Here is a 113,148-nt window from a genome sequence, read left to right as displayed (position 1 = left end):
ATATCGGCGAGCTATCCCACGCGATCCGCGAAATTCAGCAGGTGTGCGGTCAGCTCGGCGGGCGCGGACAGGAATGGGGAGTGCCCGGTGGGCAGGGAGACCGTGTCGGTGATGCCGTCACGCCGGTAGAGGGTCTGCTGAACATTGGCGGGAAGGAGCGCGTCCTCCGAGGTGATCACTCCCAATCGTGGGAGGGCCAGGTATCGGTTGGTGGTGTGGTCGATGCGACTGGTGATGGTCGCGCTCGGCTCGGGGGTGAGCAGCCGGAGCGCGAGGGCGATATCGATTGCGTCGCAGTCGTTGTAGAAGAATCGCGTGGCCGCCTCGGGCTCGATCTCGAAGGTCTCGGCGTCGGAGTCGGCCGAGATGTGGGGACCCAGCGTCACCAGGATGTCCGCCAGGGCCGGATCGGTGGCGAGGGACTGCCCGCCCGCGACCACGTCGGCGGCGATGTAGGCGACCCCCGCGATCCGGTCCGCGTAGTGTTCCGCGGCCGCCTTCACCGTGACGCCGCCCATCGAGTGGCCGACCAGAATCGCCTTGTCCGCGAGCGGATTCAGGACCGATCGCACGCGGTCGAGATAGGCGGCACCGGTCAGGCCCCGGGTGGGCGTGCGGTCCCTGCCGTGGCCCGGCAGGTCGGGTGTCACGACCGTGTGCCCGCGGGATTCGAGCAGCGGCACGATCTTGTACCAGCACCACGCGCCGTGGCTCCCGCCGTGAATCAGCACGAATGTGCTCATACCGACCCCCTCAGTTCTTTCCGCGCAGGTCGATCGGGGTGAGGTTCCATGCGGCGACGCGGTGTTCGATCCGGCGTTTGAGGTCTTCCGGATAGCTGGTCGCGAAGTCGCTTCGCAATGGAATGTCCTGTGGTGCAAGGTCGATCGGCCAGGTGCAGTCGAGCAGGACGTTCGCGCCGCCGGACCCGAGGGCGCGGTGCGGGCCGGGCGGCAGGTAGGGCTGCAAGGGGGCGTTGTAGAAGCCGGGGTAGACGTGAATGTCCCGTTCCGGATGGCATTTGGCCACGATCGCGTGCAGGACGGCGTCGGTGTCCATGGGGTCGACATCGGTGTTCACCACGATGACGTAGGGCGTGAGTTTGCTGCCGGCGGCGTCGGACCAGATGGTGGCGGCGATGCGCTGCGGGAGTCCCGCGATCGGGGTGTCGGTCGAGACGACGACGGCCATCCCATTGCCGGCGCGGGGCACACCGACCTTGTCGATGGGCAGTCTGGCCTGCAGCAGGGCGCGTTTGAAGTTCGCCGCCATCTGGATCTGCGGGAACACCATGTCCATCGGGATGCCCATGCTGCACGTCGGCAGGATCGCCCGGTGCCGATAGGTGATGGCGGTGACGCGCACGACCGGGGCCGGCGCCGGATCGGAGACCAGGTAGCCCGGGTATTCGGCGAACGGCCCCTCGGGCAGGACGTCGCCTGGGGACACCGTGCCCTCGACCACGATCTCGGCGTCGGCGGGGACGGTGAGATCGACGGTTTTGCACCGCACGAGTTCGACCGGGCGGCCGCGCATTCCGCCCGCGATGTCGACCTCCGAGACCCCGGGCGGCGCGCCCGGACCGCCCAGGATCGTGTAGATCGGGTCACCGCCGAAGAACATGGCGTATGGCATGGGCCGGTCGTCGCGGTGATAGGCGGCCATGATCCGGCCGCCGTGGTTGATCTGCGGATGCAGCGTGATGCCGAGCGCTCGGGGGCCGTGGATCATGCCGCGGTAGATGCCCCAGTTGGTCCAGTCGCTGTCGGGGTCCTTGGTGACGCTAACGCCGAAGGTGCCCAGATACCGGCCACCGTCACCGGGGTGGCCGTGGATGGCGGGCAGTCCGGTGAGGTCCGCGTCGTCACCGAGCAGGACATTCTGCTGGCACGCCCCCTCGGCGACGACGACGGGTTCGGTGGTGCGGCCGAATCGTTCGCGATAGCAGTCGATGATGTCGTGCACATCGGTGTCGGCGGGCAGGCCGAGCGCGATCGCGACCCCCGGGAAGGTCGCGAACATGTTGGCCGCCAAGCGCATTCCTGGAATCGAATCCTTGACGCGACTGTAGATCGGTCCGGGCAGCCCGGATTCGAGGAGGTGGCGGTTGATCGCGCCGGCCTCGAGGTACCAGTCGACGGGCTCGTCGATGCCATGCATCAGCCCAGCGACAGTGAGGGTGTCCAGAAATGCTCGGAAATCGGTGCGGGCGTGGTTCATCGGTCCCCTTCGGGAGTGCGCCAGCGGGCGAAAAGGTGGTGGTCGATGCCGAATTGGTCGAGGATCTTGCCGGCGGTCTGCCGGAGCAGGTCGTCGATGGTCCGGGGCCGGTGATAGAAGGCCGGCACCGGTGGCAGCACCGTCGCCCCGGCGAGGGTGACGGTTTCCATGTTCCGGATGTGGATCAGGTTGAGCGGCGTCTCGCGCACCGCCAGCACCAGGGGGCGGCGTTCCTTGAGGGTGACGTCCGCCGCCCGGGCCAGCAGGTTGTCGCCGTGTCCGGTGGCCACGGCCGCGAGCGTGCGCGCCGAACACGGCACCACGGCCATGCCCAGGGTCCGGAACGACCCCGACGAGATGGCGGCGGCCAGGTCGGCGGGGTGGTGGACCACATCGGCCAGCGCTGCCACCTCCTCGACGCTCGAACCGGTTTCGAGCCGGATGCAGCGCCGCGCCCCGTGCGAGATGACCAGATGCGTTTCCACCGCGCGGGATTCGGCCAGCGCGCGCAGCAGGGTGATGCCCAGCTGCGGCGCGCTCGACCCCGAGATGCCGACGACGAGGCGGGGCTTGGGGGCCTTCAATCCGTCCCGCACCAGTCGATCGCGGCTACCGCGTACGTCTTTGCCGCACAGACGAGTTCATCGATCGCGCACCGCTCGTCGACCGCGTGCGCCATGACCAGTCGACCCGGCCCCAGCCCGACGGCGGGGACGCCGGCGGCGGTGAACCAGGTGAGATCGGTGGCCGAAGGGAACGGCCGCACGTCGGGTACACCCGCGAAGGCGGTGTCGAGCGTGGCCCGTTCACGAGCCGCGCAGACCGTCCGGGTGAACGGATGATCCCCGTCGGTGCGCCCGCCCGGATAGTGCATGGGCCAGTCGATGCGCGGCGGGTTGGCGCGCAGCCATGGGTCCTGTTGCGCGATGCCGGCGACCGTCTGCACGATCTCCGACTGGATCTCCGCCACCGGCACCGCCGGCGGATAGAAGATCGCGTAGTCGAGAGTGGTCTCGTCGGGAATGAACGCGACATTGCGGCTACCGCGCGCACCGCCCTCGATCACATCGAGACCGATGGTGAACTGGCCCTTGTCGAACAGCGGATCGACCCGGCTCGCCACCCACTCGTCCTCCAGTCGGCGCAACCCGTCGTGGATGCGCAGGGCCGCGTCGATGGCGCTCGCCGCGACCGGTTCGCCGGGATGCCCGGCCCGCAGGTGGGACCGCATCGACGCGTGCGCCGAACGCCCGGTCACCGAGATGCGCATGACCAGCACGCCGGGCGTGGCGGGCATGACGGTCAGCGGGACGCGGGCGCCGGTCGGTTCGGCGATGATCGCCGCGTCGGCGGTGAAGCCCCGCTCGAGGACCGCGGAGGTCCCCATGTGGTGTTCGAGATTCTCCTCGCCCGCCACGCCCTGCAGGATCAGGTCGCCGCGCAACCGCACCCCGGCCTGCCGTAATGCCATGGCGGCGAACGCCTGCGCGATCAGGCCGCCCTTCATGTCCACCGAGCCCCGGCCCCACACGTGGGTGTCGTCGACGAAGGCGGTGAACGGGTCGTGCGTCCACTGCGCGGCGTCGTCGGCCGGAACGACATCGACATGACCGTTGAAGATCAGTGACCGCCCGCCGCCGCGCCCGGGCAGCACCCCGACGACATTGTCGCGGCCCGGGGCCTTGCCGAACAGTTCGGTCTCCGCCCCGGCCTGCCGGTACAGCCCGGCCAACAGCCCGGAGACCGCCGATTCGCCGCCGGCCAGGTCCTCGTAGTCCTGGTCCGGGTAGGTGGGGTTCACACTGCGGATGGCGATCGCCTCGGCGAGCGCGGCCACCAATTCGTCACGCAGGCCGTCGATCCGAGCGAGCACACGATCCGTCGCCTGGGCGTTCACGCGCGCACCCCCCGCGTCTCGGCGGCAGCCGGCGCGGCGAGATCGCCGCTGTCGTGGACGACCGTGCCGCCCAGATAGGTACGCAGCACCCTGGTGTCCCGCAGGTCGTCGATCGGGCATATCACCGGATCGCGGTCCACGATCACCACATCGGCGTGGTTTCCCGGTGCGAGAGAACCGATTCCGGGCCAGCCGAGCACCTTCGCCGCCCCCGTGGTCCACATGCGCAGCGCGTCGGCGCGGGACACCTTCTGGTCGGGTCCGTCATTGCGGTGGTCGCTGCCGGCGAACCGGTGGGTGTGCGCGAGTTCGATCTGCTCCCACGGGTTCTTCGGTCCCCAATCCGATCCGCCCGCCAGATCCAGGCCGCATTCGGTCAACCGGTGCAGCGGTTCCAGGTCGCGCCAGACGTGCTCGCCCATCCGCTCGCCGTACATCGCACCCTTCCCCCACGCGAAGCCCGCACTGGTGGTGACCTGGAAGCCGAGGTCGGCGTAGCGGCGAGCCTGGCGCCGCGTGATCGTCATGGCGTGCTGCAGAATCCAGCGCCGGTCGCGGAAGTCATGTTCGCGCACAACACGTTCGGCGATGTCGAGGAAGTCGTCGTGCTCACGGTAGGCGCCCAGGCACAGGTTCGCGCGAATGTCGTTGGCGGCGCAGAACCTGACGAACGCCTCCTCCTTCTCCAGCGACACGAAACGCACACCGCGTGTGGGTCGGCCGAACGGATCGGGGTACTTCTCGTAGGTGGCGAAGTAGCCCGAGAAGCAGGGGCCGCCGGGACTCAGGGTGAGACCGTCGACGCGCAGCAGATCGTCGTCGAGATCCGAGGCCAGCTCGGCCAGGTGATGCAGCCGGTCGTCGAACTCGGCGCCGGTCAGCGGATCGAACGGATAGAAGATGACCGACTCGGCATCCAGCGTCGCCTGGACACGCAGGGTCAGCGCATCGGTGGCGCGCAGATGCCGGTACAGCGCAAGGTGTTCCGGTTCCATGGCGTGCCCCTCGTACACGCTGGTCACGCCCTGCGCCGAGTAACGGGCCATTTCCGCCGTCGTCCCGGCGACCGCGTTCGCCACGTCCGGGGGTGGCAGTTTGGTGAGGATCTGACCCCAGAAGGGGTCGTAGGTGTAGTAGTTCGTCACCGGCCCGCGCAGGATCCCGGTCAGGTCGCCGGAGTCGTTCTTGTCGATCTCGACATCGCAGACCCGGTCCGGGATGAACGAGGTGAGCCCGACGGCCCGCAGCCCGGCGGTGTTGAACGCCACCACGTTCGGCATGCGGGGCGCCCAGGCCTGAATGAGGACCGGATGCGCGTCGGTCGCGGTGTCGAGGGTCCACCGATCGGGCAGGCGCCGCTCGAGCAGATCCCGCTCGGAACGGCGGATGAAGTAGTGCGGCTCGCCCACGGGCGTGCACATGATCCACTGCCCCGGCGGCGTGTGCGCAGCCTTGGCCCGGATCCGCGCCACGATGTCCGCGTGATCGACCGCGTCGGTCAGATCCACCAGCCCGCCCGCCAGCATCCCGAAGTGCATGAGGTGCGGGTGGGTGTCGATGAGGCCGGGCAGTACCACGCCGTCGCCGGCCTCGACGTGCCGAGCGTCCGGTCCCGCGGCTGCCCGCATGGTGTCGCGGTCCCCCACTGCCAGAACGCGTCCGCCGGACAGCACGAGTGCCTCGGCGTCCGGGGTGTTCGGATCGAGCGTGTGTACCCGCCCGGTGATGATTGTGTTGGTCATAGCTGTCCTCCGCTGCCAACCGGTTGTGTCTACCGCGCACACCGTACCTCAAGTTTTCTCCATTTGGAGAAGTTTTGTGAATCGAGGTCGACGGTACGATGACCCCCATGACGACGCCCGTGCGCGAGCCGCGGATGGCCCGGGGGGCCGCCCGCCGCGAGGCCCTGCTGGAGGCCGCGATCCGACTACTGGCCCGCGAAGGCGCCCGCGCCGTGACCCACCGCGCCGTCGCCGCGGAGTCGGGAACCACCCACGGCAACGCCCGCTACTACTTCGGCACACTCGACCAACTGCTCGACGAAGCCCTGCGCCAACTGGCCGCCCGGCAGATCGACGAGGTCCGCGCCCTGTTCGACGGCCTGCCCGATGTGGATGTCCCCCAACGGATTTCACGCCTCGTCGACTACGTGACCGGAACCCTCGCCGGGGACCGCGACGCCGCGGTCGCCCGCTACGAGTTCTTCCTGGAAGTCGCGCGCCGCCCCAACCTCCGGGCCAGCCTCGACGAATGGGGAGCCACCCAGCGCGCCGCCTTCGCCGCTGAACTCCGCGGCGCCGGCACCACCGACCCCGAGGCCGCCGCCGCCGACCTCCTCACGCTCGTCAACGGCCTGGTCCTCGAGCAACTCGCCCTGCCCACCGACGATTTCGAATCCGCCCGCCTCCGACCGGCCATCGCCCGCTTCTTCCCCTGAGGCCGCGCGCCCCTCCGCGAGATCGACCGGACCAGCCCGAGTTCTTGCCGCCCCGCGCGACCATGCACGACCTGAGCCGTTCGACCGGAAGGAAGGCGCCATGAAGGCTTTGCAGTACGTCACCGTGGGCATGGAACCGGAGGTCCGGGAGATACCCACGCCCGAACCCGGCCCCGGACAGGTGCTGTTGCAAGTGACCGCGGCGGGCGTGTGCCACTCCGATGATTTCGTGATGTCCCGGCCCGCAGAGGCATTCGGGTTCGAGCTGCCACTGACCCTCGGGCACGAGGGGGCGGGCACGGTGGCCGCGGTCGGGGCCGGGGTGCGTGGGCTGGAGCTGGGCACCAATGTCGTGGTGTACGGCCCGTGGGGGTGCGGCACCTGCTGGTTCTGTGCGCAGGGCCTGGAGAACTATTGTTCGCGCGCCGCCGAATTGGGGATCTTCCCGCCCGGCCTGGGTGCGCCGGGTGCGATCGCCGAGTACATGATCGTCGATTCGCCGCGGCATCTGGTGCCGATCGGGGACCTGGATCCGGTGGCGACGGTGCCGCTCACCGATGCCGGGCTCACCCCGTATCACGCGATCAAGCGGTCGCTGGGTAAGGTGCGCGCCGGTTCGTGGGCCGTGGTGATCGGCAGCGGCGGCCTCGGGCACGTCGCGATCCAGTTGCTGCGGCACCTGACCCCGGCGCGCGTCATCGCCCTCGACGTCTCCGACGACAAGCTCGAGTTCGCGAAATCCGTTGGGGCACACGAGGTGGCGCTGTCGAACGATCGGGCGGCCGAGAATGTCCGCAAGATCACCGGCAGCACCGGGGCGAGCCTGGTGCTGGATTTCGTCGGCTGTCAACCGACCGTCGACATCGCGATGGCGGTGGCGGGGGTGGATTCCGATGTGGCCCTCATCGGCCTCGGCGACGGAAAGTCCGCGGCGCGAGTCGGATTCGGCATCAGCCCGTACGAGGCGGCGGTCACCGCCCCGTACTGGGGCTCACGCAGTGAACTGATCGAGCTGATCGATCTCGCACACGAGAGTGCCCTCGAGATCGCGACCGAGCGCTTCGGTCTCGACGAAGGCCCGGAAGCCTATCGGCGGCTGGCGGCGGGCACGCTGCGCGGCCGCGCCGTCATCGTGCCCTGACACCGCCGCCTGCGCGGACTACCGGTCGGCCGTGAGACGGACGGGCAGCGAGGCGTGCCCGTTGGAGATGAAGCTGGGCAGAGCGGAGAGTTCGTCCACCGGGACGGCCAGGCGCAGATCCGGGAAGCGGTGGAAGAGCTGCGGGAGCGCGATATTCGCCTCCAGGCGGGCCAGGGGCGCGCCGAGGCAGTGGTGGACGCCGTGACCGAAAGCCATGTGGCTCTTGTTCTCCCGGGTGAGGTCGAATTCGGTGGCGGTGTCGCCGTGCACCTTCACGTCACGGCCGGGGGCGGCGTAGCAGACGATGATGGGGTCACCCTTGGCGATGTGGACGTCCTCGTAGTCGATGTCCTCGACGGCGAACCGCAGCGGGGCGTGCACGACCGCGGTCTCGAAACGCAATGACTCCTCGACCAGTTCGGGCCAGGCGACCTCCCCGGCGCGCAGCGCCTTCAGCTGATCGGGGTGGCCGAGGGCGGCGGTGATGGCCTGGTCGAGCAGGTTGATGGTGGTCTCGTGGCCGGCGCTGATGACCAGCAGCAGAGTGTCGACCAGTTCCTGCTCGGCCAGCCGCGAACCGTCCTCGTCGTCGCGGGCGGCGATGAGCGCGCTGGTCAGGTCGTCGCCGGGCTCGGCGCGCTTGCGGGCGACGAGTTCGCCGAGCAGGCGGTAGAGCTCGAAGAAGTGGGCCGCCGCTTCCTCCGCGCCGAGGGTGGTGTCGAACAGCCCGTCCGCGCAGACCCGCAGGCCGGGCAGCATTTCATCCGGGACGCCCATCAATTCGGAGATGACGCGGATGGGCAGCCGGTAGCAGAACGCCTCGCGCAGGTCGACCACCTCACCGGCGGGCAGAGCGGCCAGCGCGTCGAGCAGTTCCGTGGTGATGGCCTCGATCCGCGGCTGCAGGGCGGCGCTGCGGCGCGCGGTGAAGGCGGGCGCGACGAGCTTGCGCAGTCGCCGGTGGTCGGCGCCGTAGGCGGTGAACATATTGTTCACCGCCACCCACGCGAACAGCGGCCAGTCGGACTGCACCTCACCGTTGACGAACGCGGGCCAGTGCTGACGCGCGTCCTTGGAAACGCGGGCATCGGCGAGCAGCAGTTCGAGCAGGCGGGTATCGGTGACCGACCATGCGCGCACCCCGCCGGGCAGCTCCACCAGGGTGGCGGGCCCGCGCTCGCGGAGCCGCTCGATCTCGCCCTGGGTGTCGACGCCGGTGGGGTCGAGGGTGATGGGTTCGGCGGTCATGGTGTTCTCCTCAGTTCACGTGCATGGGCAGGGCCGGCGGGAAAACGACGGGGAGTGCGCTCAGCGCGCGATGGAAAGGCCCCGGCCGCCAGATCAATTCGGCATCGGGCACGGCGAGCCGCAGTTCCGGGAGTGCGTCGAGCAACTGGTCGATGGCGTCCTGGGCGATGAGGTAGGCCGGTGACCGGGCCGGGCAGGCGTGCGGTCCGACGCTCCATGCGAGATGCGCGCGGTTGTCGGTGAATTCGCGCGCGCCGACCGCGGGATCGTTGTTGCAGGCCGCCATGCTCACCACCACCGGCTGATGCGCGGGTAGCCACACGCCGTCGACGAGAATCGGATGTCGCGGATAGCTGACGCAGTAGTTGGCGCCGGGCGGGTCGGTGAACAGCACCTCGTCGAGAGCGCCGCGGGTGGACATGCTGCCGCCCAGCAGGCTTCCCGCGAACCGGGCGTCGGTGAGCATGAGCCGCAGGGTGTTGACGATCAGGTTCTGCTCGGGTTCGATGCCCGCGCCGTAGAGGGTGGCGATCTGGTGGATCATCTCCTCGTCGGTGAGCTCCGCCGAGTGCGCGATCAGCCGCGACACGACATCGTCGCCGGGCTGGGCGCGTTTGAGCACGACCAGCTCCAGCACACCCGAGGTGATCATCTGGTTTCCGGCCTCGGCGTCGACGCCCTCCCAGATCGCCGCCTGACCGGCCGCGATGCGCTGCCCGATGGCCGGCGGGCAGCCCAGCAGCGCGTTGATCACGTGGAACGCGAGCGGAAACGCGTACTGCGACACCAGATCCGCGCTCCCGTCCGCGCAGAACGCGTTGATCAGCGGTACCGCGACCCGTTCCACGGTGGCGTGCAGGGCGTGCGGATCCACCGCGTCGAGTGCGGCCACATTGGCCGCCCGGTACCGCCGGTGATCGGATCCGCTGCTGCGCAACGCATTGGGCCGCCATTCGAGCATCGGCATGACCGGGCTGTCCGGCGGCGCGGTGCGCTGCCACACGCGCGGATCGGCGGGAAAATGCTCCGGGTCGTTGAGGATTCGCAGGGCGGTCCGGTACCCGATCACCAGCGTGGCCGGCACTCCCGGCGCCAGCTCCACCGGCGCCAGCGTGCCGAACCGCGCCCGCAGTTCACGATAGATACGGTGCGGATCCGCCGCGAACTCGGGCGAGTAGAGCGGCACGCGTGATTCCACACCCACGGCCTGTGCCCCATCGGCAACGCCGCCATGCGTCATAGCCAGTCAATTCTCTTGTGCTCCAGCCGATCCCGGGACCAGCCTTCGCCACCGTAACAGAGGAACCGGTCTACCCGACGGCAACGAGCCAGAACGGCGAACTCGCGCGGCGCGGGCTGCGAGGCGGCCGCCGTCGCGCCTCAGCCGATGATCATGTCGGCGGCGGTGCGCAGTCCCGCCACCGCGAATTCGGGAATCCGGGTGTCGTCGAGTGCGGTCCCGATCAGGATCCGGCGCTGCCGGATCATCCGCTCCACTTCGAAACGTGCCGTGACGGAGAGGATGTCGCGGCAGAGCGCGGCGCCGGACTCGTCCAGGCGCGCATTGCCCACCAGCCCGGCCAGGTGGTCGCGGCGTTCGGGGGTGGCATGCCGCAGGGCCAGGGCGAGCAGGACGGTGTGCCTGCCCTCGCGCAGATCCTGCAGGCCGGCGTGACCGACCGGCTCGACATCGTGGAAGACGTTGCGCAGTTCGTCCTGCAACCGCGCGGCCTCCCCCAGCGGGCAGGCGTAGGCGGTCAGCGCCCCCATCACGTCCGCATCCGCGTCGGCCAGCGCCGCGCCGACGTGCAGCGGCCGCTCCACCATGCACGCCACGGTGCGATAGCGCAGGATCTCCAGCGCCTGATCCAGATCCGAGGTCGGGCGGCCGCTGGTGACCAGTTCCAGGTAGCGGCCGTAGTTCACCTCGGTGCGCAGCGTGTCGAGCACCGACGCGGCCGCCGCGCTCTGCGCCGGGGAGAGTCCGGCGCCGTGCAGCAGCTCCTGGGCCCAGCCCAGGCCGCAGTCGCCGAGGACGATGGCACTGCGCGCACCGAACCGCTCGGCCGCGTGCCCGTCCCGGACCCTCCGGCTGCGGTCGGCGGCGATCCGATGCACGGTGGGCCGCCCGTCGCGGGTGTCGCGATCATCGAGGAGGTCGTCGTGGATCAGCGTGGCGGTGTGCAGGAGTTCGACCGCGGCCGCGGTCCGCACCACCGCGTCCGGCAGGTCGATCCCGCCGCCCGCGTACCAGCCGAGGACACAGAACAGGGACCGGATCCGGTTCCCGCGGGCGAACAGGAAGGAGCGGACCGCCCCGACCACGTCCGCGGGCAGCCGGCAGGCCGCCGCCGAGTCGGCCTTCCGGTCGAGGAATTCGTGCAGGGCGGCATCGATCCGCACGCGAATCGCGCCATGGTCGAGGGGTGAATCGGTCACGGCCGACACCGTCATCACAGTCTCCAATCCCGCGCGCCGAAAACATCGAACAACTCCACCGCCCGGCGGGGCCGAACGGGACTGAAACCAAAGAGATTGTAATGGATATCGCGGAGGTGGGTAAACCTTCACCGCGCCACGCCAGGCGACCACCGGTCTCGATGCGTCACGAATCCCTTTGTTGCGCAGACCAATAGACGCAATGATGGTCGCGCGCCCGTCGAAATCCGCGCGTCACTGGACCGAACGTCCGAAACACGAACGGACGGGGTGGGTCGGTGCGCTCGATCACCAATGTGCAGAATCGGACATATGCCTCACTCCAATCCGATCAGCGCCTGGAAATCTCTTCGCGAAGGCAACGAGCGTTTCATGCGGGGCACCCAGGTCCATCCCAGCCAGGGCGCCGGTCACCGCGCCGAGTTGGTCGGCGGCCAGCACCCCACCGCCATTCTGTTCGGCTGCGGCGATTCCCGGGTTGCCGCCGAGATCATCTTCGACCAGGGCCTCGGCGACATGTTCGTGGTCCGCACGGCCGGGCACGTCATCGACAGCTCGGTGCTGGGTTCCATCGAGTACGGCGTGCAGGTGCTCAATGTCCCGCTGATCGTGGTGCTCGGCCACGACAGCTGCGGTGCCGTCAAGGCCACCCTCGACGCGCTCGACGGCGGGGCGGTCCCGGGCGGGTTCATCCGCAGCCTCGTCGAACGCGTCACCCCGTCGATCCTGCTCGGCCGCCGTGAGGGCCTGAGCACCGTCGACGAGCTCGAGGCCCGGCACGTGGCCGAGACCAGCCGCGTGCTGATGGAGCGCTCGCAGATCATCTCGCACGCGGTCGACGCCGGCCGCTGCGCCATCGCGGGCGTCACCTACCGGCTCGAGGACGGCCGCGCCCACCTCAACCAGGTCATCGGCAATATCGGCGAACAGCCCTGAAACCTGCCGCGCGTGGATTCGACGCCGTGGCAGGTTTCCCGAACCGTCAGCGCCGCAACCCGTCCCGACGTCACGGATGCGCGCCGGCCGGCCGCACCCGGTCCTGACGGCGCGCGAGCACCGCGATGAGCACGAGCATGGGGACGGCCGCGGCGAGGGTGACCCAGCCGGTGCCCAGGTTCAGACCATCGCTGCGGTCGGAGGCGAGCCAGTCGGTCACCGAGGCCCCCAGCGGACGGGTGACCACGTAGGCGGCCCAGAAGGCGAGCACCGGATCGATCCCGCCCAAGCGCCAGGCCAGCGCCGGCACCGCGATCGCGACGGCGAACAGCACCGACGACACCAGGTAGCCCAAATGCAGTGCCGCGGCGGTGAAGTCGCCGGCGACGGTGCCGAGCGCGAAGGTCACCACGACCGTGGTCCAGTAGAAGCCTTCGCGCCGGCGGGTATCGATACTGTGCACGTCCAGGGTGCCCTCGACGCGGTACCAGAGCAGCAGCACGCCGGCGAGCAGGGCCAGGAACAGCACGGTCGATACGCCCAGTGGAATTCCGACCACGAAATCCACGATGTCGGCGACCATGGTGCCGAAGATGGCCACCATGACCACGGCGGTCCAATAGGTCCAGACGCGGTAGCGGGGTGCGCGGATCTGGGCGGCCAGGCTCACGGTGAAGAGCACCAGCGCACCACCGACCGCCAGCGGCGGCGGCAGATGCTTGACGAGGAAGTCGGAGAAGGTTTCTCCCATTCCGGTGGAGAGCACCTTGATCACCCAGAACAGCGCGGTGATCTGCGGAACCTTGACGGGCAGCCCGGCCCGGGCCGAATCGGGAAGTGTCACACGGTTTGTCACGCCGACACTGTGCCGACCGGCCGCTGAGAAACCGCTGTGAAGACTCCGTCCCGCCGTGGCCGCGGACGTCGCCCGCGGCCGCGAGGGCCTACGCGTGGTAGGGGTGACCGCCCAGCGAGGCGGTGTGGACCGCGACCCGGGAGCGGGCGATGCGCAGGTTGGCGCGCTCGGATTCGGTGAGGTGGTGGCGCGCACGAACCCGGCGCGCGGAGTCGCCGAGCACCGACAGGACGGTCAACGGGGTACGGGTACGCGGAAATGCGATGACGGCCATGAGAGAACTCCTTCGGAGGATCGGCCTGCCACGGAACTCCGAATGCTTCAGGAAGCGCTCAGCGCGCGGCAAGCCAGGAACGACAATGGTTTTCGAACCGGACTGGGGGGCGGACTATCGCCGGAACTCATTCGTCCCTCACCTCCTTGCCGCCGGGACGCACGCGCGTCGACCACATCTACGGGTGTCGCACCGGGTGAAGGGAAGACCAATGCCACGAACAGTGACATCGCGGGCACCCCTCTCGTCAGAGCTTCGGCACTGCACGACGTATCCCTTCGCGGGAAGCCACTTCGGATCACCCCTTAATCCGGGGAGATCTGTCCTAACCCTGGGCGTCTCTCGACGTCGTCGGATCAGTGGCCTGTGTTCGTACAGGAGCCTCGCCTAGCGAGGTGCTGACCGACCCATACTGAACCCGGGACGCGACCGAGTCAAATCCCCCGGCGCTCGAAGTCGTCGATTTCACCGCCCGCAGCTGGGCTATTCTCCCGCAGCGATCGTGATCTCACCCACATCGTCAGCGGAGACCGGAGCAGGCTCGCTATCCTGTCCGGTGATGCGGCGGTGGGGCTCGCCGCTCCGGACTCACGGAACAACCGCGGCCACCGGCCGCCAACAGTCCCTACCCCACCATGACCCCCCTCGGGGTGCGCTGGAGTAGGAGACGTGTGTGAGCAGTGAGCTGGATTCGACCGACAATGTCGAGACCTTCGAAGTCGAGACCTTCGAGCCGATCGACCCCGATGTCGATCTGCATCAACCCGGGCAACAGCAGGAACTGTCGCGATCGCACGGCGCGATCCTGGCCGTGATCTCGATCGGCGGGGCGCTCGGCGCGCTGGCCCGATACGGGCTCGCACTGGAGTGGCCCACCCCGGTCGCCGGATTCCCGTGGGCCACCTTCCTCACCAATGTGGCCGGCTGCTTCCTCATCGGCGTGCTGATGGTGATCGTCACCGAGACCGTCACCGCCCACCCGCTGGTGCGCCCGTTCCTCGGCGTCGGCATCCTCGGCGGATTCACCACCTTCTCGACCTACGCCAACGAGACGCGCGGACTGCTGCAACCAGGCACGGTCGCAACGGCATTCACCTACATGGCCGCCACCCTGGTGTGCGCGCTGCTGGCGACCCTGGCCGCGGTCCGCCTCACCCGCGCGGCCTGCACCCACCAGACCGCCCGACGCCGGGAGGCCACCGCATGACCGCGCTGCTCGTCATCCTCGGCGCGATGGTCGGCGCCCCGGCACGGTATCTCACCGACCGCGCCATCCAGACCCGCCACGACAGCGTCTTCCCCTGGGGCACACTGACGGTCAACCTCACCGGCTGCCTGATCCTGGGCTCGCTCACCGGCGCCGCGGTGTCGTCGCCCACCTACGCGCTCGTCGGCACCGGATTCTGTGGCGCACTGACCACGTACAGCACGTTCGGCTACGAGACCATTCGTCTCGCCGAGCAGCGCTCGTATCTGTACGCCACGCTCAATGTCGCCGTGAGCGTCATTGCGGGGCTCGGCGCGGCGCTGCTCGGTTACACCACCGCCCACGCACTGGGGTAGGGCGCCAACACATCTCGATTGCACCGCTGCCCGACGCCCGCCGGGTTACGGCGCCCTGCCGATTTCGAGGGAGCCGAGGATGTCGGCCGGGCGGTCGACGAACAGCAGGTGGCCCGCGCCGGGCACGAGGTGCAGCCGCGCGTCCGGGAGCGCCGCGGCGAGCCGCCGGGCATCGGCGGCGGGGACATTGCCGTCGGCCTCGCCGTGCCACACCTGCACCGGCACGGTCACGTCGGACAGCCGGAATCCCCATTCGCGGGTGAAGACCAGGCGAATGTCGGTCGCGAAGCCTCGGCTGCCCTGCTCGAAACTGCGCCGCAGATTGGCCTCCAGCTTGCCGGCCAGTTCGGGATCACCCTCGATCCGCTCGCGATCCACGTCCGCCATCTGCGCGACCAATCCCGCGACCCCCTTCCGCCGGCGGATCACCAGCGACATCTCCATCGCCATCGGATGCACCAGAAAGGGGGCCCGCCGCAGGACGTTCAGCCCGCGCCGACGCCGGCGCGCCGCCGGATCGAGGTCCGCGGCTTCGGCCTGTTCACCGAACGGCGCGGGCGCGGAAATGAGCGCCACGCCCGTCACCCGGCCGGGCAGCCCGGCCGCGACGGCCAGCGCGAACGGCCCGCCGCCGCTCACCCCGACGACCCCGAACCGCCCCAGCCCCAGCCGATCCGCCAGCGCGGCCACCGTGCCGACCCAGTCCGCCACCCGATCCCCCGCGGGCAGCGACGATTCCGCCATTCCGGGCCGGTCGACCGCGACGACGCGAATCCCCGCCGCTATCCCGGCCGCGTCGAAAGCCTCACCCTCCAAATGTGTTCCGGGTACGCCGTGGCAGTACAGGACCGGTATTCCATCTCCCGCGCCGTACTCGGCGTAGCTCACCCGGCAGTGCGGCAAGGCAATCGTTCGCGACGCGGCGGCACTCACCCGGAGCAGCCTAGGCCAAACCTGGCCCCAGCCGGCCGACCAATCATGTTCCACACCTGCCGGGTCGCGCCGGCGTCACCTGGGTTCGAGAAGGACGACCGGTATCACCCGCTGTCCTGCCTGCCGCTGATAGAACGCGAAATCCGGCACCGCCGCAACGAACTCCGGCCACAGCCGGTCCCGTTCGCCCGGATCGGCCACCCGAGCCCGCACCGGCAGCACCTGGCCGCCGATCTGAATCACGGTGTCCGGATTGGCCTTCAGATTGTGGAGCCAGGCCGGATGAACGGGCTGGCCGGCCTTGGACGCCGCGATCGCCACCGCGTCCCCGGCCTTCACGTAGATCACCGGCGACGTACGCCGCACGCCGCTCTTCGCCCCGACATGATCGACCAGCAGGATCCGCGCGCCACGGCGACCGGGCAGGTGCCCGCCCAGCCTCCCCCGCGACCACCGATAGACGCGGACATGGACCTTCGTGGATCGACGCCCGGCATAGACGCCACGGCGGTTCGCGAATTGCGCACCGGCGGAAACCATTCGAGCGAACAGTGGCATGACGCCAGTAAACACACCTGGCGCCGCGCGCGCAGGCGGCGCGCACGGCCGTGTCCCGCGTTCCTCTCGACGCCGCGCTCACCCGCCTCGGGATCACCCCGGCCGATGCCGGTGCCGCCGGCTGGAATACGGCGGTCCTGCTGGCCGAACTGGGATTCGGTCATGCCCTCGTGCCCACGCTTCCCTACGACGCCGCTGCGGACAGACCGGTCCGGTTCCTGCCCTTGCCCTTCCCGTCACCGCTGACGGTCGGGTAGGCGGTGCGCCGCTGGGAGGCGCTCGCTCCCCTGACGCGTACCTTCGCAGGCCCGGTGACTCAGGGGCTTCGCAGCGACCACCCCGGCCCTACTGCCGCGGATCTTCCGCCACGAGCGACCTCCCCGCTACATGATTCAACACGCCTGACCAGCGTCCTTGCCAGATCCGCGGAAGGCCTGGACTATCGAAGGGGACGGGCTCGACGTGGTCGAGAAGTATTGGGGCAGGGTGGCCCACGAGTGCCATGTGATGAAACTCAATGGGTTGCCCCGTGTGTCGCTTTTGCGCCGCAGTGCCGGACCGACTCACGGTGAGATGGTCGCCGCCCAATGAGCGAATATATGGCAAACGCTGTGTGGCGCCGCCGCACCGCCTCGCTCCGCGCCCGACACCGAGCCCGGCAGTGGAATTCGGCAGTGGAATTCGGCACGGAAGGATCGAAGGCGATGACCGACATGATGATCGACCCGGCGGCCGCGCGCACCCAGTTCGCCCACCCCGCGGCGGCGGCACCCGCCCCGATACCGGTGCGCGGCGAAATCTCCGGCCCGGCCGCCGTCTGGCAGCAGGCGAAAACGGTACTGGTGACCCGGACAGCGGGTCCGCGCCAGCTGATCACCGTGCCACGGCTCGTGGTCCCCATCGGCGACAACGGTCTCGCCTTCCGGACCTCGTCGTACTCCACCGAGGCCGAGCAACTCGCCGAGGACGGCCGGGTGCTGGTGCAGCCCGGCGACTGGCGCGGCCATCCCAAACTCGGTTCCCGCCAGCTCCAGGGCACCGCCCGCCTCGTCACCGCGGGTACCTTCGTGCCCCGGGTGCAGACCGAGATCGAGGCCAAGTACGGGTGGCGCACCGCCCTCGCCCGGGCCGCGCACCGCCTCGCCAACGGGAACGCGCCCTACGGCAACCTCACCGTGCTGGTGACCGTGTTCGAGCCCGGCCCGCTCGCCCTGCCCCCGATCGATTAGCCCTCTGCCGCAACGGGTTTCACGGCCGACCACTGGGTCACCGGCAGCTGTGGCCGCCAGGCGGTGAAGCCGCCCAGCGGCTCGGCCCGATAGACCTGGAAGCGGCGCAGGGCACCGCCGTGCCGCTCGGCCAGGTGCAGCAGCAGCGCATCGGATTCGGCGGTCACCGCACTCGCGACCAGCCGGCCGCCCGGGCGCAGCCGCTCCCAGCAGGCGTCGAACATGCCGTCCTGGGTCAGGCCACCGCCGATGAACAGTGCGTCCGGCGCAGGCAGCTGCGCGAACGACTCCGGGGCCGCGCCGCGCACCTCCACACCCGGAACGCCCAGGACCGTGGCATTGGCCGCAATCTGCTTGCGGCGGTTCTCCATTCGCTCGAACGCGACCGCGCGGCACGCCGGGTTCGTACGGCACCACTCGATGGCGATGGTGCCCGAACCGCCCCCGACATCCCACAGCAGCTCGCCCGGTGCGGGCGCCAGCGCCGCGAGCGTCAGCACCCGCACCTCGGCCTTGGTGAGCTGACCGTCGCCGCTGTACACCTCGTCGGGCAGGCCCGGCATCCGCGTCAGGCGCGGCGACACCCGATCGGAGACACCGTCGATGGCCACGATGTTCAGCGCATCCCCGGCCGGGTGGTCCCACTGCGCGGCGGTGCCGTGCACGATCCGCTCGTCCGGCCCGCCGAGCTGTTCCAGCACCGTGAGCGCCGACCTGCCGAAGCCATTGCGCGCCAGCAGCTCCGCGAGCTGTGCCGGAGTGTGCTGGTCGGAGCTCAACACCAAGACCCGGCGCCCGCCGGACAATTCCGGGAGCACCGTCTCCACGCGCCGCCCGACCGCGCTCACCACCGGTGTCTCGTTGAGCGCCCAGCCCAGCCGCGCGCACGCCAGCGACGCCGACGACGGCTGGGGCAGCACCCGCAGGGCCTGCGCCCCAAGCAGTTTCGTCAAGGTCACGCCGATACCGAAGAACATGGGGTCGCCGCTGGCCAGCACACCGAGCCGCCGCCCCGCGTACCGTTCCAGCAGCCGCGGCAGCGCGGGCACCAGCGGCGAGGGCCACGGCACTCGTTCTGCTCTCGCCGCGTCCGCGGGGATCAGCACCAATTGCCGTGCGGAGCCGAGCAATACCTCGCACGCGGCGATCTCGCGCCGCGCCGCGCCGCCCAGACCGTCCCAGCCGTCAGCGCCGATCCCGATCACCGGAATCGGCACCAGAGGGCGCGAGGTTCCGGTCATCGCGGCATCCGGCGCCACACCGAATACGGCACATAGCGCATGGCCACGAACAGCAGCCGAATCCGCCGCGGCACCGCCACCTCCCGCCCCCGCCGATACAGCCCCGCCACCACCGCGTCGGCCACCTGATCGGGTGTGCTCGACAGCGGCGCGGGCTCCATCCCGGCCGTCATGCGCCCGATGACGAATCCGGATCGCACCATGAGCAGGTGAACTCCGCTGCCGTGCAACGCCATCTGCATCCCGGTCGCGAATCCGTCCAGGCCGGTCTTGGCCGAGCCGTAGACGTAGTTCCCGCGCCGCACCCGCACACCTGCGATGGAGCTGAACACCACGATCTGACCGTCGCCCTGCTCGCGCAGCAGATTCGCCAGACTGGTGAGCACGCTGACCTGGGCGACGAAATCGGTCAGCACGATCTCGACCGCGTGCGCCGGATCCTCCTCGGCCCGAGCCTGATCCCCGAGAATCCCGAACGCCACCACCGCCACGCCGATGCGTCCGTGCTCGGCGATGATCTTCTCCAGCAGCGGCTGGTGCGACGCCATGTCGTCGGCGTCGAACTCGACGCAGTGCACCGCCGCCGCCTCGGCGATCAGCAATTCCTTCGTCTGTTCCTGTAGCTGGTCACTGCGGCGCGCCGCAAGAATCACGACCCGGCCGGGCGACAGCCGTCGCGCCACCTCCAGCCCGATCTCACTGCGCCCGCCGAGCACCAGCACGACGCCCTTGTCGACGTCCCGCGATCCGAAACCCATGGCCCACAGTTTGCCACCCGGGCACCACTGTCCGGTGCGTCCGAGTCCGGATTGCTAGCGTCGGATCATGACCACCACCGCCGCACGCCCCGAACTGTCGCCCGCCGCCGCCGACTTCGTCACCGAACGCCACCTCGCCACCCTCTCCACGCTGCGCGCCAACGGCACCCCGCATGTGGTCGCGGTCGGGTTCACCTGGGATCCCGAGTCCGGTATCGCGCGCATCATCACCAATGACGGGTCGGTCAAGGTCAACAATGTGCGGCGCTCGGGCTACGCGGCGGTGAGCCAGGTCGACGGCCCGCGCTGGATCACCCTCGAGGGTCCCGCCACCGTGCTCGACGACCCGGATTCGGTGGCCGACGCGGTCGAGCGTTACGCCGGGCGCTACCGGCAGCCGCGGGAGAACCCGACCCGCGTCGTGATCGCCATCGATGTGCAGCGCGTGATGGCCAGCAGCGTCTTCAAGGGCGACGCCGCCGGGCACTGACGCCGATCCCGGCGATCCGGGTTCGGGTGCGACCGATTGCTTTGCGGCACACGGCCCGTCCAATCTCGCGAGTGCGCACCAGAGATCCGGGGCGGGCCCGGGCCGTCGTACGTGTGGAGGCCGAAGGCGGCCGGTGCTATAGGCGAGTCAGGCCGTGGGGGCGGTGGTTCATCGACTCGCAGCCGTCCTCGGTGACGATCACGATGTCCTCGATGCGCGCGCCCCAGACGCCCGGGAAGTAGATGCCCGGCTCGATGCTGAAGGCCATGCCCGGAGCGAGGACCAGGTCGTTGCCGGCCACGATGTAAGGCTCCTCGTGCACCGACAGTCCGATGCCGTGTCCGGTGCGGTGCACGAAGTAGTCGGCCAGATCGGCCGCGGCCAGCACATCGCGGGCGGCGGCATCGATGGATTCGGCGGTGACACCCGGGCGTACGGCGGCCACCGCGGCGGCCTGAGCGCGTTCCAGTTCGGCGAACTGCGCGGCCACCTCCTCGCTCGGCTCGCCCAGCACGTAGGTGCGGGTGGAATCGGAGAAGTAGCCGGGCTCGACCGGACCGCCGATATCGATCACCACCACGTCGCCGGGCTCGATCACCCGGTCCGACACCAGGTGGTGCGGGTCCGCGCCGTGCGGACCGCTGCCCACGATGACGAAGTCGGCCTCGGTGTGGCCCTCCTCGACAATGGCGGCCGCGATATCCGCGCCCACCTCGGCCTCGGTGCGGCCGGGACGCAGGAACTCCGCCATGCGGGAGTGCACCCGATCGATGGCCGCGCCGGCCCGGCGCAGGGCCTCGATCTCGCTGGTGTCCTTGACCATTCGCAGCTGCCGGAGCAGCGGGGTGGCCGAAACCGGCAGCGAGCCAAACTGATCGGCGATGGGCAGCAGGTGCAGGGCGGGCATGACATCGGTGACCGCCACCCGCGCACCGGCATTGAGCACGTTCCGAACAATGCGGTACGGGTCCACCCCGTCCACCCAGTCCACGATCTGCAACCCCAGCTCACCGGCCGCCGATCCCTTCAGCGAGGCCAGCTCCAGCTTCGGGATCACCACCGAGGGCGTCTCCCCGCTGGCCGGGATCACCAGACAGGTCAGCCGCTCGAAGGACTGCGCCCGCGACCCCATGAGGAACCGCAGGTCAGGACCCGGTGTAATGAGCAACGCGTCGAGATGAGCGTTGCGCGCCAACTCGGCCGCCCGCTCCATCCGTGACCCGTAGATCTCCGCCGCGAACCGTGACTCGTCATGAGCGCTCATGCCCACCGACGCTACTCCCCGACCCCGCCACCCTCCAGCCACCGCCGAACTTCGCACCCCCGGCACTCTGTGCCACCACCGGACGGCACCCCGACCCCGCTGCGGCCCAGTACGTTTCGACCCTCCCGGGAATGGCATGGTCTTTCGGCCGCACCAGCACGCCGCCACGCCGAGTCCGATGAGCAATCGCCCGGCCGTCGGGGCACACGAATTCCCACTGCGCCCGACTCCTTCGCCGCGCTGCGCGGACCTGTCGGCCGGTCCCGGTAGGGTCGAGCGCTATGAGCACCCCTGCCGCCGGTCCGCTGCTGCTGCTCGATGGGGCCAGTCTGTGGTTCCGGGCGTTCTATGCGATCCCGGAGAAGATCACCGCACCCGACGGGCGGCCGGTCAATGCGTTGCGCGGGTTCACCGACATGGTCGCCGCGCTGGTCAAGCAGCATGCGCCGAGCCGGTTGGTGGTCTGCCTGGACCTGGATTGGCGGCCGCAGTTCCGGGTGGACCTGCTGCCGTCGTACAAGGCTCATCGGGTGGCCGAGGATGCCCGCGAGCCGGTCGACGGGGTCGTGGCCGAGGAAGTGCCGGATACCCTCACCCCGCAGGTCGACATGATCATGGAGGTACTCGAGGCCACCGGCATCGCGACCGCCGGGGCCGAGGGCCTGGAGGCCGATGATGTGATCGGCACCCTGGCCACCCGGGAAGGCACCGACGAGGTGATCGTCGTCAGCGGCGACCGGGACCTGCTGCAGCTGGTCCGCGACACCCCGACACCCCCGGTGCGCGTCTTCTACGTCGGCCGCGGACTGGCCAAGGCGGAGCTCTGGGGACCCGCCGAGGTTTCCGCCAAATACGGTGTGCCGGAAGAGAATGCGGGCCCCGCCTACGCCGATATGGCCACCCTGCGCGGTGACGCCTCCGACGGCCTGCCCGGCGTCGCGGGCATCGGCGACAAGTCCGCCGCCCAGCTCATCTCCCGTTTCGGCTCGGTGGAGGCCCTGCGCGCCGCGGCCGCCGACCCGGACTCCGATCTCGCCAAGGGTGTGCGCGCGAAACTCGTTGCCGCCGACGACTATCTGAAGGCCGCGGCCCCCGTCGTCCGGGTCGTCAGGGATGCCGACGTCGCTCACTCGGGCCCGGACCTGTTGCCCGTCACGCCGGCGGACCCGGATCGCCTCGCGGAACTGGCCACCGCCTACAACGCCGAGAACCCGGTCAAGCGGCTCATCACCGCCATGGCCAAGCGCTGATCAATGCGGCAGCGGGCCCACGGGACAGGTCTCGGGCCTGCCGTCGAGATCGGTGATGGCGGCCTCGGTGAAGTAGCCGCCCTGCAGATTGCGCAGGGTGATGTGGGTGGTGCCGGTGGCGGTCTTCCCGGCGGCGCAGCTCGGCTGGCATGCGCGCCGGTACTCGATGCCGTCGCCCTCGGCGGTGTCGGGACCCCAACTGCTCCAGGTGATGTCGCGGACGCTGAGCCCGCCGTCGCCACACGCCAGCACCATGCCGGCAGGCTGCACATCGGCTTTATTGGTAATGCAGTCGTTGACCACCGGACCCGCTGCCTCAGCGCCCGCGAACGGCACGGACGCCAGCCCGGCGCGCGCCACTGCCACCACGGTCGCGGTCCAGCCCGCGATACGAACAGTCGAATTCATCTCGCCCCCGATCACCATCAACCAGAAGATTTCGACCCGCTTACTCGTCATCGAGGATTGGCCAACCCCTGGCAAACGCGAGGGCCCGGCCGCGATCGTCCGATCACGCCCGGGCCCAACACAATTGCCCAGTCCCCCGCCCGAAAGAATCAGCTGGGGCGGCCGACCTCGTAGGTGCCGTCATCCTTGGTGATCTTGATGGTCACCTTCTTGCTCTCGCCACCCACCTTGAGGGTGCAGTCGAAGGTCTTGTCGACCTCGACCTTCTGACCCGACGGGCAGCTCACATCCTGGACGTCGTCGATGCCGTAGGAGTCCTTGAGTACCTTCTGTACCCCGGACTGCACGGCCTTGTTGTCCAGCTGGTCCTTGCTCAGCAGCCAGGCCAGACCGCCGCCGGCCGCGGCCAGCACCACCACGACGGCGACCACGATCCCAATGATCAGACCGGTCTTCTTCTTTCCGGCGGGCGGCTGCTGCGGCTGTGGCCACTGCTGGCCGGCCTGCTGGTTCCAGTCCTGCTGACCGGGCTGACCCTGCTGCGGCCACTGCGGCTGCGACTGCCCCCACTGCTGGTCGCCCTGTGGCTGCTGCCACTGCGGCTGACTCTGCCCCCACGGCTGCTGCACCGGCTGCTGTGGCTGCGACTGCCCCCACGGCTGCTGCACGGGTTGCTGCGGCTGGCTCTGCCCCCACTGCTGGGCCGGCTGCTGCTGTTGCGACGGGTCGCCCCACTGCGCGGTCGGCTGCGCGGGCTGCTGGCCACCCCACTGCTGAGTCGGTCCGGCGCCGGGCGCGGGCTGCTGACCGCCCCACTGCTGCGTCGGATCGTTGCCTCCCCCCTGACCAGGGGCGTCATTCGGTCCGTACGGGCCGCTCATCTGCTTGCCTCCAATAGCAATCCGTTGTACTCACGCTAGCCCCCCGAGCGGGACCACGCTCGTGTTCCCGCTGCGGTCGGTACATCCAAGAATCAAAGCACAGTCGTATCTACTACGCCGCGTCCACGGCTACGACACCCCGGCGGATGGCCCGCACCGCCTTGCTCGCGGTGGCCGCCACCTCGACATCGTCGGCGGTGTTGTGAATCTGGTCCAGCAGATCGATGACCTGGCGGCACCAGCGCACGAAATCGCCCGCGGAGAGCGGGTTTCCGCGATCGCCACTGGCGAGCAGCGCATCGGCGAGGTCGTCGCCGCGGGCCCAGGTGTAGACGCCCGTGACGAAACCGAGGTCGGGTTCCCGGGTGGGCTGCACCCGGTGCCGGGACTCGTCGGCGCGCAGCTGCGACCACACCCCGATGGTGGCGTCCACGGCCCGGCGAATCGGCGCGGTCGGGCCCGAAGCGCCCAGGTAGCCGCCCTCCTGCCGGGATTCGTAAACCAGGATGGACACCACCGCGGCCAGCTCGGCCGGGCCGAGCCCGCGCCACAGTCCCTGCCGAAGGCTTTCCGCCACAACCAGATCCGCCTCGGCGTAGATGCGGGCCAGGCGGCGGCCGTCCTGGGTGACCTCGCCGTGCTCGACGTAGCCGCGCTCCTCGAGCAGCCCGAGGATGCGGTCGAAGGTGCGCGCCAGGGAGTTGGTGGTGGCCGCCACCTGCTGGCGCAGGTGCTCGGTCTCGCGTTCGACCCGGTTGTAGCGTTCGCCGATACGCGCCAGCTGTTCCCGATCCGGCCGCGAGTGCGCCGGATGATTGCGCAACGCCCGCCGCAGGGTCTGCAGCTCACGGTCGTCGGCGGCCTTGGACTTGCCGCCGCCGTGCCGCCCGCGCCGCGGCGCGGTGATGCCGGTGCTGCGCAGCGCGGAGGCCAGGTCACGGCGCACCCGCGCGGTGTGATGGTCGACATGCTTGGGCAGCCGCAGCCGGCCCAGCGATTCGGCCGGGGTCGGGAAGTCCGCGGCCGAGACCCGGCCCGCCCATTTGTCTTCGGTGAGCACCAGCGGACGTGGATCACCCGGTGTCGCATCGGGTTCCAGGATCACGGCCAGACCCTGGCGGCGTCCGGACGGAATCGCCACCACGTCCCCGCGCCGCAGTGCGGTGAGCGCGGCCACCGCGGCCTGCCGCCGGTCGGTGCGGCCCTGTCGTTCCAGGTGCCGTTCCCGGTCCCGGATGCGCTCGCGCAGCTGGATGTATTCGAAGAAGCTCTCGTCGCCGAGCTGCGAGCGCAGCTTGCGTAGCTGGGCCTCGTTGCGTTCGATGCCCCGCACCAGGCCCACGACCGACCGGTCGGCCTGGAACTGGGCGAAGGACCGCTCCAGCAGCGCCCGCGACTCCACCGCGCCCATGCGATCGACCAGATTGATCGACATGTTGTAGCCCGGCCGGAACGACGACCGCAGCGGATAGGTCCGCGTCGATGCCAGACCCGCCACCGCGCTGGTGTCCACCTCCGGTTGCCACAGCACCACCGCGTGGCCCTCGACATCGATGCCGCGCCGCCCGGCCCGACCGGTGAGCTGCGTGTACTCCCCCGGCGTCAGCTCGGCGTGGCTCTCACCGTTGAACTTCACCAGCCGCTCGAGCACCACGGTCCGCGCCGGCATATTGATGCCGAGAGCCAGCGTCTCCGTGGCGAACACGGCACGTACCAGCCCGCGCACGAACAGTTCCTCGACCGTGTGCCGGAAGGCGGGCAGCATGCCCGCGTGGTGCGCGGCGAAACCACGGTGCAGCGCCTCGCGCCACTCCCAGTACCCGAGCACCTCGAGGTCACTGCGCGGCAGATCACCGGTGTGCTTCTCGATGATGGCGTCGATCTCCTCGCGATCGTCCTCAGGCGAGAGATCCAGCCGCGAGCGCACGCACTGTGCCAGTGCCCCATCGCATCCGGCGCGGCTGAAAATGAACGTGATCGCGGGCAGCAGCCCCTCGTCGTCGAGCCGGGCGATCACCTCCGGCCGCGGCATGGGCCGGAACGAGCGCCGCGGCCCGCCACGACCGCGCCCGGGCACCGCCCAATTGTCCATCCGGTCAACGGCTTCGCGGTGCTTGATATAGCGCTGCAGGTCCCCGTCCACGATCACCTTGGCGTCGCTGGACTTGGGGTCGAACAGGTCGAACATGCGCCTGCCGACCATGACGTGCTGCCACAGCGGCACCGGCCGGGTCTCGTCCACGATCACCGCGGTGTCGCCGCGCACGGTCTCCATCCACGCGCCGAACTCCTCGGCATTGGAGACCGTCGCGGACAGGCTGACCAGGCGCACCTCCGGCGGGAGGTGCAGGATGACCTCCTCCCACACCGCGCCGCGGAAGCGGTCGGCCAGGTAGTGCACCTCGTCCATGACGACATACGAAAGCCCGCGCAGCGCATCGGAACTCGCGTACAGCATGTTGCGCAGCACCTCGGTGGTCATCACCACCACCGAGGCGTCGGGGTTGATGGACTGGTCGCCGGTCAGCAAGCCGACCTCGTCACGACCATAACGTTCGGTGAGATCGGCGAACTTCTGGTTCGAGAGCGCCTTGATGGGCGTGGTGTAGAAACACTTCCCGCCCGCGGCCAGCGCCAGGTGCACCGCGAACTCGCCGACCACGGTTTTGCCGGCGCCGGTGGGCGCGCAGACGAGCACACTGTGCCCGCCCTCGAGCGCCTCACACGACTGCCGCTGGAACGGATCGAGCTCGAATTTCAGTTCGGCGGCGAATGCCGCCAGTTCGCCAGTAAGCGACCTTGATGTCACTTTTCAGAGAGTATCGGAGTAATCCGACACGCCTCGCGTTGTTTTCTCGAGCGGTGTCGTGGACACCGGTTCCGCGGTCGGCACCGGAGTCGGGGCGTCGACGCCGCCGGGCGCCGTATCCAGCGGAGACGCCTCGTCGTCGGCCAGCTTGTCCCAGGCCTCCGCATTGCGGGCCCGGCGCTTGTCGTTGAGGCGCGCGAACTGCACCGCGATCTCGAACAGCAGCGTCAGCGCGAGTGCCAGCGACAGCATGGAGATCGGGTCCTGCGGGGTCACGATGGCCGCGAACACGAACAGGCCGAAGATCAGTCCGCGCCGCCACTTGGTGAGCCGCTGATAGGTCAGCACCCCGAGGAAGTTCAAACCCACGATGAGCAAAGGGGTTTCGAAGCTGACACCGAAGATCACCAGCAGCTTGATGATGAAGCTGAAGTACTGCGCACCGCTCAGCGCGGTGATCTGCACATTGCTGCCGATGGTCATCAGGAAGCTGAGCGCGTGGGCGACCACCCAGTACGCCAGCACCGCACCGGTGACGAACAGCGCCGCGCCCGCCGCCACGAACGAGACCGCGTACTTGCGTTCCTTGGCGTACAGCCCGGGCGTGATGAATGCCCACAGCTGATACAGCCAGAACGGGCTGGCCACCACCACACCCGCGGTGGTGCCGACCTTCAGGCGCAGTGTGAACTGCTCGAAGGGCGCGGTCGCCAGCAATCGGCAGGCGCCGTCGGCGCTCAGATTGGCCCGCGAGGAAGCGGGCAGATCACAGTAGGGGCCGCGCAGGATCTCACCGAGACTCTCGATCCCGAAGATCGAATGCGAGTACCAGAAGAACCCGAACAGGGTGCCGATCGCGACCCACGCCAGCGCGATGAGCAAGCGCCTGCGGAGCTCCGAGAGGTGCTCCACCAAGGACATGGTGCCGTCGGGGTTCGTGCGGCGCTTGCTGCGCCGGGGATCGAACGGGATGCGCATGTGTGTGTGACTGCCTCCGCCTTGCGGCCAAAGAAGACGCGGGCGCGACTGCACGCCCCTGAAGATCCGGAGAAACCGGACCCGGACAACACCCCATCCGGGATGAGCGGCGCTCATCCCGGATGGTCGTGGTCTCAGGCCTTCTGCTGGTCGTTCGGCTGCGGCGTGGGCTGCACCGGCTGAGCGGGCGGCAGCTGGGCCGGCGGCTGCACCGGCTGGGCCTGGGCCTCGGGAGCGGCCTCGCCCGTCTTGCCCTCGTTCTGCATCTGGCTGACCTCGGTCTTGAAGATGCGCATCGAGCGACCCAGGCTACGGGCCGCGTCGGGCATGCGCTTCGAACCGAAGAACAGCAAGAAGATCAGCACGACGATCAGCAAGTGCCACGGGCTGATGGCGCCTGTCATTCCATTACCTCCAAAGACTCTGGTGAGTCCGATGCTACCGGACCCGCACATCGCGAAGCTTGTTGTCAACCCTTGTTCGCCGCGCCGTCACGCGCGGCGTCGGTGAGCTGTTCCAGCAATTCCGGGCCCGACCAGGTGCGCCGGTCGCCGTTCTCCGCAGCTGACACGAGTTCGATCAGCTTCTGGTTCACCGGCGTGGGTATTCCTACCATGGTCCCGAGGCTCACGATTTCACCGCACAGCCAAGGGATTTCGGTTCTGCGCCCGGCAGCCAGGTCGTCGGCCATGGACGAGCGGGCCACCGGATCGACTGCCAGTACCTTCCCGGCAACCCGGCGGAAGATGCCATCGGGCACGGTCAGCAGCCGGGCCATGATCTCCGGCGGCAGCGGCGTGAGCCGGGCCGGGCGGATGCGGGCCGCCGCCATGACGTCCAGCGCCTCCCGCTGGGCCAGGGCCAGACAGCGGCGGTAGTCGCGGGTGCCGAGCTCTTCGCGCAGCGGGCGACCCGACAGCGCGTTGATGGGGTTGTTCAGGTTGAGCAGCAGCTTCGCCCACTGGATGGGCAGCAGATCGGTATACCGTTCGAAGCCCAGACCGGACTTGGCGAAGACCGGGCCGAACCGGTCGAGCATCGGGTCGTCGGCGACGTCGACCGTGCCCGCGGTGCCGCGGTGGAAGCGGCCCTGGCCGTGATGGACGACATTGAACATGACCATCCCGGCCAGCACCACGCAGGTGGGCAGGAGCTCGCGGATGACCGCGTCGTTGCCGATGCCGTTCTGCAGGCTGATCACCACCGTGCCGGGCCGCACCAGGTCGGCCAGTTCGGCGGCGGCGGTCGCCGTGGCCGCGGACTTCACGGTGATCAGCACCAGATCGGTGTCACCGGCGGGCTCGGTGACCGCACGGAAGGCGTCCCCTTCGACCCGCGCGTCATTGCCGTCCAGATCGGTGAGCCGCAGCCCGAAGGTGCGCAGTTCCTCCACCACGCGCGGCCGTCCGACGAAGGTGACCTCGGCCCCCGCCGCGGCGAGCCGGCCGCCGACGTAGCAGCCGATGCTGCCCGCCCCCAGCACCGTCACACGGAAACTCAAGCGGGACCGACCCCCTCGAGCCCAGCGTAGGCGGCCAGTGCCGAGCTGGACCGCTCGCGCACCGCGGTCACCAGTTCGGCCGGGCCGAGCACGGTGACGCCGGCGCCGAAGCCGAGCAGCAGGCGCGCCATCCAGTCCAGGGTGGCGAAGCGCATGGTGGCCTCGACGCTGCCGTCCGGGTGGGCGGTGACCCGATGCATCGGGTACTGCTCGAGCACCCAGGCGTAGTCGGGGCGAATCAGCAAGCGCGCCAGCGGGACCGCGGGATCGTCGACGAACAGGTCCAGGGCGGCGGTCTCGTCCGCGGCCGCCTCGGCGGGCGGGCGGGCCGGCTCGTCGAGCTCAGTGGCCTTCTCGATGCGGTCGAGCCGGAACAGGCGCACGCCCTCGGCCTGCCGGCACCACGCCTGCAGGTAGCTGTTGTTGTCCACCAGCACGATTCGGATCGGGTCCACGATGCGCTCGGAGACCACGTCGCGGCTCGCCGAGTAATAGACCAGGCACAGCGCGTGATCCCGCTCCAGCGCGGACCGGACGGTCGCCACAGCGGGGGCCTCGACCGGCACGGGGAGCGGCGGTCCGGCGAATTCACGTCCGGTGATGGCGGATTCGATCTTCGCGATGGCGGCGTGCGCCGCGCTCGGGTCCACCATGCCGGGCAGGTCCGCGATGGAGCGCAGCGCCACCAGCAGCGCGGTCGCCTCCAGGGAGGTGAGCCGCAGCGGGCGGTCGATGCCCGCGGAGAAGGTGACCTCGATGCTCTCCTCGGAGAAGGACAGGTCGATGAGATCGCCCGGACCGTACCCGGGTAGGCCGCACATCCACAGCTGGTTGAGATCGGTCATCAGCTGCTTGGAGGACACGCCGAGCTCGGCCGCCGCCTCCGCCGCGCTGATGCCCGGATTGGCCTGGAAATACGGAATCATGTTGAGCAGCCGGGCCAGCCGGGTCGACAGCCGGCTGGTGCTGGCCGCCGCGCTCCCCCGCCGGTCCTTCGCACCATCGGAAGCCCGTGCGCCGTCACCGGTTCCGCCCCGGCGCGCGCCGGTGGCGTCGATCACATTGTCTCCCCGGCGTTTCCGCGACGCAGCCTCGCTCATGCCGACACCTCCGTCCGCTCCAGCACCGACTTCAGGCGCGCGATCACATTCTCGCGCAGGTCTCCCGGGGCGAGCACCAGGGCATCCGCGCCGAGTCCGGTGATGAGCCGGGCCAGCCAGTCCCGGGATCGGATGGGCACCTCCACGATCGAGCCGGGACGTCCGCCGAGCGCGCGGTCCTCCATGACCGGCCCGAGTCTGCGGATCTCCTGCCCGCGGCCCTCGGCCACCCACACCGTGGCCGAGCCACTGATCGGGGTCTGCGCGGTGACCTCGGCGACCACCGCCCGCAGGTCCAGGTCCTCGGGCTTGTGCACGGCATTGGCCGGACCGTACTCGGTGACGTCCTCGTCGATACGGGAGATACGGAACACGCGCTGTGCGTCGCGGACATTGTCGTGCGCGACCAGATACCAGCGGCCGTGGTGGGTGACCACACCCCAGGGCTGCACGTCCCGTTCCACCGGATCCCCGTGGGACTGCCGGTGTTTGAACGTCACCGCCCGTCCGGCGTCGATGGCCGCGAGCAGTTTGCCGAGCACCGGTTCCGAGCCGCGGGTGCGGGCCGGGACCGCGGGCACCGCCGACACCCCGGCATCGGGCTCCACGTGAATACCGGCCGCGCGCAGCTTGAGCAGACCGCCCTCGGCGGCCGCGGCCAGCTCCGGGGACTCCCACAGCTGCACCGCCACCGCGACCGCGGCGGACTCCTCGCTGGTCAGATCGATATCGGGCAGCTCGTACGCATCCCGGTTGATGCGATAGCCCTCGACACCCGAATACCGGCTCACCGGACCGATTTCCAGGGGTATTCCCAGATCGCGCAGCTCGTTCTTGTCGCGCTCGAACATCCGGCTGAACGCCTCGTCGCTCGCGGACTCCTCATACCCGGCGACCGACTCCCGGATGCGCTCCGCGGTCAGGAACTGCCGGGTGGACAGCAGCGCGATAACCAGATTCATCAACCGCTCGACCTTGGATATCGCCACCCGATAGAGAGTAATGGACTGTGTTCGATTTGCCTCCGCCGCGCTCCGGCGGTGTTCGCGGGCAGGCGCGGGGAGGCGGAGCCGTGAAGGTCTCGTTCTTCCCTCGCTCCACTCCCCCGCTCCACTCGGTCCGGAACGAGACGGGCCGCGAACCCTCGGGCGTCCTCCGAAATCGGAGAATCCGGGTGTTCGCGGCCCGTGATCAGGTAAAACAGCTCACATCGAGGCGATGAGGCGATCCACGCGCTCGTCGACCGAGCGGAACGGGTCCTTGCAGAGCACCGTGCGCTGGGCCTGATCGTTGAGCTTGAGGTGGACCCAGTCGACGGTGAAGTCGCGGCCCGCCTCCTGAGCGGCGGTGATGAAATCGCCGCGCAGTTTGGCGCGGGTGGTCTGCGGCGGCGTGGTCACCGCCGCGTCGACCGCCTCGTCCTCGGTGATCCGCTTGGCCAGACCCTTGCGGGCGAGCAGGTCGAAGACGCCGCGGCCGCGCTTGATGTCGTGGTAGGCCAGATCCAGCTGCGCGATCTTGGGATCGGACAGCTCCATGTTGTAGCGGTCCTGGTAGCGCTGGAACAGTTTGCGCTTGATGATCCAGTCGATCTCGGTGTCCACCTTGGCGAAGTCCTGCGCCTCGACGGCATCCAGGGTGCGGCCCCAGAGATCCACCACGGCGTCGACCTGCGGGTCGCGGTCGCGGTTGCGCAGGTGCTCGACGGCGCGGGCGTAGTACTCACGCTGGATGTCGAGCGCCGAGGCCTGCCGGCCACCGGCCAGCCGCACCGGGCGACGGCCGGTCAGATCGTGCGACACCTCGCGGATGGCGCGAATCGGATTGTCCAGAGCGAAGTCTCGGAACGCGACACCCGCCTCGATCATCTCAAGCACCAGCGAGGCCGTGCCCACCTTGAGCATGGTGGTGGTCTCGGCCATGTTCGAGTCGCCCACGATCACGTGCAGGCGCCGGTACTTCTCGGCATCGGCGTGCGGCTCGTCGCGGGTGTTGATGATCGGCCGGGAACGGGTGGTCGCCGAGGAGACGCCCTCCCAGATGTGCTCGGCCCGCTGCGACAGGCAGAAGGTGGCCGCCTTCGGCGTCTGGAGCACCTTGCCCGCGCCGCAGATCAGCTGGCGGGTGACCAGGAACGGCAGCAGCACATCCGAGATCCGGGAGAACTCGCCGGCGCGGACCACGAGGAAGTTCTCGTGGCAGCCGTAGGAGTTGCCCGCCGAGTCGGTGTTGTTCTTGAACAGGTAGATATCGCCGCCGATACCCTCCTCCGCGAGCCGCTGCTCGGCGTCTATGAGCAGATCCTCCAGAACCCGCTCGCCGGCGCGGTCGTGGGTGACCAACTGCACCAGGCTGTCACATTCGGCCGTGGCGTACTCCGGATGGGAACCGACATCGAGGTAGAGCCGGGCACCATTACGAAGGAACACGTTCGAGCTACGGCCCCAGGAAACTACCCGGCGAAACAGATACCGGGCCACCTCGTCAGGACTCAACCGACGGTGACCGTGGAACGTGCACGTCACCCCGAATTCGGTCTCGATCCCCATGATTCGTCGCTGCACCCTATCGACATTACAGCGGAGTTGTCGCCGGTAACGGGCTTGTCGGACAGCTGATGCAAACGTATTCACAACGATTTAGCACGGGATGCAACGTGGCACGCGCTCTACCCTGCGAAAAAGCAAGGCTCCTTTGCACTCTGCTATTGAGAGTGCAAAGGAGCCTTATCCCGAATAGCGGGATTTGCCTACGCCGGCGCGGGCCCTACGACGGGTCCCCGCTCGACGGCTTCTCGGCCTCGGCCGCCGCTTTCGCGGTCGGCGCCTTGCCGGTCACCAACTCCTGCAGCGCGGCGCCCTGGATGCGGCGAAACGCCCGCCGCGACCGGGACTGCTCCAGGGTTGCCACCTCGAGCGAGGCGGAACCCAGGGTGCGCTGCTTGTCCTTGTCGCCCTCGGGGACGGCCTTCTGCAGCGCGGCCACCGCCGTGGAGATGGCCGAATGCAGATCCATGCCGGGCTGGTACGAAGCCTTGAGGGCGGTGGTGATCGGGTCGGTGTTGCCGCCCATCACCACGAATTCGCGCTCGTCGACGATGGATCCGTCGAAGTTGATGCGGTAGAGCACCGAGTTCGAGGACTGCTCCGGATAACCCACCTCCGCGACGCAGATCTCCACCTCGTAGGGCTTGAGCTGGTCGGTGAAGATGGTGCCGAGGCTCTGCGCGTAGAGGTTGGCCAGGAAGCGGCCGGTGACATCGCGGCGGTCGAACTGGTAGCCGCGCAGATCCGCCTGCAGGATGCCCCCGCGGCGCAGCGCCTCGAACTCGTTGTACTTGCCGACCGCGGCGAACCCGACCCGGTCGTAGAGTTCACTGATCTTGTGGAGCGTGGCCGAGGGGTTCTCGGCCACGAACACCACGCCCTTGTCGTACACCAGCACCACGACACTGCGGCCCCGTGCGATGCCCTTGCGCGCAAGTTCGGTCTTGTCGCGCATGATCTGTTCGGCCGACGCGTAATACGGCAGTGTCATGCTTCGCCGATCCCCTCTGCCGCCAGTGCGGCCCGCTCCTCCACCATCGCCCGCGTGATTTCCTTCAGGCGCTCCTCGGTCACTTCCTCGGAGCCCTCGGCGTCGATGACGATCGCGGTCGGGTAGATGTTCCGCATCGTGTCGGGCCCGCCGGTGGCGGTGTCGTCGTCAGCGGCGTCGAAGAGCGATTCGATCGCGATCCGCAACGCCCGGTCCTGATCGATCCCACGCGCGTAGGTCTTCTTCAGCGACGACTTGGCGAACAGTGAACCCGACCCCACCGCGGTGTACCCGAAGCGCTCTTCGCTGCGGCCGCCGACCACGTCGTAGGACACGATGCGCCCGGACTTGTCCGGGTCCTGCGCGTCCGGGTCGAAGCCGACCAGCAACGGCACCACCGCGAGACCCTGCAGGGCCGCGGGGAGGTTGTCGCGCACCATTTTCGACAGCTTGTTGGACTTGCCGTCGAAGGTGAGGGGCACGCCCTCGATCTTCTCGTAGTACTCGAGTTCCACCGCGAACAGGCGGATCATCTCGATCGCCATACCCGCGGTGCCGGCGATGCCGGCCGCGGAGTAGGTGTCGGTGATGTACACCTTCTCGATGTCACGGCTGGCCAGCAGGTTGCCCTGGGTGGCGCGGCGATCGCCCGCGATCAGCACACCGCCGCGGTAGCTGACCGCGACGATGGTGGTGCCGTGTGGCGCTATGTCCGACGGCACGCCCGGATTGGGGTGCGTACCGTCGAGTCGGATTCCGTTGCCGGGCAACAGTTCCGGAGCGTGCAAACGCAGGTACTCGGAGAAAGAGGATTGGGCGAACCCCAACTGGAGCCGCAGGGGGTCACCTTGGGTCACTGGCCGCCCTTCTGCACGTATGCGCGGACGAAGTCCTCCGCGTTCTCCTCGAGCACGTCGTCGATCTCGTCGAGCAGGTCGTCGGTTTCCTCCGCCAGCTTCTCGCGACGCTCCTGTCCCGCCCCACCGTCGCCGATCGGGCCCTCGTCCTCGTCGCCGCCACCGGCGCGCTTGGTCTGCTCTTGTGCCATAGCAGCCGACCTCCTCTGTGATCATCGGCGAGCACCGGAGAAGATCCGATGCTCGTCCCCCAACACTACCCACCAGCGGGGACAACATGCCGGATTAAGCGTCATTGTGCTGTTGCCGCGATCTCCCCGCCGCCATGTCGCGGACACGAAAAAGGGGCACGGGGTTCAGCTCCCCGTACCCCTTTCGCATGGCCTAGTGGGTCAGCTGCTGGACCAGTTCGGAGGCGGTGTGCACGCCGTCCAGGAGTTTGCCCACGTGGGACTTGGTGCCGCGGCGGGGCTCCAGGGTCGGGATGCGAACCAGGGAGTCGCCGCCCAGGTCGAAGATGACCGAATCCCAGCTCGCGGCCGCGATATCCGCGCCGAAACGGCGCAGGCACTCGCCGCGGAAGTAGGCGCGGGTGTCGGTGGGCGGGTTGGTCATGGCGTCGGTGACCTCCTGCTCGGTCACCAGGCGCTGCATGGAGCCACGGGCCACCAGGCGGTTGAAGAGGCCCTTGTCCAGGCGCACATCCGAGTACTGCAGGTCGACCAGGTGCAGCTTGGGGGCGGCCCAGGACAGGCCCTCACGGTTGCGCATGCCCTCGAGCAGGCGCAGTTTGGCGGTCCAGTCGAGCAGGTCTGCGGTTTCGAGGGGGTCACGCTCGAGCAGGTCCAGCACGTGTGCCCACTTCTCGATGACGTCCTTGGTGCGCTCGTCGTCGTTTCCGGTCCGGTCCATGAACTTCTCGACCCGGTCGAGGTAGATGCGTTGCAGCGCAAGGCCGGTCAGTTCGCGGCCGTCCGAAAGCGCAACGGTGGCACGCAGAGTCGGGTCGTGGCTGATGGTGTGCACGGCGGTGACCGGGCGGGCCAGCTGCAGATCCGAGAGGTCCTCGCCGGCCTCGATCAGGTCCAGCACCAGGGCGGTGGTGCCGACCTTGAGGTAGGTGGACCATTCGGCGAGGTTGGCGTCGCCGATGATGACGTGCAGGCGGCGGTACTTGTCGGCGTCGGCGTGCGGTTCGTCGCGGGTGTTGATGATGCCGCGCTTGAGGGTGGTCTCCAGGCCGACCTCGACCTCGATGTAGTCCGCGCGCTGCGACAGCTGGAAACCGGGCTGGTCACCGGACTGGCCGATACCGACCCGGCCGGAGCCGCAGATCACCTGACGGGACGCGAAGAACGGGGTCAGGCCCAGGATGATCTGGTTGAACGGGGTCTCGCGGCTCATGAGGTAGTTCTCGTGGGTGCCGTAGGAGGCGCCCTTGCCGTCGACATTGTTCTTGTACAGCTGCATGCGCGGGGCGCCGGGGACGCTGGAGGCGTAGCGGGCGGCGGCCTCCATGACGCGCTCACCGGCCTTGTCCCAGATGACCGCGTCCAGCGGGTCGGTGACCTCGGGGGCGGAGTACTCCGGATGGGCGTGGTCGACGTAGAGGCGGGCTCCGTTGGTGAGGATCATATTGGCCGCGCCGACCTCGTCGGCGTCGATCACCGGCGCGGGCCCGTTGAGCCGGCCGAGATCGAAACCGCGCGCGTCGCGCAACGGCGATTCCACCTCATAGTCCCAGCGTGTGCGCTTGGCGCGCGGCACGCCCTCGGCCGCGGCGTAGGCGAGCACCGCCTGGGTGGACGTGAGAATCGGGTTGGCCGACGGCTCGGTAGGCGTCGAAATGCCGTACTCGACCTCGATTCCGATGATGCGCTGCATGCGATCGAGCCTAGGCGAAAGGCATGCCCGGACGCGGGTGGACTGTCCGGGTTGGGGTCATTCGCTGGTCGTAGTCGGGGTCGTTCTCCGGGGCGATCCGCGCCGAACTGCGACGACGGCACAATGACCGGCATGGTCGAATCGGCTTCCGCCCCGCGCCCGGCGCTGGCGCCCACCCCGGCCGAGGAGTCGAATCCCGTTTCCGCGCAGCCGCGTTCGGGTCGGCTGGCGGCACTGGACGTGCTGCGCGGCATCGCCATCCTGGGGACGCTGGGCACCAATATCTGGATCTTCACCAATGCCGAAGGGCTGCTCGGCTATGTCGCGCGCAGTGACGAACCGCACGGAGCCTGGTTGTGGACCGAGCGGTTGCTGCAACAACTCGCGCAGGGAAAGTTCCTCGGACTGCTGACCATCATGTTCGGCATCGGGCTGGCTATCCAGCAGCGATCGGCGGTGCGCGGTGGCCGGTCCTGGCCGGGCGGATATCCGGTGCGGGCCGGGCTGCTGCTGCTCGACGGGCTGGTCAACTTCTTCTTCGTCGCCGAGTTCGACGTGCTGATGGGGTACGCGGTCACCGGGCTGGTGGTGGCGTTCATCCTGGCGACGAGCCCGAAGGCACAACGGCGCTGGCTGATCGTGGCGGCGGGCATCCACCTCACCATGCTGTCGCTGATCGCCGTGGCGATCGTGCTGGGCCCAGGGGGCGGGGGCGGCGGGCACCGGCCGCTGGACCCGAATCCGTATGCGGACGGGTCGTTCTGGGATCTGGTGGCATTCCGCTGGGATCACGTGCTGCTGTTCCGGCTGGAGCCGGTCTTCATCTTCCCGATGTCGATCGCGCTGTTCCTGATGGGCGCGCGACTGTTCCGGGCCGGGGTGTTCCGGCCCGAAGGTGCGCGAATCCGGAAGCGCCTCATGGTGATCGGGTTCGTGGTCGCCGCACCGATCGATCTGATCCTGGGCCTGGCCGGCGGCGACCTGATCCTGCTGGCCCGCTACGGCACCGCGCCGCTGGTCTCGCTCGGCATCCTGGCCCTGGTCGCGGAGGGCTACGCGCACCGACCGGACCCCGGCTTCGTCGCGCGCCGCTTCGCCGAGGTGGGCCGAATGGCGTTGAGCTGCTACATCGTTCAGAACCTGGTGTCGGGATTCCTCTGTTACGGCTGGGGTCTCGGGCTGGCGAGCCTGGTGTCCGCCAATGCGCGGGTGCCGTTCACCACCGGGATCTATGTGCTGGTCTGCGCGCTCATGCTGGTGTTCGCCCACATCTGGCTGCGCCGCTTCGACCGCGGGCCGGTCGAGTGGCTGTGGAACCGCAGCTACCGCGCGCTCACCGGGCGCGGAGTCCACTGACCGGTCGGATGCCACCCGAGCCGGTCGCGTCGACCCGCGAGGCGGAGGTGACGGTGACGGACCCTGACTCGGCGGCGGCAAGGACGAAACCGGATGCGGCAGAACGAAACCGCATGACTTTCTCCTTCGGTCGTGCTGGTTACACCACCCGCGCGGCCTCCGTGCGGGACAGCAGTTCGCTCACCACGGTGTCGCGGGTGAGCGGGACGTCCAGGCTGCGGGCATTGCCCTCGAGCAGCGCCAGAACCGATTCGGTGAGGATGCCCTCGACTTGCTCGGAGGACAGGGTGGGGGCGGCGCGCCAGCTGTTGACCACGCCGTCGACGAAGCCGACGGTGCCGAAGGCCATGGGGCGGGCGCGATTCCGGTCGATGCCGAAACGCTCGAGGGCGTCGGCGAACAGGTCGGCGAGCCGGCCGCCGATGCGGTCGCGGGCGCCGGCCAGGGCGGTCGAGGCCTCGCCGTGCGGGTCGCCGGCGGCCAGGAAGCGGTGCAGTTCCGGGTGGCGTTCGACCCAGCCGACATAGCTGCCGACCGCGCCGCGCACCAGGTCGCGGACGGTGCCGTCGGGGTGCAGGCGGGGCAGCAGTTCGGCGGTCAGGGATTCCAGGATGTGGCGGCGGATGGCGCCGTCGAGGTCGGCGCGGCCGTCGAAGTGCCGGTAGACGACCGGGCGCGGGACCTGCAGCCGGTCCGCGATCTGCTGGACCGAGATCTCGGTGCCGTTCTCCTCGATGACAGCCAGCGCGGCATCGAGCATGTCGGCACGGCGCTGGGCCTTGTGACCGTTCCAGCGGGTGCTGCGACCGTCGGCCGCACGCTCTCGGTCCCGAAGGGAGGGCTGCACGGGTCTGCGTCGGGTGCCGGTCACGGGCCTCACGATACTCACCTCACCGTTGACCGAGACAGTATGTAGCACTAATCTGAGTGTAACAGCCAGTATCAGTAACAAATCGGGAGCTGTCATGGGCGACAACGCCGTCTCCGCCCCCACGGCCGCCACACTGTCCGGGCGTGAGTCCTTAGCTCAGCGCTTGCTGACCGGATCGGCCAAGAAGTCCTACGACCCCGTGGTCGACATGGACTGGGACGCCCCGCTGGACCCGGACAAACTCTTCCTGCCACCCGAGCTCGTCTCCCTCTACGGCACCCCGCTGTGGGAGGCCATGACGCCCGCCCGGCGCCGCGAGCTCTCCCGCGAGGAGCTGGCCAATGTGCTGTCGGTCGGCATCTGGTTCGAGAACCTGCTCAACCGGCTGCTGCTACGCGAGCTCATGGCAGGCGATCCGACCTCCCGGCACGCGCACTACACACTCACCGAGATGGGCGACGAATGCCGGCACATGATGATGTTCGGCAAGCTCATCGAGCGGATCGGGACGCGGCCGTACTGGCCCAACCGGTTCGAGCGCTGGACGATCAGCGCCCTGCAGCTGTTCCTGCGGGGCTCGATGGTGTGGGTGGGCGCGCTGGTGGGCGAGGAAATCTTCGACGCGCTGCAGCGCCGCACCCTCGACGATCCACAGCTGCAGCCACTCGTGGCGCGGGCCATGCGGATTCACGTCACCGAGGAGGCACGGCACATCGGGTTCGCGCGCGCGGCCCTGGCAGACCGGGTGCCGACCATGTCGAAGGCCGAATTGCAGTACACGCGACTGTGTGTCGCGGTCGCCGCTCCCCTGTTCGTCTACCTGATCACCAACTGGCACATGTACGCCCGCGCGGGCATCGAGAAGGGGCGGGCGGCCCGCAGGCTGGCCCGTGCCAACCCGCATTCGAGGCGGGCGCTCGGGCTCGGCGCCGCGAATCTCGGTGCGTTCCTGGACACGCAGGGGCTGATGGGGCCGATCGGCAAGCGTCTCTGGCGGCGGCGAGGGCTGCTGTGAGATTCCGGCGGGCGCGGCGCGACTCCCCCGCACCGGCCGACCCGCACGCCGGATTCACCGAACCCGAAGCGGCGCCGGACTATTCGGGGTCCGCATTGCTGGACGCGCCCGGCGCGGAGGTGGCGGTGCGCGTGGCATTGACCGGGCATCTCGATCCGATCGACGGCCAATTCCACTGGCACGGGCGGATTTCCGCGGTCGACGGGAGCGAACTACCCGATCCCGGCCGCGGGCAGGTGTTCCTCACCGTGCCGGGCGGTGCGCCCGCGCCCGGCGTGCTCCAGGAGCGGGACCCGTGGGGGAATCTGCGTATCGCCGGGATCGGCGCGCCACCGTTTCCGCTGTAGCGCACCGAGGTTCGAGCGCTACTCGGTGAGCCCGATGACGTCGGCCATGGTCTCGACCGAATAGGCGAAGAACGGCCCGGCCGGGTCCATCGTATTGTCCAGCTGCCCGAACAGTTCGAAGGTGACCGCGCCGAAGAGCTGGGTCAGGCCCACCATGGCACGCGCCACCGCAGCGGCGGGCATGCCGGAGTCGAGGAAGGCAGCGATCAACGCGGATTGGGTCTCGAGCTCGGGGGTGAGGGTTTCCGCGGGCGTGGCCAGGGTGCCGGACTGCCAGGCCCGGTGCACGATGCCGAGGGCGGCGAGGGGTCCGCGCGACGCGGGTGCGACGGTGGTCTGCGGGGCGCGATAGCCCGGCACCGGTGATCCGTACACCAGCGCGTACTCGTGTGGGTGCGCGATCGCCCAGTCCCGCACGGCATTCGACAGGGCCCGCCACTGGGCACGGGGCGCGGTCTCGGTCGCGATCGCGTGCTCGACGGCATCGCCGAGGGCGTTGTAGGCCTCGATGATCAGCGTGGTCAGCAGCTCGTCGCGACTGGGGAAATACCGGTACAGCGCCGAGGACACCATGCCCAGCTCACGGGCGATGGCCCGCAGTGAGAGCGCGGGTGCGCCGGATTCGGCGAGCTGGCGGCGCGCGGCGTCGGTGATCTCGCGGGTGATCTCGGCGCGGGCGCGGGCTCGGGCGGTACTGGGCACGCTCATTCCGACAGTGTGCCACGAATCGGATCGCCGACAAGTTTCGAGAGCACTGCTCTTGTCAACCCAAGGGTCATGCGCGCACACTGATCACATCAGAGAGCACCACTCTCACAATCGAAGGATGTGCCCGATGGACGCCCACACCGCCGCCACCCGCTACGTCGGCCCGAAGGGCCTGGACCCCTACATGAACCGCTTCTTCAACCTGCTGCCCAAACTCGGCATCAGCATCGCCGGCTCCCGGCTGCTGGCCGTGCGCGGCCGCAAATCCGGCGAGTGGCGCACCACCCTGGTCAATGTCCTCACCACCGACGACGGCGCCCGCTACCTGGTCGCCCCGCGCGGGCACACCCAGTGGGTCCGCAACCTGCGCGTCGCGGGATCCGGCGAACTGCGCCTGGGCCGCAAGGTCCAGACCTTCACCGCCACCGAACTCCCCGACGTCGACAAGATCCCGGTGCTGCGTGCCTACCTCGACCGCTGGGGCTGGGAGGTCGGCCGCTTCTTCGAGGGCGTCACCAAGCACGCCACCGACGCGGAATTGGCCGACATCGCCCCGGGTTTCCCGGTTTTCGCGCTGGCCTGAGGCTCAGCGGAGTTCGTCGAGGGTTTCCTCGTCGCGGGCCAGGTAGGCGCGGCCGTCGGCGGTGAAGACGATGGGGCGCTGGATCAGTCGCGGATGCGCGGCCAGGGCCTCGATCCAGCCGTCACGGTCGGCGGGGGTCCGGCCCCACGCCGAGACGCCCAGCTCCTTGGCCTCGGGTTCGGCGGTGCGGGTGATGTCCCACGGTTCGAGGCCGAGTTTGGTCAGGGCGGCGCGGATCTCGGTGGCCGAGGGCGGGTTGTCGAGATAGCGGCGCTCGACATAGTCGGTGCCGGTGTCGTCGAGCACCGCCTTGGCGGTACGGCTCTTGGAGCACTTCGGGTTGTGCCAGATTTCGGTCGCTGCCATGGGTTCAGCCTAGGCGGCGGCGACCGGGCCACCGCTCACCGGCACATCAGACCCAGTCGACGACCCAGCGGTAGGGACGCATCCAGTACAGGCCGCCCTCGGGAACGGGCGCGCCCCAGCGCTGTTCGGCCTGGGTGAGCTGCCAGCGGTATTCGGGGGCCGGCTCACCACCGTGGATCTCGTAGAGGTGACGCCGCCAGGTATTGATCATGGCGGGGACGGCCTGCTGGTCGTTCTCGTAGGCCCACTCCACGTTTCGCATCATGAGGCTGTCCACGGCGTGGTTGGCGGCATTGGGGTCGCCGGTGCTCAGCGAGTGCAGGAAGGCCGCGACCAGGTTGTAGGCGATGGCGTCGTGGACCGAGGTCTGGCCGTTCTCGAGCGACCAGACGCCCAGGTAGGTCGGCCCCTGCTCGTCGATCCACACCGAGTGCGCCTCGCCGACCCGGTTGTCGAAGATGAGCGCGGTGAGCAGGCCCAGCGTGGACTTTCCCATGATGAGCGGATCGGGACGGCCACTCGAGAGGGCATCGTCGATGAGCGCCCGATAGGCGGCCGCGGCGATGCCGGGCCGGTTGGCGTCCATCAGGGCGTCGGCGGTCTCGCCGCCGGCGAGCTGCGCGGCCGGCGGCTGGGACGGGCCGGAGACCGCCTGCGGTACGCCGTCGCCGACACGCAGGAACTGGGTCTGCATGGCATCGGGGGCAACCGGATCCGACAGCGGCACGCCGTTGCCCAGCGGGTCGTCCAGATCCAGGTTGACAGCGAGAGGTTCCTGCAGGCTGGGCGCGGTTTGCAGGTATTCCAGTGCCACCCGGGCAAATTCGTTGTCCTGACTTTCCAGCCATTCGCGCCCGGCGCGCAAGGTGTCGACGAGATGGCCGCCGACGCCCTGCTCGATGGCGGCGCACAGGCCGTAGTAGCCGTAGCCGCGGTAGTCGTCGTGGCCGACGCCCTCGGTGATCAGCAGCTGCGCGTATCTGCTGGCCAGATCGTGTCTTTCGATATCGCCGAGCAGCGTGCACGCGGTCATGGCGGCCATCAGCACCTCGGCGTGCTCGCCGTGGGCGCGCCGCAGGTCGATGCAGCGGTCGGCCATGACGACGGCGCTGTCGGGCCGGCCCTGCTGGGTGGCGGCCTCGACGGCCATGGAGTACATGGTGGCCAGCGTGGCGGGCGGGATGTCGGCCGGGTAGCGGGCCGGGCCGTGTTCGGCCAGGTGCAGGGCCTGCGCGTAATCGCCCGCGGCGAAGGCCGATCGGAAGCGGTAGGACACGATCCAGCCGTACTCCTTGGGATCGGGCGTCGCGTCGAGCCCGTCGTCGAACGCCGACAAACGGGCCAGCGCCTCGTCGGCCCGGCCGCTGTCCAGCATGCCGCTCGCCTCGTTCATCACCTCGACGAACGCATTTCGATCCATGGCCTACTCGCCTTCCCGCATATGTCAGCCCCGGATCGTATGACCGCGCCACCACAGTCCGTGGCCAGTGAGGTCAAGGTCATAGTTCGACTCCACCCCACATGACCACGCGTTGTCGCTCGCGTGGCACGTTGTGTCACAACGATATTCCCGCGCCCCGTCGCGAACCCGCCTCCCTGCGGGCCACTCTCGCGTCGCGGCCGATCCGTCCGGACCCCAATCTAACGACAACACGCCAACGCGCCCCGCAACCACGCTCGGCGCGTCGAGGCTTCGGGATTCACTCATCGGCGCGGTGGCGGCGCGGCGAGGATATATGTCGACACGATGCGTAAATCCCGGGAGGTGGCGATGACGAAGACGCTGATCAGATATTCCGGACGACCACATGGAACAGGCCCGCGAGGTGACCGGCGGCGACACCGAGACCGTCCGCACCGCCCTGCGACTGCTGGTCCGTCAGCGCCGGCAGCATGACGCCATTGCCTGGTTCGCCGATGCGGCGCCGTTCCTGACCGACACCGAACCGACCGACGGGACCGATCCCGCGCATCCGCGATGACGGGCCTCGGCACGAACCGCGCTCTGAATCTGGCCGATCACAGCGCGGCGTCGCGAATCCAATGCTGCCCGCAGGTCCGCGCGGCATTCGACCGTCTCAACGCCGACGTCGGGGTGCTGTGCTCGAATGCCGTGACCCTCGAGGAAGCGTGCTGCAGCGCCCGCAATTCCGAGGATCTGGATCGCATCATCGGGATCTATACAGAGGTCTTCCATTTCCTCCCCATGGACCCCGTGATCGACCGACTGGTCCGTACCATCCGGCGGCAGCTGTGGGCCCACGGGCCACGGTCGGCCCAGGCCACCGATGTGCTGATCGCGGCGACCGCGGTGCACGACGACGCCACCGTGCTGCACTACGACAAGTATTTCGACCTCATCGCCGAGGCCTTCCCGGCCCTGCGCCGGCAGTGGGTGGTCCCGCGCGGATCGGCGGACCCGACCCGGTTGATCAGAGGACGGGGAGGGCGGTGCCGGGGTCGGGGGTGAAGGTGACGATGCGCTGGCGGGGGTCGCCGGGGAGTTCGAGGTTCTCGTAGGAGAAGCTGAGGTCGCCGGATTGGGGGTGGCGGACGAGTTTGTCGCCGTGGGTGCGGCGCTCGACATCGCCCGAGCGCCAGAGGGCGGCGAATTCCGTACTGCCGGTGGAGAGTTCGTCGACGAGGGCGATGGTGGCGGGATCGGCCGGGTAGAGGCCCGCGACGCGGCGCAGCTGGGCGACGGTCGCGGCGGCGACATCGTCCCAGTCGCGGTAGAAGTCCCGGGCGACGGGGTCGGAGAACAGTGCGCGGGCCATGTTCTCGTCGGCCATGGGGCCGAACACATAGTGCGCCAGCGGGTTCGCGGCGAGCACGTCGAACAGGTCGGTGATGACCAGTGCGGGCGCCTTGTCGATCAGGTCGAGCATGCGCAGCAGTTCGGGACGCGGTGCGGGAGCGGCGGTTTCGGTAGCGCGGGGTGGGCGGGCCAGGGCGTGCAGGTGCTCGGTCTCGACGGAGTCGAGCCGCAGCGCGGAGGCCAGGCAGTCGAGCACCTCGGTCGACGGGTTGGCGGCGCGGCGCTGTTCGAGGCGCTGGTAGTACTCGGCGCTGATGCCCGCGAGATGCGCGAGTTCGGAGCGGCGCAGACCGGGCACCCGGCGCAGGCCGGACGCCGGCAGGCCCGACTCGCGCGGATCGACCCGCGCCCGCCGAGACTTCAGGAACTCCGCCAGGTCCGCGCGCACTGCCATGCCCGCAGTCTGGCACAGGGCGGCGATGGGTGGCCCCGGGAGTACGAGGCACGGCGTGCACTGGCTACGTCCGGCCGCGGCGAGCACGCTCGGTCTCGTGAACGAGAGATTCCGGCGGGGAGCGGCCCGTCAAACCGAACTCGGTGGGAGCGGAGGGGCGCGCGGGCGGGTCTATGACGAGCTGGCCGATATCGCCCCGGATCTGCACCGGTTCGCCGTCGAATTCGCCTATGGCGACATTCATTCCAGGCCGGGCCTGGATGCCGGGCGGCGCGAGCTGGTGATCCTGGGTGCGCTCATCGCGCTCGGGGACACCCGTCCGCAGCTGGAGGCGCACCTCGGTTCCGCGCTGAATGCCGGTGTGGCGCCGGGCGAGATCGTCGAGGCGATCCTGCAGGCCCTCCCCTACACGGGTTTTCCACGTGTTCTCTCCGCCATGAGCGTGGCCCGCGGCGTGCTCGCCGGCCGCGATCTGCTCCCCGTCACCACCGATTCGATTGCACAGTAGGAGATCTGCCATGACCGCCACCGCTCAGCAGCGTGCCGACATCATCGACGCCGCCACCCGCCTGTTCTGGTTCATCGACATTCGCGACTGGGACGCCTTCCCCGGTGTCTTCGCCGACGAAGTCACCCTCGATTACTCGAGCATCTGGGGCGGCGAGCCCGCGACCGTCACGCCGGCGCAGATCCGCGCCGACTGGGAGAAGCTGATCGGCAGCTTCGATGCCACCCAGCATCTGCTCGGCAATCACCTGGTCACCGTGGATGGCGACCGCGCGGAACTGACCGCGGTCTTCCAGGCGGTCCACCTCCTGGCCAATCGTTTCGGTTCACCACGGTGGACGCTGGGCGGCACCTACCGCATCGGACTGCACCTGGTCGGGGACGAGTGGAAGGTGGATTCGATGGTGATGACCGCCCAGTGGGCCGACGGCAACAAGGACATCCTGACCCTGGCCTCGGGCGGACAACGCCCGGACGCCGCGTAGGGAACCTGGAAGGAGAAAGAGGAAGGAATGGAAAGGATCGTCGTCCTTTCCCCTTCGACCATATAACACCGTGGGGGACTTGCGGCAAGGCCCCGGTATTGGCGCACAATCGCTGGCCGAGGGCTGCAAACTGCGCGAATGGGCGCGCGGGCGGGCAGCGGGGATCGGCTAGGCGGGAAGGTGTGGTGCTGGTGTCGGATCAGGGGTACGAGAAGGAACTGCTCGCGGAGCAGCAGTATGTGACAGGGCTGTACGCGCGGCTGGACGCCGAGCGGGCCCGGGTGAAGGGGCGCTACGGCGAGACGCTGCGCTCGCGCGGCGCCACCCTGGTGGAGCGGGATGCCGAGGTGCGAGCGCTGGGCAAGGAGGTCAAGCGTCTCGAGGTGGCCGACAGCGGACTGTGTTTCGGGCGGCTGGACAGTGTGACCGGCGAGCCCTCGTATATCGGGCGCCTCGGGATCTTCGACGAGGCGAACGAATTCGAACCGCTGCTGCTGGATTGGCGCGCGCCGGCGTCGCAGGCGTTCTATATCGCGACCGCGGCGAGCCCGGAGAACATGCGGCGTCGTCGTCAATTCCACACGCGCGGGCGGCTGGTGGCCGATTTCACCGACGAGGTGTTCGGCCATCCCGGTGACGGCGAGCGCGGTGACGCGGCCCTGCTGGCGGCGGTCAACGCGCCGCGCGGCGAGGGCATGCGGGACATTGTGGCAACCATTCAGGCCGAGCAGGACCGGATCATCCGGCTCGATCACCCGGGCGTGCTGGTGATCGAAGGCGGGCCGGGCACTGGCAAGACCGTGGTGGCGCTGCACCGGGTCGCGTATCTGCTGTACACGCAGCGTGCGCAGATGGAACGCAACGGCGTGCTGGTGGTGGGCCCGAACACGGCCTTCCTCAGGCACATCGGGCGGGTGCTGCCGTCGCTGGGCGAGACGAACGTGGTGTTCACCACCACCGGCGATCTCATGCCCGGGCTGAACATCACGGCCGAGGACGGACCGGAAGCGGTGCGGCTCAAGGGTTCCCTGCAGATCCTCGACGTATTGAAGGCCGCGATCGCCGACTGTCAGCGGATTCCGCAGGACCCGGTGTCGATCGAACTGTCGGATGTGACGGTGCGGATCGGCGCGGATATCGCCGGCTGGGCGCGGGAGGAGGCGCGCGGTAGCGGGTTGCCGCACAACCAGGCTCGCGCGACCTTCCTCGAGGTGCTCACCTGGGCGCTCACCGAGCGCGCCATCAAGCGGATCGGCGAGGGCTGGCTGACCCGCGACGACCGCGAGGCCTGGGAGAACATGCGCACCGATCTGCGCACAGAACTCGCCGAGCACGAGGGATTCACGGCGCTGATGGACGAGCTGTGGCCCACGCTGACACCGGAAACGCTGCTGGCGGACCTGCTTTCGTCCACCGATCGGCTGCGCGCGGCGGGCGCCGACGAGGCGCTGTGGCGCGAGGACGGTGAGGCGTGGACGGTGTCCGATGTCCCGCTGCTCGACGAACTGGTCGATCTGCTGGGCCGTGACACCTCCGCCGAGGAGGCGGCAGCCGAACGGGAACGGAAGGCCCAGGCCGCGTACGCCGAAGGCGTGCTCGACCTGCTGGTCGGCCGCGCCGACCACATGGACGACGAGGATCACCTGTTCGCCACCGACCTGCTCTACGGCGAGGACCTGGCCGAGCGTTTCCTGGAACGCGACTCCCGTGAACTCGCCGAACGTGCTGCCGCGGACCGGGATTGGACCTACCGGCACATCGTGGTCGACGAGGCGCAGGAGCTGTCGGCGATGGACTGGCGGGTACTCATGCGCCGCTGCCCGAGCCATTCCTTCACCGTGGTGGGCGATCTCGCACAGCGCCGGTCCGCGGCGGGCACGACCTCCTGGGACGCCATGCTGGAACCGTACGTCCCCGGCCGCTGGGCCTACCGCTCGCTCACGGTGAACTACCGCACCCCGGCGGAGATCATGGCCGTGGCCGCCGCCGTTCTGGCCGGTTTCGCGCCCGAGGTGACGCCGCCGGAGTCGGTGCGCTCCTGCGGCGTGCAGCCGTGGGCGCGACAGCTCGCCCGCGACGAGATGCTTTCGGCCATCGAGGAATTCGTCCGCGACGAGGCGGGCCGCGAGGGCACCAGCATCGTGATCGGCCCGCCCGGCATGCCGGGCACGGTCCCCGCGTCCGAGACCAAGGGCCTCGAATTCGACGCGGTCCTGGTGGTGGAGCCCGAGCACATCTTCGCCGACGGCCCGCGCGGCGCGGCCGAGCTGTACGTCGCGCTGACCCGCGCCACCCAGCGCCTCGGTGTCCTGCACGAGAGCCCGCTCCCGCCAGCCCTCGCCGGTCTCTACACATCGAGGTAGCGCCCGAACTGCCAGCTGGGGTTCTGCAGCGGATGGGAGCGTTGGAATACCGCACCCACCTGCGGATTGCCGGTTGGTCATGTTTGGCGGATCGGGGCGGTTGCTGAATCCGCTGCGTACTCGCTGCGTATCGGATCGGCTATCGCCTCGACCCGCACCCCCGTGCTGTCCACTGCCTCCCCGGGTGTCTCCTCCGCCGTGGTTCGGCGTCTCCTTGCGGGCGCAGGGAGATGCTCGGCCAGTTGCTGGAAACCGCGCCTGGATCGTGAATGTTGTTGTGCCGCAACACTTATTCTCACCTCACAAGAAAGAGCCTCGATAGACCCGCGGTGCCGGGTCGGTCGTTCGACACACTGTCGCGCCCCCTGCGGGTGGCTGCCATTGCCTATTGCTTTTCCCGCTGGTCCCCCTATCTCTTCGAGCCCGGTTTGTTTCGTCGGCTTTGCCTACTGGTTGCCAAAAAGTTACTGCCTCCCGGTGATGCATTGGGCAGAATGGCACCGGTCACACGAGTTCTTCCCGCGACAACCTCAGTGTCTCAATCCACACATCGTTGAAAGGGAGCTCGAACATGGCACAGGAATCCAGCGGTATGGCGACGGCGGAAGCCCGACGCGGGGACATCGACGTGCAGGCGGAAGTGGAATTGCTGCGGCTGCGAATGGACGAAGCCCGGCAAGAGGCACAGAACGCCCGCCAGTACGCGATGCAGGCCTCGGGTCTCGCACGCCAGGCACAGGCGCAGGCACGGCAAGTGCAGCATCAGGCCCAGCACGCGCAGCAGGACGCCAGCCAGGCCAACCAGCAGGCACAGCAGGCCCGCCAGCAGGCGATCCTGGCCACCAACCAGGCCCAGCAAGCCCAGAGCGAGGCCGACCGGGCTCAAAGCCAGGCCCAGCAGGCCCAGGGCGAGGCCAATCAATCCCAGCAACGGGCCAGCACCGCCCAAGACCAGGCCGACCAGGCCAGCCAATTGGCGCAGCAGGCCGAGGACCAGGCCAACCGGGCACAGGACCGCGCCGGTCAGTGGGAGATACAGCTCCAACAGATCCGCCAGCAAGCCCGCCTCCAACACGGCCGCTGACCCGGCGAGGATGACGCAGTGACCAAAGTTCTGGCGGCCGGCCACACTGGGCACCTGGTGTGGCCGGTCCGCCGGCCTTGCCACCGAGGAGGTTCGCGGTGAGCGGCCCAGTTCCGCCGCCCGCGGACGAATCCGATGTCCACGTCGAGGTCATCGTGCCGGAGGCCGTCAGTGCCGGGGTGTACGCCAACGGGTTCACCTGCTGGTACAACCGCACCGACTTCACCCTCGATTGCCTTGTCTACCTGCCCACCGAGCCGGGCGCTGTCACCCCGGCCGGTCAACCCATGATGCGACAACCGGTGCAGGTCACCTCCCGCGTGAAGTTCCCACCCGCGCTGATCTTCCGGCTCATGCAAACCCTCAACGACAGCATGAGCAACTACGAGCGCCAATTCGGCCCCATCACCCACCTCGGCGAATAACCTGCCCACGGAGAGATTCATGCAGACCCCGAAATCGAGCCCCATCACCCTCATCGCCTGCCCAGGTGACCGTCCCATCGTCTGCGACCCCGCCGTACGGTACCGGCCCCAGACAATCCCCGGCCGCCACTACCTCGTCGCCCCCGCCGCCCCGCACCCACAACCCGAACCCTCCTGAACATGACGGGCAGGGGTTGTTTGCGGGCTTGCAACCTTACCGGCGGTGGCCATCATTCACTGATGGCCACCGCGGCTTCGTTTTCCGACTACTGCGTACCGAACCCGGGAATCAGTCGTGTTCGTGCAGGTCGGGTTTACACGTCGAAGTAGAGCTCGAACTCGTACGGGTGGGGGCGGACGTTGATCTCGGCGATCTCGGAGTCGCGCTTGAGGCGGATCCAGGTGTCGATCAGGTCGTCGGTGAAAACCCCGCCCTGCGTGAGGTAGTCGTGGTCGGCCTCGAGCCGGTCGATGACCTGCTCGAGGCTGCCGGGGGTCTGGGTGACCTCGGCGCTCTCCTCCGGGGTGAGCTCGTAGAGGTCCTTGTCGACCGGCAGGGCGGGCTCGATCTTGTTCGTGATGCCGTCGAGCCCGGCCATCATCATGGCGGCGAAGGACAGGTACGGGTTGCCGGAGGAGTCGGGGCAGCGGAATTCGAGACGCTTGGCGCTGGCACTGGTGCCGGTCACCGGAATGCGCACAGCGGCGGAGCGATTGCGCTGGCTGTAGACCAGATTCACGGGCGCCTCGAATCCGGGCACCAGGCGCTTGTAGGAGTTCACCGTCGGGTTGGTGAAGGCCAGCAGGGACGGCGCGTGGTGCAGCAGGCCGCCGATGTAGTGGCGGGCCAGATCGGACAGGCCCGCGTAGCCGGCTTCGTCGTAGAACAGCGGCGAGCCGTCCCTCCACAGGGATTGGTGCACGTGCATGCCGGATCCGTTGTCGCCGAACAGCGGTTTGGGCATGAAGGTGACGGTCTTGCCGGACTCCCAGGCGGTGTTCTTGACGATGTACTTGTAGAGCATCAGATCGTCCGCGGCGGCGAGCAGGGTGTTGAACTTGTAGTTGATCTCCGCCTGTCCGGCGGTGCCGACCTCGTGATGCCCCTTCTCCAGTTCGAATCCGGCGCGCTGCAGATGGGTGCACATGCGGTCACGCAGGTCCACGTCGGCGTCATAGGGGGCGACCGGGAAATAGCCCCCCTTGGGCCGGACCTTGTAGCCGCGGTTGAGGGTGCCGTCGGGGTTCGTCCGCCGGCCGGTGTTCCAGTCGGCCGACGACGAATCCACCTCGTAGAAGGCCCCGTTCATGGCGGTGTCGTAGCGCACCGAATCGAAGATGTAGAACTCGGCCTCGGGACCGAAATAGGCGGTGTCGGCAATACCGGTGGAGCGCAGGTATTCCTCGGCCTTGCGGGCCACGTTGCGGGGATCGCGGCTGTAGGCGGCACGGGTGTGCGGGTCGTGGACGAAGCAGCTGATATTGAGGGTCTTGGCGGCGCGGAACGAATCCAGTTGCGCGGTGCGCAGATCCGGCAGGAGCAGCATGTCGGACTCGTGGATGGCCTGGAAGCCGCGCACCGACGAACCGTCGAAGGCGATGCCGTTCTCGACCAGATCCGCGCCGAACATGCTCGCCGGGATCGAGAAATGCTGTTGGATGCCGGGGACGTCGCAGAATCGGATGTCGACGTATTCGACTTCCTCGGCGTCGATGTAGTCCTGTACTCCGTTGATGGTAGGGGTGATCACCGCTCGCTCCTCGTGGCTGCGCACGCCTACCCGATCGGACGGCCCGGTCGGGGTCCGGCGGTCCTGCTCGTGCTAACACGATACGTCGCGGGCATCCGGGGACGGACGCGAATGAGCCTGTGTAACAAGATCAATACCGCCTCCCCGAGACTTCAGCGCACCGCAGAGAGCACGTCCGGCACGCGTGCCGGCGGTCGAGCTGTGGTCGAATTCTGGACGTACCCCCCGGAGTTACCCACATCTTGCGAAATCAGTTGTTGCGTCCCGATCTCCAAGCATCGTTGTCACTGTGCACAAATCCGCCATCGCAGATCTTCGCCATCACCACTGGTCTGCCCGGACCGTTGTGCGGTCTGCTGGAACAGCCCGGGGGCGTGGCCGCCCCGTCGATGTTCGATCCAGAGGTAGGTCGTGAGTTCAACACCGCAGATCAAGAAGTTCGCGGTGCTCCCCGAGGTGTGGGCTCCTGGCAGTAATCACCTCACGGCCGCCGGGAAACTCGGACGCAAACCAATAGCTACCACCTACGCCGCTAGTATCGAGTCGCTGTACGGGTAGTAGGAGAGTGATGCAGGCGCGATTGCGGGACCGAGCGCTCGAGGAGCTGTACCGGCGCGCGGTCGTGGCGCGCGCGGAGGTGCCGGCCTCGATGCCGCCCTACCGCACCCTGCCCGAACCCCTGGTGGCCGGCGGTTTCGCCCGCGGCGTCACGCTGAACGTGGACCTGTTCTTCGAGTTCGTGCGCTCCGGCCGCGCGCCCTCGCCGGAGGACACCCAGGAGGTCGTGCAGATCGCGCTGAGCCGGGTCCGCGACGGCGAATCCCTCGAGGACGTGCTGGGCCGCTACAGCATGGGTGCGGAATACCTGTGGTCTCGCCTGAAGGACACGGCCACCGAGCCGGAACGGGAACTGCTCAATGACGCCGCGGTGTCGCTGCTGCGGTACGTCACCCTGCTCACCACCCGCATCGCCACCGCCTGCATGCAGCGCGCGCACGACCCGCGCTGGGAGCTGCTGGAACGCCGCCGCGCCATCGCCGACGCGCTGCTCACCGGCCGCGACCCGATCGAGTGGGCCCTCGAACCGGCCATCACGGTGCCGGACGCGTTCCTGGTCGCGGCGTTCCGGCTGGGCACGACCCGCAGCGCCGACACCAGCGCGCTGCGGCATCGCATCGAGGCCGTTCCGGGTGTGTTCCTGCGGTTGGACAGCGGCGGCTGGACCGCGCTGCTGCCGCTGCAACCCGGCGACGACGGAACCGCCACACTTGCCGCGCTGACCGGCCGGCTGCCCGGTCCCGGCCTGCCCGCAGCCCAGCCGGAGGCGCCGCCGTCCCGGATGGGACCGCCCGCACTGTTCTGGGTGGGCGTCGCCACCGCCGCATCGCACGCGGAGGTCCCCGAGGTCTTCGCCGAGGCCCGTGTCCTGGCCGAGCTCGGCCGCTGCCTGGACCGCCCGCAGCCGGTCTGCCGCCGCCCGGACCTGCTGTTCGAATACACCGTCGCCGCAGGCGGTTCCGCCCGCGCGGGGCTGGCGGCCGTGCTGGCACCGCTGGATGCCCAGCCGCTGCTGGCGGAGACCCTGGAGGTCTTCGTGGACACCGGCTTCAATCAGCTGGCCACCGCCCGGCTGCTCACCATCCACCGCAATACCGTCACCTACCGGCTGGCCCGGGTGCAGGAACTGACGGGCCTGGATCCGCACCGCCCGGCCGACGCCATGACGCTGTCGGCAGCCCGCATCGCCCGGCGGCTCGAAACCGCCTGCTTCGCACCGTAATCCGCGCCCAGGTCCGGCCCGCGACGCGGGCCTTCATGATTCACCGGCTCCCTCCGCTCGTCCAGGTGGTTCCGCTCGGACCGGCGGATTCGTTCACGCACCGAGCCGGACCGCCGGGCGCAAGGTCCGCGCGTACCGTCGATGACTTCGGCGCGTGCCGCGGCCCGCTGCGCGACGAATTGACCGCGCCGCTACCGGAATCGGCGGCCGCGGTGGAGCGCTTCCGGCTCGGCGAGGGACCCGCGCCCACGGTCGTCCCGCTGCGCACCGCTACAGGTGCATCCAGTTCGGCCACACCTGTGACCACGGCTGCTTCGGGCCCGAGCACTTCCAGATGGTGACGTCTCGGGTATTGCCCGTGAAGCCCAGCCGGGTGTCCACCTTGCCGACGGGTTCGACGTGCTCGAACTGGCTGCGCAGCGCCGCCTCGGAGCTGCCGACGGCCAGCACCGCGGTGGCGTCGTCGGGCGGGGCGCCGAAGTAGCCGAAGCCGCGGCTGGGGCTGTACAGCGGCGGTAGCTGGTCGCGGCCGAGTTCGTCGAGAGCGCCGGCCTGCCAGTAGGTGTCGGTGACGATGACCGCGTGCGCGCGCTCGTCCGGAGTGAGCGCCTGGTAAGCGCGGGTCACCTCGTCGGTGAGTTCGTGCCAGCCGAAGGAGCCGTACACGCCGATTTTGATAGCGGCCTCGGCGTCGCCACCGGGCGAATGCACCTGATCGGCGGGCCGCCACGGGGTCGAGTAGAGCGTGAAAACCGTTGTGCCCAGCGCCAACACGGTCACGCCCGCGGTGACCGCCCGCCGCCACACCGGTCCGATCCGCTCGGCCGTGCCGACCACGCCGACCGCGCCCGCCGCGATCAGCACCGCGTACATGCCCGCCGCGTAGTAGATCCGCCCGCCCGCAATCAGGAACGCCGCGTACAACAGCAGCAGGGTGACACCCAGAAAACGGTAGGGCCGCAGCACATCCCAGCGCAGCAGCACCCACAGTCCGCACAGCAGCAGCAGGGCGCCCAGATATCCCGCCAGGCTCACCGACATCGGCACGAACAGCAACCGCCCGCCCAGGATCCCCTGCTCGGATCCGATCACCCCGCCCATCTTCAGCTGCGGCCAGGAGTGACGTGCCTGCCAGATCAGCTCGGGCACCGTCGCGGCCACCACGATCGCCCCGCCCGCCCACAGCAACGGCCGCCGCACCAGCTCGCGCGGCCCGCACGCCAGGCTGCTCGCCGCGACCGCGATCCAGAAGAACGGGATCAGCCACTTCACCTGCATGTCCACCGCGGTGACCAGGGCGGCGGCCAGCAGCAGCCGGTCGTCGCGGGTCCGCACCCAGCGCACCACCAGCCACGTGAGAATCACCCACAGCGCGGTGTCGACGGCATTGGTGGTGAGCATGGTTCCCTGCAACAGCAGGAACGGCGAGCCGGCGTACCCGATCGCGGCGAGCAGCTGCGCCCACCGGCCGCCGTCGAATTCGCGGGCGAGCACGGCACACAGCACGATCGCGGTCACCGTCAGCGCGACCGACGGCAGCCGCAGCACAAAGAACGATCCGGGCGCGAGGGTGTCCATCAGCCGCGCCAGCAGCGGCAGCACCGGGCCCTGATCGGCGTACCCGAACGCCGGCCGCCGGCCCGCGGCCAGGAAGTACAGCTCGTCCCCGAAATACCCGTACCGGCGCGCCGACAGCAGCAGCACCACCGCTGCCGGCACCGCGACCGCCGCGACGGTCCACCACGCCATGGGCGGGCGTTCCTCGGCCTTGGCGTGCCGTCCGGCACCGTACGGTCGAGCTGGGCGATTCATCACATCGGTCAACGCGCACTCCTCGCCGGCGGGGTGATGCTGCGAACACTCGGGAATCTACAGCTTCTTTCCAGCAAATTCCGGACACGGCGCCACGCGATCTATACTCGATGCCAGTGTGACTGCCGCACAACGCGTTTCAGCGAAGGAGGCCGGCATGACCGAGCAAACCCCCGAGACCAATCCCTACGGGACCCCGACCACCACCGGCCCGGAGCCGATCCGGTCCTATCAGAACCTGCTCAATACCCTCATTCGCGGCCTGCTGCGGGTGCCGGTGCTGTCCACCCGGGTGAGCAAGCGGCTGTGCGTGCTCCACGTGGTGGGCCGCAAATCGGGCAGGCACTATGACGTGCCCGTCGCCTACACCCGCCACGAGGGCGACATCCTGGTCGGCACCGCCAAGCGTCCGTGGGTGAGCAATATCCGCAAGGGTGCGCCCATCGAGGTGTCCTTCGGCGGGCCCAGGCACACCGCTGACGCCGAGGTGGTCACCGATGCCGAATCGGTGGTACGGCTGTCGGAAGTCATCGCCCGCGACAACGAGCAGTGGGCCAAGTTCAACGGCATGGGCGTCGACGTGGCCGGCAATCCCAATCTGGCCGATGCCTACCAGAGCTGGCAGCAGGGCTGTGTGATCATCCGGCTCACCGTGCGCTGATCCTCCGACTCACACATGCCGATCCGCCCGCCGGGCGTCAGTCGGCGCGCCGGGCCTGGACGTAGTCCTCGGCGTTCAGACCCACCAGCACCTGACGCACCAGCGGCGGGGCCCACGAGGCGGAGGCGTCGTGGCCGAGCACCGGATCGGTGAGGGTCACCGTGTGCCCGCGGGTCTCGAACTCGAAGGTCCCCGCGGCGCGAATGTTCTTCAGCCAGTCGACGTCCCGCCCGTAGGTCAGGGCGATGCGGTAGCCGCCGTCACGCTCGAAGACCATGACCGGGGACCGGTAGACACGCCCGGACCTTCGGCCGCGGTGGATCACGATCCCGAAGTACGGCGTCACCCGGGCCCCGACCCCCAGGACCGGGTTGCTGACCCGCCGATTGATCCTCGCGAGCACCCGCGGCAGCGGCATGATCTCGTCCTCCCTGACGAAAACGGTTGCGCCCCTGAGGCTACGCCGGGATCCGGGCGGCCGCGCGGCATCGCTACTGTGCACAGCAGGGCGCCGGGTCCCGCGGCGCGGCAGGAAGGAGAGCCCGGTCCATGCCGGAGATGATCGCGGTGTACGACGCCGCCGGTCGTGAGATCGGCGCGCAGGAGCGCGCGGTGGTGTACGCGGAGGGCCTGTGGCACGCCAGTGCGGGCGTGCTGGTGCGCTCGCGCGACGGGTCGAAGGTATACGTGCACAAGCGGACCGATACCAAGGCCGTTTTCGCCGGCATGCACGACTGCCTGGCGGGCGGGGTGCTGGATCCGGGTGAGGATCCGGCCGCGGCTGCGGTGCGGGAGCTGGGCGAGGAACTGGGCATCGAGCTTGGCCCGCACGACGATCGGCCGCTGCCGCTGGCGAGCGCGTCCTGGAACGGCGAGTGGGCGGGGCGGCCGATGCGCTGCCATCTGTTCGCCTACGAGCTGCGCTACGACGGGCCGATCCGGCATCAGCCGGAGGAGATCGCCGACGGCTGGTGGTGGACCGATGAGGAGCTGCGGTCGCATCTGGAGAACCCGGCGTGGCCGTTCGTGCCCGACACCCGCGTGCTCATTCCGGACCTGCTGCGCTGAGCCCCGCGAACGCAGACGGCCCATCGAATCCCGCGCGATTCGATGGGCCGTCGTGCTACCGCGGTTCAGGCGGTCGGCGTGGTGCCACCGGCACTGCCGCTGAACAGACCCTGGATGGTCTTGATCAGAACCGTAGCCAGGAAATCCGAAGCAGATCCGGACACGTGGTACTCCTCATCTTTCGAATGACATGTCGGGCATGTGAATCATGCACGGTTCACATTCCATGGGAAGCCGTTTCCCGGGGAAACTTTTCCCGGACCCGACGAGAGCTACACGGTAGAACGTGTTCCACCAGGGTTTATATCGGTTTGATAAAATTGTGACTTACGTCACAAAATGGCCGGAAAGCGCTACTTTCCGCCCTCCGTGAGGGTGACCGGCTGTGCGACGTAGGAGTTCCCGGTGACATCGACGCCCTGGGACTTCAACTGGTCCAGGGCCTTCGTGACGTACTCGACGCTGTACGCGGCGGCGTCGGGGTCCTTGGTGAGGACGGTCTTGCCCTCCTGGTTGCGGGTGTTCTTCGCGATCGAGACGGTGCGGTCCCACGCCGCCTGGTCGATCATCCCGATTCCGCTCGGAGACGGCCAGATCAGCTTGTTCACCTCGGTGATCTGCCACTGCTGATGACTCGCGCCGAGGGTGGACCCGGCGGCCACGGTCAGATCGCGGCACTTGTCCACATTGTCGCGGCAGAAGGCCCAGCCCTTCAACGAGGCGGCGATGAACTTCACCGTCTGATCGGCGTACTTGGAGTCCTTCAGCTTGTCGGTATTGGCCCAGATGGCGTCCTGGAGCATGGCTACACCCTGATCGTTCCAGTCGATGGTGGCGAAATCGTCTGCCGTGTACAGCTTTCCGGTGGCGGGGTTCTTCACCTCGAGCAGTTGCGCGTACTCGTTGTAGGACATGGCCTGGGCGGCGTCGATGTCGTGGGCGAGGAAGGCGTTCATATCGAACTGCTGCTGGACCAGGGTGACGTCCTTGGCGGGGTCCAGCCCCGCCTTGGTCATGCCGGCGAAGAGTTCGAATTCGTTGCCGTAGCCCCAGTTTCCGACCTTCTTGCCCTTCAGGTCGGCGGGGCCGTTGATGCCCGCGCTCTTGAACGACACCTGTTTGGTGCCGGAGCGCTGGAAGATCTGGGCGACATCGGTGATGCCCGCACCGGCCTCCCGGGAGGCGAGGGCCTTGGGCACCCAGGCGATGGCGTAGTCGGCCTGCCCCTGGGCCAGGACGGTCTGGGGCACGATATCGGTGCCGCCGTCGAGGATCTGGACGTCGAGGCCCTGCTCCTTGTAGTAGCCCTGGGACTGTGCGGCCAGGTAGCCCGCGAACTGGCCCTGCTTGAACCATTGCAGTTGCAGCTTGACCTTGGTGAGCCCGTCGGCGGTGGTCGAGGAATTGTCGGTGGTGCTGCATCCGGACAGTGCCGCCACCGTGAGGGTGGCGGCGGCCAGCACGGCCCGGATGCGGAATCTGCGGGTGGCACTTCTCATTTCGATCTCCCAGGGATGGTGCGGGGTCTGCGGGTGAGCTGTTCGAGCAGCAGCACGGCGGCCAGGAACACCAGGCCGAGGATCATGGCGGCGACCACGTAGGCCCAGGCCCGCGGATAGGCGGTATTGGCCGCCGCGGAGGTGATGCGGCTGCCCAGACCGTGCTGGAGACCGCCGAAGTATTCGGCGATGATCGCCGCGATCACCGCACCGGGCGCCGCGATACGCAGGCCGGTGAACAGGTAGGGCAGCGCGGCGGGCAGGCGCACGGTGCGGGTGATCTGCCAGCCGGTGGCGGCGTAGGCGGTCATGAGGTCCTCGTGCACCCGCGGGACCTGGCGCAACCCCCGTGTGGTGCTGACGAAGACGGGGAAGAACACCACGATGGTGGCCACCAGCCGGCGCGGCAGATCGGTGGTGGTGGAGAACATGGAGTTCAGCAGCGGGGCAAGCGCCACGATGGGCACCGCCGCCGCGCCGGCCGCCAGCGCGCCCAGCACCCCGTCGACCACCCGGAAGCGCACCGCCAGCGTGGCGGCGGCCACGCCGAGCACCGCACCGGCGAGCAGGCCGGCCAGCGCGTTCTTCCCGGTCGCCAGGGCGGCCTCCAGGATGGCGTGGTGATTGTCGGCGAATGCCTGTCCGATGGCGCTGGGCGCGGGCAGCAGGAACGACGGGACGCCCGCCGCGGCGGTCAGCACCTGCCACAGCACCAGCAGGGCGACGCCGAAAAGCACTGGCGGCAACCAGGATCGGAGCACGCGGGTCATCGCATGTCCCGTCCGGCGGCGCTTTTCGGCGTGCCTGCGCCGCCGTGCCCCTCATGCAGGGCGGCGCGGACCGCGGCCACAGCGGTGAAGAATTCCTCGCTGGACCGGACCTCGTCATCGCTGTGGCGGTCCCGGCCGCCGGTGGACAGTACCTCGGTGATGCGCCCGGGGCGCGGGGTCATGACCACCACGCGGTCGGAGAGGAAGACCGCCTCCGGGATCGAGTGCGTCACGAAAACCACTGCGGCGCCGGTCTCTTCGGCGATGCGTAGCAGTTCGCCCTGCATGCGCTCGCGCGTCATCTCGTCGAGTGCGCCGAACGGCTCGTCCATGAGCAGCAGCGGCGGTTTGCGGGCGAGCGCGCGAGCGATGGCGACGCGCTGCTGCATGCCGCCGGACAGTTCCGCCGGGAAGCGCCGCGCGAATTCGGACAGGCCGGTGATCTCGAGCAATTCGGCACTGCGGGTGCGCCTTTCGGCCTTGCGCACCCCGTGCAGCTGCAGCGGCAGTTCGATGTTCTCCTGCACCGTCCGCCAATCCAGCAGTCCGGCCTGCTGGAAGGCGATGCCGTACTCCTGATCGAGCCGGGCCTGTCTGGCGGTCTTCCCGTGCACCACAACGGTTCCCGAGCTCGGCTGCTCCAGGTCGGCCACGATGCGCAGCAGTGTCGACTTGCCGCACCCGGACGGGCCGATCAGAGAGACGAATTCACCCGCCGCGACGCGCAGGCTCACGTCCTCGAGCGCGGTCACCGCGCCGGCGGCGAATATCTTGCCGACGCCGCGCAACTCGACGGCGGGCATGGCCGCGGCCACCGCCGGTTCCGGTGCGGCCGCGGATGTCTCGACGGTCACGGGGTACCTCCGAACGAACGAACGGGCAGAGCGATGGTCACCGGGCCGATCCCGCGGTGTGGCCGGGCCGGGCATAGCGACGCAGCAGCACCTCGGCGAGCGAGACCAGTCCGGTGAGCACCACACCGAGCAGCGCCGCCGCGATCACCGCGGCGTACAACCGCGCCGCATCGCCGGTCGACTGCTGGGAGAAGACGATGATCTGGCGGCCGATCCCGCCCGCGGTGCCGGTCGAGATCTCGGCCACCACACAGCCGATCACCGCGGCGGCGGCGCCGAGCCGCAGAGCGGGCAGGATGTGCGGCACGGCCGCGGGCAACCGCAGATGTATCAGGGTGGCCCACCAGCCCGCCGCACAGCTGTGCAGCAGCTCCACCGAAGCCCGTGCCGGAGACTGCAATCCGCGCAGCGTGCCGATGGCAACGGGGAAGAACACCAGGTAGGACGCGATCACCACGATGCTCATCCACGGCTGCCACGGCCGGCCCGCGATGACGATCTTGCCGCCCCACCCCGCCACCAGCGGGGCCAGCGCGATCAGCGGCACGGTCTGCGAGACGATCACATACGGCAACAGCCCGCGCTCGACCCACGAGAACCGCTGCATGAGCACCGCCAGCACGACACCGACCACCGCGCCCAGGGCCAGCGCCAGCAGCGCGAGTTCGAGCGTGAAGCCCGCCGTGCGCAGCAGGGTCGCGCCGACGGTGGTCTTCCCGTCCCGCTCTCCCATTACGGTCAGCACCGCCCAGGAATGCGGCAGCGCGCCGTCGGAGGTACGGGGCAGGATGCGCTGGTTCCCGATGCTCACGCCATTGGCCGGAACCAGCGCCTTCACCAGCTCCCAGATCCCGATGAGCAGCGCGAAGGCCACGATCGGATACAGCAGCCGCCACCCGCGCCGGCCTGCGAGAGCGGTGCGGGCGAACGAGAATTCGGGCGGCTCGGTACTGGCCCGGGACGGTGGATCGGTCGTCGTCGCGCTCACGATCCGGTCACCGTCGCCTCGATCGGATGCGCCAGGCGCGGCAGCACGGATTCGCCGTAGGCCTCGAGGGTGGAGGTCTTGGCGTCGTGCTGCAGGTAGACCGCGAACTGATCGACGCCGATGGCCTCGAGCTCACGCAGCCGGGTGAGGTGCTCGTCCGGGGTGCCGAGAATACAGAAGCGGTCCACGATGTCGTCGGGAACGAACTCGGCGTGCACGTTTCCCGCCCGGCCGTGCTCGTTGTAGTCGTAGCCGCGCCGCCCGGCGATGTAGTCGGTCAGCGCCTTGGGCACCTCGGAGTCGGAACCGTAGCGGGCGACAATGTCCGCGACGTGATTGCCGACCATGCCGCCGAACCAACGGCATTGCTCCCGTGCGTGTTTCAGCGATCCGACGGTGCCGTCGGTGATGTAGGCGGGTGCGGCCACGCAGATGGCCACCTCCCGCGGGTCGCGGCCCGCGCGTTCGGCGGCGGCCCGGACGCGGGCGATGGTCCAGGCGGTGATGTCCGGGTCGGCGAGCTGCAGAATGAACCCGTCGGCCACCTCGCCGGTGAGATCCAGGGCACGCGGACCGTATCCGGCAACCCACACCGGCAGCCGGGACGCCTGCGCCCACGGGAAGCGGACGGTGGTGTCGCCGATGTGCGCACTACGGCCGTTGCCCAATTCTCTGATCACGGCGATGGATTCACGCAGGGTCGCCAGCGTGGCGGGCCGCCCGCCCAGGGTGCGGACCGCCGAATCACCGCGGCCGATTCCGCAGATGGTGCGGTTGCCGAACATGTCGTTGAGGGTGGCGAAGATGGAGGCGGTGACGGTCCAGTCGCGGGTGGACGGATTGGTCACCATCGGGCCCACCATGACCTTGCGGGTCGCGGCGAGGATCTGACTGTAGATGACGTAGGGCTCCTGCCACAGTAGGTGCGAGTCGAAGGTCCACACGTGCGAGAAGCCGTGTGTCTCCGCGATTCTCGCCAGTTCCACCACCCGGGACGCGGGCGGCGTGCACTGCAGCACCACACCGATGTCCATGCGGCACTCTCCCCTCGTAGCTCGGGTTCGTCAGATGAGGTTCTGGGACAGGCCGCGTTTGACGTACCGGCCGTGGCCGGCGCTGCCCAGGTACTGCCCGGCGTCGACGATGACCCGGCCGCGCGAGAGCACGGTGTCCACATGACCGTCGATCTCGAAGCCCTCGTAGGCCGAATGGTCCATGTTCATGTGGTGGGTCTTGCCCAGGCCGATGCTGGTGTGCCCGTCGGGGTCGTAGATCACCACGTCCGCGTCCGCGCCGGGGCTGATGACCCCCTTGTGCGGATAGAGCCCGAACATGCGGGCCGGGGCGGTGCAGCACACCTCCACCCATTTCTCGAGCGAGATGCGGCCGTCCTTGACGCCCTGGAACATCAGGTCCATGCGGTGCTCCACGCCACCGATCCCGTTGGGAATCTTGCTGAAATCGCCGAGGCCGAGTTCCTTCTGGTCCTTCATGCAGAAGGGGCAGTGGTCGGTGGCCACGGTGGTGACGTCGCCGGTGCGGATGTAGCGCCACAGCTCGTCCTGATGGCCTTCGGCGCGGGCCCGCAGCGGTGTCGAGCACACCCATTTCGCGCCCTCGAAACCCGGTGCGCCCAGGTTCTCCTCGAGCGAGAGGTACAGGTACTGCGGGCACGTCTCACCGAAGACGTTCTGCCCCTTGCCCCTTGCCTCCGCGATCTGCTCCAGGGCCTGCTTCGCGGAGACGTGGACGACGTAGAGCGGGGCGCCCGTCAACTGCGCCAGCATGATCGCGCGGTGGGTGGCCTCCTCCTCCATCTGCCACGGGCGCGTGACGCCGTGGTAGTACGGCGCGGTCTCGCCCCGCGAAAGCGCCTGTTCCACAAGCACATCGATGGCGATCCCGTTCTCGGCGTGCATCATGAGCAGGGCGCCGAGATCGCCCGCGGTCTGCATGGCGCGCAGGATCTGGCCGTCGTCGGAGTAGAAGACGCCCGGGTAGGCCATGAACAGCTTGAAGCTGGTGACGCCCTCGGACACCAATTCGCTCATGCCCTTGAGGGATTCGGCGTCCACCGAGCCGACGATCTGGTGGAACCCGTAGTCGACCGCGCACCTTCCGGCCGCCTTCTCGTGCCACAGCGCCAGGCTGTCCTGGACCCGCTCGCCCGGCTTCTGCACCGCGAAGTCGACGATGGTGGTGGTGCCGCCCCACGCGGCGGCGCGGGTGCCGGTCTCGAAGGTGTCCGACGCCTCGGTGCCGCCGAAGGGCAGCTGCATGTGGGTGTGGCCGTCGACGCCGCCGGGGATCACGTACTTGCCGGTGGCGTCGATAACGGTGCCGGCGGTGGCGGCCGGGTCGGCGCCGAGCGCGGTGGATCCCGGCTGCACCACCGCGGCGATGGTCTCGCCGTCGATGAGGACGTCGAGGGGCTGGGATCCGGTGGCGGACAACACGATTCCGCCGTGGATGAAGGTCGTGCTCACGGCTCCACCAGCTTTCCGTAGGCATCCGGACGCCGGTCCCGGTAGAAGGCCCAGCGGTCGCGCACCACTTTGATCAGTTCCATGTCCAGGTCGCGAACCACCAGCTCGGGGGCGGTGTCGGAGGCGACCTCACCTACGAACTGCCCCTCGGGGTCGACGAAGTAGCTGGTGCCGTAGAAGTCGTCGTCGCCGTACTCCTCGATGCCCACCCGGTTGATGGCCCCGATGAAGTACTCGTTGGCCACCGCCGAGGCGGGCTGCTCCAGCTTCCACAGATAGCTCGACAGTCCGCGCGAGGTGGCGGAGGGGTTGAACACGATCTCCGCCCCGGCCAGGCCCAGCGCCCGCCAGCCCTCGGGGAAGTGCCGGTCGTAGCAGATGTAGACCCCGATTCTGCCGACGGCGGTCTCGAAGACCGGCCAGCCCAGATTGCCGGGCCGGAAGTAGAACTTCTCCCAGAACCCGTTGACCTGCGGAATGTGGTGTTTGCGGTACTTACCGAGGTAGGTCCCGTCGGCGTCGACGACCGCCGCCGTGTTGAACAGCAACCCCGGCTGCTCCTGCTCGTAGACGGGCAGCACCATCACCAGGCCGAGCTCGCGGGCCAGCGCCGCGAACCGCTCCACGGTGGGACCCGGCACCGATTCGGCGTAGTCGTAGAACTTGGTGTCCTGGACCTGGCAGAAGTACGGCCCGTAGAACAGCTCCTGGAAGCAGATCACCTTCGCCCCCGCCGCAGCCGCCTGCCGCGCGTAGTCCTCGTGCGCTTTGATCATTGACTCTTTGTCGCCGGTCCAGCTCGTCTGCACCAGCGCCGCTCGAACAATCGCCATAGTTTGTGATACTGCACCTGAAACGAATTCGCTTGTGTTACAAGATGAAGGAAACGATTTCGTGACCGTAAAACCTCCGGCGCGCCCGTCGGAGCCGCACCCGTCTCCCTCGCACACTGAGTCTGTGACCGCCGAATCCGCCGCCGACCTGGCCGCCGCCGCACACGACCGCACCGCGGCCGGGATCGCGGCCGGAATCGGCCAGCGGATCCGGTCCGGTGCGCTGACACCCGGCACCCGGCTGCCCACCGTGCGCGAGGTGGCCCGGGAGCTGAAGGTCTCCCCCGTGACGGTCAACCAGGCGTGGCGGGCACTGGCGGCCGCGGGGGCGATCGTGGCGCGCGGCCGGGCGGGCACCTTCGTCCAGGACGCGCCGCACGCGCCGCGCGCGCCCGCGGCCGGACGCTATCAACGCCTCCACCCCCACTCCGACAGCGTCTTCCGCATCGACCTCTCGCGCGGCACCCCCGATCCGGCGCTGTTGCCCGACCTCACCGCCGCCTTGCGCGGTCTCGGGGACGACGGCCGCATCGACGACCTGTCGGCCACCTACCTCGGCGAGGCCGTGCTCCCCGAACTCGAGACCGCCGTTCGCGCGGACTGGCCGGCCCGCGCCGAACGGTTCACCATCCTCGACGGCGCGCTCGACGCCGTCGACCGCCTGCTCGCCGTCCACGTCCGGCTGGGTGACGCGGTGGCGGTCGAGAACCCGTGCTTCCCGCCGTTTCTCGACCTGCTGGCCCGGCTCGGGGCGCGTCCGGTTCCCATCGACCTCGACGAATCCGGCATGCGTCCGGATCGGCTGGCCGCCGCCCTGGCGGCCCGCTCCCCGGTCCTCGTGCTGCTCCAGCCACGCGCTCAGAACCCCACCGGCGCCTCGCTGTCGGCCCGGCGGGTGCGCGAACTGGCCGACGTGCTGGCCGACGCCGCCGTCGTCGCGGGCGGCACGCCCGTCATCGTCGAGGACGACCACAGTTCGGGCATCACCCACGCGCCCCTGCGCTCCCTCGCCGCCCGCCTGCCGACCCGCACCGTGCACATTCGGTCCTACTCCAAATCCCACGGTGCGGACCTCCGCCTGGCCGCCGTCGGCGGCCCCGCCGATCTGCTCGACCCGCTCCTCGAACGACGCATGCTGGGACCCGGCTGGACCAGCCGTCTGCTCCAGCGGGTGCTGCTGCACATGCTCACCGACGATGCCGCCCGCACCACCGTCACCACGGCCCGCGGCGTCTACCGCGCACGCGCCGACGCCCTGCGAAAAGCCCTGTCCCACCACGACATCCGCCTCCCCCGCGGCGATGGGATCAACCTCTGGTTCCCCGTCGCGGACGAGAACGCCGCCATGATCTCCCTGGCCGCCGCCGGGATCAAAGCGGCCCCGGGCGGCCCGTTCGAGGTGACCGACCACCCTCACACCGACCACCTGCGCCTCACCGTCGCCGCCCTCACCGACTCCGAAATCCCCGAGGTGGCACGGCATCTCGCCACCGCCGCGGTGGCCGTGCCGACCTACCGCCGGATCCGGCGGGCCTGACGCCGCATCCCACCCAGTGGGCAACCGCGGGTCACTCCTGCTCCGGCGCAGTAGGAACGATGCTGACCCCGTTTTATCGAGGAGCCCCATGAACAAGCTGGAAACCCGACTCGCCCTGCGCGAACTCACCGAGCGCTACGCCTCCCACGCCGACCGCCGCCGCGACGCGGCGATCGCCGAACTCTTCACCGAGGACGGGACATTGGTCATCGAGTGGGGTGGCAGGCAGCCTACGACGACGGTGCGGGGCCGCGCCGAGATCGAGGCGGCCATGCGGCCCCTCGACCGCTACCGCGCCACCCGGCACGTGATCGCCAACCAGCTGCTCGACTTCTCCGATGACAGCGTGCGGGGCGAAACCTATTGCACCGCTTCCCATGTCTACGACGATGCCGACGGCTCCCGGGTCTTCGTCATGCACATCCGCTACGACGACACCTTCGCCCGCGACGGCGGCGCTTGGCGGTTCCGGCAGCGCCGGCTCATCGTCGACTGGACCGAGGATCGGCGGCTGCGCACCACCCGGTGATCACGGTCCCAGCGTGTGATTGCCCCCACCGCGACCATGCAGTCCGTTAAAGTCGCCCGGCACGAACCGATGCTCGCCGTCAATCGACGTTCCATGGAGGGGTACATGAACACGATCCAGCAGGACCGCAGCCCCATCTATGTTTTCGAGGCCCACGACTTCCTCACCCCCAGCGACCCCGACTTCTGGAACCCGCTGGTCAACCGTGCCCGCCTGACCTCGCCGTACGGCACCACGACCCGCATCGTCTGCTCCGGCTTCCACGGCGTCACCACCAACTGCGTGCAGGCCGACGCCGACGGCAACCCGCACGCGCTGAAGCGGCTGCCGTTCAACTTCCCGAACGTGAGCGGCTCCGGCGCCCCGGGCGACGGTGTCTCGCACTGGGTCTACCCCGGCTTCATCCCCGGGATCAGCTGACCGGCACCGGCATCCACGCACGCGAAGGGGCTCGCATCCGAAAGGATGCGAGCCCCTTGCTTTTCCGGCCTACAGGTACTGGCCGGTGTTCGACTCGGTGTCGATGGCGCGGCTGGCGCTGGCGTTCTTCCCCGTCACCAAGGTGCGGATGTAGACGATGCGCTCGCCCTTCTTACCCGAGATGCGGGCCCAGTCATCGGGATTCGTGGTGTTGGGCAGGTCCTCGTTCTCGGAGAACTCGTCCACGATCGAATCGTAGAGATGCTGGATACGCAGACCCGGATTGCCGGTTTCCAGGACGGACTTGATGGCGTACTTCTTGGCCCGGTCCACGATGTTCTGGATCATGGCACCGGAGTTGAAGTCCTTGAAGTACAGGACCTCCTTGTCACCGTTGGCGTAGGTGACCTCCAGGAAGCGGTTGTCCTCGGACTCGGCGTACATGCGGTCCACCACGCGTTCGATGGTGGCCTGCACGCACTTGCCGCGATCGCCGTCGAACTCCTGCAGATCTTCGCTGTGCAGCGGCAGCGTCTCCGTCAGGTACTTGGAGAAGATGTCCTGCGCGGCTTCGGCATCCGGGCGCTCGATCTTGATCTTCACATCCAGGCGGCCGGGCCGCAGGATCGCGGGATCGATCATGTCCTCACGGTTGGAGGCGCCGATCACGATCACGTTCTCCAGGCCCTCGACGCCGTCGATCTCCGAGAGCAGCTGCGGCACAACGGTGGTCTCCACATCGGAGGAGACACCCGAACCGCGGGTGCGGAAGATCGAGTCCATCTCGTCGAAGAACACGATGACGGGGGTGCCCTCGGACGCCTTCTCGCGGGCCCGCTGGAAGATGATCCGGATGTGGCGCTCGGTCTCACCCACGAACTTGTTGAGCAGCTCGGGACCCTTGATGTTCAGGAAGAACGACTTGGCTTCCTTGGCATCCTCACCGCGCGCCTCGGCGATCTTCTTGGCGAGCGAGTTGGCAACGGCCTTGGCGATCAACGTCTTACCGCAACCGGGCGGACCGTAGAGCAGCACGCCCTTGGGCGGGCGCAGCGCGTACTCGCGGAACAGATCCTTGTGCAGGAACGGCAGTTCGACCGCGTCGCGGATCTGCTCGATCTGGCGCGAGAGACCGCCGATGTCCTCGTAGCCGACATCCGGCACTTCTTCGAGCACCAGGTCCTCGACCTCGGCCTTGGGGATGCGCTCGAAGGCGAATCCCGCCTTGGTGTCGACCAGCAGCGAATCACCCGGCCGCAGTTTGCGAATCGGACGATCCGGATCCTCGAGATCATCCACATCGACCAGGGCGGACAGCGGCCCGGACAACCAGACCACCCGCTCCTCGTCGGCATGCCCGACGACCAGCGCGCGGCGCCCGTCGTCGAGAATCTCACGCAGCGCGCCGATCTCACCGATGGAATCGAAACCGCCCGCCTCGACCACGGTCAGCGCCTCGTTGAGACGCACGGTCTGCCCGTAGTGGAGGGTGGTGGTGTCGATATTCGGCGAACACGTCAGCCGCATCTTGCGCCCGGAAGTGAACACATCGACCGTCTGATCGTCGTACACGCCGATGAGGACGCCGTAGCCCGAGGGTGGCTGGCCGAGGCGATCCACTTCCTCACGGAGAGCGACCAGTTGCTGGCGCGCTTCCTTCAAGGTGTCCATCAGTTTGGTATTGCGAATCGTCAGCGAATCAACACGCGCTTCCAATTCCCGTGTGCGATCCGGCGTGTCGGCGAGTTGCCTCCGGAGTGCAGCGGCCTCGGCGCGTACTGCCTCGAGTTCCCTCCAGGCGGCCGAATCCGAATGTTCGATGGGGCTCATGATGCTGCTCCTCCCAGTCCCGGTCTATCAACGCTACCGGGCTCTAACCGTTCCCGCTTTCCGACATGGTTTCGTCGTGATCACATCTAGGCTGCGGCCTCCAGGCCGGACGAGCATGTTAGCCTGCCCTAACCTGTTTCCGGTGAGTTAATCGCCGGACCGAGCCGAAAGGCGCCGTTGATGCTCCTTCCCACCAGTCGTACTCCTGGTATGCGCAACGTCACGCGGACGCTTCGTGTTTCCGTGGCTACCGTCGCGGCCTTCACGGCCGTTATGGCAACTGTGACCGGCTGCGGCTCCGACGACAAGGGTTCTTCGTCCTCGACCACCACCGCATCGGCCACCGCCGCCGCGCCCGCGCCGACCGCGGACGCCCTGCAGAGCGTCCTCACGGCCTTCGCCGACCCGGCGAAGCCGGCTGCCGACAAGGCCAAACTAGTCGTCGACGGCGACAAACGTCTCGGAAATATCGACACCATGAACCAGGGCCTGGCGCACTACCAGGTCGGGTTCACCGTCGGCGAGATCAAGCAGGACGGGTCCAAGGCCGACGCGAAGGTGTCGGTGACCTCGCCGCACGGCACCATGCCCGACGTCCCGATGACCTTCCAGTACAGCGACGGCGCGTGGAAGCTCTCCGACGCCGGCGCCTGCACCATCCTCGGCATGGCCCGCGCGGCCTGCCAGTAGCCGCCCACTCGAATTCCGAAAGGCCCGTTCGTTCATGCTCGCTCGTTCCGTTCGCCTGTCCCTGGTCGTCGCCGCGGCCGCCGCCGCCCTGACCTCGGGCGCGGGCCTCGCCGGCGCCGACACCCCCGCGCCCTCCGCCGACGAATTACAGTCGACGCTGACCCGCTTCACCGACCCGGCCGTGCCCGCCGCCGACAAGGCGAACCTGATGGTCAACGGCAGTGCGCGCACCTCGAACATCGAGACCATGAACCAGGGCCTGGCCAACTACGGCAGCATCGGCTGGACCGTCTCGGGGGTGCAGGTCGATGGCGACAACGCCAATGCCTCGGTCGCCATCGTCTCCCCGCACGGCACCATGCCCGGCGTGCCCATGAGCTGGCAGCACACCGACGCGGGCTGGCAGCTGTCGGAGAACACCGGCTGCACCATCCTGGCCATGGGCAAGGCGCCCTGCTGACGCCGTGAGACCGCTTCGCGATCGGCCGAACACGACGACGCGCCCCCGCCGTTCAGTGGCGGGGACGCGTTCGTTCCGAGGCCGGATCCGGGCATCGAGATATTTCTTCCCGGCGCGCCCTAGCCCTTGGACGGGCGGCGCTGGGGCTTGGGGGCGGTGACGCCGTCGGCGAGGCGGCGGGCCTTGACCAGGAAGGCGGTGTGGCCCTGCATGCGGTGTTCGGGGCGCACCGCGAGGCCGACCACGTGCCAGGGCCGGACCATGGATTCCCAGGCGGCGGGCTCGGTCCAGCAGCCCTGGCGGCGCAGCGCCTCGACCACCTCGGAGAGCTGGGTCGTGGTGGCCACGTAGGCGAGGAAGACACCGCCGGGGATGAGGGCCTTGGAGACGGCCTCGAGGGCGTCCCAGGGCTTGAGCATGTCGAGGACGACCCGGTCGACCTGTTCGCCGGAGTAGTCCGCCACGTCGCCGAGGGTGAGTTCCCAGTTGGCGGGGCGTTCGCCGAAGAAGCGCTCGACATTCTTGACCGCGTGCTCGGCGTGGTCGTCACGGATCTCCCAGGAGATGACCTTGCCCTCGGGGCCGACCGCACGCAGCAGCGAACAGGTCAGCGCGCCCGAGCCGGCGCCGGCCTCCAGGACCTTCGCGCCGGGGAACATGTCGCCCTCGTGGACGATCTGGGCGGAGTCCTTGGGGTAGATGACCGCCGCGCCGCGCGGCATGGACAGCACGTAGTCGGTCAGCAGCGGGCGCAGGGCCAGGTAGGGGGTGCCCTTGGCGGAGTTCACCACGCAGCCCTCGTCGGCGCCGATGAGGTCGTCGTGGTTGATGTGGCCGGCGTGGGTGTGGAATTCCTTGCCCGCCTCCAGGATCACCGTGAACTTGCGCCCCTTGGCGTCGGTCAGCTGTACCCGGTCACCGATCTGGAAAGGGCCGGTCCGTCTGGCCGTCATGAATCTCCGTTCTGCGTGGTTGTGGTGAAGTCGTGCGTCGCCGCGAATGTGCTGCGCCGGATTCGTGCGCACCTTGTCGGTGCCGGCGTTTAGCCTGCCAGGTATGTCGGTTGACGTGATCAGTACCCCGGAGACAGAGCAGTTCGCTCCGCGTGGGCCCGCCCTGTCCCCCTCGCGCGCAATCGATTTCAAACAGTGCCCATTGAAATACCGGCTGCGGGTCATCGACCAGATTCCGGAACCGCCCTCGCGGGCGGCGGTGCGCGGCACGGTGGTGCACGCGGTGCTCGAGGCGCTGTTCGGGCTGCCCGCCACCGAGCGGGATGCCGAGGCCGCGGCCGCCCTCGTCGAGCCCGCCTGGGCCGGAGTGCGCGAGTCGCGGCCCGAGGTGGAGTCGCTGATTCCGGCCGAGGAGCTGCCCGGGTTCCTGGCCGAGGTACGCAAGCTGGTGGGCGTGTACTTCCGGCTGGAGGATCCGTCCGGTTTCGATCCGGAGTCGTGCGAGACCTTCATCGAGGCCGACCTCCCCGATGGCACCCCGTTGCGCGGCATCGTGGACCGCATCGACCGTTCGGCCGATGGGGAACTGCACGTCATCGACTACAAGACCGGCCGCGCCCCGGGCCTCACCTACGAGACCCGGGCCCTGTTCCAGCTGAAGTTCTACGCCCTGGTCCTGCTGCGCACCCAGGGCCGGGCCCCGGCGGAACTGCGGCTGATGTACCTCGCCGACGGCGTCACTCTCACCTACGCGCCGGACCCGGAGGAACTGCTGCGCTTCGAGCGGATCCTGTCGGCACTGTGGGCGGCCATCGTGACCGCCGCCGAGACCGGGGAGTTCCCGCCCAGCCCGAGCTGGCTGTGCGAGTACTGCGATTTCAAGCGACTATGCCCCGAATTCGGCGGCACCCCACCGCCTTTCCCGTCCGGCGAGGACGAGCCGGAGTCCGGCCCGTCCTGACCCGACCGGAATCAGAAGGCGCGGCAGGACCGGATGTCGGTGGCCAGGATCGCCTTGGCGCCCAGGTCCGCGAGCCGGTCCATGAGCTCGTTGCCGTTCTTGCGCGGCACCAGCGCGCGCACCGCGACCCATTCGGGATCGGTGAGCGGTGACACGGTCGGCGACTCCAGCCCGGGGGTGATCTTGACGGCCTCCTCGAGCAGCGCCTTGGGGCAGTCGTAGTCCAGCATCAGGTACTGCTGGGCGAAGACCACGCCCTGGATGCGGGCGATGAGCTGGTTGCGGGCCTTGTCGTGCTGGTCGGCGCCCTTGGCCTCGATGAGCACGCCTTCCGAGGAGCACAGCGACTCGCCGAAGGCGACCAGGTTGTGCTGGCGCAGGGTGCGGCCGGAGCCGACCACATCGGCGATGGCGTCGGCGACACCGAGCTGGATGGAGATCTCGACCGCGCCGTCGAGGCGGATGACCTCGGCCTCGATGCCGTGCCGGGCCAGGTCCGTCAGCACCAGGTTCGGGTAGGAGGTGGCGATGCGCTTGTCGTAGAGGTCCTCGACCTTCCATTCGCGCCCGGCCGGGGCGGCGTAGCGGAAGGTGGAACGGCCGAAACCGAGGGCGAGCCGTTCCTGCACGGGCGCACCGGAATCCAGGGCCAGGTCGCGGCCGGTGATGCCGAGGTCGAGCTCGCCGGAGCCGACGTAGATGGCGATGTCCTTGGGCCGCAGGAAGTAGAACTCGACCTGGTTGGCCGGGTCCAGCACGCTCAGCTCACGGGAATCGGTGCGCTTGCGGTAGCCCGCCTCGGACAGGATGGCGAGGGCGGATTCGGAGAGTGCGCCCTTGTTGGGGACGGCGACGCGAAGCATGGGAGGTCCTTTCGGAACGGGAAGGGAAGACGGGGTCGACAGGGAACGAGCGAACGGTGCGCCGCACCCAGCCCTGGAATAGGCACGGCGTGCGGCGCACCGGCGCGTCACAGATGTCGGTACACGTCCTCGAGCCGCAGCCCGCGGCCCACCATCAGCACCTGCACCCAGTAGAGCAGCTGCGAGATCTCCTCGGAGAGTTCCTCGTCGCTCTGGTACTCGGCGGCGATCCAGACCTCGCCGGCTTCCTCGAGCACCTTCTTGCCCTGCGCATGCACGCCGGCGTCCAGGGCGGCGACGGTGCCCGACCCCTCGGGGCGGTTGGCGGCACGATCCTGCAGCTCGGCGAACAGGGCTTCGAAAGATTTCACGGGGAGTGATTCTTTCAGACGGGCGCACACTCCCCGCAATCGGTTATACGGTGAGCAGTTCGGCGAGTTCGGTGACTGCCCCGCGCAGCTGCTCGGCGAAGTCGTGCATCTGCTGGGCAACGTGCTTGGGCGTGGCCAGGTAGAGGTTCCAGCGGTCGGGCAGCAGCACGTAGGCGATGCCGATGCACTTGGGGCTGGTGGAGCCGAACCCGAAGTACTGGATGTTCACCGACGGCGCGGAGCTGGTGCTCAGGTAGTCGTCGCGGGTAATGGTCCAGCCGGGGCTGTCGTAGAAGGCCATCGGGGCCGTCGCGCCGAGGTGTTCGCCGCGGCGGCGCTGGATCCACTGCAGTTCCCACAGGTGTTGTTCGGGGGCCTCGCCGCGCTGGCATTCCTGGGCGCGGCGCACGTGTGCCTCGGCGGCGGTGCGCAGGGCCACCAGTTTGCGGTCCCGGTCCACGGCCGGATCCTCCATGGCGGCAACGAAATCCAGCATCTCCTGCGTGATCACGCGCATGGCCTCGGTACGGCCGTTGCGGAACTGGCGGGTGGCGATGGATTCGTAGGTGGCGCCGTTGAGGCCCTTGCTGCGACGATGCGCGAGCTGATAGCTCAGCTGCGCGAAGGCGTCCGGGGAGATGCCCAGCCGCTTGGCGCGGTTGGTGCCGAAGTCGAACGACACCGTGGTGGTGGCGTTGTCGGCGGCGTACTGCGCGAAAGACGCCGCGGCGGAGGCGATCTCGGTCTTGGATTCCGGGCCGAGGACGAACTCGACGGGTTCGATGGCGGGCAGGCCCTGCGCTTGCGCGCCCGACCGTTCGGCATGGTCGCTCACCGGCGCCTCGAGCAGGGTGTCGACGAAGGACAGGATGGTGGTGCCGTCCAGGCCGCAGTGCTCGACATTGATGCCGGCCTCGCCGTCGGCGAAGACGATGAACGACACCGACTTGTCGAACCAGCGGTTGCCGCTGTCGCCGTGCAGCAGCTGGTCGCAGGCATGCAGGGTGTCGCGGGGCGCGAAGTCCTCGAGGCAGACGCAGAACAGCGCGGTCTCGATGGTGTCGAAGGCGGCGGCATTGGCGGGCCGCAGGGCGGCATAGACCGGCGCCCAGTCGGCACGGGCGAGGGTGGTGAGGTGCCCGGGCGAGGTGTTCGTGGGGGCGCGGCGCGCACCGGCCTTCATGACGGCGCGCAGGCCGTCGGCGAGGTCCTCGGGTGTGTAGGGGACGCCGCCGGAACCGACGACGTCCATACGGAACATGGTGCCGCGGTAGAAGACCACGATGTGGCGGGCGTCCGAGGGGCCGGGCCAGGCATCGCTGTAGGGCACTCGCACGGTGTCCTGGGGCGCGTCCGGTATGCGCGTCTCGGAGAACAGGAACTTGTTCTGCGCCATATTGAGTCGCGTGCCGCGCTGGGTGGCGGGCGGGATCTCCTCCTTGTCCAGGCGCAGTTTGTAGCCGACGGTCGCGGCGATAAGGGCGGCGGCGCGCTCGCTCTGGTCGGCGCTGGTCGAGGAGGCGAGGGCGGTGTCGTCGCGGAACAGGAAGAAGAAGTTCGCATTCAACGCGATCCGGTCGCGGCGGCCCAGGTATCGGGAGGGCCAGAACTCGTCGAGCCAGCTGCCCACGCCCGGGGTGTCGTCGAACCGCTGCAGATCGGCGTGCAGGGTGCGGGCGGGGCTGTCGGGGCGCAGCAGATCCTCGACGGCGGCCGCGGTTGCGGCGTACTCGTCGGAAGTCAGCAGGGGCGCGCACCAGTGCAGGAAGCGGGTGCAGCTCTCCTCCAGGGTGGGCAGCGGGACGCGGGGCAGCTGCTCGTCGAAGGCGAAGGTGCTGTCGCTCAAGGGGTGTCCTCGTGGGGTCGTCGGATAGGGGCAACCTGGCTTTTGCACACACGTGACCGTCCCCCTGGCGGTCACCGCACCCATTCTTGCCATCGAAACCGTCCGAGCGCCAGGCTTTCGCCCGAAACCACACACGGTCCGGCCGGGATGTGGATTTACTGCGCCACAATAGTTTTCATGCGAGTTCCGGAGTCACTGGGGATCACCGAGCTCCTTCAGCGTCCGCGGCACCTCATCGGCCTGCAGATAGCAGCCGGACTGCTCGAATCCGCCGATGGTGTGGGTCTTGTAGTCGCCGTAGCCGATGCGCAGGAAGTCGTCGCCGCTGAGGCCGTGCACGGTCCAGTCGAAGGCCACGCGGGCGCGGGCGACGACCGTGCGCAGCGCCATCAGGTGGTAGCTGCGTGCGACGAATTGCGCTGGGATGCCGCGCAATCCGATGCCCAGCGGCCGGGCCAGCGCGTCGCGGCCGCCGAGGTCGACGACCATGCCCAGATCCGGATGCCGGTAGGGCTCGGGCTGTCCGCCGCGCAGGGTCGCGAGCAGGTTCCTGGCCATGTGCTTGCCCTGGCGCATGGCGTGCTGGGCGGTGGGCGCGCACACCTTGTCGCCGCCGTCGGCCACGTCGGGCACCGCGGCGGAGTCGCCCATGGCCCACACCCCGGGCAGGCCGGGCACGGAGAGGTCGGCCTGGGCGATGATGCGTCCCTTGTCGGTTTCCGCGCCGAGGTGCCCGGCCAGCGGGCTCGGCGTGACGCCGGCGGTCCACAGCACGGTGCGGGAGGGGATGAATCGCCCATTGGTGAGTTTCACCCCGTTGGCGGTCACCTCCGCCGCCGACGCTCCGGAGATGAGTTCGATTCCGCGTTCGGCCAGAATCCTTTTCGCCTCGGCGCCGAGCCGCTCCCCCAGCTCGGGCATGATGCGGTCGCCGTGGGTGACCAGGTGCCACCGCACCATGCCCCGTTCTGTCTCGGGGAAGAAGCGCTTGGCGGCGGCGTGGCAGACCTTGTTCAGGACCGCGGCGGTCTCGGTCCCGGCGTAGCCCGCGCCTATGGTGACGAAGTTGAGCCGTTCCCGGTCCTCGTCCAGTCCGCCACGCAGGGCCGCAACGTCCAGCTGCCGCAGCACGTGGTCACGCAGGTACATGGCTTCCGGCAGGGTCTTCATGCCGAAGCCGTGTTCCTGGAGCCCGGGCACGTCGAGGACCCGGGTGATGGAGCCCGGGGCCAGGACGAGATGGTCGTACTCGAGGGCGGTTTCGCGGCCGGTGGATCGGCGCACCACCACCCGCCGGGTCTCGTGGTCCACCCCGACCGCCATGCCCGGCACCACCTCGGTGCGGCGCAGGATCCGGCGCAGGGACACCGAGATCGACCTCGGGTTGAGGGTGCCGGAGGCTACCTGCGGCAGTAGCGGGAGATACAGCAGTCCGGCATCGGGCGAGACGAGCTGGACGAACGCCTCGTCGGGCCGCACTCGGCGTTCCAGATATCGGGCGCACTCGACGCCCGCGAAACCACCGCCGATAATTACGATCTTCGCTGGTGCCACCGATTCACCGTAACAATCGCGGGGAGTTTTCAGGTGAATCCGGGATGTGAATTCGATGTGCGACGCGATCAGTGTTCGGTCGCGACGCTGAATTTCGGCCGGGACAGATACAGCTGGGCGTAGAGCCACCCGTCGGATTCGGCGCCGGCGGGGTCGATTCCGCTGTCCGCCAGGGTGTTCAGCACCCGCGCCTGCTCGTCCGCGGAGGCGAAGCGCCGCTGGCGGAACACGCCGGGTGCGCGTTCGGTGCGGTAGCCGAGGGTCTCCAGGTGGGCGGCGATGGGGTCGAAGGAGAACATGCGCAGCACGAAATGCGCCATCCAGGGCAGTTTTCCGCCGTGCGCGCGGGCCACCCGCAGCAGGGTGCGTTCGGAGATGTAGCCGACGCAGCCGGTGGAGATGACCAGGTCCGCGGCGGCGAGGGTGCGGCGCTGGGCCTCGGTGGGGTCGGACGATTCCAGGTCGGCGTGCACGGCGTCCTGGAGGAAACCGGCGGCGCCGGCGTAGTCGAGGGCGGGGCGGGAGGCGTCCATGCCGATGAAGCGGACGCCGGGGAGCTGATCGTGGGTGTGCAGCAGCTGCCGGTCGCGGTCGATGAGCGCGGCGGTGTCGTCGGTGTCGCGGCCGCGGTACCGTCCGGCCAGGTCGGTCATGGTGGTGTCCAGGCGCAGCAGGGCCGCGTTCACACCGTAGGAGCAGCCGATGTCCAGGACGGCGGGGGTGGCGATGCCGGTGGCCGATCGATACTCCGCGAGTAGACCCTGGAAATGCGGTTTGGCCAATTCCGGTATCTGGTAATCCAATTCGGCCATGCGCGCGTAATACTCGCGTGGATCGGGGCGGTCGTAGATGTGGTCGAACGAGGCTTTTCCGGTGGAGCTGTGTAACGAAACCGGCACGCGCTGGTCCCCTCTCAGTCGAGCAGTCGATCGCCGCGGACCTCACCGACGGCCAGATGATCCGGCAGCACCCGCCCGAACAGCTGCCGGGTCCGCTCGGCGGTGCCTATCAGTCCCGGGGTGTCGCTGTAGGCGAAGATCGCCGAATGCCGTTGCGCCGTCCCGCCTACGGGCGCGACCCGGTGCAACGAGAATCTCCCCTGGAACAGCTGCAGATCCCCCGGCCGCAACTCCAGCCGCCGGATGAACCGCTCCCCCTGCCCCGTCAGCACGGCCCGCACATCGGCGAGGTTCTCCGCCTCCCGCGACCGGATGTTCGGGCAATACTCGAACACCCCACCGCATTCCGGCTCCTGCGTGAGCATGCTGACGGTGAACTCGTTGGTATCGAAATGCCACGGATGCGACATTCCCGGCGCGACCACGTTGAGGCACAACCCCGCCAGCGGGTCGGTGTACTCGTGCAGCTCCGCAAGCCCGAAGCAGTCCGCCACGAACCGCTGGAACCGGCGGTCGGTGTACAGCCGCTGGATCAGCGCGTCCGCGGGAATGAGATCCCTTGCCACGAACGCGTTCCCGCGGCGCAGCACGATCCGTCCCGGATGGTCGGGCGGGAGATCGGCATCGAGGGGAATGTTGTAGGCGTTGACGTCCTCCACGGTGTAATACGCGTGCGGAGCCAACGCCACCCCCTCGCCACGCAAGGTATTCAGCAGCTCGGGCCTGATGAACCCGCGCAACACGCAGCATCCATCCGCAGCCAGCTCCGCCCGCGCCTCTCCCACCGCCGCCAGCCACGCCGCACTCCCCGGCGAGTCCAGCGGATACTTCCCGACATCCACCCCGGGCACCGGCCCACCACCCGCCACCGCATCGGCTTCCCACGAGTCTGCCCGACCCCCGACCGCAACCATGCGGACCATTCTTGCCGCCCGAACGCCCGACACGCCCGAGTTCCACTCCGATTGTGGATACTCACTAATCCTGCGCCCCAGCAGGTTTCATGCGGTAAAGGTCGTCAGCTATATGGCAGCCACCATCGACCGTCGCGACTCTACGCCACCCGGATCAGCCGATATCCACCGCCCGGGCCGGTCCATCCCGCACCAGGGCGACGCCGCCATCAGGCGCTTGATTTCGGTTGCGCTACAACCGGATTCATGACGGTTGACAACGCTCCTCAACGGGGTACACCGGTAGTGAGAGGACCGGCGTGATGGGCAGTCAGGGATCGTGGGAGACCATCAACCGGGCGCTGAATCGGGTGTCCGGGCCGGGGAGGCGCGGCACCGAGTGGACCACCTATCTGTGTCCCGTTCACGAGGCGGATGGGCGGCGCCATCGGCCTTCGCTGGGGGTCGTGTACAACCTGCAGCGGCAGCGGACGGTCGTCCGGTGTTTCGCCGGGTGCTCGGATGAGGAGGTGCTGGAGCGGCTCGGGCTGCGGGTGCGGGACCTGTTCGATGCGCCGGCGGAGCCGCGGGGGTCGCTGACGCGGGGGACGGTGGAGACCGGGCTGGCGGATCGGGCCATTTTGGCTGCGGGGCTGGCGCTTTCGGTGCACAAGCGTGACTTCGGTCCGCCGATCGGACGGCCGCGGCGGGTGGCGGCGTACATCTACCGGTGGCCGGATGGCAGTCCGGCGGGGTGTGTATTCCGGGTTCGGACGCTGCATCGACAGGGGTATGTGAAAAGCTTCTATCAGCAGCACCGGACCGAAACTGGTTGGGAGTACGGCGGATTCGCGCATCTTCCGTTCCATTTGCCGGAGGTGATCGACGCCATCGACGTCGGCGGCGACATCTTCGTCTGCGAGGGTGAGGCGGATGTCCTCACCGCCACGCATGCCGGATTGACCGCCACCTGCAATGCGGGCGGGGCGAACGGGTGGCATCGGGAGCATGCCGCATGGCTGTGCGGCGCGCATCGGGTGTGGGTGGTCGCCGATCGGGATGCGCCGGGGTATCGGCATGCGGCGAAAGTTGCCGCGTCACTGGTTGATTGCGTGGATGAGCTGCGGGTGGTGCAGGCTCGGGACGGGAAGGATCTCACCGATCACTGCAATGCGGGGCATCAGGTGTCGGAACTGGATCCGGTGCCCGTGCTGGACGAGCACTATCGCGGGCGGTGACTCGGCCGGCGGGGCCGACGGCGCGCTGGTAGCGGTCGATCAGAGTGTGCAGGGCGGCGACCAGTTCGGGGGAATCGACGATGTCGAAGTCGGCGTCGAGCAGGCCCAGGTAGAGGGCGAGCATTTCGGGGTGGTCGGAGCCGGGCTCGAAGGCGCAGCGGTTCTCGCCGAGTTCCTCGATGTCGATGGGGATCGGGATGCGGGCACGGACGTGGGCGGCGGGGGCGTGCACGATCACCCGGGCACGGAAATGCCACGTCGCCGAGCCTATTCCGCGTTCTACGTGTGACGCGATCTCGGAGTCGGGCGGCAGGGGGCGCGGGGTGAAGCGCGGTCCGGCCGGGGTGCGCGGGTCCATGCGGTCGACGCGGAAGGTGCGCCAGTCACCCCGGTCGAGATCCCAGGCCACCAGGTACCAGCGCTGGCGGTGGTTGACCAGGCGGTACGGCTCGACCGCACGCCGGGAGGATGCGCCCGAGTGGGTCCGGTAGTCGAACCGCAGGCGTTCGTGGTCGCGACACGCGGCGGCGATGGCGGTCAACGTGTCGGCGGCGACCCGGGGCCCGCGCATCGGAACCGGCAGCGCGTTCTGGAAGGCACTGACCCGGTGCCGCAGCCGTGACGGCAGGACCTGCTCCAGTTTGGTGAGCGCGCGCAGCGAGGTCTCCTCGATGCCGAGAACCGAACCGCTTGCGGCGGTGTGTAATCCGACGGCCACCGCGACAGCTTCGTCATCGTCGAGCAGCAGCGGCGGCAACGCGCCACCGGCCCCGAGCCGGTATCCGCCGTCCACGCCGGGCCGCGCTTGCACCGGATAGCCGAGTTCGCGCAGCCGATCCATGTCCTTGCGGATCGTGCGCGGGGTGACCTCGAGCCGTGCGGCGAGTTCGGCCCCGGTCCAGTCGCGCCGGGATTGCAGCAGCGACAACAGCCGCAGCAGACGGGCGGAGGTTTCCAACATTTCTCGATGGTATCCGCGAATTGCGGAACGAACTGTTCCGCAATAATCCATACCGTGGTGTCGAGCAGAAGATGAAGAGCCTCCGGCGAGGTTCTCCCTAGTGAACGGAACAGCCTGATGAGCACCGAGATTCACCCCTTCACCCTCGACGTTCCCCAGTCCGACCTGGACTACCTGCACGACCGACTGGACCGCGCCCGCTGGGCCGCCCAGCTGCCCGGCACCGGCTGGGAGCGCGGCATTCCCGAGACCGCCCTGCACGACCTGGCCGACTATTGGCGCACCGAATTCGATTGGCGCGCTCAGGAAGCCAAGCTCAATGCCTTCCGCCAGTTCACCACCGAGATCGACGGCCAGCTCATCCACTTCCTGCATGTCCGCTCCCAACGCCCCGATGCCCGGCCGCTGCTGATCACCCACGGATTCCCCAGCTCGATCGCCGAGTTCATGGGCCTCATCGGCCTGCTCACCGACCCGGCCGAAGGCCCGGCCTTCCACGTGATCGCCCCGTCGCTGCCCGGCTACACCCTGTCCACGCCGCTGAGCGCCATCGGCTGGACCATGGCCCGCGCCGCCCGCGCGTGGATCGAGCTCATGGCCCGCCTGGGATACGACCGCTACGGCGTGCACGGCGGCGATGTCGGCAGCGGTGTCTCGGGCCTGGTCGCCGCCCTGGACCCCGAGCACGTCACCGGCGTCCATGTGGTCACCGACCCGCTCACCGCCGCCAATGTCGCGACTTTCCTGCCCGGCATGGCCGACGGCCTGGACCCCAACGACCCGATCGACAAGGTCATCCTGGACCGGATGGACGCCTTCCGCCGCGAGGGTTCCGGCTACCTGGCCATCCAGAATTCCCGCCCCCAGACCATCGGCTACGGCCTGGTCGACTCCCCCCTGCTCCAATTGGCTTGGATCGCCGAGAAATTCGAGGCGTGGACCGACCTCCCCATCGACCGCGACCAACTCCTCACCACCGTCAGCCTCTACTGGTTCACCGGCTCCGGCGCCTCCGCCGCCCACACCCTCTACGAGCAGTCCCACTCCACCGAATGGGGCGCTCCCCCGTCGGTCCCCCAGGGCTTCGCCATCTTCGGCGCGGACGAAACCGTCCGCCGCGTCGTCCCCGCACCCGCCGACGCCCACTGGACCGAATTCGAACGCGGCCTGCACTTCCCGGCCATGGAGGCCCCCGCCAACCTGGCCCGCGACCTCCAGACCTTCTTCGGCCCGCTGCGCTGATTCCGCAAAACCGACCGGGCCCGGCGCTATCGCCGGGCCCGTGCCGCGTCACTCCGACACCGTGCGCCGATCCAGCTCCGCCACAAGCCGTTTCGCCGCCACCACTCGATAGGCGTCCTCGACGATCTCCCCGATCTCGTCCCACGCCACGGCCGTATCCAGATACACGCCGAGCCACCCGCGATGCCCCACATACGGCGGCCGGAAGAACCGCTCCGGCTCAGCGGCCACCAACTCGTCCTGCACCCCCGCCGGCGCCGCACACCAGAACCCGACCCGCTCGTCATGATGATGATCCGCGAACATCACGAACATCTTCTTCCCACCCGCGAACCAGCACGGTTCCCCATGACTGACCCGCTCGGTCACCTCGGGCAGCCCGGTGCACACACCCCGCAGCAACTCCAGCACGCTCTCCATACCCGCAGGCTAAGCGACGAACAACCCACAGCCTTGGACGAATGGGAACCCCGGCGGGGTCATCGTGTGCGCAGTCAGCCGATTCCGGCGGGGACGAGATCCCCGAGGTCGGTCAGGGTCAGCCCGACCAGGCTCTCGCGGAAGGTCCGGCCCGGTGCGTCCGGCACCGCGACCTCGCACGGCACCACCAGCAGCGCGCAGCCGGCGGCCTGGGCGGCGATCGAGCCGGTCGGCGAATCCTCGATGGCGACCGCGTTTTCCGGTGCGACGCCGAGGAGTTCGGCGGCTCGGAGGTAGACGTCCGGGGCGGGCTTGCCGTGAGGCACCTCGTCGGCGCAGACGGTGGCGCCGAAGAACTCACGGCCGATGGTGTTCAACCCGTGCTCCGTCAGCGACCGCTTGGTGTTGGTGACCAGGGCCATCGGGATACCGGCGGCCTGCACCATTTCCAGCGCCTCGCGGGCACCGGGACGCCACGGCACCGGACCGTGGAACAGTTCGGTGACCCGTCGCTCCATCCAGTGCGAGGCCGTGGCGACGGCCTCGCGGGTGTGCTCGATACCCAAGCCCTCGAACAGAATCCGGAAGGCGTTCGGGCCGGACGCGCCGATCAGCGCATGCCGGACAGCGTCGGTCAGCTGCCGCCCGTACTCCCCGGCCAGTTCGCGCAATGCCATGTCCCAGAGCCTTTCCGAGTCCAGCAGCGTTCCGTCCATGTCCCACAACACCGCGTCCAACCGCGCCACCGACTCGAACTCCTTCCGCACCACCTGAACCAAAACCGGCTCCGCCGCGGGCGGAGCCGGTTCAGCCTATCGGGGACCGATCACAGACCCGAGGCCGCGATCATCAGGTGCCCGGTCGAAGAGTCGACCTGGATCCACCGGTTCTCGGTGGACACCTGCCCGTTCTTGAGCACGTAGGTCAGCGCCACCACCGCCCGGTTGTCGCCGTTGGGCGTGACCGCGCCCACGCTCACCGACGAGATGGTGCCCCAGAACTGCGCGTAGGCGTTGTAGCCGCCCGTGGAGGCCTGGTAGCCGGGCGACAGCACCGACCACGCACCGCTGACATTGCCGGGGAGCATGCCGTAGTAGCCCTGGATGAACGAGGCCACCGAGGTCGCCGGCGGCGGGCCGAACGGTGTCGTCGAGGACGGCGGCACGGTGGTCGTGCTCGGCCGAGCCGAAGAGGTCGGCGCCACCGACGAAGTCGGCGCGGGCGTGGTGGTCGGCGCGTGCGTGGCCGCACCCGCCTCGCCGTTGCGCGTGGGCTGCTGGGCGCCGCCGTCGGCCTGGCCCATATTGTCCGGGGAGGTCGCCGGAATCGGCGAGGCCGCCGCGGTGACCGAGCCCCCGTTGTTCGCCAGCGGCTGGTTGCCGCCGCCGCTGTTGCTGCTGACCGCCACAGCGATCACGACGGCCACGACGAGTGCGCCCACCACGCCGGCCGCCACCAGCACCAGCTGCCGCGGATTCCGGGCCGCGCCACCGGTTTTCGCTGCGCCGGTCGCGCCCGGCGGCGGCGTACCCGGCACCGTCCCGCGCGGCGGCGACGCATCCGTGGCCATGTCGACGTGCACGGTGGCGTCGGTGGCATTACTGGGCGCGCCGCTGCGCGAGGTCGACATCACCGTCGTGGCGGCCGAACCGTCCACGGCGGCAGCGGCACTCATCGCGGGCAGCACCTCGGTCTGCTGGATCGGCGCGACCGGGGCCCGCCCCTCCGCCACCGCCTGCAGCCGTTCGGCCGCCTGCACCATGGTCGGCCGGTCCGCGCCCTCGGCCGCGAGCAGGTCCATCAGCACCGGCGCGAGCGCCGCGGCGTGGGTCGGCGGCGGCACCTGGGCGCGCGCCACCGAGTGCAGCACCGCCAGCGGGTTGTCGCCCTCACCGAAGGGCGGCTTTCCCTCGACCGCCGCGTAAAGCGTTGAGCCCAAGGCGAACACGTCGGAGGTCGGCTCCGGGTTCTCGCCCCGCGCCACCTCCGGCGACAGATAGGCGGGCGTGCCCGCCAGGAATCCCGTGGACGTGACGGTCACGTCCCCGGTGGCCCGCGAGATGCCGAAGTCGGTGATCTTCACCGTCCCGTCGTCGGCCACCAGGATATTGGCGGGCTTGACATCCCGGTGCACGATCCCGGCCTTGTGGGCCGCGGCCAGCGCATCGGCCACCTTGGCCCCGATCCGCGCCACCTCGACCGGTTCGAGTCGCCCCTTCTCCCGCATGAGCGCCGCCAGGCTGACGGCGTCCACGTATTCCATGACGAGCCAGGGCTGGCCGTCCTCCTCCGCCACGTCGAACACGGTGACGGCGTTGGGGTGATGCAGTCGCGCCGCGATGCGCCCCTCACGCATCGCCCGCATCCTGGCCTCGACGGCCTGAGACCGGGTCAGCCCCGGCGTCAGCAGCAATTGCTTGACCGCGACCGTGCGCCGCAGCCGAACGTCGGTCGCGCGCCACACCACCCCCATCGCACCGGTGCCGATCGGATCCGTTAGCCGGTACCGCCCCGCAATCAGCCGGTCTGCGCTCATGTGGTTGTGCCCCTCCTGCTGGCTTTCGCGCCGAGCACCCCTGCAACTCTGCGCGAAGCCCGGAAATCTGGTGAAAATATTAGGCGTTGAAGTACTTGGCTTCCGGGTGCAGCAGCACGAACGCGTCCGTGGACTGCTCCGGATGCAGTTGCAACTCCTCCGACAGCATCACTCCGATCCGGCCGGCGTCCAGCAGCTCCACGAGTTTGGCCCGATCCTCCAGATCCGGGCAGGCACCATAGCCGAACGAGTACCGTGCGCCACGGTATCCGAGTTTGAAGTAGTCCAACACATCGGCGGGATCCTCGTCGGCGACCGAATGCCCTTCCAGGGTGAGCTCTTCCCGAATCCGGCGGTGCCAAAACTCGGCGAGTGCCTCGGTGAGTTGCACGCCGATGCCGTGCACCTCGAGATAGTCGCGGTAATTGTCGCCCGCGAACAGCACATTCGCGAAGTCGGCAATGGGCTTACCCATGGTGACCAGCTGGAACGGCAGCACATCCACCTGCCCGGTCTGCTTCGCGTACTCGCGCGAGCGAATGAAATCGGCAACGCAGAGGAACCGGTCGCGTTGCTGACGCGGGAATGTGAACCGGAAGCGTTCCGGCGCATCGGGATTCGGTTCGGTGAGAACAATCACATCGTCGCCCTCGGAGACGGCCGGGAAATAGCCGTATACCACCGCGGCGTGCTGCAGCACACCCTCGGCGGTCAGCCGGTCCAGCCAGTACCGCAGGCGCGGACGGCCTTCGGTCTCCACCAGCTCCTCGTAGGAGGGCCCCTCGCCGCCGCGCTGGCCGCGCAGGCCCCACTGGCCCAGGAACAGTGCCCGCTCGTCGAGCAGGCTCGAGTACTCGTTGACCGACAGGCCCTTCACGATGCGCGAACCCCAGAACGGCGGCGTCGGCACCGGCAGCTCCGCGGCCACGTCCGAACGCTCCGGCACCTCGACCGGCACCTCGGCGGCCTTGCGCTCCCGCGCGATCCGCTGGGACCGCTCGTGGCGGGCCTTGCGCTCGGCGGCCTTCTCACGGGCGGCGATGGCCTCCGGAGAATCCGGGTCGGCCGCGCCGCCGCGCTTGACGGTCATGATCTCGTCCATGAGTCGCAGGCCCTCGAAGGCGTCACGCGCATAATGCACCTCGCCGTCGTACACCGCGGTGAGATCGTTCTCCACGTACGCCCGGGTCAGTGCCGCGCCGCCCAGGAGCACCGGGAACTGCTCCGCGACACCGCGGCTGTTGAGCTCCTCGAGGTTCTCCTTCATGACCACGGTGGACTTCACCAGCAGCCCGGACATGCCGATGACATCGGCCTTCTTGTCCACAGCGGCATCCAGGATCGTCGAAATCGGTTGCTTGATACCGAGATTCACGACCTCGTAGCCATTGTTGGACAGGATGATGTCCACCAGATTCTTGCCGATGTCGTGCACGTCACCCTTGACGGTGGCCAGCACGATACGGCCCTTGCCGGAATCGTCGGTGGCCTCCATGTGCGGTTCCAGGTAGGCGACCGCGGTCTTCATGGTCTCGGCCGACTGCAGCACGAACGGCAGCTGCATCTGGCCCGAACCGAACAGCTCGCCAACGGTTTTCATGCCCGCCAGTAGCGTCTCGTTGATGATCTGCAGCGGCGGCACCTCGGTCATGGCGGCATCCAGATCGGCGTCCATGCCGGCCTTCTCGCCGTCCACGATGCGCCGCTCGAGCCGCTCGAACAGCGGCAGCGCCGCCAGTTCCTCGGCCCGCGACGCCTTCGACGAGGCCGCCGACACGCCCTCGAACAGCGCCATGAGCTTCTGCAGCGGGTCGTAATCCTCGGTGCGGCGGTCGTAGACCAGATCCAGCGCCGTCTGCCGCTGCTCCTCCGGAATCCGCGACATGGGCAGGATCTTCGAGGCGTGCACGATGGCCGAATCCAGGCCCGCCTCGACGCATTCGTTCATGAACACCGAGTTGACCACCTGCCGCGCGGCCGCGTTCAGGCCGAACGAGATGTTCGAAAGACCCAGCGTGGTCTGCACATTCGGGTGCCGCTTCTTGAGTTCGCGGATGGCCTCGATGGTTTCGACGCCGTCACGCCGCGACTCCTCCTGGCCGGTGCCCAGGGTGAAGGTCAGTGTGTCGATGATGATGTCGGACTCGTCGAGCCCCCAGTTGCCGGTGATGTCGGCGATGAGCCGCTCGGCGATCTCCACCTTCTTCTCGGCGGTGCGCGCCTGGCCCTCCTCGTCGATGGTCAGCGCCACCACGGCCGCACCGTGTTCGGCGACCAGCGCCATGGTCTGCTGGAACCGCGAATCCGGCCCCGCGCCGTCCTCGTAGTTCACCGAGTTGATGGCACAGCGCCCGCCCAGGTGTTCCAAACCGGCCTTCAGCACCGGGGTTTCGGTGGAGTCCAGCATGATCGGCAGGGTGGACGCGGTCGCCAGTCGGGAGGCCAGCTCGGTCATGTCGGCGGCGCCGTCGCGACCCACGTAGTCCACGCACAGGTCCAGCATGTGCGCGCCGTCGCGGGTCTGGTCCTTGGCGATGTCCAGGCACTTCTGCCAGTCGCCGGCCAGCATGGCGTCCCGGAAAGCCTTGGAGCCGTTGGCATTCGTGCGCTCACCGATCATCAGGACCGAGGCGTCCTGCTCGAACGGCACCGAGCTGTAGATCGACGAGACGCTCGGCTCGTGCACCGGATCCCGCTTGGCCTGCTGCACCTCGCGCACCGCCTCGGCCACCTGCCGGATGTGCTCGGGCGTGGTGCCACAGCAGCCGCCGACCAGCGACAACCCGAACTCGGACACGAACTGGCTCAGCGCGACCGCCAGCTCCTCCGGCGTGAGCGGGTACTCCGCGCCGTGCGCGCCGAGGATCGGCAGACCGGCGTTCGGCATGACCGACACCGGCAGCTGCGCGTGCTTGGACAGATGCCGCAGATGCTCGCTCATCTCGTCCGGACCGGTGGCGCAGTTGAGGCCGATCACGTCGATGCCGAGCTTCTCCAGCGCGGTCAGCGCCGCACCGATCTCGGAGCCGACCAGCATGGTGCCGGTCGTCTCCATCGTCACGTGCGTGATGATCGGGATCCGGCGCCCGGCCCGGTCCATGGCCCGGTGACTACCGGTGACCGCGGCCTTGACCTGCAGCAGGTCCTGGCAGGTCTCGATGAGGATGGCGTCGGCGCCGCCGTCGAGCATGCCGAGCGCGGCCTCGCTGTAGGCGTCGCGCAGGGCGGCGTAGGGCGCGTGGCCCAGGGTCGGCAGCTTGGTGCCCGGGCCCATGGAACCCAGCACGTACCGGGGAGTCCCGTCCGCGGACGGTCCCATCTCGTCGGCCACCTCCCGGGCGAGGCGGGTGCCGCGGTCGGACAGGTCGCGAATGCGGTCGGCGATGTCGTAATCGGCCAGGTTGGGCAGGTTGCACCCGAAGGTATTGGTCTCGACGGCGTCGGCGCCGGCCTCGAAGTAGGCCCGGTGGATGTGGCGCAGCACGTCGGGGCGGGTGTCGTTGAGGATTTCGTTGCATCCCTCGAGGCCACGGAAATCGTCGAGAGTGAGATCCGCGGCCTGCAGCATCGTGCCCATCGCACCGTCCCCGATCACGACACGCTGTCTGAGCGTGTCCAAGAGGGTGGTGTCGAATTCGGCGCGGCTGCGTACAGACATGTACTCAAGAGTAGTGGGAGACGCCGACAAGCTGAATTCGACTGCCTCCGCTCCGCTCCGGCGGGTTCGCGGACAGGCGCGCGGAGGCGGAGCCGGGGCGGCCTCGTTCTTCCCTCCTCCGCTCCTCCGCTTCGCTCCCCCCGCTCCGAGGCGGAGGTCTATCGAGCCGCAGTCCGGAACGAGCGCTCCGCCTCCCCGCGCTCGGGCCGCGAACCATGGGTGAACCACGGCGAATCGCGGCGGGCTGCACGAATGCGCGTCGCATGCACACCAGGTCTGCCCACACCGTAGGCTGACCGGGTGAACGCCAGTGAATCCCCGGTGCCACCCGAATCGGACCTGCCTACGCTGCGGGATCCGGTGCTCGTGGCCGCCTTCGAAGGCTGGAACGATGCGGCCGATGCCGCCAGTGGCGCGGTCGAGCATCTGGAACTGATCTGGGACGCGCAGCCGCTGGCCGAGCTCGACTCCGAGGACTATTACGACTATCAGGTGAACCGGCCGACGGTCCGGCAGGTGGACGGGGTGACCCGCGAGATCCAGTGGCCCGCGGCCATGCTGTCGGTCTGCTCGCCCCCGGGCAGCGATCGGGACGTCGTGCTCCTGCGTGGCGTCGAACCGAATATGCGCTGGCGCAGTTTCTGCAAAGACATCCTCGAATTCGTCGAGCAGCTCGGCGTGTCCACGGTGGTGATCCTGGGCGCGCTGCTGGCCGACACCCCGCACACCCGGCCGGTTCCGGTCACCGGGACCGCTTACAACAAGGAAGCCGCGGAACGCTTCAACCTGGAACAGACCCGCTACGAGGGACCGACCGGTATTACCGGAGTGCTGCAGGACGCGTGCGTGCGCGCGGGCGTCCCGGCCATCTCCTTCTGGGCGGCGGTGCCGCACTACGTCTCCCAGCCGCCCAACCCCAAGGCCATCATCGCCCTGCTGCACCGGGTCGAGGACGTCCTCGATGTCGAGGTGCCGCTCGGCGGTCTGCCCGAGCAGGCCGAGGAGTGGGAGGGCGCGGTCAACGAGATGACCGCCGGTGACGAGGAGATCGCCGAGTACGTGCGCTCGCTCGAGGAGCGCGGCGATGCCGAGGTCGACATCAACGACGCCATGGGCAAGATCGACGGCGACGCCATCGCGGCCGAGTTCGAGAAGTACCTGCGCCGCCGCGGACGAGGCGGCTTCGGTCTCTGATACCGGGCTCCGGTACCGAAACCATTGCAGCACCTGCGTTTCGGCGCAGGTGCTGCCATCTTTCGACGGCTAGTGCTCTACGGCCCAGATCTTGACGGAGGCCTCGTGGGCCAGCTTCGCGATCAGGATGTCGCGCGGAATGGTTTGCCCCGCAAGGTGATCGAGCGACGGCACCACCACGTGGTGGGCATCGGCACGCTTGAGTTCGGCCGTCAGCTCCGCGAACGCGGTGCCGTCGCCGGGGGTCGATTCATGGAACGTGGCGGCGAAGCAGAGGCCGGCGGATCGGGCGAGCCCGCACATGGCGTTCTCCAGCTCTTCGCTGCGGCCATCGGCCAGATCGTCACGCACGTACCCATAGATCAACGCTTCCACCCGAACCTCCGTTGGATTGGGGACCGCTGTCATGAATGTGCCCTGTTGAACAGTTTGGCGTGATCACGAATGCAATTGCAGATGTCAACCCACTGACATCGAGATGCCCTATCCGGGTCCATCTGTCGTTAACTGGTGAGATACTACAGAGCGTGTCCGCCGCTGACGATCGACCTGTCTGGGCTGTCCGAATGCGTGCCGAACGTGATGCTCGGGGGTGGTCTCAAGCCGATGCGGTCCGTGCCATGCGCGGCAAATCGAGCCGCAATCTGCCAACGGACAGCACACTTCTGCGCAATTGGCGGCGCTGGGAGTCCGGGGAATCGCGGCCGGACGATTTCTACGCACCGATCATCGCGGCGGCTTTCGACACGGTGACGCCGGCCTTCTTTCCCAGGGCCCGGCCCAATCGGGACGACGAGATGCTCTCGGCCACAGGGATGGACACACTGGAATTCATTGGGCGGCTACGTATGTCCGATGTGTCCGCCTCTACGCTCGACGCGATTCGCATCACCGCCGATCGGCTGTGTTCGGAGTACCCGTCCGCCGATCCCCACGAGTTGCACGCCGAGGGCACGGCGTGGCTGCGGCGGATCACTTCGCTACTGGACGGTCGCTTGACTCTCGCGCAGCATCGGGAGGTACTGGTGCTGGCCGGATGGGTTGCCCTCCTGGTCGGTTGCGCCGATTACGATCTCGGCTGGCGCACCGCCGCCGAGGCGACCCGCCGGGCCGCGCTCGCCCTCGGCCAGGAGGCCGAGCACGCCGAAATCATCGGCTGGGGAGCCGAAATGGCCGCCTGGTTCGCGCTCACCCAGGCCAACTACCGGGGCGCCATCGACACCGCCGAGGCCGCGCGCGCCACCACCGACCGCCTGGGCGTCGGCGTCCAGCTGGCGGCACAGCGGGCCAAGGCGTGGGCGCGGCTGGGCGATCGGCGCGAGGCGGAAAGGGCGCTCGCCCAGGGCCGTTCGATTCTGGACACCATCGAGCATCCGTCCAATCTGGACAATCACTTCGTGGTCGATCCGCAGAAGTTCGACTTCTACGCCATGGACTGCTGCCGGGTAGCCGGGGACGATCGGCTCGCGGAAAACTATGCCCGGCAGGTGATCCTGACCTCCACCCGCCCCGACGGCAGCATCCGCAAACCCATGCGGGTCGCCGAGGCGCACCTCACGCTGGCGGTGGTCGCCATCCGCGATCGCAATCTGGAGCTCGCCCTCGACGAGGGCGCGCGGGCCTTCGCCGGCAAACGCCGCTCGCTGCCCTCGCTCATGTGGATCGCGGGTGAGACGGCACGGGAGATGATCGAGCGCTTCCCCGGCGATCCGCGCACCCGGACCTATCTGGATCAGCTGCGCGCACTCGCCGCGGGCTGACACATCCGTCGCAGCACGCTCGGACGCCCTCGGCGCGCGCCGACCGGTTACGCTCACGCGCATGGACTTCAGTCTGTGGACCTGCGCTGCCCGAGGGCACGAGACCTACGCCCCCACCGAGCCCGAGCTCGCGGCACGCCTCCACGTCGCCACCCCGGCGGGTGAATCCTGGCGCTGCCTGCGCTGCGGGGATTTCGTGCCGGGGGAGCCGCGCCGCACCGGCCCCGCCGACGACGCGCCCGAGGTGCCACGCGGCCGACTGCTGCGCGACCGCCTCATCATGCGGCTGCTGGCCGCCGAGCGCGTCATCCGCGGCATCGTGTTCATTCTGCTGGGCGCGGGCGTGCTGAAGCTGCGCGGTTCCCGCGAGCACTGGAAGTCCAACTGGGACAAGGATCTTCCGCTGATCCGGCAGCTGGCCGACCAGATCGGTTTCAACCCGGACCATTCCAAGATCATCCGGGGCATCGACAAGGCCTTCACGCTCTCGCCGAACGTGCTGATCTGGATCGCGGTCGGCCTGTTCGCCTATGCCACCATCGAACTCATCGAGGCGGTGGGCCTGTGGCTGGTCAAGCGGTGGGGTGAATACTTCGCGGTCATCGCCACCTCCATCTTCCTGCCGCTGGAGATCTACGAGCTCACCGAGAAGGTCACCGTGCTGCGGGCCGGGGCGCTGCTGGTGAATGTCGCCGCGGTGATCTGGCTGCTGTGGAGCAAGCGGCTGTTCGGACTGAACGGCGGGGCCGCCAAGTATCACGCGGAGCATCACTCCGAGAGCCTCATGACCGTCGAACGCGCGGCCGTCGCAGCGCAATCCGAGCAGCGCACCGAACGCATCGTCATCCAGCGCGCACAGTGACCGCGGGCGGCTCGGTCACTCGGGCACGCCGAGACCGTGGTCCAGTGTGGGCCAGGATTTGATCTGTTCGTCGCGGAAGACCGCCCGGGCATCGCGGTCGCCGAATCCGTCAGCAGCGCACCGGTTTCGGTGACCGGATCGGCGGGCGCGGCCCGTCGGCCACCGGTGCGGCGAGGGACGCGACGGCCTGCTACCCGACGATCGCGGCGTTCCACAGCCGATGCTGCACGGGTTCCTCTCGAGATCGATCGAGGTCGACTCTGCCACAACCCGCACGCTGTAACCCGCACATCTATTCATGGATGTCGCGGCGTGACGCCCTGGTAACTCCCGTCACGCCGTGACATTCCACCGCGCGGATTATTACGGGGTGACGATGTTGAAGTTCGGGTCGGGCTTGTCCATGACGTCCTTCAACTGCTTCAGCTTGCCCGGGTCGCCGCTGACCTTGATCGCGCCGGCCTGGACCTCCTTCACGATGTCCTTGGTTCCGGTCATGATGGCGATCAGCTCGAGCCGGGACAGGGTGAAGGTGGCGTCCGGGGCCGGGCCCTTGAAATCGGCGGGAATCACGTAGTGGATGAGCACGCCGTTGCGTAGCTCGGTGCGGTAGGTCCGGTTCTGGTCGGTAATGATCCAGTCGTTGACCAGGTGCAGGTCCCATGCCTTGGGGCCATTGATCAGGAACGCCGCGGAGTCGAAGACCTGGTCCACGCTCAGGGCGCTGATCATGCTGGCGGAGTTGGCCTTGGTCGGGGTGCCGAAGGTGCCGTTGCGCAGCTCGTAGGCGCCGGAGAGGAAGAAATTGCGCCAGGTGGCGTTCTCCGAGCCGTAGCCGAGCTGCTCGAAAGCGCTGGCCTGCAGCATCTTCGCCTTCTCATTGTCCGGGTCGGCGAAGATCAGGTAGTTGAGAACCTGGACGCACCACCGGTAGTCACCGTCGGAGTAGGCCTTGCGCGCCACCTTCAACGCCCCGCTCGCACCACCCATGGCGTCCACGTGCCGCTTGCCGGACTCGACCGGCGGGTGCTCCCACAGGTGCGCCGGGTTGCCGTCGAACCAACCCATGTAGCGCTGGTAGATGGCCTTCACGTCGTGACTGACCGAACCATAGTAGCCGTGGTTGTACCACTTGCCCTCGATGGCCGGCGGCATCTGGATCATCTCGGCGATCTCGATGCCGGTGTAGCCCTGGTTCAGCATGCGCAGGGTCTGGTCGTGTAGGTAGGCGTAGGTATCCCGTTGCAGCGACAGCCATTCGGTGACCTTGTCCGCTTCCCACATGGGCCAGTGGTGCGAGGCGAAGGCGACGTCGTACTTGTCGGAGAACATGGTGATGGTCTCGGTCAGGTACTGCGACCACACGTGCGCGTCGCGAACCAGCGCGCCGCGCAGGGTGAGCAGGTTGTGCAGGGTGTGGGTGGCGTTCTCCGCCATGCACATCGCACGGAAGTCGGGGAAGTAGAAGTTCATCTCCGACGGCGCCTCGGTGCCCGGGGTGATCTGGAAGACGACCTTGATCCCGTCGATGGTCTCTTCCTGGCCGGTGTGGGTGACGTCCTTGTTCGGCGGGATGAGGCTCACCGTGCCGACCGAGGTGGTCATGCCCAGGCCCGCGCCGACCTGCCCCTTCGCACCACGCGGCAGCGCCGCGCCGTACATGTAGGCCGAGCGGCGGGCCATGGCGGTGCCGGCGAAGACGTTCTCCTCGACCGCGTGCTCCATGAAGCCCTGCGGCGCGATCACCGGAATCCGGCCCGAGGCAGCGTCTTCCAGGCTGATGACACCCAGGGCGCCGCCGAAGTGGTCGACATGGGAGTGGGTGTAGATCATGCCGGTGACCGGCTTCCGGCCGCGGTGCGCGAAGTACAGATCCATGCCCGCCTCGGCGGTCTCGGTCGAGATCAGCGGGTCGATGACGAGGATGCCGGTCCTGCCCTCGATGATCGTCATGTTCGACAGGTCGAGACCGCGGATCTGGTAGATGCCCGGAACCACTTCGTAGAGGCCCTGTTTCACCACCAGCTGAGACTGCCGCCACAGCGAGGGGTGCACCGAGTTGGGACAGGCGCCCTGGATGAATCCGTAGGAATCGTTGTCCCACACCACTTTTCCATCGGCATCCTTCACCACGTCCGGCTCGAGCCCGGCGATGAAACCCTTGTCGGCGTCGGTGAAGTCCTGCTTGTCGGAGAAGGGCAATGAGGATTGCGCCTGATGCTGCTGGTCGACGATGTGGCCGCTCGGATCGACCGGATCCTTGCCGGTCTGCTCGGCAGCGGAAGCGTTGTCGCCGTTGCTGTCACACCCGGCGACGGCGGCTCCGACACCGGCGGCCACCAGTGCGGCCGCGCCCACCCCGAACACCCCTCGCCGCGACACCGTGAAGCCGCCCGGCTTGCGATCGTCGCCGTTGTTGGTGAGGTCCGCGTCGGTCATCAGCGCTCTCCTGTCTCCATGCGGTCGATGTGCCGGACAGAACGAGTAGCCGATCATTCGCTGCGATTCTGCCGCGTTCGCCACAGTACATCACTATTGCAGTGCTGCTGCAATATGATGGCTGCGTGACACCACCCATGACCCCGCGAACCCTCCGCCGGACCTGCGTGCACACGCTCCGGCCGGATGTGATCGGATTCTCGTCATGAGCGAGGGCAAAGGCGACGGCCCACGGCGGCGGCGCAACCCCGAACAGACCCGCAGGGCGATCATCGACGGCCTGCTGTCGGCGGTCCACGACGGCGAGTTCGACCCCACCACCCGCAGCATCGCCGAGCGCGCCGGGGTGTCCGAACGCAGTATCTTCGTGCACTTCCCAACCCGGACAGCGCTGATCACCGCGGCGGTGGATCAGCAGTCCGAGCAGGTCGAGGCGCTGCTGGCCGAGATCGACCCGGAACTGCCACTGGCCCAGCGCATCGAGGCGGTGGTGCGCCAGAGCGAATCCATCTTCACGCTGCAGCGCGAGCCCCGGGTGCTCGGGCTCATCGAATCCCTGCGCACCCCGGCGGTGGACACCCGGATGCGGTTGACCGACAAGCGGATTCGGGACGCGCTCACCCGCGCCTTCGCACCGGAACTGGACGACGCCGAGGGCGAGCAGCTGCTCGATCTCGTCGACGCCACCGTGGGCTGGCCGTACCGCCACCACCTGATGGACCGGCGCGGCCTGTCCAAACGCGCTGCCTCCGATGCCGTCGGCCGCGCGCTCACCGCCATGCTCACTCTCGAACGCTGACCGACCGCCGCGCGTCCATCGCTGCCGCCGGAAGGCGAGCACAATTTCTTGGAAGAGCATCCTTTTCGACATCGTTGGGTATCCACTGCCACCGGTGTTCTGGTCGAGGACGCCAGGATGCCAATGCGCCGCGGAATCCATTTGGCCGCCAGCGTTTATCGCCCTGAAGCGGGACCACCGATTCCCGTGATCGCTACCGCGATACCGTATAGCAAGGATCATTTCGACCAAACCGTTCTTCAGGGCTGCCCCTGCAGGCTCCGTTCCCGGAGGCGGCGGCTCTATTTCGGACATGTCGAATTCTGCGATCGCATCCCGTTCGAGGCGCCGGACCCGACCGGAACACCATCGGACTTTCACGCATTTTGCTCATGAGCGCTGTAGGGTCTTTTCATGGCCTCTGAGGGTCGTATCAACTTGCGGCTCGCAGGTTCCCGGTCCTCAGCCCGCGTCCTCGTCGAGGATCGCCACCGCGCGCGTCCACCCGGCCGAGGCGCGGTGGATCTTCACCGGGAAGCACGCCACCTGGAAGCCATGAGCGGGAAGTGCTTCCAGGTTGTGCAGCTTCTCGATGTGGCAGTAGCCGATCTCCCGCCCCGCACGGTGCCCTTCCCAGATGATGTCGGGATCATGGTCGACGGCATAGCGGCGCGCGGTGTACAGAAACGGCACATCCCAGCTCCATGCGTCGGTACCGGTCATCCGTACGCCTTGGCGCAGCAGATGCAGAGTCGCCTCGCGGCCCATGCCGCACCCTTTGATCGCGTAGTCGTCTTGACCGTAGCGGCTGCCCGCACTGGTATTGACCAATACGATGTCCAGCGATTGCAGCGTGTGGCCGATCCTGTCGAGTTCGTTGTCCACGTCCTCGGGAGTGACGACGTAGCCGTCGTCAAAGTGCCGGAAATCGAGCTTGATGCCACGCCCGAAACACCACTCGAGCGGAACTTCATCGATAGTGATGGCCCGCTTGCCGCCATCCATCGTCGACGCATAGTGATACGGAGCGTCGACATGGGTGCCGTTGTGGGTGTTGACCCGGACCCGCTCGATCGCCCACCCCTCTCGATCGGGCAGGTCGTCGACCTGCGCGCCAGGAAAGAACGCCAGCATGTCCTCGCGGGTCTGTCGATGGTCCAGATAGTCGATCTCGGGTAGATAACCGGGCGGATCCGATGCGATGCCCGCTTGCAACGAGACGGACAGGTCAATGATTCGGCGCATCAGCACTCCTCAGCGACTGTGAACACGACCTCGTACTTCCCTCGAACGTCGATTGCTCCCACACTGGGCCTCCGTCGTCGTCGATCCCGTGCCACCGACGCATGATCGAGCTCCCTCGAGCGACCGGTGGATCGGGACAGTCTGGTTGCGTCTATTCGAGTGTCCCGGAACGCAGCACGCGTTTGAGCGGTTCGGCGAGGTCGACGGGCATGGGGAAGACGACCGTGGAACGCCCTTCGGCCCCCAGCTCCCCGAGTGCCTGCAGATAGCGCAGCTGCAGGGCTGCCGGGGTGCCCGCCAGCAGTTGCGCTGCGTCGCGGGTGTTCTCGGCCGCCTGGACCTCACCGAGGGAGTGGATGATGCGGGCGCGGCGTTCACGTTCGGCTTCCGCCTGCCGGGCGATGGCGCGCTGCATGACCTCGGGGATCTCGACGTCCTTGATCTCGACCAGGGCGACCTTCACGCCCCATGGTTCGGTCTGCTCGTCGATGATCTTCTGCAGGTTGGTATTGAGCTGGTCGCGCTCGGACAGCAGGGTGTCGAGGTCCTCGCGGCCGAGCACGGAACGCAGTGTGGTCTGGGCGATCTGGGAGGTGGCGACGGCGTGGTTCTCCACCTCGATGACGCTGCGGACCGGGTCGATGACGCGAAAGTAGGCGACGGCGTTGACTCGGACCGGCACATTGTCGCGGCTGATGGCCTCCTGCGGTGGGATGGTGAGTGTGATGGTGCGCAGGTCGACGCGCACCATCCGATCGATGAGGGGAATCAACGCCACCATGCCGGGACCACGCAGCGGGCGCAGCCGGCCCAGCCGGAACACCACGGCCCGTTCGTATTCGCGCAGAATCCGCAGGCTCGACACCGGGAGCAGCAGGGCGGCGGCCACGGCCGCGGCGACGCCGATCATGATCATCGGGAGTTCCTTTCGGCCACCGGGACTCCGGTGGGGAAGTCGGCGGGTGTGTGGCGGAAGTGGGCGGTCAGTACCCAGGCGGCGCGCACCCAGCCGAGTGTGATCGGCGCCAGCACAATCAGATCCGGCGACCTGGGATGTACGGCCGCGGCGATGATCAGGAACGCGGCGGCCAGCACGATCAGCACCAATGCGATCCCTCGATGGAAACGACCGGCTTCGGAATGCGGCCAGGGGTCGATGGCTTTGGTGATCTCCCGCCCCGCCGCGGAGTCGGTGCAGTCGCGCTTGTCCGGGCAAGCGTTGCACACCGACGGACGTGCCCGATAGCGGATCAGGCGGGCCTGGTCGTCGATGCTGTGCGGCCACAACGGCTCATGCGCCGGGCACATCCAGTAGTCGTGCTCGGGGAGATACCGGAATCCGGCGTTGCGGTGCCGATCGGAGCGTCGATGGATCTGCCGCGCCAGCAGATCCAGGCCGAATGCGGTGGCGATGAGCAGCACCGCGTATCCGCCCATCAGCAGTGTCTCGACCGCCGGGTGCACCACCATCACTTGCTCTCGCTGCCGGTCAGCTCTACCAGTTCCTCGGCAGGCACCTCCCGTGCTGCGGCGGCGATCTTCGTGCGCGCCGGCGGTGGCGTTCCGCCCGTGCCGCGGTATTTCACGGCCAGCCACATGATCCACGCCAGCGGCGCGATACCGCCGACGATGAACACGATGTCGCCCGGCATGCGCAGCCATTCCAGCACCGAATTCGCGTGGCTTTGAATGTAGTTCAGCTCGCGCGCCTCGTAGTATCCGCTGTCGACGGCCTTGTAGAGCTGCAGGATTCCGATCGGCAGCAGGGTGGCGAACACCATCCACGCCAGCCCGACGTTCAGCGACCAGAACGAGATTTTCGCCAGCCTGTCCGGCCATTTATCGGCCGGGATCATATAGCGCACGCAGAACAGCGCGAACGCGCAGGCGAGCATGCCGTAGACGCCCATCATCGCCGCGTGCGAGTGGTTGGCGGTGAGCGCGGTGCCGATCTCGTAATAGGACACGATCGGCAGGTTGATCAGGAACCCGAAGATGCCCGCGCCCAAGAAGTTCCAGAATCCGACCGCGACCAGGAACATGACCGCCCACCGGTGCGGGAACTGCGTGGCCGACCGCGACTCCTGCTTCGACCCCAGTTTCAGGAAGCTCCATGCCTCCACGGTGAGGAAGGTCAGCGGGACCACCTCCAGCGCGGAGAACACCGCACCGAGTGCCATGTGCTCGACCGGAGTTCCGTTGAAGTACAGGTGATGCATGGTGCCGATCACCCCGCCCGCGGAGTACAGGATGATGTCGAGATAGATGACGATCATGCCTACCCGCTCACGCACCACCCCGAGCAGGACGAACATGTAGGCGACCATGACGGTGGTGAACAGTTCCAGGAAGTCCTCCACCCATAGATGCACCACCCAGAACCGCCAGAACTCGGTGTGGGTGAAGTTGTCGCCCGGCCGCGCCAGCAGCCCGACCGCGTAGACCACGGGTATGGCGAGCGCGGCGAGGAAGAACAGCCACGGCATATTGCCCTTGTGCTCGTCGGCCAGTCGCCCGCGCAACCCGCGCCACAGGATCCCCACCCAGATGGCCAGCCCGGCCACCAGCAGGATCTGCCAGACGCGGGCCAGGTCGAGGAAGGTGAATTGCTGTGCGGCGAAGAAGTTGCCGTACGACACCTTGCCGTGGATGCTGAGCGCCTCACAGATCAGGCTTCCGAACACCACCACCGCCACCGCCCCGAGCAGGATGTACGACAACCGGCCCTGCCCGCGCGGCTCGCGCCGGGCTATCAAGGGCGCCAGGAAGATTCCCGCGGCGAGGAACGCCGCCACCACCCAGAACAGCGCCAGCTGCAGATGCCAGGTGCGAGTCAGGTTGTAGGGCAGGATCTTCGCCAGATCGAGGCCGAAGAAACTGGTGACATCCGCGCGATAGTGTTCGGTGGCCGCGCCGAGCAGGCTCTGCGCGCCGAACAGGATCACCATGATCGCGAAATACCACCGGGTGGATCGCTGTCCGGGCGTCAGCGCCACATCGCCGGGCGCACGGAACGACAAGGTGGCCGCCTCACGGCCCTTCCAGCCGAGCCGGCCACCCCAGCGGCCGAACGCGGCGAACAGTACACCGATGCCGCCCAGCAGCGCGATGAGCGAAATGACGCTCCACACCACCACATTCGCGGTAGGGCTATTGCCGACCCGAGGTTCGGCCGGCCAAGAATTGGTGTAGGAGTAGTCGTGACCCGGCCGATGCGCCGCCGACATCCACGCCGTCCACGAGAAGAACGCGGTCAGATCCTGGATCTGCGCCCGATCGGTGAGCACCTCCGGCCGCAGCCCCAGCCCGGCTCCGGTGCGGCCGAACACGTCGGCGTAGTGGTCGACGAGATGCTGGAACGCCTGCGCCTGCTCAGCGCTGTAAACCAGCACGCCGGTCTTCTCGTCGTAGCGATTGGCCTGGAAATCGGCGAGCACTCGCGCATGCGCCCGATCGTCGTTCCCCAACTCCTCCAGCGCGAAATCCGCCGACCGGCGCAGATAGTCGGCGGTGTAATCCGGTCCCAGCCACGCCCCGTGCCCGAGTATCGACCCGTACTGCATGAGACCCGCCGCCAGGAAAATCTTCTGGCCGTGCTTGACATCGTCTGCGGTGAACAGCGTCTGCCCGGTCGGCGACTGCACGCGTTCGGGAATCGGGGCCGAACCGGAATAGGTGCGGTATGCCAGCAGTCCCATCACGAAGAACCCGAATACCGCGACCAGCACACACGCCTGGATCCATCCCTTGCCGACAAGCAATTGTCGTTTCGTCCCGCTGCTCACCCTCGATCCTCCATTCGATGAGAACTCGCTGATCGCAGAACCTCGCGCCACGGGCACCCGTCGATCATGGAGGTATCGCCGCACTACATACGGCAACTTTTCAGCGTGTCGCATAAACAGGCGATTTGCCCGGTATTGCCACGCGGGTGACGCGGCCTCGGAGCCCGATCTTCGGCCGCCCGGTCCGCATCACGGCGTCGATAGGGCAAACCTCCGGCGATCTTCAGCTCGATGGTTCGCCGAGGCGCCCACGCCGCGAATCCGGGGGCAGGAGCCCTACAGGAAGCTGTCGGAGTCGTCCCAGATCACAGTCCCCTTGTCGTCCTTGACGATTCCGGGTTCCAGTTTGGCGATCGAGCCGCGGTCGGCGTCCTGTTCGTCGGCGATGTTGTCGAACGGCAGCTCTTTCAGGGCACGCTGGTTCTGCTCGATGATGAACTTGCTCGGTTCGGTGACCGCACTCACTGTCCGCCTCCTGTGACTGCCGGGATCTCCGACGTCGATGGGGTCGAAAAGGCTTGCCTCTTACCCGGATCGGTGAGACCGATGACGAGCGCCACCCCGCACACCACCAGCACCGCCACCGTCGCGATGACGATCACCCGCGACCCGTGCGCCCAGTGTCCGTGGTGCAGCGAGTTGTTGCGCAGGAAGCTGAGCCCCGCGACGAACATGAGTCCGACCGCCGCCAGCGCGGGCGCGATGGCCGCCGGATGCCAGCCGCTGGTCGCCGCGTGATTGACGAACAGCACCGCAGTCCCCATCGCGGCGATCGCGGTGCGCCGCCAGGCAAGCGCGGTGCGCTCGGCGGGATAGGTGGGCGGCGCGGTCACCGCCACACCGTCGCGATCGCCGCGAAGATGGAGACGATCGCGATGCCGCCCGCGAGAATCGGGACGAGCATCGTGTTCCCCAGCCGCTCGCCGCGCACCATCCGGTCCTGGACATCGCGCCAGTGCGTGTACGCGCCGGCGGCCAGCACGACCGCGAGCACGATGCAGCTGAGCGAGAGCAGCCGCCGCACTCCGGCGTGATGGAACGGCTGCACCAGCGTGTGCACCGCGACGCCGGCGGCCAGCAGGCCGAGCGCGGTGCGGATCCACGCGAGAAACGTCCGTTCGTTCGCCAGGGTGAACCGGTAGTCGAGCTCCGGGTATTCCGTGTCGCCGCTGTCCTGGGGTTGGTTCTCCACTGTCACCACCTGTCCGGTGTCGCGGTCGCGGTCCGAGTACAGCAAATGATCAGTAAGGGCTGATCATTCCATGAAATCGGCGACGGGGTTCGATACTCGGCATGGGACGGGTCCGGCGAGTGACGTATGCCCCGCAGTCCGACCGGCGGGGCCGCGCCCGGGCGATTTCCCGATTCCCCAGCCCCCGCGACAGCTGACCGAGAATATCCAGCTCCCGGGCCGTCAACGCGGGCTGCGGGTTTCGCATGCGGTTGAGCACCCGGTCGGCGATGGGCGGGGACAGTGCCGTCCGTCCCTGCGCGGCCGCGTGAATCGCCGCGAACAGCTCCTCGGGGCGTTCGGCCTCGAGCAGGTAGCCCGTGGCGCCGGCGGCGATCGCGCGGGTGATGTCGGCGTCGGTGTCGTAGGTGGTGAGCACCTGCACGTGCGGGGTCGCACCACCGCCCGCGGTGATGCGACGGGTGGCCTCGATGCCGTCCATGTCGCCGCCGAGCTGGAGGTCCATGAGCACGACGTCCGGCTGGAGACGCTCGGCGAGGGCGACGACCTCCGGGCCGCTGCCCGCTTCGCCGACGACGTCGATGCCTGGTGTGCTGCCCAGCAGCGCGCGCAGTCGGGCGCGGACGACCACGTGATCGTCGCAGATCACGAGGCGGACAGGGGTTTCGGCTTCGGTCACGACCGCTCCAGGGGGACTTCGGCGGAGACGACCGTGCCGTCTCCGGGCGCCGTTTCGACGGTGAGGGTGCCCCAGCTGGCGCAGCCGGGCGCGCATGGCAGGCAGGCCGTGACCGCGGTCGGCGGCGCCGGCAGTCTCGGCGGGGTCGAAACCCTGTCCGTCGTCGGCGATGTCGAGGACGAGCCGGTCGCCGAGGTCGGTCAGGGTGATGGTGACCGAGGTCGCGGCGGCGTGCTCGCGCGTATTCGCCAACGCCCCCTGCGCGATTCGCAGGACCGCCGCCTCCACGCCCGCGGGCAGTCCCACCGGTGCGCCCTCCATGTGGATGCGCACGCTGAGTGGGTCACCGCTCTCCCGTTCGGCCATCGCCACCGCGCAGGCCGCACTGGATGCCGCGGTGAAGGAGAACCAGCACGTGACGATCGCCGTGGTGGATCGCGACGGCAAGACCGTCGTCACGTTGCGCGGCGACGGCGCCGGGCCGCAGTCCTACTCCTCCGCGCAACAGAAGGCGTTCACTGCGGTCTCCTGGAACGCGCCGACCTCGCAGCTGGCCGAGCGCCTCGACAGTGCACCGCATCTGGCCGATATCCAGGGCACCCTGTTTTTCGCTGGCGGCGCCCCGGTGGTCGCCAAGGGTGGTGCGCCGATCGCGGGCATCGGGGTCGCGGGTGCGCCGAGAGGCGATCAGGACGAGAAGTTCGCGCAGGCGGGCGTGGCCGCGCTCGGCAACTGACCGGCGATCACGAACCCGGAATCGGTTACCGGGGGGCCGGATCGGGCGCGCCGACACTCGACACGATTCCGAGCCGGTCGGGAGGGAGTACTAACCTTCTCCCGGTGACCGAGTCCGCTGACGGATTGCTGCCCGACCCGAGGGGGGTCGGGTCCGAGGAGATTCCGCACGCCGACCGGCTGCGTCTGTTCTCCTTCGCCACCGCCGAGAAACGGGCGGATTACCTGTGGGTGTTGCGGGCCTTCGACACCGCCCGCGCCGCCTACGTGGTGCTGTTGCACGCCTCCGACGTCGCCGACACGCTCGATCGTTGCCCGGGCGCGCCCGCGCTGACGGCCACCGAGGTGGGCCCGCTGCTGGAGCAGCTGCACCAGTGGGGTGTGCTGGAACGCAGCTACGACGGGACCCGGGCGGCAACGCTGGCCGAGTATCGGAACCGGCACTTCGTCTATCAGTTCTCCCAGGCGGGATATCAGGCATATCGGGCGGTTTCGGATGTGCTGGAGGCGCGGCTCGACGAGGCCGCGCTCTCGCGGCTGGTACTGCCCGAGCTGCTGGCCGATCTGCACACCCTCGCCGAGGCCAACAAGAGCGCGGACGCGCCCCGCGTCTACCGGGTGCTGAACCGGCTGGACCGGGCGCTGTCGGACCTGGCCGAGCGGGCGGCGCACTTCTATCTCACGCTCGGTGATCTGGTGCGGACCACCGAGACCACGCCCGAAGCCTTCCTCGCGCACAAGGACGCGCTGCTGGCGCACATGCGCGAATTCTCCATGGACCTGGCACGTTTCGCGCCGCGGCTGGCCACCGCCATTCGCGAGGTGGAGGACACCGGGGTCGAGGATCTCATCGAGCGCGCGGCCCGCTGCGACGAGCGGGTACTGCTGGATACCACTGAGCGCCAAGCGGATTGGCGGGCGCGCTGGCGGGGACTGCGGGGCTGGTTCATCGGTGACGACGAGGGCGGGCTCACCGAGTGCGAGCGCCTGCGCGAGGCCACCATGAGCGCCATCGCGGCCGTGCTGTCGCTGCTGCGGCGGGTGACCGAGACCCGCAAGGGCGGGGTCAGCCGGGAGTCCGCGCTGCGGCATCTGGCCGGGTGGTTCACCGCCGCGCCGACCGCCGACGCCGCCCACGCCCTCTATGACGCGGTATTCGGCCTGGGCCGGCCCCGTCATCTGGCCATGCACCACCCCGACGCCGATGTGATTCCGGCCATCCGATCCTGGTGGGACGCACCACCTCTGGAGATCGCCCGCACTCTGGCCGAGACCGGACGACCACCGACGCCGGGCGCGCCCGCGCGACTCCAGCGCAATGACGCCGGGATCCGCCGGCTGCGACAGGCGCAGCTGGACGCCCAGCGGGCCCGCGCCGAGGCCGCCCGGTCGCTGGCCGCCGCCGACCTCTACGACCGGGAGCTCGACGAGGGCGAGACCGAGGTGCTGCTGAAACTGCTCGACGCCGCGTCCACCGCGTGGGTGCCGGTGAGCGGGCGAGTGCCGGGTACCTCCGGCTCCGATAACGGCGTGACACTCACCGTGTCCGAGCACGAGGGGTCCACGCTCGTCCGTACGTCCAAGGGCGTGCTGCACCTCAACAACCGGCGACTCGAGGTTCGCGAGACCGCTGCCCTGCGTGGTCGCAAATCCCCTGCCGCGCAGTCGAATCGGCCGGACTCCTCGGCTCGGGCCGCTGCCTCGGCCGCAGTGCGCGCTACGAACGAGCCCGCCCCTGCCGAGCCCGGGCCACCCGTCGGCACGCCCGGTTCGACGACTGCGCAGCCAACGCCCTCCGCCATGGCACGATCGACGGCCCCGGCCGCCATGGCACGATCGACGGCCCCGGCCGCCAGGGCACGATCGACGGCCCCGGCCGCCAGGGCCGTCCAGGACAACGAGCCCGGTGCACCGCCCGGAACACCCGGTTCGCCGGCGGCACAACCGGATCCGTCGGTCACGCCGGCGGGCGGAGCTGTCGGCGGCGCCGGGGAGGTGGGCTGATGCACGCGCGAAGTATCGATTCGCTCGCGCTGGACAGTTATCAACGTGCGGCTCGGGTGATCCTGGCCAATCACCTGGTCACCCGCACGTATCCGGATCGCATTGCGCTGCCGCTGCTGCGGCGGTGGGCGACGGAGCTGCGGGAGGATCTGGCCGAGCTGTTCGGGTATCGGCTGGAGGTCACCGAGACCACGGCGCGGATGTTCCCGGTGCTGGATCGCCTCGACGCCGGGCGGCCCGCGCGGACCACCGGTGACCGGCTGTTCGATCGCCGCCGCTACGCCTATCTCGCATTGGCCCTGGCCGCGCTGGGCCGCGCCGGGGATCAGATCACGTTGTCGGAGTTGGCCGATCAGGTGGGCGCCTACACCGAGCGGGTGGAGGGCCTGGATCTCGCGCCGGATCGGGCCGCGGATCGGGATGCGTTCGTGGATGCGGTCGGCTGGCTGGCGGCGCGCGGCGCGGTCACCCTGGCCGACGGCGATGCCGGGGGCTGGGCGAGCGACCCGGAAGCCGGTGAGGCGCTCTACGACATCGACCGATCGGTGGTCTTCGCGCTGTTCCGGCCGCCGCGGGCGCTGCAGCATCTGCAGAGCGTCTCCGGACTGCTCGGCGAGGAGGCGGGCGGATCCGATACCCGTTCCCCCGCAATGGCGTTTGCGGCACGCGAGGTCCGGCGGGCGCTGGTCGAGCGGCCCGTGGTCTACGCCGACGAGCTCGATGAGCCGCAACGCTCGCTGCTGGCGCAGGAGAAGCTGGTCGCCGAGGTCGAGTCCCTCACCGGGCTGCGGGCCGAGCGGCGCGCGGAAGGCGTTGCGTTGATCGACAGTTCGGGGCGGCTGTCGGATGTGCGGTTCCCGGGCACGGGCACGCTCGCGCAGGTGGCGCTGCTGCTGGCGGGTGAGATCGCGGATCTGGTGCTGGATATCGACAATCCGGTCGAACGCCGGCCGCGTCCGGATCGTCCGCTGCTGGATCTGGTGGAGCAGCTCGACACCGCCATTCCGTCGAATTCCGTGTTCGCACCGCTCGCGGATCCGATGGATGTCCTCGGGCCGCAGGAGGATTCGGACGTGGAAGCGGCCGAGCCCGAGATCCCCGACTTCCCGTTTCTCGAGTCGTCGTGGATCCGCGACACCGTGCAGATGCTGACCGACAGGTACGGCAATACCTTCGCCGCCCAGTGGCAGGCCGATGTGCCGGGCCTGACCGCGGAGGCGGTCTCGCTGCTGGAACGGCTGCGGCTGGTGGAGCTGGTCGACGGCGGCCTGCTCATCCTGCCCGCGCTGGCCCGGTACCGGGGCGCGATCGTCACGATCCGCACCCGCGCGGAAACCGAATTGTTCATCTCCCCCACACAACTCGGCGCGAATGCCGTGCCTGCGGACAGCTCGATCGCGCCCGCGGAAAGCTCGACAGAGAAGGGATCCGGGAACTGATGGCCGACCACATTCACGGTGGAGTGCGCTTCGTCCCCACCCGGGCGGGCATCATCAACCTGTGGGACTACCGCGACCAGGAGTTCTGCTTCGCCGACGGGCGGCTGGTGCTGCGCGGGCCCAACGGTTCGGGTAAGACCAAGGCCCTGGAGGTGCTGTTCCCGTTCGTGCTGGACGGGCGGATCGAACCGCGGCGGCTCAATCCGTTCGCGGGTGAAGAACGCACGATGAAGTCGAACCTGCTGTACCGCAAGCAGGAATCGGCCTACTCGTACGTGTGGATGGAGTTCGCGCGCGGCAGCTGGACCGAGCCGGAGACGGTGACCATCGGCATCGGCATGCGCGCCACCCGTTCCAACGACAAGGTGACCCGCTGGTATTTCGTCGCCGACGGCCGGCTGGGCGTGGACTTCTCGCTACTGGGCCCCGACGACCGGCCGCTGACCCGCAAGCAACTGGCCGAACAGATCGGCTCCGACGCCATCGTGGACCGGCCGGTCGAGTACCGGACGGCCATCGACGCCCGCATGTTCGGGCTCGGGCAGCAGCGCTACGACCAGCTCATCAATCTGATCCTGACGCTGCGCCGCCCGCAGCTGGCCAAGAACCTGGACCCGCGCGGCCTCTCGCAGGCGCTCACCGATGGTCTGCGCCCCCTGGACGAGCAGCTGATCCTGGACGCCGCCCGCTCCTTCAGCGATATGGAGGAGGTTGGACGCACCCTCGAGGGCCTGGTCCAGGCCGACACCGCGACCCGCGATTTCGTCAGCGTCTACCGCAAATACCTTGCCGTGCAGGCGAAGACGGATATCGATCAGGTGCGGGTGCGCCTGGACGCGGTCACCCACTCCAGCACCGCCCTGCACGCGGCCGCCGCCCTGCGCAAGCGCCGCGACACCGAGCGCGCGGCCGCCGAGACTCGCGCCGAGGACGCCGACCGCGCCTACGAGCAGGCGCTCGCCGACCGTGAAACCCTGCAGCGTTCCAGCGCTTACGAGGGCAAACAGCAGCTCGACGATCTCGCCGACGCCGTCCGCCGGCTGGAAACCTCCGCCGCCGTGCACAGCGACAAGGCACTCAAGTCCCGTCAGACCGTGGACCAGCGGCTCGAGGAATCCGAACGCGCCCGGGCCGCCGTCGCCAACGCCGCCTCCGCGCTGTCCCGCGGCGAGGACGAACTCCGTGCCGCCGCAGAGGAAGCCGGCATCGGCTGGTCGGCCCTGCCCGAATCGGCCCGCGCCGACCACCTCACCACCACCGTCCGCTCCCACGCCGAGGAGCGCGACGCCGACGTCCGCGCCGTCCGCCGCGCCCTCACCCTGGTCGACCAGGCCGTGACCGAACGCACCCGCGCCGAACGCGCCGGACAGCGCGCGGCGGAGCTGCGCGAATCCGCCGCCGCCGAACTGGCCGAGGCGGAGGCCGCCGTGACCCTGGCGCGGTCGAATACCGCTGTGTCCCTGCGTGACTGGTGGGACTCGCACCGCGACGTGTACGCGCCGATTCGCAACGGCCTCTTCGAGGCGCTCGACGGCGCCTTCGGGCAGGTCGGCACCGAGCACGCCCCGCGCCCCGGCAGCGGCGACAAGAAGGCGGCGATGGGGACAGGGTCTCGCACCGGCGGCGAATCGGCGGCCCAGGACGGAACCGGCAAGGCGGACGGAAACCGTTCCGCGACTGGACCGGATGGCGGCGGCGCCGTCGAGACGGCCGCGACCGGCCCGGGACCGGCCGACGCGTTCGACGACGGCTCGGTTCCGGCCACACCGGCGGAAGTGCTCGCCGAACGCACCGAGCCGCTGAGCGAGGAGATCCGGGCGCGGCGGCAGGAGGCACGGGCGCGGGCGGCTCGAGCGACCGCACGGGCGGGCGAACTGCGCGCCGAGCAGGAGCGGGTCGCGGCCGAACGCGACGACGCGCCACCGGCTTTCGCGGCACGCACCGATGCGCGGCCGCATCGGACCGGCGCGCCGCTGTGGCGATTGGTGCGTTTCGCCGACGGCGTCGGTGCGCACGAGGCAGCTGGGATCGAGGCTGCGCTACAGGCCGCCAACCTGCTCGACGCCTGGGTGTGCGCGGATGCCGACCTGCCGGACCATGCCTCCGACCAGTTCCTGACGCCGCTGCCGCAGCAGTTGCGCCCCACCGGCCGCACGCTGGCCGATGTGCTTGTGGTCGAGGATGATTCGGACACGTTGACCGTACCGCGCCAGATCGTCTCCGGCATTCTCGCGTCCATCGCGCTGCACGAGGTCGCCACCCCGGACACGAATGCCGCGGCGGCCGACACGCCCGGGACCGGCGATGCCGCCGGGTCGGTGACGGCGGACGGCGCGGATGGCAAGGGACGCACCGCCACCGGGGCCGAGGCACAGCCGGTCGGCGTGGACGGGCAGCTCACCATCGCCACCGACGGCCGGTACCGGCAGGGGGTTCAGGTCGGCCGGCACGTCAAGGCCGACGCCGAGTTCATCGGCACCACCGCCCGCGCACGCCGGCGCGAGTTACGGTTGGCCGAGCTGGCCGCTGCCATCGAAACGGCTGTGGGCGAGGCTGATACCGCCGAAGCCGACGAACAGGCCGCCACCGCGGAGCTGGGGCGGATTTCGGCGGCGGCCAAGACGCTGCCGAGGACCACGGCGGTGACCGCCGCGCTGCGGAGCGTCGCCGAGGCGGCGGGCATGTTGCGCTCGCGCTCGGAGGCGGCGGGCCAGGCCGAGCGGGATCTGGATCAGGCGGTAGCGGAATACACCAACGCGGACAAGAAGATTCGGGCCATCGCGGCCGATCATCGCGCGCCGCGCGATCCCGCCGAGTTGGATGCGCTGGCCGCCGCGGTCCGCCATTTCGAGAACGCCGGGACGGCGCTGCTGCGCTTGCGCGGCGATCATCAGCGCGAGCACGAGCGGGCCCGGGAGACCGGGGACCGGCTCGAGGAATCCCAGGACCTGGCCGAGGCCTTCGCGGAGGAGGCCGAGGCAGCGCGCGCCGGGTACGAGGAGCAGCTGCGCAAACTGGAGACGCTGCGTGAGGCGCTCGGCGCGGGCGCCGCGGATATCGATCGTGAGCTGGAAGCGGCCCGGGAGAAGATCGAGGTGGCGCGCGCGGAGCAGAAGACCGCCCGCAAGGCCGCGGCCGAGGCCATCGAGGCCGTGGGCACCGCCGAGGGCGCGCACCGCGCCGCCCACGACACGCTCGGCACCGCCCTCACCGAATTGCTCGCCGACGTCCGCCATCTGGCCCCGTACGCGCACCCGGATCTGCTGAGCCTGCTGGGCGCGCCCACCGACAGCCGCTGGCCCAGCAGCGATGCCGCGTGGTCGACGCCGGAGCAGCTGCTGTACCGGATCGAGAACGGCGATCCGGAGCAGGAGCCCACGGTGCTGCCCGCCGAGGTGTCCGCCCTGTTCGAGAATCTCACCGCCGCAACCGCTTCGGTGCGCGCGGGCGAGGCGACCCGCAAGTCGACCCGCAGCGCGGTCACCACCGCCCTGCAGGAGTTCGACGCCGCGCTGACCGCCGCCCGCCAGGACTATCGCCTGCACTGGGATGCCGCCGATGGCCTCACCGTGGTGCAGGTGCACGACGACCACGGCCTGTCCGCGCTGGCCGATTTCGCCGAGCGCATCGGCGCGGCCCGCCGCGATCAGGAGTTGCTGCTCACCGACGCCGAGCGCCGCATCCTGGAGGACGCGCTGCTGACCGGGCTGGCCCAGCAGATCCACGAACGCACCTGCGACGCCCGCGATCTCATCTCCCGCATGGGCGCGGAGATGAAGCAGCGCCGCATGTCCTCCGGCAACACCATCGGCGTGCACTGGGTGCTGGCCGACAATCTCGCCGAGCCGGCCCGCGCGGTCTGCAAGCTCCTGGACCGCGACTCCGCCGACCTCACCCCCGAGGACCTGTCCACCATCCGCGCCTATTTCGCCGCGGAGATCCGCACCGCGCGCGCCGCCCACCCGGAGCGCTCGTTTCCCGAGATCCTCGCGGCCACCCTCGATTACCGCACCTGGCGCGTCTTCTCCTTCACCATCGTCACCGCCGACGGCACCGAGGACCGCCTCACCGTCGCCCGCCACAGCGCCCTCTCCGGCGGCGAACAGTCGGTGTCCCTGCACCTTCCGCTCTTCGCCGCCGCCCACGTCATGCTCGATTCGGCCGACCCCCAGGCCCCTCGCCTGCTGGCCCTCGACGAGGCCTTCGCCGGCGTCGACGACAACGGCCGCAGCGAACTCCTCGGCCTGTCCGTCCAATTCGACCTCGACCTCTTCATGACCGGCTACGACCTCTGGATCACCTACCCCCACGTCCCCGCCTGCGCCCACTACGATCTGGCCCACTCCGCCGCCGAGAACACCGTCAGCGCAACCCTGCTGGTCTGGGACTCCGACGATCTGCTCGCCGAACACGACGGCACCGACCTCACCACCGCCCTCGGCTCGCCCAACCGCCGCCGCCTTCCCCACGGCCCGGAGGGCGCCATCCCGATGGACGAGGAACTCGAGACGATCAGCTGACCCCGAGCGCCGCGCCGAATCTCCCACCGTCCTCCCGGGTTTCGATCCTTCGCCCACGCAGCTTCGCGCATGCGAGTTGCGATTCCTGTGAGATTTCCGCCGAGTCCTATATGGTGATGCCCGAACTCCGCTCGGCAACCCCTCTGGACAGCCGATCGGACGATGTCTTCGTACTGCCCTGACTCCCACTCAATTCCGCGTGTCGCAGCGCGGCGCGCCGTAAGGATTGGACCATCGGCAAATCAACAGTTTCGCGGTTGGGCGTGTATCGACTAGAAATGTTCTCCGTGCCTACCGGAATCACCTGTCAGCCATCGGGACTCCCTGGATGGGGGACCAATTGACGATCGAACATCCGCGCGAGGACGAGGTCACCCAGCTGGCGCAACGGGTCGAGAAGGCCCGGGGACGGCTGGCATACCAATACGATCCCGCTCTCACCGATGTGCTGTCGGAGACCGAGCTCGTCGCCGAGCGTGACCTGGCCGAGCGCATCCGCGAGCAGGAGCGGGCGCAGCGCTGGAAACAGGCCGAGGCCGCGGCATCAGCGGCCGATCGGGCCCGACAGACCACCGTAGAGATTGAGAAGGCCGACATTCGCGACTTGCTGCTGGCGCGCAAGGCGATCGCCGCCCAGCGGCGGGAATCGAGCCCGCACGCCAAACTGGCGTCCCTGTACAAGCATCGGGCGTGGAGTCAGCGCGCGCTCGCCGGCGTGGTCGCGGCCGGCATGCTCTGGTCCGCGGTCAATGTGCAGCACAACATCGCCCCGGGCGGGGCGAGCGATCCGCTGTACTGGTTCAGCTACCTGCTCGAAGGCATGATCAGCGTCTGCCTCGTGATCATCATGATCGGCACCAACAAGGTGGCCGAGTGGGGTGTGATCGACAGCCGCCGGCAGGTCGTGGTGGCCGAGATGGCGCTGCTGGGACTGACCGTCATGCTCAACACCTACCCGTACCTGAAGAACGGCAGCTGGTACGAAGTGGCCGTGCACGCCATCGCACCGGTGATGATCGGTGTGGCGATGCTGATCCACAATGCCGCGGCCGGTCGGTACGGTCTGGCCATTGTGCGTGCCACGGACCAGATCCGGGATCTGCCGGACCCGGGCGAACAAATCCGCCGCTCCATGCCCACCGTCGTCTCCTGGCCCGGCCGCCCTTCCCCCTCGGCGGTGCCGACTCCCACCCCGGCCCTTCCCGCGGCTCCCGCTGAGCCCGAGAAGACCGTCAATGCCGAAGCCCAGGTGGTCGAGCCCCGACCCACTCGGGCCGAAAGCCAGTCGGACACCGCGAAACCCGCCGACAAGGAGCGCCGCTCCGCCACCGGCAAGAGCCGCAAGCCCGAAGAAGAGGACGACCGTTCCCCGCTCGCCGATCTGGCCGATCCGGTCCCGCCGCTGAATGTCTATGACACCGGCCAGTTCCGGATCGCCGAGACCCTCGAGCAGGAACTCGCCGAACTGCAGGCCGCCCGCCGCCGCGCCCGGGCCGCGTCGCGCTCCCGCAACGGCAGCTCCCTCGACGACTGACACTTTTCGCGCCGAATCGGCCGCCGCTGCACCAGCTTCGGCCGATCCGCCCGCCAGCACCCCGGTGACCCGCAGCCAGCGGCACCGGGGTGGCGTCGTTTTCCGGACTAATCCGGCCCTGACAGCAATCCGTCCGGAATGCGGGACGCAATCCGCTCCTGGGCGTGCAGACAGTCCTGAAAGGCCCTGGGGCACTCCAGCGCGTGCTCGATGAGCTCCTTGGTGGTCCGGGCGTGCTCGATGCGGTGCTCGAGCGTGTGGACGTACTCACGCAGCAGATCGGCGTGCGCCATGGGATCCGGGGTCGACAGCAGTGTCTGGAGCTGCCGCACACCGAATCCCGCCTCCCGCGCCAGCAGGATGAGTGCGATCCGGCGCACCTCGCCGGGACCGTAGCGACGCTGCCCGGCCTGCCGACGCGGCGAGATCAGACCCTCGCTCTCCCAATACCGCAGCACATGCGCCGGGATCCCGAACCGTGCGGCCAGCTCGCCGATGGTCAGAGCGCTTGCATTCATGTGCACATTAACCGGCACGGTGACGCCATGCGCAAGACTGCTCCCGCGGCAACCGGCCGCGACATCGAATTCGCCTGGACGCCCGGCCTG

General features: G+C 68.7%; 109 protein-coding genes and 1 riboswitch (1 of these 110 cut by a window edge). Of the genes, 42 read left to right on the top strand and 67 right to left on the bottom strand.

The genetic code is table 11. The features are described 5' to 3' along the window. Positions 1-11: 11 nt before the first annotated feature. From ACIRRA_RS26640 to ACIRRA_RS26620, 5 genes are read right to left on the bottom strand one after another with little or no spacing between them, the layout of a single operon-like run. Positions 12-743 (bottom strand): alpha/beta fold hydrolase, encoded by a 732-nt coding sequence (locus tag ACIRRA_RS26640; protein ID WP_402773292.1) that lies wholly within the window; start codon positions 741-743, stop codon positions 12-14. Positions 744-753: 10 nt separating this feature from the next. After that, the gene (locus tag ACIRRA_RS26635) at positions 754-2,220 is read right to left on the bottom strand and encodes a UbiD family decarboxylase (RefSeq protein ID WP_402773289.1); all 1,467 of its coding nucleotides are present in this window, start codon (positions 2,218-2,220) and stop codon (positions 754-756) included. Next, complete coding sequence (locus ACIRRA_RS26630) at positions 2,217-2,816, bottom strand: UbiX family flavin prenyltransferase (protein ID WP_402773286.1); 600 nt, start codon at positions 2,814-2,816, stop codon at positions 2,217-2,219. The genes ACIRRA_RS26635 and ACIRRA_RS26630 overlap by 4 nt, the downstream gene beginning before the upstream one ends. Continuing rightward, positions 2,801-4,117, bottom strand: coding sequence for a M20 family metallopeptidase (locus ACIRRA_RS26625; RefSeq protein WP_402773284.1), 1,317 nt, complete (start codon positions 4,115-4,117; stop codon positions 2,801-2,803). Before ACIRRA_RS26625 ends, ACIRRA_RS26630 begins: the two co-directional genes overlap by 16 nt. Then, entirely contained in the window at positions 4,114-5,859 is a 1,746-nt protein-coding gene (locus ACIRRA_RS26620; protein WP_402773281.1) for an amidohydrolase, read from the bottom strand. The genes ACIRRA_RS26625 and ACIRRA_RS26620 overlap by 4 nt, the downstream gene beginning before the upstream one ends. A 107-nt stretch (positions 5,860-5,966) precedes the next feature. On the opposite strand from ACIRRA_RS26620, the gene ACIRRA_RS26615 reads away from it, so the two are divergent. After that, positions 5,967-6,554, top strand: a complete 588-nt coding sequence (locus ACIRRA_RS26615) for a TetR/AcrR family transcriptional regulator (RefSeq protein ID WP_402773279.1) — start codon at positions 5,967-5,969, stop codon at positions 6,552-6,554. Positions 6,555-6,654: 100 nt separating this feature from the next. Beyond that, positions 6,655-7,695, top strand: a complete 1,041-nt coding sequence (locus ACIRRA_RS26610) for an NAD(P)-dependent alcohol dehydrogenase (RefSeq protein WP_402773276.1) — start codon at positions 6,655-6,657, stop codon at positions 7,693-7,695. A gap of 18 nt (positions 7,696-7,713) precedes the next feature. Here ACIRRA_RS26610 and ACIRRA_RS26605 read toward each other — a convergent pair whose 3' ends face one another. The 3 genes from ACIRRA_RS26605 to ACIRRA_RS26595 all read right to left on the bottom strand — a co-directional run bounded on the left by ACIRRA_RS26605 (position 7,714) and on the right by ACIRRA_RS26595 (position 11,382). Continuing rightward, positions 7,714-8,943 (bottom strand): cytochrome P450, encoded by a 1,230-nt coding sequence (locus tag ACIRRA_RS26605; RefSeq protein ID WP_402773273.1) that lies wholly within the window; start codon positions 8,941-8,943, stop codon positions 7,714-7,716. A 10-nt stretch (positions 8,944-8,953) separates the two neighbouring features. Further along, positions 8,954-10,183, bottom strand: a complete 1,230-nt coding sequence (locus tag ACIRRA_RS26600) for a cytochrome P450 (RefSeq protein WP_402773270.1) — start codon at positions 10,181-10,183, stop codon at positions 8,954-8,956. A 140-nt stretch (positions 10,184-10,323) separates the two neighbouring features. Further along, entirely contained in the window at positions 10,324-11,382 is a 1,059-nt protein-coding gene (locus ACIRRA_RS26595) for a polyprenyl synthetase family protein (protein WP_402773267.1), read from the bottom strand. A gap of 312 nt (positions 11,383-11,694) precedes the next feature. On the opposite strand from ACIRRA_RS26595, the gene ACIRRA_RS26590 reads away from it, so the two are divergent. Further along, positions 11,695-12,318 carry a carbonic anhydrase gene (locus ACIRRA_RS26590; protein ID WP_402773264.1) on the top strand — a complete coding sequence of 208 codons (624 nt, stop codon included), beginning with the start codon at positions 11,695-11,697 and terminating at the stop codon, positions 12,316-12,318. Positions 12,319-12,388: 70 nt separating this feature from the next. Here the strand turns inward: ACIRRA_RS26590 and ACIRRA_RS26585 are convergent, their stop codons facing one another. Both ACIRRA_RS26585 and ACIRRA_RS26580 read right to left on the bottom strand, forming a co-directional pair. Next, positions 12,389-13,174: a hypothetical protein gene (locus tag ACIRRA_RS26585; RefSeq protein WP_402773261.1), complete on the bottom strand. Its 786-nt coding sequence runs from the start codon at positions 13,172-13,174 to the stop codon at positions 12,389-12,391. Between the two features lie 88 nt (positions 13,175-13,262). After that, positions 13,263-13,448, bottom strand: a complete 186-nt coding sequence (locus tag ACIRRA_RS26580) for a hypothetical protein (RefSeq protein WP_402773259.1) — start codon at positions 13,446-13,448, stop codon at positions 13,263-13,265. 232 nt (positions 13,449-13,680) lie between these two features. Beyond that, positions 13,681-13,850, bottom strand: a riboswitch (M-box (ykoK) riboswitch). Positions 13,851-14,121: 271 nt separating this feature from the next. Between ACIRRA_RS26580 and ACIRRA_RS26575 the strand changes: the two genes are divergently transcribed. Together ACIRRA_RS26575 and crcB are read left to right on the top strand one after the other, a co-directional pair. Next, a complete protein-coding gene (locus ACIRRA_RS26575) occupies positions 14,122-14,655 on the top strand; it encodes a fluoride efflux transporter FluC (protein ID WP_402773257.1) in 534 nt (177 codons plus the stop codon). Next, on the top strand, positions 14,652-15,011 hold the full coding sequence (crcB, locus tag ACIRRA_RS26570; protein WP_402773254.1) for a fluoride efflux transporter CrcB: 360 nt from the start codon (positions 14,652-14,654) through the stop codon (positions 15,009-15,011). Before ACIRRA_RS26575 ends, crcB begins: the two co-directional genes overlap by 4 nt. Before the next feature lie 45 nt (positions 15,012-15,056). Here crcB and ACIRRA_RS26565 read toward each other — a convergent pair whose 3' ends face one another. Together ACIRRA_RS26565 and ACIRRA_RS26560 are read right to left on the bottom strand one after the other, a co-directional pair. Beyond that, complete coding sequence (locus ACIRRA_RS26565) at positions 15,057-15,944, bottom strand: alpha/beta fold hydrolase (RefSeq protein WP_402773251.1); 888 nt, start codon at positions 15,942-15,944, stop codon at positions 15,057-15,059. Positions 15,945-16,019: 75 nt separating this feature from the next. After that, positions 16,020-16,484 carry a nitroreductase/quinone reductase family protein gene (locus ACIRRA_RS26560; RefSeq protein WP_402773248.1) on the bottom strand — a complete coding sequence of 155 codons (465 nt, stop codon included), beginning with the start codon at positions 16,482-16,484 and terminating at the stop codon, positions 16,020-16,022. Between the two features lie 68 nt (positions 16,485-16,552). Between ACIRRA_RS26560 and ACIRRA_RS26555 the strand changes: the two genes are divergently transcribed. Together ACIRRA_RS26555 and ACIRRA_RS26550 are read left to right on the top strand one after the other, a co-directional pair. After that, entirely contained in the window at positions 16,553-16,759 is a 207-nt protein-coding gene (locus ACIRRA_RS26555; RefSeq protein ID WP_402773245.1) for a hypothetical protein, read from the top strand. Positions 16,760-17,206: 447 nt separating this feature from the next. Continuing rightward, positions 17,207-17,731, top strand: coding sequence for a hypothetical protein (locus tag ACIRRA_RS26550; protein ID WP_402773243.1), 525 nt, complete (start codon positions 17,207-17,209; stop codon positions 17,729-17,731). On the opposite strand, the gene cbiE is transcribed toward ACIRRA_RS26550, so the two are convergent. Together cbiE and ACIRRA_RS26540 are read right to left on the bottom strand one after the other, a co-directional pair. Beyond that, entirely contained in the window at positions 17,728-18,972 is a 1,245-nt protein-coding gene (gene cbiE / locus ACIRRA_RS26545) for a precorrin-6y C5,15-methyltransferase (decarboxylating) subunit CbiE (RefSeq protein WP_402773239.1), read from the bottom strand. The two genes, ACIRRA_RS26550 and cbiE, sit on opposite strands and share 4 nt — an antisense overlap. Next, positions 18,969-19,730: an SDR family NAD(P)-dependent oxidoreductase gene (locus ACIRRA_RS26540; RefSeq protein WP_402773236.1), complete on the bottom strand. Its 762-nt coding sequence runs from the start codon at positions 19,728-19,730 to the stop codon at positions 18,969-18,971. Before ACIRRA_RS26540 ends, cbiE begins: the two co-directional genes overlap by 4 nt. A 67-nt stretch (positions 19,731-19,797) precedes the next feature. On the opposite strand from ACIRRA_RS26540, the gene ACIRRA_RS26535 reads away from it, so the two are divergent. Next, entirely contained in the window at positions 19,798-20,220 is a 423-nt protein-coding gene (locus tag ACIRRA_RS26535; RefSeq protein ID WP_356996657.1) for a PPOX class F420-dependent oxidoreductase, read from the top strand. 136 nt (positions 20,221-20,356) lie between these two features. Here ACIRRA_RS26535 and ACIRRA_RS26530 read toward each other — a convergent pair whose 3' ends face one another. Beyond that, positions 20,357-21,484 carry a M24 family metallopeptidase gene (locus ACIRRA_RS26530; protein ID WP_402773233.1) on the bottom strand — a complete coding sequence of 376 codons (1,128 nt, stop codon included), beginning with the start codon at positions 21,482-21,484 and terminating at the stop codon, positions 20,357-20,359. 281 nt (positions 21,485-21,765) lie between these two features. Between ACIRRA_RS26530 and ACIRRA_RS26525 the strand changes: the two genes are divergently transcribed. Next, positions 21,766-22,734, top strand: a complete 969-nt coding sequence (locus ACIRRA_RS26525) for a 5'-3' exonuclease H3TH domain-containing protein (protein ID WP_402773230.1) — start codon at positions 21,766-21,768, stop codon at positions 22,732-22,734. On the opposite strand, the gene ACIRRA_RS26520 is transcribed toward ACIRRA_RS26525, so the two are convergent. The 13 genes from ACIRRA_RS26520 to dop form a co-directional block, all read right to left on the bottom strand. After that, positions 22,735-23,193 carry a hypothetical protein gene (locus ACIRRA_RS26520; protein WP_402773227.1) on the bottom strand — a complete coding sequence of 153 codons (459 nt, stop codon included), beginning with the start codon at positions 23,191-23,193 and terminating at the stop codon, positions 22,735-22,737. Positions 23,194-23,291: 98 nt separating this feature from the next. Beyond that, entirely contained in the window at positions 23,292-24,023 is a 732-nt protein-coding gene (locus tag ACIRRA_RS26515) for a DUF4333 domain-containing protein (RefSeq protein WP_402773225.1), read from the bottom strand. A 112-nt stretch (positions 24,024-24,135) separates the two neighbouring features. After that, a complete protein-coding gene (locus tag ACIRRA_RS26510) occupies positions 24,136-26,832 on the bottom strand; it encodes a DEAD/DEAH box helicase (protein WP_402773223.1) in 2,697 nt (898 codons plus the stop codon). A gap of 3 nt (positions 26,833-26,835) precedes the next feature. Continuing rightward, complete coding sequence (gene tatC / locus ACIRRA_RS26505; protein WP_402773220.1) at positions 26,836-27,810, bottom strand: twin-arginine translocase subunit TatC; 975 nt, start codon at positions 27,808-27,810, stop codon at positions 26,836-26,838. 134 nt (positions 27,811-27,944) lie between these two features. Continuing rightward, positions 27,945-28,214 carry a Sec-independent protein translocase subunit TatA gene (tatA, locus tag ACIRRA_RS26500; RefSeq protein WP_354832182.1) on the bottom strand — a complete coding sequence of 90 codons (270 nt, stop codon included), beginning with the start codon at positions 28,212-28,214 and terminating at the stop codon, positions 27,945-27,947. A gap of 65 nt (positions 28,215-28,279) precedes the next feature. After that, positions 28,280-29,311 (bottom strand): 2-dehydropantoate 2-reductase, encoded by a 1,032-nt coding sequence (locus ACIRRA_RS26495; protein WP_402773218.1) that lies wholly within the window; start codon positions 29,309-29,311, stop codon positions 28,280-28,282. Beyond that, positions 29,308-30,411 carry a helix-turn-helix transcriptional regulator gene (locus ACIRRA_RS26490; RefSeq protein WP_402773215.1) on the bottom strand — a complete coding sequence of 368 codons (1,104 nt, stop codon included), beginning with the start codon at positions 30,409-30,411 and terminating at the stop codon, positions 29,308-29,310. Before ACIRRA_RS26490 ends, ACIRRA_RS26495 begins: the two co-directional genes overlap by 4 nt. Further along, entirely contained in the window at positions 30,408-31,400 is a 993-nt protein-coding gene (locus ACIRRA_RS26485) for a helix-turn-helix transcriptional regulator (RefSeq protein ID WP_402773212.1), read from the bottom strand. The genes ACIRRA_RS26490 and ACIRRA_RS26485 overlap by 4 nt, the downstream gene beginning before the upstream one ends. Before the next feature lie 216 nt (positions 31,401-31,616). Further along, positions 31,617-32,975 (bottom strand): Pup--protein ligase, encoded by a 1,359-nt coding sequence (gene pafA, locus ACIRRA_RS26480; RefSeq protein WP_354832174.1) that lies wholly within the window; start codon positions 32,973-32,975, stop codon positions 31,617-31,619. A gap of 202 nt (positions 32,976-33,177) precedes the next feature. Then, positions 33,178-33,948, bottom strand: a complete 771-nt coding sequence (gene prcA / locus ACIRRA_RS26475; RefSeq protein ID WP_402773209.1) for a proteasome subunit alpha — start codon at positions 33,946-33,948, stop codon at positions 33,178-33,180. After that, positions 33,945-34,805 (bottom strand): proteasome subunit beta, encoded by an 861-nt coding sequence (gene prcB, locus ACIRRA_RS26470; RefSeq protein WP_402773207.1) that lies wholly within the window; start codon positions 34,803-34,805, stop codon positions 33,945-33,947. Before prcB ends, prcA begins: the two co-directional genes overlap by 4 nt. After that, positions 34,802-34,996: a ubiquitin-like protein Pup gene (locus tag ACIRRA_RS26465; RefSeq protein WP_040857423.1), complete on the bottom strand. Its 195-nt coding sequence runs from the start codon at positions 34,994-34,996 to the stop codon at positions 34,802-34,804. The genes prcB and ACIRRA_RS26465 overlap by 4 nt, the downstream gene beginning before the upstream one ends. A 193-nt stretch (positions 34,997-35,189) precedes the next feature. Next, on the bottom strand, positions 35,190-36,689 hold the full coding sequence (dop, locus tag ACIRRA_RS26460; RefSeq protein WP_356996635.1) for a depupylase/deamidase Dop: 1,500 nt from the start codon (positions 36,687-36,689) through the stop codon (positions 35,190-35,192). A gap of 132 nt (positions 36,690-36,821) precedes the next feature. Between dop and ACIRRA_RS26455 the strand changes: the two genes are divergently transcribed. Beyond that, positions 36,822-38,045: a DUF418 domain-containing protein gene (locus tag ACIRRA_RS26455; protein WP_402773202.1), complete on the top strand. Its 1,224-nt coding sequence runs from the start codon at positions 36,822-36,824 to the stop codon at positions 38,043-38,045. Between the two features lie 139 nt (positions 38,046-38,184). Here ACIRRA_RS26455 and ACIRRA_RS26450 read toward each other — a convergent pair whose 3' ends face one another. Beyond that, a complete protein-coding gene (locus ACIRRA_RS26450; protein WP_402773199.1) occupies positions 38,185-38,916 on the bottom strand; it encodes a TetR/AcrR family transcriptional regulator in 732 nt (243 codons plus the stop codon). Between the two features lie 94 nt (positions 38,917-39,010). Between ACIRRA_RS26450 and ACIRRA_RS26445 the strand changes: the two genes are divergently transcribed. Both ACIRRA_RS26445 and ACIRRA_RS26440 read left to right on the top strand, forming a co-directional pair. After that, positions 39,011-39,931: a diiron oxygenase gene (locus ACIRRA_RS26445; RefSeq protein WP_402773197.1), complete on the top strand. Its 921-nt coding sequence runs from the start codon at positions 39,011-39,013 to the stop codon at positions 39,929-39,931. Further along, positions 39,928-40,278 carry a DUF4873 domain-containing protein gene (locus tag ACIRRA_RS26440; protein WP_402773194.1) on the top strand — a complete coding sequence of 117 codons (351 nt, stop codon included), beginning with the start codon at positions 39,928-39,930 and terminating at the stop codon, positions 40,276-40,278. Before ACIRRA_RS26445 ends, ACIRRA_RS26440 begins: the two co-directional genes overlap by 4 nt. Positions 40,279-40,296: 18 nt before the next feature. Here ACIRRA_RS26440 and ACIRRA_RS26435 read toward each other — a convergent pair whose 3' ends face one another. Then, on the bottom strand, positions 40,297-40,986 hold the full coding sequence (locus ACIRRA_RS26435; RefSeq protein ID WP_402773192.1) for a TetR/AcrR family transcriptional regulator: 690 nt from the start codon (positions 40,984-40,986) through the stop codon (positions 40,297-40,299). 127 nt (positions 40,987-41,113) lie between these two features. Here ACIRRA_RS26435 and ACIRRA_RS26430 point away from each other — a divergent pair, with 127 nt between their 5' ends. Continuing rightward, positions 41,114-41,569: a nitroreductase family deazaflavin-dependent oxidoreductase gene (locus tag ACIRRA_RS26430; protein ID WP_402773189.1), complete on the top strand. Its 456-nt coding sequence runs from the start codon at positions 41,114-41,116 to the stop codon at positions 41,567-41,569. Between the two features lie 3 nt (positions 41,570-41,572). On the opposite strand, the gene ACIRRA_RS26425 is transcribed toward ACIRRA_RS26430, so the two are convergent. Continuing rightward, on the bottom strand, positions 41,573-41,935 hold the full coding sequence (locus ACIRRA_RS26425) for an arsenate reductase family protein (RefSeq protein WP_402773186.1): 363 nt from the start codon (positions 41,933-41,935) through the stop codon (positions 41,573-41,575). 46 nt (positions 41,936-41,981) lie between these two features. Then, positions 41,982-43,355: a hypothetical protein gene (locus ACIRRA_RS26420; RefSeq protein ID WP_402773183.1), complete on the bottom strand. Its 1,374-nt coding sequence runs from the start codon at positions 43,353-43,355 to the stop codon at positions 41,982-41,984. A gap of 388 nt (positions 43,356-43,743) precedes the next feature. On the opposite strand from ACIRRA_RS26420, the gene ACIRRA_RS26415 reads away from it, so the two are divergent. Both ACIRRA_RS26415 and ACIRRA_RS26410 read left to right on the top strand, forming a co-directional pair. Next, positions 43,744-43,917: a hypothetical protein gene (locus ACIRRA_RS26415; RefSeq protein ID WP_402773181.1), complete on the top strand. Its 174-nt coding sequence runs from the start codon at positions 43,744-43,746 to the stop codon at positions 43,915-43,917. Beyond that, positions 43,914-44,405, top strand: coding sequence for a PIN domain-containing protein (locus ACIRRA_RS26410; protein WP_402773178.1), 492 nt, complete (start codon positions 43,914-43,916; stop codon positions 44,403-44,405). The genes ACIRRA_RS26415 and ACIRRA_RS26410 overlap by 4 nt, the downstream gene beginning before the upstream one ends. Here the strand turns inward: ACIRRA_RS26410 and ACIRRA_RS26405 are convergent. Beyond that, positions 44,368-45,147, bottom strand: a complete 780-nt coding sequence (locus ACIRRA_RS26405) for a helix-turn-helix domain-containing protein (protein ID WP_402773175.1) — start codon at positions 45,145-45,147, stop codon at positions 44,368-44,370. The genes ACIRRA_RS26410 and ACIRRA_RS26405 overlap by 38 nt on opposite strands. Before the next feature lie 97 nt (positions 45,148-45,244). On the opposite strand from ACIRRA_RS26405, the gene ACIRRA_RS26400 reads away from it, so the two are divergent. The 5 genes from ACIRRA_RS26400 (at position 45,245) to ACIRRA_RS26380 (ending at position 50,011) form a co-directional block, all read left to right on the top strand. Further along, positions 45,245-45,655 carry a carboxymuconolactone decarboxylase family protein gene (locus ACIRRA_RS26400; RefSeq protein WP_402773172.1) on the top strand — a complete coding sequence of 137 codons (411 nt, stop codon included), beginning with the start codon at positions 45,245-45,247 and terminating at the stop codon, positions 45,653-45,655. Positions 45,656-45,665: 10 nt separating this feature from the next. Beyond that, the gene (locus ACIRRA_RS26395; protein WP_402773170.1) at positions 45,666-46,139 is read left to right on the top strand and encodes a nuclear transport factor 2 family protein; all 474 of its coding nucleotides are present in this window, start codon (positions 45,666-45,668) and stop codon (positions 46,137-46,139) included. 191 nt (positions 46,140-46,330) lie between these two features. Beyond that, positions 46,331-48,502, top strand: coding sequence for an RNA polymerase recycling motor ATPase HelR (gene helR, locus ACIRRA_RS26390; protein ID WP_402773167.1), 2,172 nt, complete (start codon positions 46,331-46,333; stop codon positions 48,500-48,502). 571 nt (positions 48,503-49,073) lie between these two features. After that, positions 49,074-49,586, top strand: a complete 513-nt coding sequence (locus tag ACIRRA_RS26385) for a hypothetical protein (protein ID WP_402773164.1) — start codon at positions 49,074-49,076, stop codon at positions 49,584-49,586. Positions 49,587-49,684: 98 nt separating this feature from the next. Then, the gene (locus tag ACIRRA_RS26380) at positions 49,685-50,011 is read left to right on the top strand and encodes a DUF3467 domain-containing protein (protein ID WP_402773161.1); all 327 of its coding nucleotides are present in this window, start codon (positions 49,685-49,687) and stop codon (positions 50,009-50,011) included. Positions 50,012-50,325: 314 nt separating this feature from the next. Here the strand turns inward: ACIRRA_RS26380 and glnA are convergent, their stop codons facing one another. Then, positions 50,326-51,762, bottom strand: a complete 1,437-nt coding sequence (gene glnA / locus ACIRRA_RS26375; RefSeq protein ID WP_402773158.1) for a type I glutamate--ammonia ligase — start codon at positions 51,760-51,762, stop codon at positions 50,326-50,328. 411 nt (positions 51,763-52,173) lie between these two features. Between glnA and ACIRRA_RS26370 the strand changes: the two genes are divergently transcribed. Together ACIRRA_RS26370 and ACIRRA_RS26365 are read left to right on the top strand one after the other, a co-directional pair. Next, positions 52,174-52,320 (top strand): hypothetical protein, encoded by a 147-nt coding sequence (locus ACIRRA_RS26370; protein WP_402773155.1) that lies wholly within the window; start codon positions 52,174-52,176, stop codon positions 52,318-52,320. Between the two features lie 10 nt (positions 52,321-52,330). After that, a complete protein-coding gene (locus ACIRRA_RS26365; protein ID WP_402773152.1) occupies positions 52,331-53,542 on the top strand; it encodes a PucR family transcriptional regulator in 1,212 nt (403 codons plus the stop codon). Positions 53,543-53,812: 270 nt separating this feature from the next. Here ACIRRA_RS26365 and ACIRRA_RS26360 read toward each other — a convergent pair whose 3' ends face one another. Continuing rightward, entirely contained in the window at positions 53,813-55,357 is a 1,545-nt protein-coding gene (locus ACIRRA_RS26360) for a glycosyltransferase family 39 protein (protein ID WP_402773348.1), read from the bottom strand. A 154-nt stretch (positions 55,358-55,511) separates the two neighbouring features. Between ACIRRA_RS26360 and ACIRRA_RS26355 the strand changes: the two genes are divergently transcribed. Next, positions 55,512-56,015: a nitroreductase/quinone reductase family protein gene (locus ACIRRA_RS26355; protein WP_402773150.1), complete on the top strand. Its 504-nt coding sequence runs from the start codon at positions 55,512-55,514 to the stop codon at positions 56,013-56,015. Positions 56,016-56,052: 37 nt separating this feature from the next. On the opposite strand, the gene ACIRRA_RS26350 is transcribed toward ACIRRA_RS26355, so the two are convergent. Continuing rightward, positions 56,053-56,433, bottom strand: a complete 381-nt coding sequence (locus tag ACIRRA_RS26350) for a nitroreductase family deazaflavin-dependent oxidoreductase (protein WP_402773147.1) — start codon at positions 56,431-56,433, stop codon at positions 56,053-56,055. A gap of 131 nt (positions 56,434-56,564) precedes the next feature. On the opposite strand from ACIRRA_RS26350, the gene ACIRRA_RS26345 reads away from it, so the two are divergent. Beyond that, complete coding sequence (locus ACIRRA_RS26345) at positions 56,565-57,083, top strand: NUDIX domain-containing protein (protein ID WP_402773145.1); 519 nt, start codon at positions 56,565-56,567, stop codon at positions 57,081-57,083. Between the two features lie 353 nt (positions 57,084-57,436). Here the strand turns inward: ACIRRA_RS26345 and ACIRRA_RS26340 are convergent, their stop codons facing one another. The 7 genes from ACIRRA_RS26340 to ACIRRA_RS26310 are packed head-to-tail and all read right to left on the bottom strand — an operon-like array spanning position 57,437 to position 64,513. Further along, the gene (locus ACIRRA_RS26340; RefSeq protein ID WP_402773143.1) at positions 57,437-58,582 is read right to left on the bottom strand and encodes an ABC transporter substrate-binding protein; all 1,146 of its coding nucleotides are present in this window, start codon (positions 58,580-58,582) and stop codon (positions 57,437-57,439) included. Then, the gene (locus ACIRRA_RS26335) at positions 58,579-59,352 is read right to left on the bottom strand and encodes an ABC transporter permease (protein ID WP_402773141.1); all 774 of its coding nucleotides are present in this window, start codon (positions 59,350-59,352) and stop codon (positions 58,579-58,581) included. The genes ACIRRA_RS26340 and ACIRRA_RS26335 overlap by 4 nt, the downstream gene beginning before the upstream one ends. Beyond that, positions 59,349-60,206 carry an ABC transporter ATP-binding protein gene (locus ACIRRA_RS26330; RefSeq protein WP_402773138.1) on the bottom strand — a complete coding sequence of 286 codons (858 nt, stop codon included), beginning with the start codon at positions 60,204-60,206 and terminating at the stop codon, positions 59,349-59,351. The genes ACIRRA_RS26335 and ACIRRA_RS26330 overlap by 4 nt, the downstream gene beginning before the upstream one ends. Positions 60,207-60,243: 37 nt before the next feature. After that, a complete protein-coding gene (locus ACIRRA_RS26325; protein WP_402773135.1) occupies positions 60,244-61,194 on the bottom strand; it encodes an ABC transporter permease in 951 nt (316 codons plus the stop codon). Continuing rightward, on the bottom strand, positions 61,191-62,228 hold the full coding sequence (locus ACIRRA_RS26320; RefSeq protein ID WP_402773132.1) for a TIGR03842 family LLM class F420-dependent oxidoreductase: 1,038 nt from the start codon (positions 62,226-62,228) through the stop codon (positions 61,191-61,193). Before ACIRRA_RS26320 ends, ACIRRA_RS26325 begins: the two co-directional genes overlap by 4 nt. 30 nt (positions 62,229-62,258) lie before the next feature. Next, on the bottom strand, positions 62,259-63,680 hold the full coding sequence (hydA, locus tag ACIRRA_RS26315) for a dihydropyrimidinase (protein WP_402773129.1): 1,422 nt from the start codon (positions 63,678-63,680) through the stop codon (positions 62,259-62,261). Then, on the bottom strand, positions 63,677-64,513 hold the full coding sequence (locus ACIRRA_RS26310) for a nitrilase-related carbon-nitrogen hydrolase (RefSeq protein WP_402773126.1): 837 nt from the start codon (positions 64,511-64,513) through the stop codon (positions 63,677-63,679). Before ACIRRA_RS26310 ends, hydA begins: the two co-directional genes overlap by 4 nt. Positions 64,514-64,637: 124 nt before the next feature. On the opposite strand from ACIRRA_RS26310, the gene ACIRRA_RS26305 reads away from it, so the two are divergent. From ACIRRA_RS26305 to ACIRRA_RS26295, 3 genes are all read left to right on the top strand, one after another. Further along, positions 64,638-66,050, top strand: a complete 1,413-nt coding sequence (locus ACIRRA_RS26305) for a PLP-dependent aminotransferase family protein (RefSeq protein WP_402773123.1) — start codon at positions 64,638-64,640, stop codon at positions 66,048-66,050. Between the two features lie 88 nt (positions 66,051-66,138). Further along, positions 66,139-66,579, top strand: a complete 441-nt coding sequence (locus ACIRRA_RS26300; RefSeq protein WP_402773120.1) for a nuclear transport factor 2 family protein — start codon at positions 66,139-66,141, stop codon at positions 66,577-66,579. A gap of 105 nt (positions 66,580-66,684) precedes the next feature. After that, positions 66,685-66,999 carry a hypothetical protein gene (locus tag ACIRRA_RS26295; protein ID WP_402773118.1) on the top strand — a complete coding sequence of 105 codons (315 nt, stop codon included), beginning with the start codon at positions 66,685-66,687 and terminating at the stop codon, positions 66,997-66,999. A gap of 69 nt (positions 67,000-67,068) precedes the next feature. On the opposite strand, the gene arc is transcribed toward ACIRRA_RS26295, so the two are convergent. Then, complete coding sequence (gene arc, locus ACIRRA_RS26290; RefSeq protein WP_402773116.1) at positions 67,069-68,829, bottom strand: proteasome ATPase; 1,761 nt, start codon at positions 68,827-68,829, stop codon at positions 67,069-67,071. A 273-nt stretch (positions 68,830-69,102) separates the two neighbouring features. On the opposite strand from arc, the gene ACIRRA_RS26285 reads away from it, so the two are divergent. Together ACIRRA_RS26285 and ACIRRA_RS26280 are read left to right on the top strand one after the other, a co-directional pair. Beyond that, positions 69,103-69,519 carry a hypothetical protein gene (locus tag ACIRRA_RS26285; protein ID WP_402773113.1) on the top strand — a complete coding sequence of 139 codons (417 nt, stop codon included), beginning with the start codon at positions 69,103-69,105 and terminating at the stop codon, positions 69,517-69,519. Positions 69,520-69,553: 34 nt separating this feature from the next. Further along, entirely contained in the window at positions 69,554-69,979 is a 426-nt protein-coding gene (locus ACIRRA_RS26280) for a hypothetical protein (protein WP_402773110.1), read from the top strand. A gap of 119 nt (positions 69,980-70,098) precedes the next feature. Here the strand turns inward: ACIRRA_RS26280 and ACIRRA_RS26275 are convergent, their stop codons facing one another. After that, complete coding sequence (locus ACIRRA_RS26275) at positions 70,099-70,932, bottom strand: tRNA (adenine-N1)-methyltransferase (RefSeq protein WP_402773108.1); 834 nt, start codon at positions 70,930-70,932, stop codon at positions 70,099-70,101. Between the two features lie 103 nt (positions 70,933-71,035). Here ACIRRA_RS26275 and ACIRRA_RS26270 point away from each other — a divergent pair, with 103 nt between their 5' ends. Then, positions 71,036-71,893 (top strand): RecB family exonuclease, encoded by an 858-nt coding sequence (locus ACIRRA_RS26270; protein WP_402773105.1) that lies wholly within the window; start codon positions 71,036-71,038, stop codon positions 71,891-71,893. Positions 71,894-71,904: 11 nt separating this feature from the next. On the opposite strand, the gene hisG is transcribed toward ACIRRA_RS26270, so the two are convergent. The 6 genes from hisG to ACIRRA_RS26240 all read right to left on the bottom strand — a co-directional run bounded on the left by hisG (position 71,905) and on the right by ACIRRA_RS26240 (position 78,340). Further along, positions 71,905-72,756 (bottom strand): ATP phosphoribosyltransferase, encoded by an 852-nt coding sequence (gene hisG, locus ACIRRA_RS26265; protein WP_402773102.1) that lies wholly within the window; start codon positions 72,754-72,756, stop codon positions 71,905-71,907. A 107-nt stretch (positions 72,757-72,863) separates the two neighbouring features. Continuing rightward, positions 72,864-73,127 carry a phosphoribosyl-ATP diphosphatase gene (locus ACIRRA_RS26260; protein ID WP_033085388.1) on the bottom strand — a complete coding sequence of 88 codons (264 nt, stop codon included), beginning with the start codon at positions 73,125-73,127 and terminating at the stop codon, positions 72,864-72,866. Positions 73,128-73,170: 43 nt separating this feature from the next. Next, positions 73,171-74,973: a choline/carnitine O-acyltransferase gene (locus tag ACIRRA_RS26255; protein ID WP_402773098.1), complete on the bottom strand. Its 1,803-nt coding sequence runs from the start codon at positions 74,971-74,973 to the stop codon at positions 73,171-73,173. A 192-nt stretch (positions 74,974-75,165) separates the two neighbouring features. Further along, positions 75,166-76,527, bottom strand: coding sequence for an NAD(P)/FAD-dependent oxidoreductase (locus ACIRRA_RS26250; protein WP_402773095.1), 1,362 nt, complete (start codon positions 76,525-76,527; stop codon positions 75,166-75,168). Between the two features lie 68 nt (positions 76,528-76,595). Then, positions 76,596-77,426 carry a class I SAM-dependent methyltransferase gene (locus ACIRRA_RS26245; protein ID WP_402773092.1) on the bottom strand — a complete coding sequence of 277 codons (831 nt, stop codon included), beginning with the start codon at positions 77,424-77,426 and terminating at the stop codon, positions 76,596-76,598. A 14-nt stretch (positions 77,427-77,440) separates the two neighbouring features. Then, on the bottom strand, positions 77,441-78,340 hold the full coding sequence (locus ACIRRA_RS26240; protein WP_402773089.1) for an arpA protein: 900 nt from the start codon (positions 78,338-78,340) through the stop codon (positions 77,441-77,443). Between the two features lie 302 nt (positions 78,341-78,642). Here ACIRRA_RS26240 and ACIRRA_RS26235 point away from each other — a divergent pair, with 302 nt between their 5' ends. Next, positions 78,643-79,557, top strand: a complete 915-nt coding sequence (locus ACIRRA_RS26235; RefSeq protein WP_402773086.1) for a toprim domain-containing protein — start codon at positions 78,643-78,645, stop codon at positions 79,555-79,557. Here ACIRRA_RS26235 and ACIRRA_RS26230 read toward each other — a convergent pair. Then, entirely contained in the window at positions 79,475-80,518 is a 1,044-nt protein-coding gene (locus ACIRRA_RS26230; protein WP_402773083.1) for a helix-turn-helix transcriptional regulator, read from the bottom strand. The genes ACIRRA_RS26235 and ACIRRA_RS26230 overlap by 83 nt on opposite strands. A gap of 117 nt (positions 80,519-80,635) precedes the next feature. Here ACIRRA_RS26230 and ACIRRA_RS26225 point away from each other — a divergent pair, with 117 nt between their 5' ends. After that, entirely contained in the window at positions 80,636-81,760 is a 1,125-nt protein-coding gene (locus ACIRRA_RS26225; RefSeq protein ID WP_402773080.1) for an epoxide hydrolase family protein, read from the top strand. Between the two features lie 48 nt (positions 81,761-81,808). On the opposite strand, the gene ACIRRA_RS26220 is transcribed toward ACIRRA_RS26225, so the two are convergent. The 4 genes from ACIRRA_RS26220 to metH form a co-directional block, all read right to left on the bottom strand. Further along, the gene (locus ACIRRA_RS26220; RefSeq protein ID WP_402773078.1) at positions 81,809-82,180 is read right to left on the bottom strand and encodes an MmcQ/YjbR family DNA-binding protein; all 372 of its coding nucleotides are present in this window, start codon (positions 82,178-82,180) and stop codon (positions 81,809-81,811) included. 74 nt (positions 82,181-82,254) lie between these two features. Next, entirely contained in the window at positions 82,255-82,926 is a 672-nt protein-coding gene (locus ACIRRA_RS26215; protein ID WP_402773075.1) for an HAD family hydrolase, read from the bottom strand. Positions 82,927-83,006: 80 nt separating this feature from the next. Continuing rightward, positions 83,007-84,716: a serine/threonine-protein kinase gene (locus ACIRRA_RS26210; protein ID WP_402773072.1), complete on the bottom strand. Its 1,710-nt coding sequence runs from the start codon at positions 84,714-84,716 to the stop codon at positions 83,007-83,009. Between the two features lie 79 nt (positions 84,717-84,795). Beyond that, the gene (gene metH, locus ACIRRA_RS26205) at positions 84,796-88,374 is read right to left on the bottom strand and encodes a methionine synthase (protein ID WP_402773069.1); all 3,579 of its coding nucleotides are present in this window, start codon (positions 88,372-88,374) and stop codon (positions 84,796-84,798) included. Positions 88,375-88,674: 300 nt separating this feature from the next. On the opposite strand from metH, the gene ACIRRA_RS26200 reads away from it, so the two are divergent. Then, positions 88,675-89,568 (top strand): PAC2 family protein, encoded by an 894-nt coding sequence (locus ACIRRA_RS26200; protein ID WP_402773066.1) that lies wholly within the window; start codon positions 88,675-88,677, stop codon positions 89,566-89,568. A 69-nt stretch (positions 89,569-89,637) separates the two neighbouring features. On the opposite strand, the gene ACIRRA_RS26195 is transcribed toward ACIRRA_RS26200, so the two are convergent. Beyond that, positions 89,638-89,943 (bottom strand): hypothetical protein, encoded by a 306-nt coding sequence (locus ACIRRA_RS26195; protein WP_356996562.1) that lies wholly within the window; start codon positions 89,941-89,943, stop codon positions 89,638-89,640. Between the two features lie 245 nt (positions 89,944-90,188). On the opposite strand from ACIRRA_RS26195, the gene ACIRRA_RS26190 reads away from it, so the two are divergent. Then, complete coding sequence (locus ACIRRA_RS26190) at positions 90,189-91,328, top strand: XRE family transcriptional regulator (RefSeq protein ID WP_402773063.1); 1,140 nt, start codon at positions 90,189-90,191, stop codon at positions 91,326-91,328. Positions 91,329-91,389: 61 nt separating this feature from the next. After that, complete coding sequence (locus ACIRRA_RS26185; RefSeq protein WP_402773060.1) at positions 91,390-92,190, top strand: DUF2127 domain-containing protein; 801 nt, start codon at positions 91,390-91,392, stop codon at positions 92,188-92,190. Between the two features lie 363 nt (positions 92,191-92,553). On the opposite strand, the gene ACIRRA_RS26180 is transcribed toward ACIRRA_RS26185, so the two are convergent. Continuing rightward, positions 92,554-94,629: an alkyl/aryl-sulfatase gene (locus ACIRRA_RS26180; protein ID WP_402773057.1), complete on the bottom strand. Its 2,076-nt coding sequence runs from the start codon at positions 94,627-94,629 to the stop codon at positions 92,554-92,556. 205 nt (positions 94,630-94,834) lie between these two features. Between ACIRRA_RS26180 and ACIRRA_RS26175 the strand changes: the two genes are divergently transcribed. After that, a complete protein-coding gene (locus ACIRRA_RS26175; protein WP_402773054.1) occupies positions 94,835-95,428 on the top strand; it encodes a TetR/AcrR family transcriptional regulator in 594 nt (197 codons plus the stop codon). Between the two features lie 441 nt (positions 95,429-95,869). Here the strand turns inward: ACIRRA_RS26175 and ACIRRA_RS26170 are convergent, their stop codons facing one another. The 8 genes from ACIRRA_RS26170 to ACIRRA_RS26135 all read right to left on the bottom strand — a co-directional run bounded on the left by ACIRRA_RS26170 (position 95,870) and on the right by ACIRRA_RS26135 (position 102,641). After that, positions 95,870-96,652: a cyclase family protein gene (locus tag ACIRRA_RS26170; RefSeq protein ID WP_402773051.1), complete on the bottom strand. Its 783-nt coding sequence runs from the start codon at positions 96,650-96,652 to the stop codon at positions 95,870-95,872. Between the two features lie 151 nt (positions 96,653-96,803). Further along, positions 96,804-97,568, bottom strand: a complete 765-nt coding sequence (locus tag ACIRRA_RS26165) for a slipin family protein (protein WP_402773048.1) — start codon at positions 97,566-97,568, stop codon at positions 96,804-96,806. Then, positions 97,565-98,122 (bottom strand): hypothetical protein, encoded by a 558-nt coding sequence (locus tag ACIRRA_RS26160; RefSeq protein WP_402773045.1) that lies wholly within the window; start codon positions 98,120-98,122, stop codon positions 97,565-97,567. The genes ACIRRA_RS26165 and ACIRRA_RS26160 overlap by 4 nt, the downstream gene beginning before the upstream one ends. Continuing rightward, complete coding sequence (locus ACIRRA_RS26155; RefSeq protein ID WP_402773345.1) at positions 98,122-100,350, bottom strand: nitric-oxide reductase large subunit; 2,229 nt, start codon at positions 100,348-100,350, stop codon at positions 98,122-98,124. The genes ACIRRA_RS26160 and ACIRRA_RS26155 overlap by 1 nt, the downstream gene beginning before the upstream one ends. 363 nt (positions 100,351-100,713) lie before the next feature. After that, a complete protein-coding gene (locus ACIRRA_RS26150) occupies positions 100,714-100,902 on the bottom strand; it encodes a hypothetical protein (RefSeq protein ID WP_402773042.1) in 189 nt (62 codons plus the stop codon). Then, a complete protein-coding gene (locus ACIRRA_RS26145; protein WP_402773039.1) occupies positions 100,899-101,270 on the bottom strand; it encodes a DUF202 domain-containing protein in 372 nt (123 codons plus the stop codon). Before ACIRRA_RS26145 ends, ACIRRA_RS26150 begins: the two co-directional genes overlap by 4 nt. Further along, the gene (locus ACIRRA_RS26140; protein WP_402773342.1) at positions 101,267-101,635 is read right to left on the bottom strand and encodes a YidH family protein; all 369 of its coding nucleotides are present in this window, start codon (positions 101,633-101,635) and stop codon (positions 101,267-101,269) included. The genes ACIRRA_RS26145 and ACIRRA_RS26140 overlap by 4 nt, the downstream gene beginning before the upstream one ends. Positions 101,636-101,678: 43 nt before the next feature. Further along, on the bottom strand, positions 101,679-102,641 hold the full coding sequence (locus tag ACIRRA_RS26135) for a response regulator (protein ID WP_402773036.1): 963 nt from the start codon (positions 102,639-102,641) through the stop codon (positions 101,679-101,681). Between ACIRRA_RS26135 and ACIRRA_RS26130 the strand changes: the two genes are divergently transcribed. The 5 genes from ACIRRA_RS26130 to ACIRRA_RS26110 all read left to right on the top strand — a co-directional run bounded on the left by ACIRRA_RS26130 (position 102,634) and on the right by ACIRRA_RS26110 (position 112,540). Beyond that, on the top strand, positions 102,634-103,044 hold the full coding sequence (locus tag ACIRRA_RS26130) for a heme-binding protein (RefSeq protein ID WP_402773033.1): 411 nt from the start codon (positions 102,634-102,636) through the stop codon (positions 103,042-103,044). The two genes, ACIRRA_RS26135 and ACIRRA_RS26130, sit on opposite strands and share 8 nt — an antisense overlap. 125 nt (positions 103,045-103,169) lie before the next feature. Continuing rightward, positions 103,170-105,047: a TIGR02677 family protein gene (locus ACIRRA_RS26125; protein WP_402773339.1), complete on the top strand. Its 1,878-nt coding sequence runs from the start codon at positions 103,170-103,172 to the stop codon at positions 105,045-105,047. Beyond that, complete coding sequence (locus ACIRRA_RS26120) at positions 105,047-106,486, top strand: TIGR02678 family protein (protein ID WP_402773030.1); 1,440 nt, start codon at positions 105,047-105,049, stop codon at positions 106,484-106,486. Before ACIRRA_RS26125 ends, ACIRRA_RS26120 begins: the two co-directional genes overlap by 1 nt. Further along, positions 106,486-111,006, top strand: coding sequence for an SbcC/MukB-like Walker B domain-containing protein (locus ACIRRA_RS26115; RefSeq protein ID WP_402773027.1), 4,521 nt, complete (start codon positions 106,486-106,488; stop codon positions 111,004-111,006). The genes ACIRRA_RS26120 and ACIRRA_RS26115 overlap by 1 nt, the downstream gene beginning before the upstream one ends. Before the next feature lie 340 nt (positions 111,007-111,346). Beyond that, on the top strand, positions 111,347-112,540 hold the full coding sequence (locus ACIRRA_RS26110; RefSeq protein WP_402773024.1) for a hypothetical protein: 1,194 nt from the start codon (positions 111,347-111,349) through the stop codon (positions 112,538-112,540). 107 nt (positions 112,541-112,647) lie between these two features. Here the strand turns inward: ACIRRA_RS26110 and ACIRRA_RS26105 are convergent, their stop codons facing one another. Then, on the bottom strand, positions 112,648-113,058 hold the full coding sequence (locus ACIRRA_RS26105) for a MerR family transcriptional regulator (RefSeq protein WP_402773021.1): 411 nt from the start codon (positions 113,056-113,058) through the stop codon (positions 112,648-112,650). A 27-nt stretch (positions 113,059-113,085) separates the two neighbouring features. On the opposite strand from ACIRRA_RS26105, the gene ACIRRA_RS26100 reads away from it, so the two are divergent. After that, on the top strand, positions 113,086-113,148 hold the beginning of the coding sequence (locus ACIRRA_RS26100; RefSeq protein WP_402773018.1) for an MFS transporter. It continues 1,431 nt past the right edge of the window; only the first 63 of its 1,494 coding nucleotides appear in the window; its start codon is at positions 113,086-113,088; the stop codon falls past the right edge of the window.

The organism is Nocardia sp. NPDC101769, assembly GCF_044766925.1.
Lineage (GTDB): Bacteria > Actinomycetota > Actinomycetes > Mycobacteriales > Mycobacteriaceae > Nocardia.
This window is presented reverse-complemented; position numbering and strand designations above follow the sequence as displayed.

What these genes read in the sequence shown, in the direction of transcription:
- ACIRRA_RS26435 (WP_402773192.1), bottom strand. Translation starts at nt 40,986, where the DNA reads ATGAGCGTGCCCAGTACCGCCCGAGCCCGCGCCCGCGCCGAGATCACC.
- ACIRRA_RS26420 (WP_402773183.1), bottom strand. Translation starts at nt 43,355, where the DNA reads ATGGATCGAAATGCGTTCGTCGAGGTGATGAACGAGGCGAGCGGCATG.
- ACIRRA_RS26160 (WP_402773045.1), bottom strand. Translation starts at nt 98,122, where the DNA reads ATGGTGGTGCACCCGGCGGTCGAGACACTGCTGATGGGCGGATACGCG.
- cbiE (WP_402773239.1), bottom strand. Translation starts at nt 18,972, where the DNA reads ATGACCGGAACCTCGCGCCCTCTGGTGCCGATTCCGGTGATCGGGATC.
- ACIRRA_RS26175 (WP_402773054.1), top strand. Translation starts at nt 94,835, where the DNA reads ATGAGCGAGGGCAAAGGCGACGGCCCACGGCGGCGGCGCAACCCCGAA.
- ACIRRA_RS26615 (WP_402773279.1), top strand. Translation starts at nt 5,967, where the DNA reads ATGACGACGCCCGTGCGCGAGCCGCGGATGGCCCGGGGGGCCGCCCGC.
- ACIRRA_RS26600 (WP_402773270.1), bottom strand. Translation starts at nt 10,183, where the DNA reads ATGACGCATGGCGGCGTTGCCGATGGGGCACAGGCCGTGGGTGTGGAA.
- ACIRRA_RS26230 (WP_402773083.1), bottom strand. Translation starts at nt 80,518, where the DNA reads ATGTTGGAAACCTCCGCCCGTCTGCTGCGGCTGTTGTCGCTGCTGCAA.
- ACIRRA_RS26540 (WP_402773236.1), bottom strand. Translation starts at nt 19,730, where the DNA reads ATGGGTTTCGGATCGCGGGACGTCGACAAGGGCGTCGTGCTGGTGCTC.
- ACIRRA_RS26490 (WP_402773215.1), bottom strand. Translation starts at nt 30,411, where the DNA reads ATGAGCGAGGCTGCGTCGCGGAAACGCCGGGGAGACAATGTGATCGAC.
- ACIRRA_RS26185 (WP_402773060.1), top strand. Translation starts at nt 91,390, where the DNA reads ATGGACTTCAGTCTGTGGACCTGCGCTGCCCGAGGGCACGAGACCTAC.
- ACIRRA_RS26295 (WP_402773118.1), top strand. Translation starts at nt 66,685, where the DNA reads ATGAACACGATCCAGCAGGACCGCAGCCCCATCTATGTTTTCGAGGCC.
- ACIRRA_RS26240 (WP_402773089.1), bottom strand. Translation starts at nt 78,340, where the DNA reads ATGGTTGCGGTCGGGGGTCGGGCAGACTCGTGGGAAGCCGATGCGGTG.
- tatC (WP_402773220.1), bottom strand. Translation starts at nt 27,810, where the DNA reads ATGCGCATCCCGTTCGATCCCCGGCGCAGCAAGCGCCGCACGAACCCC.
- ACIRRA_RS26350 (WP_402773147.1), bottom strand. Translation starts at nt 56,433, where the DNA reads ATGCCGCTGCCGCGGGTGCTCGCGAGGATCAATCGGCGGGTCAGCAAC.
- ACIRRA_RS26590 (WP_402773264.1), top strand. Translation starts at nt 11,695, where the DNA reads ATGCCTCACTCCAATCCGATCAGCGCCTGGAAATCTCTTCGCGAAGGC.
- ACIRRA_RS26225 (WP_402773080.1), top strand. Translation starts at nt 80,636, where the DNA reads ATGAGCACCGAGATTCACCCCTTCACCCTCGACGTTCCCCAGTCCGAC.
- ACIRRA_RS26610 (WP_402773276.1), top strand. Translation starts at nt 6,655, where the DNA reads ATGAAGGCTTTGCAGTACGTCACCGTGGGCATGGAACCGGAGGTCCGG.
- ACIRRA_RS26320 (WP_402773132.1), bottom strand. Translation starts at nt 62,228, where the DNA reads ATGGACATCGGTGTGGTGCTGCAGTGCACGCCGCCCGCGTCCCGGGTG.
- crcB (WP_402773254.1), top strand. Translation starts at nt 14,652, where the DNA reads ATGACCGCGCTGCTCGTCATCCTCGGCGCGATGGTCGGCGCCCCGGCA.
- prcA (WP_402773209.1), bottom strand. Translation starts at nt 33,948, where the DNA reads ATGACACTGCCGTATTACGCGTCGGCCGAACAGATCATGCGCGACAAG.
- ACIRRA_RS26385 (WP_402773164.1), top strand. Translation starts at nt 49,074, where the DNA reads ATGGCACAGGAATCCAGCGGTATGGCGACGGCGGAAGCCCGACGCGGG.
- ACIRRA_RS26105 (WP_402773021.1), bottom strand. Translation starts at nt 113,058, where the DNA reads ATGAATGCAAGCGCTCTGACCATCGGCGAGCTGGCCGCACGGTTCGGG.
- hisG (WP_402773102.1), bottom strand. Translation starts at nt 72,756, where the DNA reads ATGCTTCGCGTCGCCGTCCCCAACAAGGGCGCACTCTCCGAATCCGCC.
- ACIRRA_RS26180 (WP_402773057.1), bottom strand. Translation starts at nt 94,629, where the DNA reads ATGACCGACGCGGACCTCACCAACAACGGCGACGATCGCAAGCCGGGC.
- ACIRRA_RS26365 (WP_402773152.1), top strand. Translation starts at nt 52,331, where the DNA reads ATGCAGGCGCGATTGCGGGACCGAGCGCTCGAGGAGCTGTACCGGCGC.
- ACIRRA_RS26395 (WP_402773170.1), top strand. Translation starts at nt 45,666, where the DNA reads ATGACCGCCACCGCTCAGCAGCGTGCCGACATCATCGACGCCGCCACC.
- ACIRRA_RS26520 (WP_402773227.1), bottom strand. Translation starts at nt 23,193, where the DNA reads ATGACGAGTAAGCGGGTCGAAATCTTCTGGTTGATGGTGATCGGGGGC.
- ACIRRA_RS26285 (WP_402773113.1), top strand. Translation starts at nt 69,103, where the DNA reads ATGGCAACTGTGACCGGCTGCGGCTCCGACGACAAGGGTTCTTCGTCC.
- ACIRRA_RS26640 (WP_402773292.1), bottom strand. Translation starts at nt 743, where the DNA reads ATGAGCACATTCGTGCTGATTCACGGCGGGAGCCACGGCGCGTGGTGC.
- ACIRRA_RS26515 (WP_402773225.1), bottom strand. Translation starts at nt 24,023, where the DNA reads ATGAGCGGCCCGTACGGACCGAATGACGCCCCTGGTCAGGGGGGAGGC.
- ACIRRA_RS26340 (WP_402773143.1), bottom strand. Translation starts at nt 58,582, where the DNA reads ATGAGAAGTGCCACCCGCAGATTCCGCATCCGGGCCGTGCTGGCCGCC.
- ACIRRA_RS26155 (WP_402773345.1), bottom strand. Translation starts at nt 100,350, where the DNA reads ATGGGACTGCTGGCATACCGCACCTATTCCGGTTCGGCCCCGATTCCC.
- tatA (WP_354832182.1), bottom strand. Translation starts at nt 28,214, where the DNA reads ATGACAGGCGCCATCAGCCCGTGGCACTTGCTGATCGTCGTGCTGATC.
- ACIRRA_RS26345 (WP_402773145.1), top strand. Translation starts at nt 56,565, where the DNA reads ATGCCGGAGATGATCGCGGTGTACGACGCCGCCGGTCGTGAGATCGGC.
- ACIRRA_RS26190 (WP_402773063.1), top strand. Translation starts at nt 90,189, where the DNA reads ATGCGCGGCAAATCGAGCCGCAATCTGCCAACGGACAGCACACTTCTG.
- ACIRRA_RS26310 (WP_402773126.1), bottom strand. Translation starts at nt 64,513, where the DNA reads ATGGCGATTGTTCGAGCGGCGCTGGTGCAGACGAGCTGGACCGGCGAC.
- ACIRRA_RS26170 (WP_402773051.1), bottom strand. Translation starts at nt 96,652, where the DNA reads ATGCGCCGAATCATTGACCTGTCCGTCTCGTTGCAAGCGGGCATCGCA.
- ACIRRA_RS26280 (WP_402773110.1), top strand. Translation starts at nt 69,554, where the DNA reads ATGCTCGCTCGTTCCGTTCGCCTGTCCCTGGTCGTCGCCGCGGCCGCC.
- metH (WP_402773069.1), bottom strand. Translation starts at nt 88,374, where the DNA reads ATGTCTGTACGCAGCCGCGCCGAATTCGACACCACCCTCTTGGACACG.
- ACIRRA_RS26465 (WP_040857423.1), bottom strand. Translation starts at nt 34,996, where the DNA reads ATGGCACAAGAGCAGACCAAGCGCGCCGGTGGCGGCGACGAGGACGAG.
- ACIRRA_RS26355 (WP_402773150.1), top strand. Translation starts at nt 55,512, where the DNA reads ATGACCGAGCAAACCCCCGAGACCAATCCCTACGGGACCCCGACCACC.
- ACIRRA_RS26405 (WP_402773175.1), bottom strand. Translation starts at nt 45,147, where the DNA reads ATGGCAGTGCGCGCGGACCTGGCGGAGTTCCTGAAGTCTCGGCGGGCG.
- ACIRRA_RS26620 (WP_402773281.1), bottom strand. Translation starts at nt 5,859, where the DNA reads ATGACCAACACAATCATCACCGGGCGGGTACACACGCTCGATCCGAAC.
- ACIRRA_RS26455 (WP_402773202.1), top strand. Translation starts at nt 36,822, where the DNA reads ATGGTCGAATCGGCTTCCGCCCCGCGCCCGGCGCTGGCGCCCACCCCG.
- ACIRRA_RS26275 (WP_402773108.1), bottom strand. Translation starts at nt 70,932, where the DNA reads ATGACGGCCAGACGGACCGGCCCTTTCCAGATCGGTGACCGGGTACAG.
- ACIRRA_RS26580 (WP_402773259.1), bottom strand. Translation starts at nt 13,448, where the DNA reads ATGGCCGTCATCGCATTTCCGCGTACCCGTACCCCGTTGACCGTCCTG.
- ACIRRA_RS26300 (WP_402773120.1), top strand. Translation starts at nt 66,139, where the DNA reads ATGAACAAGCTGGAAACCCGACTCGCCCTGCGCGAACTCACCGAGCGC.
- ACIRRA_RS26235 (WP_402773086.1), top strand. Translation starts at nt 78,643, where the DNA reads ATGGGCAGTCAGGGATCGTGGGAGACCATCAACCGGGCGCTGAATCGG.
- ACIRRA_RS26430 (WP_402773189.1), top strand. Translation starts at nt 41,114, where the DNA reads ATGGACGCCCACACCGCCGCCACCCGCTACGTCGGCCCGAAGGGCCTG.
- ACIRRA_RS26120 (WP_402773030.1), top strand. Translation starts at nt 105,047, where the DNA reads ATGCACGCGCGAAGTATCGATTCGCTCGCGCTGGACAGTTATCAACGT.
- ACIRRA_RS26165 (WP_402773048.1), bottom strand. Translation starts at nt 97,568, where the DNA reads ATGATCATGATCGGCGTCGCCGCGGCCGTGGCCGCCGCCCTGCTGCTC.
- ACIRRA_RS26335 (WP_402773141.1), bottom strand. Translation starts at nt 59,352, where the DNA reads ATGACCCGCGTGCTCCGATCCTGGTTGCCGCCAGTGCTTTTCGGCGTC.
- ACIRRA_RS26445 (WP_402773197.1), top strand. Translation starts at nt 39,011, where the DNA reads ATGGGCGACAACGCCGTCTCCGCCCCCACGGCCGCCACACTGTCCGGG.
- ACIRRA_RS26115 (WP_402773027.1), top strand. Translation starts at nt 106,486, where the DNA reads ATGGCCGACCACATTCACGGTGGAGTGCGCTTCGTCCCCACCCGGGCG.
- ACIRRA_RS26560 (WP_402773248.1), bottom strand. Translation starts at nt 16,484, where the DNA reads ATGGTTTCCGCCGGTGCGCAATTCGCGAACCGCCGTGGCGTCTATGCC.
- ACIRRA_RS26130 (WP_402773033.1), top strand. Translation starts at nt 102,634, where the DNA reads ATGCGCACGCTGAGTGGGTCACCGCTCTCCCGTTCGGCCATCGCCACC.
- ACIRRA_RS26635 (WP_402773289.1), bottom strand. Translation starts at nt 2,220, where the DNA reads ATGAACCACGCCCGCACCGATTTCCGAGCATTTCTGGACACCCTCACT.
- ACIRRA_RS26550 (WP_402773243.1), top strand. Translation starts at nt 17,207, where the DNA reads ATGACCGACATGATGATCGACCCGGCGGCCGCGCGCACCCAGTTCGCC.
- ACIRRA_RS26415 (WP_402773181.1), top strand. Translation starts at nt 43,744, where the DNA reads ATGGAACAGGCCCGCGAGGTGACCGGCGGCGACACCGAGACCGTCCGC.
- arc (WP_402773116.1), bottom strand. Translation starts at nt 68,829, where the DNA reads ATGAGCCCCATCGAACATTCGGATTCGGCCGCCTGGAGGGAACTCGAG.
- ACIRRA_RS26220 (WP_402773078.1), bottom strand. Translation starts at nt 82,180, where the DNA reads ATGGAGAGCGTGCTGGAGTTGCTGCGGGGTGTGTGCACCGGGCTGCCC.
- ACIRRA_RS26530 (WP_402773233.1), bottom strand. Translation starts at nt 21,484, where the DNA reads ATGAGCGCTCATGACGAGTCACGGTTCGCGGCGGAGATCTACGGGTCA.
- ACIRRA_RS26525 (WP_402773230.1), top strand. Translation starts at nt 21,766, where the DNA reads ATGAGCACCCCTGCCGCCGGTCCGCTGCTGCTGCTCGATGGGGCCAGT.
- ACIRRA_RS26270 (WP_402773105.1), top strand. Translation starts at nt 71,036, where the DNA reads ATGTCGGTTGACGTGATCAGTACCCCGGAGACAGAGCAGTTCGCTCCG.
- ACIRRA_RS26210 (WP_402773072.1), bottom strand. Translation starts at nt 84,716, where the DNA reads ATGAGCGCAGACCGGCTGATTGCGGGGCGGTACCGGCTAACGGATCCG.
- ACIRRA_RS26410 (WP_402773178.1), top strand. Translation starts at nt 43,914, where the DNA reads ATGACGGGCCTCGGCACGAACCGCGCTCTGAATCTGGCCGATCACAGC.
- ACIRRA_RS26535 (WP_356996657.1), top strand. Translation starts at nt 19,798, where the DNA reads ATGACCACCACCGCCGCACGCCCCGAACTGTCGCCCGCCGCCGCCGAC.
- ACIRRA_RS26425 (WP_402773186.1), bottom strand. Translation starts at nt 41,935, where the DNA reads ATGGCAGCGACCGAAATCTGGCACAACCCGAAGTGCTCCAAGAGCCGT.
- dop (WP_356996635.1), bottom strand. Translation starts at nt 36,689, where the DNA reads ATGCAGCGCATCATCGGAATCGAGGTCGAGTACGGCATTTCGACGCCT.
- ACIRRA_RS26605 (WP_402773273.1), bottom strand. Translation starts at nt 8,943, where the DNA reads ATGACCGCCGAACCCATCACCCTCGACCCCACCGGCGTCGACACCCAG.